Source organism: Virgisporangium aurantiacum (assembly GCF_016863635.1).
GTDB classification, from domain to species: Bacteria; Actinomycetota; Actinomycetes; order Mycobacteriales; family Micromonosporaceae; genus Virgisporangium; species Virgisporangium aurantiacum.
Genome location: NZ_BOPG01000003.1, coordinates 57672 through 173014 on the forward strand (window position 1 = coordinate 57672; position 115343 = coordinate 173014).

The following is a 115343-nucleotide window of genomic DNA, read 5'->3' on the forward strand; positions in this document are numbered from 1 at the left end:
TCGGCTCGTCGAAGACATAGGTGACGTCGGTGAGGCTGGATCCCAGGTGCCGCACCATTTTCACGCGCTGCGCCTCGCCACCGCTGAGCGTGCCCGACTCCCGGTCGAGGCTCAGGTAGCCGAGCCCGATCCCGTCGAGCGAGTCGAGCAGGTCGCGCAGGTTCGCCATCAGCGGCCCGACCGACGGATCGTCGATCTCGTGCAGGAACGCCGCGAGGTCGCTGATCTGCATCGAGGCGCAGTCGGCGATGTTGCGCCCCCTGATGCGTGACGACAGCGCCGCCTCGTTCAGCCGCGCGCCCGCGCACGCCGGGCACGACCGGAACGTGACCGCACGGTCCACAAAGGACTTGATGTGCGCCTGCCCGGACTCCTTGTCCTTGCTGAGGAACAGCCGCTGCACCTTCACCACGAGCCCCTCGTACGTGGTGTTCATGCCCATCATCTTGCGTTTCTCGGCGGGGCGGTGCATGAGGTCGAACCACTGCTGTTCGGTGTAGTCGCGCAGCTTCCGGTCCGGGTCGACGTACCCGGACTCCGCCAATCCCTTCCAGTACCAGGTTCCGACCTGAAAGTTGGGGACCGTGACCGCGCCCTCGTTCAGCGACAGGTCCTTGTCGACGAGTTCGTCCTCGTCGATGGTGGTGACCCGCCCGAGCCCTTCACAGTTCGGGCACATGCCGTCGGGCAGGTTGAAGCTGAAGAACCCGGAGTGGCCGATGTACGGCTGCCCGAGGCGGCTGAACACGATGCGCAGCATGGTGAACGCGTCGGTCGCGGTGCCGACGGTCGACCGGGCGTTGGCGCCCATCCGCTCCTGGTCCACCACGATCGCCGCGCTGAGGTTGTGCAGCGCGTCGACGTCGGGGCGCGGGATGTTCGGCATGAACGACTGCAGGAACGCGGTGTACGTCTCGTTGATGAGGCGCTGCGACTCGGCGGCGATGGTGCCGAACACGAGCGACGACTTTCCGGACCCCGAGACGCCGGTGAAGACGGTGAGCCGGCGCTTGGGAATGTCGAGGGAGATGTCGGCGAGATTGTTCTCCCGCGCGCCGCGGACCTGGATCACGTCATGGCTGTCGGCCGCGTTCCTCTGGGAATTCGTATCCACCGTTCAAGTGTTTCATTGAACGCCCAGGGTAGAGATTCAAAGAATTTAGACGCGTTTGCACCTCGAAGTCTCAACCCCGTCTACACCACTATGCTCGTCGCGTGGCCCGGCTCCGCGCGATCGACGTGGCCCGCGGTGCGGGCGTCTCCGTGCAGCAGGTGCGCAACTACGAGGCGGAAGGTGTGCTGCCGCCGCTGGCCCGCACCGAGGCGGGATACCGCATCTTCACGCCGGAGCACGCCGCGGCGTTGCGGGTGGTGCGGCTGCTCGCCGAGGGGCACGGCTGGGAGCGGGCCCGCATCGTGATGCGCTCCGTGCACGCGGGCGACGTCGCCACCGCGCTCGCCGAACTCGACCGCAGCCACGCCGAACTCGACCGGGAACGGTCCGAGATCGCGGGGGTGCTCGGCGCGTTCGCCACGCTCCTGCCGTTGCCGACGGGTGCGCCGGCGCGGGCCGTCTTCCGGATCGGGGCGGTTGCCGACGCCGTGGGCGTGCGCACGTCGGCGTTGCGGGTGTGGGAGCGGCACGGGCTGCTGCGCCCGTCGCGCGAACGGGTGACCGGTTACCGGGTCTACGACGACGCCGAACTGCGCCGCGCGCGGGTGGTGGCGCTGCTGCGACGGGGCAACTACCCGATCTCGATCGTACGGGCCGTGATCGACGAACTACGCACAACCGGCAGTCCGCACCGCGTCCGCGCCGAGCTTGCCAGACGTGAGCAGGATCTCCATCGACGCAGTTTGCTCCGCCTCCAGGCGTCTGCCGCACTGTACGAGTACCTGACTCGGGTACAGTAGGGAGATCACGAGTCCGCCGAGCGAGTGTGACGCCGGCCGTTGAGGCTCCACTGCAACGTTCGGAGATCCGATTACCACGTCGTTCGCCGCCCTCGGTGTGCCGCAGGCGCTTGTCGCCGCTCTCGCCACCCAGGGCGTCACCAGCCCGTTCCCCATTCAAACGGCCACGCTGCCCGACGCGTTGGCCGGCCGCGACGTGCTGGGCCGCGGCCGCACCGGTTCCGGAAAGACCTACGCGTTCGTGGTGCCGCTCCTGGCCCGGCTCGCGGCCAGCGGCACCCGCCGCCGGCCCGGGCGCCCGCGCGCGCTCATCCTGGCCCCGACCCGCGAGCTCGCCACCCAGATCGAGGCGTCGCTCACCCCGCTCGCCGACACACTGTCGATGCGGGTACTCACCGTGTTCGGCGGCGTCGGTGCCCGTCCGCAGATCAACGCGCTGGCGAAGGGCGTCGACGTCCTCGTCGCCTGCCCCGGCCGGCTCGAGGACCATGTGCGGTCGGGCCACGCCAGCCTCGACTCGGTCGAGGTCACGGTGCTCGACGAGGCCGACCACATGGCCGACCTCGGGTTCCTGCCGGCCGTGCGGCGGCTGCTCGACCAGACGCCGGAAGACGGGCAGCGCCTGCTCTTCTCGGCCACGCTCGACGCCGCCGTCGACGTGCTGGTCCGCCGCTTCCTGTACAAGCCGGTGACGCACAGTGTCGACTCGCCGCAGTCCCCGGTGGAGACGATGTCGCACCACATGCTGCACGTGCGTGCCGACGACCGCTTCCCGGTGCTCGTCGACCTCACGGCGGCACCGGGCCGCTCGCTGGTCTTCACCCGCACCAAGCGCGGTGCCAAGGTGCTCACCAAGAAGCTCGTCGCCGCCGGCGTGCCGGCCGTCGAACTGCACGGCAACCTGGCGCAGAACGCCCGTACGCGCAACATGTCCGACTTCGCCGAGGGCAAGGTCCGCACGCTGGTCGCCACCGACATCGCGGCGCGCGGCATCCACGTCGACGATGTGACGCTCGTCATCCACGCCGATCCGCCCGCGGAGCACAAGGCCTACCTGCACCGCTCCGGCCGCACCGCCCGGGCCGGCGCCGCCGGCACCGTGGTGACGCTGATGACCGACGCCCAGGTGGCCGACGTCCGCGACCTGGCCAACCGCGCCGGCATCAAGCCGACGACCACCCGCCTCCGGCTCGGCGATCCGCTGCTGGCGGAGCTGGCCCCGGGGCAGCGCTCGTTCGTCCAGCCGGAGGCCGTGCCCCCGGGCCGCGCCTCGGGCGGGTCGTCGGGCGGAACGTCGGGCGGCGGCGGAGACCGCACCCGGACAGCGGGCCGCCGGCAGTCACCGGCCGCCGGCCGCACGTCCGGCTCCGGGCGCGCGACGGTCTCCGGACGCGCCGCGGACTCGGGACGCGCTGCCGGCGGAAGCCGCACCGCGGATGCCGGACGCGTCGCCGAGCCGCGACGCGGAGCGGGCACCGGACGGGCCGCCGCGGCGGACGGACACGCACCCCGGCCGACCAGGTCACGGCGGGCCGGAGCGGGCCGGGCCGGCACCGCATCCGCGGCACCCGCGCCCCGCTCCGGCGGAGCCGCCGCGTTCTCCAGCCGGTCAAGGGCCGGCCGCTCCCGCTGACCTGACAACTGGATCTTGGACTCCGCGCGGTGCTCCAGGCCCGCAAGGAGTCCAAGATCCAGAGGGGTCAGCGGGTCGGGTCGACGTGGATCTTCGGAGCCTGGCCGGCGGGGCGATCGCCGGCCAGGATCGCCGCCACCTCGTCGAGACCTACCGTGGTCGCCACCAGCGGGCGGGGATCCACCGTGCCGCTGGCGTACAGGTCGACGGTGCCCTCCAGGCCACCCGAGGCACTCAGGATCCCCGTCACCGTCAGGTCCTTGAAGACCAGCTCGCGGGAGTCGACCAGGCTCGGCTCGCCCGACAGTCCGATGTAGACGACCCGTCGGCCGGGCTCGACCACCGACAGCGCCAGCGCGGGCACCTCGGCGCCGGTCGAGGCGTCGACCACCCCGTCGAATCCCAGGGCGGGGACGTCGGACGGCGTCCACACCGAGGCGAACCCGAGCGACCGCGCGAACGACAGCGACGCCGGCGTCACCCCGAGCAGGTGCACGTCGACGCCGAACGAGCGGGCGATCAGCGCCACCAGCAACCCGATCGCGCCCGGGCCCACCACGAGCAGCCGCTCCCCCGCGGCGACGCCGGCCGCCCGGAACGCCCGCAACGCGTTGCCGCCGGGCTCGACCAGCGCGCCGACCGTGTCGTCCACAGTGGACGGCAGCGGCACCAGAGCCCTGGCGGGAACCAGCAGCGACGACGCGAGCGCGCCCGGCCAGCCGCCCCGGATGCCGATCTCGTAGCGCGACGCGCACAGGTGCTGCCGCCCCGACACACACCGGGCGCACGACGAGCACCCCAGCATCGTGTCACCGGTGACCCGGCGGCCGACCCACGACGGGTCCACGCCGGTGCCGACCGACGCCACGACCCCGCACCACTCGTGCCCGATCCGCATCGGGTAGGCGGCGTCGCCCGAGTGCAGGTACGCCATCTCGCCGGTGAAGAACTCGACGTCGGTGCCGCACACGCCGGCCCGCCGGACGTCGACCACGACCTCGCCGGAAGCGGCGACCGGCGGCGGCACGTCGACCACGGCCGATGAACGTGGACCGGTGATAACAAAGGCGCGCACGGGTAGGGTCCCTTTCTAAAGGGAGAACGTACATGTCCGAGCTCCGCAGCGCGCAGTGGTACGCCGGCAACGACCGGAACGCCTACATCCACCGGGCCTGGATGCGCCGGGGCGCGCCGCCCGACGCCTTCACCGGGCGCCCGCAGATCGCCATCGCCAACAGCGCGTCCGATCTCACCCCGTGCAACAGCCACCTCAACGAGGTCGCCGAGAGCGTCAAGCAGGGGATCTGGGCGGCCGGCGGCGTCCCGTTGAACCTGCCCGTGGTGTCGCTCGGCGAGACGCTCGTGCGCCCCACCGCGATGCTCTGGCGCAACATGGCCGCGATGGCCGCCGAGGAGATGCTGCGCGCCAACCCGGTCGACGGCGTCGTGCTGCTCGGCGGCTGCGACAAGACGATCCCCGCGCTGCTGATGGCCGCCGCGTCCGTCGACCTGCCGGCGATCGTCGTGCCCGGCGGACCGATGCTCACCGGCACGTTCCGCGGCGTGCCGCTCGGCTGCGGCACCGACGTGTGGCGGCTGAGCGAGGAGGTCCGCGCGGGCACACTGTCCGAAAAGGACTTCATCGACTCCGAGTCGTCGATGATCCGCAGCCGCGGGCACTGCAACACGATGGGCACCGCGTCCACCATGGGGCTGCTCGCGGAGTCGCTCGGCATGGTGCTGCCGGGCACCGCGGGCATCCCGGCGCCCGACAGCCGGCTCCTCGCCCGCGCGCACGAGTCCGGACGGCTCGTCGTCGACCTGGTCGAGAAGCAGCGGAAGCCCAGCGACATCCTCACCCGGAGCGCATTCCGCAATGCGATCGTCGCGCTCGCGGCGCTGGGTGGTTCCACCAACGCCGTGGTCCACCTTCTGGCGATCGCGGGACGCGTGGGGACACCGCTCGCGTTGGACGACTTCGACAGCATCGGTGCCGACGTCCCGCTGCTCGTCGACCTGCAGCCGGCCGGTCGGCACCTGATGGAGGACCTGCACCGGGCCGGCGGCCTGCACGCCGTGCTGCAGGAGGTGCGCGACCTGCTCGACCCGGAGGCGCTCACGGTCAGCGGGCGGCCACTGGTCGACGAGATCGGTACGGGCCAGATCTTCGACGACGAGGTGATCCGCTCACGTGCGTCCCCCCTCAAACCACACGCGGGCATCGCGGTTCTCCGCGGCAACCTCGCGCCCGACGGCGCCATCATCAAGCCGGCCGCCGCGACGCCGGAACTGCTGACGCACCAGGGCCGGGCGGTCGTCTTCGACTCCGTCGAAGACATGCACGCGCGCATCGACGACCCGACGCTCGACGTCGACGCCGACTCGGTTCTCGTGCTGCGCGGCTGCGGGCCGAAGGGGTATCCGGGGATGCCGGAGGTCGCGAACCTGCCGCTGCCGGAGAAGGTTCTACGGCAGGGCGTGCGCGACATGGTGCGGGTGTGCGACGGGCGGATGAGCGGCACCGCGTACGGAACCGTGGTGCTGCACGTGGCTCCCGAGGCGGCCACCGGCGGACCGCTGGCCCGGGTACGCACCGGCGACGTCGTGACGCTCGACGTGGCCCGGCGGCGCATCGACGTCCAGGCAGATCTTGACGCGCGTGAGCCGGCACCCGCGATGCTGGCCGCGCTGGCCGAGCCCCGGCGCGGGTGGGAGAAGCTGTACGTCGACACCGTGCTCGGCGCCGACACCGGTGCGGACCTGGGGTTCCTGGTCGGCGCGAGCGGCGACCGGGTGGCCCGGGAATCACACTGAGTGTCTAGCGCTCCGCGCTTCTCCGTACCACCAGTTCGGGTGCGAACACCCGGTGCAGGTCCGACTCCTTCTCCTCGACCATCACGAGCATCAGGTCGACCGCCGCGATCCCGAACTCCTGGTGCGGCGGCCGAATCGAACTCAGCGGTACCAACGAGTTCTCGGCGTACTCGATGTCGTCGTAACCGATCACGGCGATCTCTTCCGGCACCCGCACCCCACTGGTCACGAGCGTCTGCACGAGACCGATGCCGAGCATGTCGTTGACCGTGAACACGCCGTCGGGACGGTTCGCCTCGGGCCGGCCGGCGATCTCGGCGCCGACCTTGTGCCCGACGGCGATCACGCGCGGCTCGACGTCGATGATCTCCAGGGTGGCCGAGCCGGCCTCGCGGACGGCGCGGCTGGCGCCCTGCAGCCGGTCGGCGACCTGACGGATGCTCAGCGGCCCGCCGACGAACGCGAGCCGACGGCAGCCGATCTCGATGAGGTGCCGGGCGGCGAGGTAGCCGCCGGAGACGTCGTCGATCGACACGCTCGGCTGTGCCGGCGACGCAGCGAGCTGCCCGACGAGCACCGAGGGCGTGCCGCGGCTCTTGATCGCGGCCAACCGGTCTTCGATCGGCTCGGGCGACGCGACCAGGATCCCGAGCACGCCGTGCTCCTGGAACAGCTCGAGGTACGAGTCCTCGCGGGCGCGCTTGCCGCCCGAGTTCGCCAGGAAGACCGACAGACCCGCTTCGGACGCCCGCTGCTCCACGCCTTCGGCAATGGTCGCGAAGAACGGGTTGCTGACGTCCGGGACGATGTAGGCCATCGTGGTGCTGCGGCCCAGCCGCAACTGCCGCCCGGCGTTGTTCCGCACGAACCCGAGGTTGTCGATGGCGGCCTGGATGCGCCCGGCCTTCTCGGCGGAGACCCGCGACGGGTGGTTCAGGTAGTGCGAAACCGTGCCCATCGAGACGCCCGCCTGTGCGGCCACCTCCCGGATCCCTATCCGCGCCACTTCACCCTCTCCCGGTCTCTGACACCGTACTAGCTTTCGTACGCGCCGATGGCTCTGACTTTCGCGGCCGACGCCGACCCCTCGTCGAACCGGTACTCCAGCCACTGCCGTACCAGGCGACGCGCGAGCTCCAGCCCGATGACGCGCTGCCCCATCGTCAGCACCTGCGCGTTGTTGCTGAGTATCGCCCGCTCGACCGAGTACGAGTCGTGCGCGGTCACCGCGCGGATGCCGCGCACCTTGTTGGCCGCGATCGCCACGCCCAGGCCGGTTCCGCACACCAGCAGCGCGCGGTCGGCGCGGCCGTCAGCCACCAGTTGTGCGGCCCGCACCGCCACGTGCGGGTAGGCCGTACGGTCGTCGGCCGCCACACCGACGTCGACGACGCTCTCGACCAGGGCGCTGGCCTCCAGGTCCCGCTTGAGGACCTCCTTGTAGTCGTAGCCCGCGTCGTCGGACCCGACGACGATGCGCCACCCGGTCATCGCGCCCCTCCGTCTGCAACTTGAAACGTGTCAAAGCTAGCGCATATCTGTCATGCTGAACAGATGCGTCCTGACGTCTCCACACTTGAAACGTTATTCACCGGGACGGCGTGGGGCGAGGGTCCGGTGTGGCTGCCCCGCGAGCGGCGGGTGCGCTGGAGCGACATCCCGAACGACCGCATCCTCGAGTACGACGCCCTGACCGGACGCGCGGGCGTCTACCGCACCGGGGTCGAGTACACCAACGGCCGCACGCTCGACCACTCCGGCGCGGTGCTGCAGTGCTCGCACGGCCGCCGCGCGATCGAGCGCGATCTGTCCGGGCAACTGTCCACTGTGGTCGATTCGTTCCGGGGACGCCGGCTGAACTCGCCCAACGACGTCGTCGTCGCCCGGGACGGGTCGATCTGGTTCACCGATCCCCCGTACGGCATCCACCACTCCGGTGCGCAGGGCCATCCGGGCGAGGAGGAGTACGGCGGCTGCTACGTGTTCCGGTTCGACGAGGCCGCCGGTCGCCTCGACGCCGTCGCCACCGACCTGTGGCACCCGAACGGGCTGGCGTTCTCGCCCGACGAGCGCATCCTCTACGTGTCGGACACGTCGGTGCTGTGGCACGCCGACGGACACCATCACATCCGCGCGTACGACGTCGTCGACGGCACGTGCCGCAACGGACGGGTGTTCGCGGTCGTCGAGCCCGGCGTACCCGACGGGTTCCGGGTCGACGCGCTCGGCCGCGTGTGGACCTCCAGCGGCGACGGGGTGCAGGTGTACTCGCCGGCCGGCTCGCGGTTGTTCACGATCCCGTTGCCGGAGGTGGCGTCGAACCTCTGCTTCGGCGACGGTCATCTCTACATCACCGGCAAGACCAGCCTGTTCCGCGTCAGGCTGTCGTAGGCGGCGGGATCTCCGCGCCGCACTCCTCCAGGCGTTCGGTGACCACCTTGATGGCGTTCAGCGCACGCGGAAAGCCGACGTACTGAACCGTGTGGATGACCGTCTCGAGGATCTCGGTCGGGCTGAGGCCGGCGTTGAGGGCGCCGCGCGTGTGGCCGCGCAGTTGCGGTTCCAGGCCACCGAGTGCCACCAGCACGCCGATCGTGATCATCTCGCGTTGGGCGAGCGTGAGCCCGGGACGCGAGTAGACGTCGCCGAAGTTGAACTCGACGCCGTACCGGGCCAGGTCCTGTGCCAGGCCGGTCTGGCCGGCGATCAGGTTGTCGGCCGTGCCCGGTCCGTAGAGTTCCTCGAAACGCTTGCGACCCTTGTCGAGGCGGTCGTCGGACACGTGTTCTCCTTAGATCGAGTGCCCGCCGTCGAGCGGCAGGATGACGCCGGTGATGTTCACGGCGGCCGGGCCGGCCAGGAACGCGATCGTGCGGGCCAGGTGCTCGGGCTCGCCGAGCAGGCGGGTCGGAATCTGGTTCAGCAGCGCCTCGCGGCGGTCCGGGGTGTCGCGGTCACGGCCCGGCGTCGCCTGCGCGCCCGGCGCGATGCAGTTGACGGTGACGCCCTGCTCGGCCACCTCGATGGCCAGCGCCTTGGTGAGGCCCACGACGCCCGCCTTCGCGGCCGCGTACGCGGTGGCCCCGCGCACCAACCGGCCGCCCGAGATCGCCGCGATCGACGCGATGTTGATGATGCGCCCGTACCGCTGCTCCAGCATCGACGGCAGCACGGCCCGCGTCACGTTGAAGACCGACGTGAGGTTGCGATCGAGCTGAACCGACCAGGTTTCCGGCGTCATCTCGTGGAACCAGCTGACCGCACCGCCGCCGGCGCCGTTGACGAGAACGTCGACACCGCCCCACTTCTCGACGATCCGGCCGACCGCTTGCTGCACGGCGTCGAAGTCGGTGAGGTCGACCGGCTCCGCGAGGCCGTCGACCTTCCCGGCCAGTGCCGACAACCCCTCGGCGTTGAGGTCGAGCCCGGCGACGGCCGCGCCCTCCGCGGCCAATCGCTCCGCGATGACCTGCCCGAGGGCACCCGCGGCGCCCGTCACGATGGCCCGCCGGCCCGCAAGAGTGGTCACGCGGCATTTTTGCACCGTTGTTGAAACGTGTCAATCACGACCCGGCAATCGGTCGCGACGGCTTCAGCATGCGCGGACATCGATGCCGCACGCTGGAGAACCGTCCTTGACTATGCCGACGCTCACAGTTAGCCTCCGACTTTGAAACGCTTCAAAACTACTCCTCATGCCGCCGTGCTTCACCGGGAGGAAACGTGCCACCAGCCTTAATGAGCCGCCGCGGTCGGTTCCGCATCGTCGCCGCCGCAATCGGCGTGCTGTCAGTGGCCGTCGCGGCCACCGGCTGCGCGTCGGACGACGGGGGTTCCGGCGGGGACAACCCGTCGTCGTTCAGCCTGTTGACCCCCGCCGAGAACGCGATCGTGCGCACCGAGTTCGCCGCGCTCGCGAAGGGCGAATGCGCCACCGCCGAGAAGGGCATGCCACTGAAGGCGGAGACCGTGGCCCAGGCCGAGGTCGTGCAGAAGATAACGCTGCTGGCCGGGCAGAACGCCCTGCCGGTGATGTTCGTAGCCGGTACCGCACAGGTGAAGCCCGACGGCGACCTCGGCAAGAACCAACTGGTGCTCGACTACGAGAAGACGCTGAAGGACCTCGGCGTCTGGGACAACATCCTGCCGGCCGCCGCGCAGACGGTGAAGTCGGTCTACGGCGGCATGGTCTCGCTGCCGTACCAGTACAACATCGAGGGCATCTTCTACAACAAGAAGCTGTTCGCCGACCAGGGTCTCACCGCGCCGAAGACGTGGGGCGAACTGGTGAGCGCCGCGCAGAAGTTCAAGGGCGCGGGCGTCACCCCCATCACCGAGGCCGGCAACCAGGGCTGGCCCATCACCCGCCTGATCGGCAACCACATCTTCCGTAACGTCGGCCCCGACGCCATGAAGGCGGTCAAGGCCGGCCAGGCGAAGCTGACCGACCCGGCCTACGTTGCCGGTGCGGCGGCCGTCGCCGAACTTGGCAAGCAGGGCCTGTTCGGCGAGGGCATCACCTCCCGCGACACCGATACGGCCAACACCCAGTTCCTCACCGGCAAGGCCGCCATGATGTACAACGGATCATGGTTCCTGGCGAACCTCAACGACCCGAAGCAGAACCAGATTGGCGTTGAGAACGTGGGCTTCATCCCGTTCCCGTCGGTCGACGGCGGCAAGGGCGACAGCGGCCAGTGGCCGGCCAACGCCGGCGCCGCGATCGCGGTGTCCACCAAGGCCTACGGCCCGAAGGTCGGCGACTGGCTCAGCTGTCTCGCCAAGAACTACGGCAGCAGCGCCATGCAGAACCAGGGCGTCATCTCCGGGTTCAAGCTCAACAAGGAGGTGTCGAACGTCCCGCCGCTCACGAAGGAGCTGCAGGACATCGTCGCCAAGGCCGACTCGACCGTGCTGTGGTTCGAGGCCCTGTGGGACGCGAAGACCACCAAGGACGCACAGACCAACGTGGCGCTATTGGTGAGCGGCCAGATGTCGCCGCAGCAGTACATGTCAGCTCTCCAGGCGGATCTGGACCAGGCCAAGTAGTCGTCATGGCGCGGCGGGCCGTCGCGGCCCGCCGCGCCTCGTTCCCTTGAAAGGAGACGGCGTGAACCGCACGCTCGGCGACCGGCGGGTCGTGCTGCTCCTGCTCGGCCCGGCCCTGCTCGTCTACACGCTCATCAAGCTCGGGCCGGTGCTGTGGTCGCTCGGACTGACGTTCTTCACCGGCAACCCGCTGTCCGGGTTCGAGTGGGTCGGCGTCGACAACTTCACGACGTTCGTCCGGGATCCGCAGTCGCGCCAGGCGATGTGGTTCACCGTCAAGTACGCGGTGGTGCTCACGGTCGGGCAGCTCGCGCTCGGGTACGGGCTCGCGCTGATGTACGTCTTCGTGATCCGGCGCGCGTCGACGTTCGTCCGCACCGTGGTGTTCTTCCCCGCGGTGCTGCCCACGGTGGCCGTCGGCCTGTTGTTCAAGAGCCTCTTCGCGGTCGGCGACAACCAGGGACCGGTGAACGCGGGCCTGGAGGCCGTCGGAATGTCCAGTGTGGACTGGTTCTCGACCGGCACCGGCACGTTCGTCGTCGCGATCCTCATGGAGCTGTGGCGGTCGATGGGCTTCTTCGCCGTGCTGCTCTACGCCGGCCTGCTCGACATCCCCGAAGAGGTGCTGGAGTCGGCCCGCGTCGAGGGGGCCACCGGCTGGCGGCTCGTGCGGCACATCGTCCTGCCGCTGTCGCTACCGGTCCTGTTGTCGGCCGCCATCTTCAGCGCGAACAACACGTTGAAGGTCTTCGACACCCTGCTCGCCCTCAACGACGGCGGCCCGGGATCGGAGACCACGCCGATGACGTTGCAGATGTACCGCACCGTGTTCAACTACTCCGACTACGGCTACGGCAGCACGATCGCGCTGGTGCTCACCATGATGTGCCTGGTGGTGACGCTCGCCGTGTTCCGGTCGGCCCGTCGCGACATCACGAGGAGCTGACGGCGATGGCGCTGCAGACGATCGACGCCCCTCCGGTGGTCCCCACGCCGCGAGTGCGGGTGCGGCGCCGCCCACGCCGGGTATGGGTACCGATCGCCTTGACCCTGCTCGTGCTGGTCGAGCTGTACCCGATGATCTGGCTCGTGCTGGGCTCGTTCAAGACGCAGAACGAGTTCTTCTCCAAGCCGACGTGGGCGCTGCCCGAACACTTCACCTTCGACAACTACGCCGAGGCGTGGAACACCGGCGGCCTCGCCCGGAACCTTCTCAACAGCGTGCTGGTGACGGTGCCGTCGGTGCTGCTGATGCTGATCCTCGGTGTGGCGGCGGCGTTCGCGCTGGAGGTGATGGTGTGGAAGGGTCGCCACACGGTGCTGCTGACGTTCATCGCCGGCATCATGATTCCGGGCCAGATGATCCTCGTGCCGCTGTTCACGGTCTACTTCAAGGTCGGGCTCACCAACACCCTGTTCCCGCTGATCCTCACCTACACCGTGATGGGCCTGCCGCTGACCGTCTTCCTGATGACCGCGTACTTCCGGGCCATCCCCCGGGAGATCTTCGAGTCGGCGACGGTCGACGGCGCCGGCCTCCTCACGTCGTTCTGGCGCATCGGCGTCCCCATGATGAAGAACGCGATCGTGACGATCGCCCTCGTGGAGTTCTTCAGCGTGTGGAACGATCTGCTCATCGCGTTGACGTTCACCACCCACGACGAACTGCAGACCGTGCAGGTAGGTCTGCTGGCGTTCAGCGACGAGTACGGGTCCACCCGGTACGGGCCGCTGTTCGCCGCGATCAGCATCAACCTGCTCGGAATCCTGGTGCTGTACCTGTTCCTGAACAAGCAGATCATGACCGGACTAGCGAACGGATCGCTCAAAGGATGACGGGTCGACTCACCCTCGGCGCCTCCCGGCTGGGGCAGCGTGACGACGGCGCCTCAGCTCTCGCGCGGGCGCTCGTCCGCTCCCCCATCGGGCAGATCGACACCTCTAACGCCTATGCCGAGGGCCGGAGCGAATCGCTGTTGGGCGAGGCGTTGCGGGAGACCGGCGCATCGCCCGTCGTGTTCTCGAAGGCCGATGCCGACCCCGTCACCGGGGTCTTCGACGGCGACCGCGTGAAGCGGTCCTTCGAGGAGAGCATCACCCGGCTCGGCGTCGACCGCCTGCCGCTCTACCACCTCCACGACCCGTACGGCATGTCGGTGGCCGAGGGGCTCCGCACCGCGGTTCCGGCGTTGGTGGAGCTGCGGTCGCAGGGGCTCGTCGACGCGATCGGCATCGCCGCCGGCGATCCGGCGCTCGTCGAGGAGTACATCCGCAGCGACATGTTCGACGCGGTGCTCACCCACAACCGGTACACGCTCGTCGATCGCAGCGCGGAGGCGCTGATCGCGGCCGCCCGCGAGCGGAACATGACGGTCTTCAACGCCGCGCCGTTCGGCGGCGGCATCCTCGCCGGATCGCCGCGCCGCCGCGGCGACTACGCGTACCGGCCGGCATCTCCGGAGGTGCTGGCGTTCGTCGAAAGGCTCGCCGCCGTCTGCGGAGAATATGGGACGCCGGTGAGCGCGGCCGCGCTGCACTTCTCGCTCACGTCCGGGGTGGTCGACTCCACTGTGGTCGGTGTGTCCGACGCGGCCCAGGTCGCCGAGATCGAGGCCCTGGCGGCGGACCCGATTCCCGACGGGCTGATGGAGGCGCTCGCCGCACTCGGGACCCCGTCATGACGTCCTATGTGGACAGCCCGTCGCCCGGCGCCGGCCGGCGGGCGCCGCGGGCCGACCTGCAGACCGACTCCCCGCGCCTGAGCCTCAACGGGCAGTGGAAGTTCCGGCTGTCGCCGACGGCCGAGGGCACCGACGATCCTTTCGAGGACTGGGACACCATCCGCGTGCCGTCGCACTGGGTGCTCGAGGGCCACGGCGAACCCTGGTACACCAACACCGCCTACCCGTTCCCGCTCGACCCGCCGCACGTTCCCGACGAGAACCCCACCGGCGACTACCGGCTGCGGTTCGACCTTCCCCCGCACTGGCCCGACACGGCGTCGGTGCTGCGGTTCCAGGGCGTCGACTCGTGCGCCCGGGTGTGGCTCAACGGCACCGAACTCGGTCATTCCAAGGGCAGCCGCCTCCCGTTCGAATTCGAGGTGACGGGGTTGCTGCTGCCGCGCGGCAACGTGCTCGCCGTACGGGTGCACCGGTGGTCGTCCGGCAGTTACCTGGAAGACCAGGACATGTGGTGGCTGCCCGGCATCTTCCGCGACGTGGAACTGCTCGCCCGGCCGGCCGGGTGTGTCGACGACGTGTTCGTGCACACCGGTTTCGCCGACGGCACCGGAACCGTGCGGGTCGACGCCGACCGGCCCGGGGTCGTCGAGATCCCGTCGCTGTCCCTCCGGTTCGACACGGGAGTCTCCGTTTCCGTCGACGGCGTCGAGCCGTGGAGCGCGGAGTCGCCGCGGCTGTACCGGGGAACGCTGGTCGCCGGCGGCGAGCGGGTGGAGCTGGCGATCGGTTTCCGCACGGTGTCCATCGTGGACGGTCGGCTGTTCGTCAACGGGCGTCCCATTCTCATGCGCGGCGTTAACCGGCACGAGCACGATCCGCACCGCGGCCGGTCGCTCGACGTCGAGACGATGCGGCGCGACGTGCTGCTGATGAAGCGGCACAACATCAACGCCGTCCGCACCAGCCACTACCCGCCGCACCCCGAGTTCCTGCGGCTGTGCGACGAGTACGGGCTGTGGGTCGTCGACGAGTGCGACATCGAGACGCACGGGTTCGCCTACTCCGGCTGGGAGGGCAACCCGCCCGCCGATCCGGCCTGGCGCGACGCGCTGGTCGACCGGGCCCAGCGCATGGTGGAGCGGGACAAGAACCACCCCAGCGTCATCATCTGGTCGCTGGGCAACGAGAGCGGCGCCGGCGACGCGTTCGGCGACATCGAGCGCTGGATCCGGCAGCGCGACCCGTCGCGACCCATCCACTACGAGCGCGACCGCAGCTACCGGCACTCCGACTTCCACAGCGTGATGTACCCGTCATTGCCTGAGCTCACGGAGATCGGCCTCCGCGAAGAGCCGGCACCCGACGGCGTCTCTCCCGGTTCTCCCGACGACGTCCGGCGCCGCTCCCTGCCGCACCTGCTGTGCGAGTACGGCCACGCCATGGGCAACGGCCCCGGTTCGCTGGCCGACTACCAGCGGATCCTGGAGAGCCACGAACGGTTCTGCGGAGCGTTCATCTGGGAGTGGATCGACCACGGCCTGTGGGGTCACGACGCCGACGGCGTCCCGTATCTCCGCCACGGCGGCGACCTCGACCAGAAGCCGAACGGCGAGCGCTTCTGCCTCGACGGGCTGCTGTTCGCCGACCGCACGCCGTCACCCGGGCTGGTCGAGTACGCCAAGGTGATCGAGCCGGTCGTCGTCGACGTCCGCCCGAGCGACATCACGCTGCGGAACCGTTACGACGTCATCGATCTGGCGCACCTGCGTCTCCTGTGGACGGTGGCCGACGACGGGATCGCCGTCGCGTCGGGCGAGCTCGCGACGCCGTCGGTGGCCGCCCGCGCCACGGCCGTCCTGCCGGTGCCACCGGCGGCGCTGGCCGTGCCACCCGGAACCGGCGAACGATGGCTGACCGTGCGAGCCGTGCTCGCCGCCGACACGCCGTGGGCGCCGGCCGGGCACGAGGTGGCGTGGGGCCAGGGCATGCTGGCGGTGTTCAAGCCGCCCGCGCCGTCCCGCTCCTCGACGAACGTCGCCCGGTTCGACCCCACGACCGGCCGCCTGACCGGCTTCGGCGACCTCGCGATCACCGGCCCGTGGCTGGACGTGTGGCGGGCCCCGATCGAGAACGATCACGGGCACGGCGGCCTCAACGACCTGGCCCGCTCGTGGCGCGCCGTGGGCATGGACCGGTTCCTGCACCGCACCGACGAGGTGTCCACACTGGACGACGGCACGGTCGTGGTGCGCGTCCACTGTGGACCGGCCACCCAGACGCTGGCCCTGAAGGCCGAGTTCCGCTGGACCCCCGTCGACGACCGGTCGGTGCACCTGCGGGTAACGGTGGAGCCGGTCGGCATCTGGGAGAACACCCCGATCGGCAACCACACGGTGACGCTTCCCCGCCTCGGCCTCCGCTTCGGCCTGCCGGCAACTGTGGAAACCGCCGAGTGGTTCGGCCCCGGCCCGCACGAGTCCTATGTGGACAGTCAAACCGCCGCCCGCGTCGGCCGCCATCGCGCATCCGTCGACGCGCTGCAGACCCCGTACCCCGTTCCCCAGGAGAACGGCAACCACGTCGACACCCGCTGGCTACGCCTGTACGGCGGCGGTCGCCCGCGGCTGCGCGTCACCGGCGATCCGCATTTCGCGTTCACCGTGCGGCGCTGGACCACCGAAGACCTGGATCGCGCCGCACACCCGCAGGACCTCCGCCCGTCGGACACCGTGTGGCTGAACATCGACCATCTACAGCAGGGACTGGGCAGCGCCTCCTGCGGCCCAGCCCTGCCGGATCGGTACCGTATTCCGGTCAAGCCCTACGAGTTCGGGCTGACCCTTTCACGAGGCTGACCGTCCAGCCTCAGCAGGATTTCGTTGAGCGTGATCTTGATACCGGGAATCTCCGCCACTGCCGTCTTGACCTCCGCCAGATCGGCCTTGATGCCGGGAATCTCCGCCACCGCGGTCTTGACCCCCGCCAGATCGGCCTTGATGCCGGGAATCTCCGCCACCGCGGTCTTGACCCCCGCCAACTCGGTCTTCACCGTGGTCATGTCGCTCTTGAGTTCGCGCACATCGCCCTTGAGTTCGCGCACGTCATTCTTGAGGACGCCGACGTCGGTCTTGAGTTCTTGCACATCGCTCTTGAGGACGCTCACGTCGCTCTTGAGGACGCTCACGTCGCTCTTGAGGACGCTCACGTCGCTCTTGAGGACGCTCACGTCGGCCTTGACGACCCGCATGTCGCGTTTGAGGCCGCCGACATCCTCGGTGAGCCCGGCGATGTCGGACCGTGCCTCGGCCATCTGGGTCTGCAGGCGCAGCGTGGTCTCGTAGACCATGCCGATGCCCACGCCCATCGCCTTCAGCTGTTGAGGGATGGTTTGCTTCAGTTCGAATACCTCGCATTCCAATCGATCCAGCCGGGTTCCGTACTCGTCTGAGTTCGTCACATTGGGATCTTATCTTGTCTAGTACATCTGTCTAGTCCTTGTGACGCCAGGAAAATGTCGGAATGTACCCGAGGTCGGCGGTGGCTTTGTCGATGGCGAACACGGGCTCGTGACCTGCGAAAGTGCGCCGCAACGGCACGTCCGGGAAGGCTTCCGCAACCAGGTTTGCCGTCGGAATTGTCACGCCGGTGTCGGATGCGCCCACGTTGTAGGCGCGTGCGCCCGGGTGGGCGGCGGCCAGTGCCAGGGCCACGGCGGCGGCGCCGTCGCGGGCGTCGACGTAGCTCCACAGCAGGTCGCGGCGGTAGGTGGGGTCGTGACCGCGCGCCGCGAAGGGCGCGTACTCGCCCGGGCCGGTGACGTTCGTGAAGCGGAGGCCGGTCAGCGACAGGTCGGGCTCCCAGCGCGCCAGTTGTGCGGCGGCGGCCTCCTCGAGCACCTTCACCAGACCGTAGGTGTTGTTGGCCCGCGGCGGGCAGTCCTCGTCCAATGGAAGGTAGGCCGGCGGCTCGTGGAACGGGAAGCCGCTCGCCGTGATGCTGGACGCGTAGACGACCGTGCGGATGCCGGCGCGCAGGCAGGCGTGGAGGACGTTGAACGTCACTCCCATGTTGCTGTGGAACGTGGTCACGTCAGGCACCAGCCCGTTCACGGGGATGGCGGCCAGGTGCACCAGCGCGTCGAGGCCGCTGTGCCGGGCCGTGATTCCGAGCAGCGAGTCGAGCGTCTGGCCGTAGTCCGCGAGGTCGACCCGGGTGAAGCCGGAGCCGGCGGCACCGACGAGATCCAGGCCGACCACGTCGTGACCGTCCTGACGCAGCCGGTCCACTGTGGACCGACCGAGCTTGCCGGAGCTTCCGGTTACCGCGATTCGCACGGGAAGTCCTCCGGCAGTGGTCGGAACGGAACGTCGTGGCCGGCGGCGTCCGCGGGGTCGCGGTAGCGATGACCGCCGCGCGGCCCGGTCTCGACGAAGAACCCGCGCAGCGTCTCGTAGACCTCGACGACGTCGTGGGTGTCGCCGGCCCGCGTCAGGACGATGTCACCCTCCCGCACGTAGTGCAGGGAGCCGTCGACAAGGATGCGGGCGCGACCGGAGGAGACGAACCAGATCTCGTCGTCGTCGTGGTGGTGACGCTCGAAGCGTCCACCCTCGACGGGAACGGCGAACCGCCCGGCACCGGCGACAGTGCACCAGTCCGGGCGGTCCGACGGGTTGATCCAACGTCCCGGTGGAAACACCGGCACTAGACGTCCTGCTTCCAGGACGGCTGCACGCCGGGCTCCAGGATGCGGGCGTCGGGCAGGCCGTCGAGGCCGGTCTCGGCACCGCCCGGGGTGTAGACGACGACGAGCCGCAGCGGCGACCACGTCGTGTTGTACGTCGAGTGGACGGTGTTCGCGGGGATGTAGACGGCGTCACCCGCCTTGATGGCGAACGGTTCCGCGCCGTCGCCGACGGTCTGCGTGCCCTCGCCGGAGATCACGTAGATGACCTCCTCCTCGTTCGGGTGCACGTGCGGCGCGTGACCCTGGCCCGGGTACACGATGACCTCACCGGTGGTGAGGCCGGCACCCTTGTCGAGGTGCGGGGTGACGAGCCACTTGATCGTGCCCCAGTCGAAGACGCGGGTGGGTACCTCATCCGGACGGCGGCCGGTGTACTCAGCGCTCACGAAGACTCCTCAAAACGAATGGACTTGAACTGGCGGGCCTGTTCGGCGATCGCGCGCTCGGTCGGCAGCCGCTCCATCGAGGAGGCGCCGAAGAAACCGACCACACCGGTGGTGTTGGCGAGCACGTACGCGGCGTCCGCCGGCTCGGCGATCGGGCCGCCGTGGCAGAGCACGATCACGTCGGGGTTGACGGCCACCGCCGCGTCGCGCATCTCCTGCACGCGCTCGACAGCGAGATCCAGCGTCACCGCGGTCCTGGCACCGATCGTGCCGCTCGTGGTGAGACCCAGATGCGGTACGAGGATGTCGGCGCCGGCCGACGCCATCGCCACGGCGGAGTCGACGTCGAACACGTACGGCGCGGTCAACAGGTCGCGCTCGGCGGCCAGGCGCACCATGTCGACCTCGAGCGCGTACCCCATTCCGGTCTCTTCGAGGTTCTGCCGGAACACGCCGTCGAACAGGCCGACCGTCGGGAAGTTCTGCACACCGGCGAAGCCCATGAGCTTGAGCTCGTCGAGGAACCGGCCCATGAGCCGGAACGGGTCGGTGCCGTTGACGCCCGCGAGCACCGGTGTGTCGCGCACGACCGGCAGCACCTCGCGGCTCATCTCCACCACGACCTGGTTCGCGTCGCCGTACGCGAGAAGGCCGCTGAGTGACCCGCGCCCGGCCATCCGGTAGCGGCCGGAGTTGTAGATGATGATGAGGTCGACGCCGCCCGCCTCGGCGGACTTCGCCGACAGCCCGGTTCCCGCACCGGCGCCGATCACCGGCTTGCCGGCCGCAACCGTTGCGCGCAACCGCTTCAGGGCCGTGGCCCGGTCCATCGTCACGCTACCCCCGGGCGGTCGTCGGGCCTCGTGATGAGATCGTGCAGCAGATCCGCCGCGGCCACGGCCAGTTCCTTGTCGTTGATGTGCGCGTCGGTGTCCACAATGGTCACCGCGCTGCCGGCGGCGGCCGCGAGCACCGCGTCGAAGAGAGCCGCATCGGCGGCCTCGTCGCGGAAGGCCATGCCGTCGGCGTCGAGCGCCGACACACCGTTGCGGGGGACGATCAGAGCGGCCGGACCGGTGGCGGCGGCGAGCTTGGTACCCAGCCGGTGGCCGAGTTCCGCGTTCTCCTCCACGGTGGTGCGCATGAGCGTCACGGTGGGGTTGTGAATGAAGAAGTTCCGGCCCTCGAACCGCTCCGGCACGGTGTCGCGCGGGCCGAAGTTCACCATGTCGAGCGCGCCGAGGCTGACCACCTGCGGCACGCCCGCCGCGCCGGCGGCGGTGAGCCGGTCGGGGCCCGCGGTGAGCACGCCACCGACGAGGTCGTCGGCCAGTTCCGTGGTGGTGAGATCGAGGACGCCGGCCAGCAGGCCCGATCGTGCAAGGGCTTCCAGCGCCTGGCCACCCGAGCCGGTCGCGTGGAACACCAGCACCTCGTAGCCCAGTTCCTCCAGTCGCGCGCGGGCGGCGTCGACCGCCGGGGTCGTCACGCCGAACATCGACGCGGCGATCAGCGGGCGGTCGCCGGCAACGGGCGCCGAGCGCCGCGAAGCGTAGGAGACAGCCATGCCCGCGATGCCGGCGGCGGCGTTTCCGAGCACCGCGCGGGAGACCTGGTTGATGCCCGCGACGTCGACGACGCTGTACATGATGCTGACGTCGCTGACGCCGACGTACGGCGACACGTCGCCGGACGCCATCGTGGAGACGATCAGCTTGGGCAGGCCCACCGGCAGATCGCGCACGGCCCGGGCCGCGATCGACGACCCGCCGCTGCCGCCGAGCGCCAGCACACCGTCGAGGCGGCCCGACTCGTGCAGGCGGTTGAGGACGACGGCCGCGCCCTCGCCCATCGCGGTGACCGCCGCGCCCCGGTCGTTCCCCGCCCGCAGCGCGTCGAGCGACGCGCCCGCCGCGGCGGCGACCTCGTCGGCGGTGACGGTGGCGGGCACCGTGCCCGGATTGACCCCGGTGTCGACGATCGTCACGTCGACGCCCTGCTCGCGTAGTTTCTCGGCCACCCACTGGTACTCGGCGCCCTTGGTGTCGAGGGTGCCGACCAGAGCCACGGTGGCGGGCGGCTGTGTGGGTTTGCTCACCGGTCCATCCTCTTCTCGTGTTTGAAACGTGTCAACCGCTTCAGTAAGCTCTTTCGCTGCGAGATTGAAACGTGTCAGACCCCTTCCGGAGGTAGTTGATGACCGTTGCCCCGCTGCCCCCGACTGCGGAGCACCACCGGGTGCCGCTGGGCATCGGCGAGAGCCGACCGCGCCTGTCCTGGCAGGTGACCGGAACCGGCCCGTGGACGCAGGCCGGTTACGAGCTCGAGGTGACCCGTGCTGGCACCTGTTCGGTGACGCGGGTGACGTCTCCGGACCAGATTCTCGTCCCCTGGCCCGTGGATCCGCTACGGTCGCGCGAGCGGGTCTCGGTGCGCGTGCGCGTGTTCGACGCGTCCAACAGGCACTCGAACTGGAGCGGGTCGACGGCGATCGAGGCCGGGCTCCTGCGTCCCGAAGATTGGGTCGCGCGACCGGTCGGCGCGGCCTGGCCGGAGGACCCGGAGTCGGACCGACGCCGGCCCGCCCTGGTACGCACGGCTTTCGAGGTGACCGGCGAGGTGGCGCGCGCCCGCCTCTACGCGAGCGCGCACGGCGTCTACGAGATCGAACTCAACGGGCGACGCGTCGGCGACGACGCGCTGTCGCCCGGCTGGACCGTGTATCCGCGGCGCCTGCGCTATTACACGTACGACGTCACCGCGTTGCTCCGCAAAGGCGGCAACGCGATCGGCGGGTGGCTCGGCGACGGTTGGTACCGCGGGCGGCTCGGCTGGCGCGGCGGGTTCCGGAACCTGTTCGGCACCGACCTGTCGTTGATCGCCCAACTCGAGATCACGTACACCGACGGGCGCACCGAGACGGTCGCCACCGGCGACGCGTGGCGGGCCGGCCAGGGACCGATTCTGCACAGCGGCAACTACGACGGCGAGGCCTACGACGCGCGCCGCGAACCGCCCGGCTGGTCGTCGCCCGGTTTCGACGACACCGGCTGGAGCCGGGTTCAGGTGCGCCACCGCGATCCGGCGACGTTCGCCGCGCCGATGGGCCCGCCGGTGCGGTGCACCGACGAGGTCCGGCCGGTCGCGGTGCTGACGACCCCGAGCGGACGCCGGATCGTCGACTTCGGGCAGAACCTGGTGGGACGCCCGTGGATCCGGGTCAGCGGAGCCGCCGGACAGACGGTGACCCTGCGCACCGCCGAGGTGCTGCAGGACGGCGAGTTGTACCAGCGGCCGCTGCGGGAGGCCCGGTCGACCGACTCCTACACGATGGCCGGCCGGCCGAACGAGGAGTGGGAGCCGCGGTTCACGTTCCACGGCTTCCGGTACGTCGAGGTCGACGGCTGGCCCGGTGACCTCGACCGGGCCGCCGCCAACGGTGACCTGACGGCCCGCGTCCACCACACCGACATGACGCGGACAGGCTGGTTCGAGTGCTCGGACACGGCGCTGAACCGCTTGCACGACAACGTCGTCTGGAGCATGCGGGGCAACTTCCTCGACATACCCACCGACTGTCCACAGCGCGACGAACGGGTCGGCTGGACCGGCGACATCCAGGTCTTCGCGCCGACGGCGTCGTTCCTGTACGACTGCTCGGGAATGCTCGCCTCGTGGCTCGTCGACGTGTCGTTGGAGCAGCTGCCCGACGGCACGGTGCCGTGGTACGTCCCGGTGATCCCGTCGCACCAGGTGTGGACGCCCATCCGGCCCGGCGCCGGCTGGGGCGACGCCGCGGTGCTCACCCCGTGGACGCTGTACGAGCGCTACGGCGACGCCGGAATCCTCGTCCGCCAGTATCCGAGCGCGAAGGCGTGGGTCGACCTCCTCGACCGGCACGCCGGGCCCGACCACATCTGGGACACCGACTTCCAACTCGGCGACTGGCTCGACCCGACTGCGCCGGCCGACGACCCGGCGGCGGCCGCCACCGACCGGCACCTGGTGGCGACGGCCTACTTCGCGCAGTCGGCGCGCCGGCTCGCCGACACGGCCGCGGTACTGTCCCTTGTGGACGATGCCGCCCACTACCGCACGCTGGCCGTCGCCGTACGGAAGGCGTTCGCCGCCCGGTACCGCACCGGCCCGGGCCGGTTGGAGAGCGACACGCAGACGGCGTACGCGCTCGCCATCATGTTCGACCTCCTGCCGGCCGACGAGCTACCGCTGGCGGGGCGGCGCCTCGCGGAACTGGTCGCGCGGGGCGGCAACCGGATCGGCACCGGCTTCCTCGGTACCCCGCTGGTCGCCGACGCGCTCTCCCGCACCGGTCACCTCGACACCGCGTACGATCTTCTCCTCGAACGCGGGTGCCCGTCGTGGCTGTACCCGGTGACCCGGGGCGCGACGACGATCTGGGAACGCTGGGACAGCCTGCTGCCCGACGGCTCGGTCAACCCCGGCACGATGACGTCGTTCAACCACTACGCCTTCGGCGCGATCGCCGACTGGATGCACCGCGTGGTGGCCGGCATCGCCCCGGCGGCGCCGGGCTACCGCGAGATCGCGTTCCGGCCCCGCCCGGGCGGCGGCCTCACGTGGGCGAGGGCGGAGCACGAGACGCCGTACGGACGGACGGCGATCGCCTGGAACCTGGCCGCCGACGGCGAACTGACGGTCGAGGTGGTCGTCCCGTTCGGCACCAGCGCGACGCTCGACCTGCCCGGCGAACGGGTGCGGCCGCTGGAGCCGGGCACCCACCGGGTGGTCGTCCCGGCGCCCCTGGCCGCCTGAGGCGCCATCGGGGACATCGAACCTGGTTGAAGTGTTGACGCCTCGACAGGGCATAGGTAACCTTTGGCCAACCCAGCGCAAGATTCCTACAAGTCGATGAAATTCTTGTGCAACGGCACCCGGCCCGCCAGCCGGGAAGCACCCCACCCTGCGCGTCCGCGGATCCCCTCGCCCGGGCGGCCGCCGCGCGCGGTACCGCCCCCAGCGAGAAGGACCACGATGAGAAGACTGATCTCCGTGCTCACGACGGCGGTCGCCGTCGTGGCCGCGACGGCGGGGGCCTGGGTGCCCGCCGCAAGCGCGGCCGGCGGCCCGAACCTGTCCATCGGCAAGGCCGCCGCCGCCAGCACCGTCAACGGACCCTACGCGGCCGGCAACATCAACGACGGCAACCAGGGCAGCTACTGGGAGAGCTCGGGCGCCCTCCCGCAGTGGGCCCGCGTCGACCTCGGCAGCAGCGTCAGCGTCGACCAGGTGGTGCTGAAGCTGCCCACCGGCTGGGGCGCGCGCACGCAGACCCTCAGCATCGAAGGCAGCGCCGACGGAACCAACTTCACCACGATCGTCGCGAGTGCCGGACGCACGTTCAACCCCGCCACGGGTAACGCCGTCACCGTCGACTTCACCGCCACGACCACCCGGTACGTGCGTGTGAACATCAGCGGCAACACGGGGTGGGCCGCGGCGCAACTGTCCGAGCTGGAGGTCTACGGCGCCGGGACGCCCACCGGCAACCTCGCGCAGGGCCGGCCGACGCAGGAGAGCGGCCACGCCGACGTCTACGACTCGTCGCGGACCACCGACGGGAACCAGGGCTCCTACTGGGAGAGCAACGGCTTCCCGGCGTGGGTCCGGATCGACCTCGGCTCCGCGCTGAGCATCAACCGCGTGGTGTTGAAGCTTCCGGCGTCGGGCTGGGCGACCCGCACGCAGACGCTCACCGTGCAGGGCAGCACGAACGGGTCGACGTTCACCGACCTCACGACGTCGCAGAACTACACGTTCGATCCCGCGGTCAACGCCAACAGCGTCACCATCAGCCTGCCGACGACCACCGCGCGGTACGTGCGGATCAGCATCACGGCGAACAGCGGGTGGCCGGCCGGGCAACTGTCCGAAGTGGAGGTCTACGGCCCGGGCGCCGGCACCGACACCACGCCGCCGAGCGTGCCCGGAACCCTGTCCTACACCCAGTCCGGCAGCTCGATCACCCTCAACTGGGGCGCCTCGACGGACAACGTCGGGGTCACCGGGTACGACGTCTACCGCAACGGGACGCTCGCGCAGTCCCTCGGCAACGTCACCACGTTCACCGACACCCAGCCCACCACGGCCACCGTGTCGTACTTCGTGCGCGCCCGCGACGCCGCCGGCAACGTGTCGGGCAACAGCAACACGGTGACGCGCACCGGAACCGGCACCGACACCACCTCGCCCAGCGTGCCGGGAACGTTGTCGCACAGCACCTCCGGCAACGTCATCACGCTGAACTGGGGTGCGAGCACCGACACCGGCGGCAGCGGCCTGGCCGGGTACAACGTGTACCGCGGCGGCAGCCTGATCGCGACGCTCGGCACCGTACTGTCCTATCAGGACACCCAGCCGCCGACGGCCACCGTCTCGTACTTCGTGCGGGCGCGCGACGGCGCCGGCAACCTGTCGGGCGACAGCAACACGGTCACCCGCACCGGATCCCAGCCGCCGCAGTGCGTCAACGTGGCGCAGGGCAAGACGATGACGGCGACCGGGTCCACGTTCACGTTCACGCCCGACAAGGCCAACGACGGCCAACTCGCCACCTACTGGGAGGGCTCGGCGACGTACCCGCAGAACCTCACGGTGGCGTTGGGCGCCAACCACGTCATCACCGCGGTCAACGTCAAGCTGAACCCCGACCCGGCGTGGGGCACCCGCACGCAGAACTTCCAGATCCTCGGCCGCGACCAGGCGGCGACCGCCTACACGAACCTGGTGTCGGCGGCCAACTACCAGTTCACGCAGGGCACGAACGCGGTCACGATCCCGGTGAGCGCGACCACCGCCGACGTCCAGTTGCGGTTCAACTCCAACACCGGCGCCCCGTCCGGTCAGGTGGCCGAACTTGAGGTGTGCGGCACCCCCGCGCCGAACCCCGACCTCGTCGTGAGTTCGGTGACGTGGTCACCGGCCAACCCGACCGAGACCTCCGTCGTCACACTGTCGGCGACGGTGCAGAACATCGGGACGGCAGCCAGCCCGGCCACCACCGTCAACCTCAGCCTCGGCGGCGCGGTCGTCGGCAGCGCCGACGTCGGTGCGCTCGCCGCCGGCGCGTCGCAGACGGTTCAGGTCAACGCGGGGACGCGCGCGCAGGGCAGCTACGCGGTCACCGCCGTGGTCGATCCGACCAACACGGTGGTGGAACAGAACAACGGCAACAACAGCCTCACCGCGCCGACGCAGCTCGTGGTCGCCCAGGCGCCCGGCCCCGACCTGCTGGTCACCGGGATCAGCACCAACCCGCCGAACCCGGCGATCGGCGCCCAGGTGACGTTCACGGTGAACGTGCAGAACCGGGGAACGAGCGCCTCCGCCGCTTCCACCACGCGGGTCGTGGTCGGCGGCACCACGCTGAACGGCAGCACCGCGTCGATCGCCGCCGGTACGACGGCTACCGTCGCGATCAGTGGTAGCTGGACGGCCACCAGCGGCGGCGCCACCATCACCGCCACCGCCGACGCCACCAACGTGGTCGCGGAGACCAACGAGGGCAACAACTCGCTGACCCAGTCCATCGTGGTCGGACGCGGCGCGGCGGTGCCGTACGTGAGCTACGAGGCGGAGATCGCCGCACACAACGGCGAGGTTCTCACCGCCGACCCGCTGCGGACGTTCGGGCACACCAACTTCGGCTCCGAGTCGTCGGGCCGCCGGTCGGTGCGCCTGGGTTCGCAGGGCCAGTTCGTCGAGTTCACGTCGACGAACCAGGCGAACTCGATCGTGGTGCGCAACTCCGTCCCCGATTCTTCTTCCGGAGGCGGCCAGGACTGGACGATCAGCCTCTACATCAACGGCACCTTCTCCCGGAAGCTGACCCTGTCCTCGCGCAACAGCTGGCTCTACGGCACCACCGACGACACCGAGAGCCTGTCGAACTCGCCGCAGGCCAACGCGCGGCGGCTCTTCGACGAGTCGAACGCGTTGCTGAGCCAGTCGTACCCGCCGGGTACGCGGTTCAAGTTGCAACGGGACGCGGGTGACAGCGCGTCGTTCTACGTCATCGACTTCATCGACCTGGAGCAGGTGGCGCCAGCGCTGAGCCAGCCGGCCGGATGCACGTCGATCGTCCAATATGGAGCGACGCCCGACGACAACACCGACGACACCGCCGCGATCCAGCGCGCGGTGACCGACGACGAGAACGGTGTGATCGGCTGCGTCTGGATCCCCGCCGGCCGGTTCCGGCAGGAGCAGAAGATCCTGTCGCCCGACCCGACCCGCACCGGCAACAACCAGAAGGGCATCCGCAACGTGACGGTGCGCGGCGCCGGCATGTGGCACTCGCAGCTGTACACGAACACCGAGCCGCAGAACGTCGTCGGGAACATCAACCACCCGCACGAGGGCAACGTCGGCTTCGACATCGACGACAACACGCAGATCTCCGACATCGCCATCTTCGGGATGACGACCAACCGCGCCAACCGCGGCCACGGCCTCAACGGGCGGTTCGGGAAGAACACGAGGATCAGCAACGTCTGGATCGAGCACGTCAACGTCGGCGCGTGGGTCGGCCGCGACTACAGCGACACCCCGGCGTACTGGAATCCCGGTGACGGCCTGGAGTTCACCGGGATGCGCATCCGCGACACGTACGCCGACGGCATCAACTTCAGCAACGGCACGCGCAACTCGCGGGTGTTCAACTCGTCGTTCCGCACCACCGGCGACGACGCGCTCGCGGTGTGGGCCAACCAGTTCGTGAAGGACCAGTCGGTCGACATCGGGCACGACAACCACTTCGTCAACAACACCGTGCAGCTTCCCTGGCGGGCCAACGGCATCGCGATCTACGGCGGCTATCGGAACTCGATCGAGAACAACCTCGTCTACGACACGGCGAACTACCCGGGCATCATGCTGGCGACCGACCACAGTCCGCTGCCGTTCTCGCAGACGACGCTGGTCGCCAACAACGGCCTGTACCGGTGCGGCGGCGCGTTCTGGAACGAGGCGCAGGAGTTCGGCGCGATCACGCTGTTCGCCGCCACCAGCCCCATCGTCGGCGTCACGATCCGCGACACCGACATCGTCGACTCCACCTACGACGGCCTCCAGTTCAAGGGCGGCAACATGCCGGGGGTCGTCGTCACCAACGTCCGGATCGACCGGTCGAACAACGGCGCCGGCATCCTGGCGATGGCACAGGCACAGGGCAGCGCGGCCCTGACCAACGTCACCATCACGAACTCGGCCGACGGCGACATCGTCCGGCAACCGGGTACGCAGTTCACCATCACCGGCGGGTAGGTACGAGCAACAGTCCGAAGGCGGCCACCGCCGCCACCGCCCGGACCACGTTGAAGATCTCCCAGCGACGGAGGATCGCGGCGTGGTCCGGCGGTGGGGCGGTGGCCGCCCACACCTTGATGTCGGCGTTGATCGGTCGTCGCGTCCCGGGCGGCCTCGGAACTACCTCCGCGACAGTAGGATCCGCGGTCCTACCTCCGGAGTGGTACCCGGATCTCCCACCACGGGGCGACGTGCGCCGCGGGTGCCGGCGCCTATCGTGCGTCCATGAACAGGCAACTGCGGCCCCTCGCCGGCGTGCTCGGGCTCGTCGTCGTGGTGCTGCTGGCCGCCGTCACCGCGCCGGAGAGCCGGCGGGCGCTCGATGTCGTCGGTGTGCTGCTGCTCGTCACCGCGGCGCTCGCGACGGCGGCGGCCGGGCGGGCGCCGGTGCCGGTCCTCGCGGTCACCACGGTCGCGCTGCTGGCCTACCAGGCCCGCGGCTACCCCGGGGTGGCGTCGTCGCTGCCGGTGATCGTCGCGCTGTACATGGCCGTCCGGTCGCGGCAGCGGTGGGCGGCCGGCGCGGCCGTCACGGCCGTGCTCGTCGGCGGCTACACCGCGGAGCTGGCGACGGTGGGCAGCGGGCGGCTTCCGCCCGACGCGCTGCAGCGCTGGATGCTGCTCATCGGTTGGATGGTCGCGGCCTGCGTGGCGGCCGAACTCGTCCGCCAGCTCGAGCAGCGGGCGCTCGACGCGGAGCGCACCCGCGAGGAGACGGCGCGGCGCCGGGCCGACGAGGAGCGGCTACGCATCGCGCGCGAACTGCACGACTCGCTCACCCACAGCATCTCGCTGATCAACGTGCAGGCCGGGGTCGCGGTGCACCTGGCCCGCAAGCGGTCCGAGGAGGTGCCGCCGGCGCTGCTGACCATCCAGGAGACCAGCCGGGAGGCGATGCGCGAACTGCGGGCGACGCTGGAGGTGCTGCGGGCCGACCCGCAAGCCGATGGGGAGCCGGCGACGGTCGGGTTGAGCCGGCTCGACGGGCTCGTGGAGGGAGCGGTGAAGGCCGGCGTACCGGTGCGGGTCACGGTCAGCGGTGAACGGCGCGACCTGCCGCCCCCGGTCGACCGCACCGCGTACCGCATCGTGCAGGAGGCGCTCACCAACGTCACCCGGCACGCCGGGCCGGCCACCGCGTCGGTGCACGTGGAGTACCGCGACGGCGAACTCGCCGTCCAGGTCGACGACGACGGCCGGGGTGGCGCGGCCGAACCCGGCGTCGGGCTCACCGGCATGCGCGAACGGGTCGCCGCGCTGGGCGGGTCGTTGCATTTTGGTCCGCGTCCCGACGCCGGGTTCAGCGTGCGCGCCGTCTTACCCGTGGAGGCCGCAGCATGACCGTGGAGGCGGCACCATGACACAGATACGGATCCTGCTCGTCGACGATCAACCGCTCATCCGGGCCGGCTTCCGGGCGCTCATCGAGGCCGAAGACGACCTCAGCGTGGTGGCCGAGGCCGCCAACGGTGCCGAGGCGGTCACGCTCGCCGCGCGGCACCGGCCCGACGTGGCACTCGTCGACATCCAGATGCCGGTGCTCGACGGCATCGAGGCGACCCGGCGCATCGTCGCCGATCCGGCGCTCGCCGGCACCCGGGTGGTGATCCTCACCAACTACGGCATCGACGAGCACGTCTACGAGGGGTTGCGGGCCGGTGCGGCCGGATTCCTGGTCAAGGACACCGAACCGGTCGACCTGTTGCACGGCATCCGGGTGGCCGCGCGCGGCGACGCGCTGCTCTCCCCCGCGATCACCCGCCGCCTGATCGGCGCGTACGTGTCGAGGCCGCCGAGCAGCGGTCGCACGGCGGCGCTCGACGTCCTGACCAATCGGGAACGGGAGGTGATGGCGCTCGCCGCGCGCGGGCTCTCCAACCACGACATCGCCGAGCGCATGGTGATCAGCGTCGCCACCGCGAAGACGCACATCAGCCGCGCCATGACCAAACTGCACGCCCGCGACCGCGCCCAACTGGTGGTCCTCGCCTACGAGACCGGCCTGGTCACACCCTGATCGTCGAACCGCTACGGGCAGATCGAACGGAAGAACGCGCGCACGTCGTCCACCAACAGGTCGGGTGTTTCCAGGGCGGCGAAGTGGCCACCCCGGTCGAACTCGGTCCAGTGGGTCACCGTGTCGGTCTGTTCGGCGAGCGACCGCACCGGCAGCGCGATGTCCTTCGGGAACACCGCGACCCCGGTGGGCACGCCCGACCGCTGCGGCTCGCCCCAGGCGTGCGTGAACTCGTAGTAGAGCTGGGCCGACGAGCCCGCCGTGTTCGTCAGCCAGTACAGCGTGACGTTCGTCAGCAGGGCGTCGACGTCCACGTCGCCGTCGGTCGACGAACTTCTCGGCGATCCAGGCGAGCTGGCCGACCGGCGAGTCGGCGAGGCCGTAGGCGAGCGTGTCGGGGCGGGTGGACTGGATCGCCATGTAACCGCCCAGGTCACCGGTGAACCGCTGGAGACCCGCCAACCGGGCCTGATCCGCGGAGTCCAGGCCGGCCGGGGAACCGAAGGTCAGGAGGTAGTTGACGTGGATGCCGATCACGTGGTCCGGGTCGACCCGGCCGAGTTCGCGCGAGATGCCCGAGCCCCAGTCGCCACCCTGGGCGCCGTACCGGTCGTAGCCCAGCGACGCCATGAGCTCCGCCCACGCGCGGGCGATGCGGTTGATGGTCCAGCCGGTGCCGGCCAGCGGCGCGGAGAACCCGTAACCGGGCAGCGACGGGATCACCAGGTGAAAGGCGGGGCCGTCGGCGCGGGGTTCGGTCAGCGGGCCGATCACGTCGAGGAACTCGACGACCGAGCCGGGCCAGCCGTGGGTGAGGATCAGCGGGACGGCGTCCGGCTCGGGCGAGCGCACGTGCAGGAAGTGGATCGGCTGCCCGTCGATCGTGGTCCGGAACTGCGGAAACGCGTTGAGCCGCGCCTCGTGGGCCCGCCAGTCGTACTTCGTCGCCCAGTACTCGACCAGCTCACGCATCCGGTCCTGCGGCATGCCGCGCTCGGCACCGGCGCCCGGCACCGGTTCCGGCCACCGCACCCGGAGCAGCCGCTCACGCAGGTCGTCGAGGTCGGTCTGCGGAATTTCGATCGTGAGAGGAACCGTCATGCGATCAGCCTGGCGACAATTGCGGCAAGATAGTTGCCGCGATCTGCGGCAGAGTTGGCGGGATGTTGGAACCCTCGGCCCGCCTTCTCCAACTGCTGTCCCTTTTGCAGAGCAGAAGCAATTGGACGGGCGCGGAGCTGGCCGATCGCCTCCGGGTGAGCCCGCGCACCCTGCGGTACGACGTCGGGAAGCTGCGCGACCTCGGTTACCCGGTGCACGCCGTCCCCGGGGTCGCCGGCGGGTACCGGCTGGGCGCCGGTGCGAAGCTCCCGCCGCTGCTCCTCGACGACGAGGAGGCGGTGGCCGTCGCCACCAGCCTGCGGGCGGCGGCCGGTGGCACGGTGACCGGCATCGAGGAGACGGCCGTGCGGGCGCTGGTCAAGCTCGAACAGGTGCTCCCCGACCGGTTGCGGCGGCGGGTCGGCGCCGTGCACGAGTACACGTCCATGCTCCAGCCGGCCGTGGCACCCATCGACACCGGCATGCTGGTGAGCGTCACCTCGGCCTGTCGTGACCGGCACCGCATCCGCTTCGACTACCGGGCGCACGACGGCGGCCGGGACGAACGGGACGTCGAGCCGTACCGGCTGGTCAACACCGGCCGCCGCTGGTACCTCGTCGCCTGGGACGTGCACCGCGACGCCTGGCGGACCTTCCGGGTCGACCGGATGACCCTGCGGACACCGGCCGGGTCGCGGTTCACGCCGCGCGCGGAGCCGCCCGCCGATCTCGTGCCGCGCGGGGTCGACGCGGCGCTGAGTCGCCTGCGGGCCCGGGTCACCGTGCACGCGCCCGCCGCGGAGATCGCGGCCAGGGTGCCGCCCACCGTGCTGGTCGAGCCGGTCGACGACGCGACGTGCGTCGTCCACGCGGGCGCCGACAGCCCCGCCCGGCTCGCGCTGCACATCCTGATGCTCGACGCCGACTTCACGGTCGACGGCCCGCCCGACCTTCTCGACGCGCTGCGCGACGTCCACCGGCGCGTCGGAAGCGCGACAGAAAATGGGGCAAAATAAGGATTACTCGGAATCAGGTCAAATCACCATGTAAGGATCGCCCCGCAGCCGGATGCCTGAGGGGACTAGAACATGACCTGGACCGTGAGCCGCCGTTCGCTCATCCGCGCCGCCGCGGCGGCCACCGTCGCGGCCCCGGCGGCAGCGGGCACGCCGTTGCTTGTCGCGACGGACATCGCGCACGCGGCGCCGGGCGAGGCGATGACCGCGTACCACGGCGTCACCGGCGCCACCCACCAGCAGAAGTTCAACGAACTGAGCGCCGCCGGCTACCGGATGATCTCGCTCAGCGTCTACGGCCACCGGGCCGATCCACGCTACGCGGCGGTCTGGATCAGGCGGGGCGGCCCGGCCTGGGCGGCGCTGCACGGCCTCGACGCGGCCGGCTACCAGGCGCGGTTCGACCAACTGACCAGAGACGGCTTCGTGCCGGTACTCGTGAGCGCCACCGGCCCGCGCGCCAACCCGGTCTTCGCCGCGGTGTTCGAGAAGATCACGGCACCCGCCTGGATCGCCCGCCACGGGTTGGTCGACGGGCCGGCCGACACGGAAGGCACGCTGTCGAACGTCAACGCGTGGGCGCGCGACCACCACTGCGTCCCGAAGACGATCGCCATCTACGGCGGCAACCGCGACCGCACCTACGCCGGCGTCTGGCTCCCGAACCCGGGCGACGTCAAGTGGCAGGCGCACGACATGGGCGACGGCAACGGGTACCAGGACTGGTTCGACGGCTACACGGCGGCGGGCCTGCGGCCGGCGTTCGTCGACGCGTCCGACTCCCTGCAGTACCTCGGCGTGTTCACCGACGACAGCGTCGGCGGCTGGGTTGCCCGCCACGGCCTGGATTCCCAGCAGTACCAACAGGAATTCGACACGCAGCTCGCGGCCGGCCGGTACCCGATCGTCGTGCAGGGTGGCGGAACCGGTGCGGGCACCCGCTATGCGGCCGTGTTCGCCGCTCGCGACCTGCCGATCCCGCGCGCCTTCACGCAGACCGTCGCCGCCGGCGGGTCGTTCACCGGCGTCCACGCGGTGATGCGCGACTTCATGCAGTCGCGCGGGGTCCGGGCCGGCCAGCTCGCGGTCCGGCGCAACGGGACGTTGCGGCTGTCGGCCGGCTACACCTGGGCCGAGCCCGGCTATCCGGAGACGCAGTCCGACAGCCTCATGCGCGTCGCCAGCGTCAGCAAGGCGTTCGCCTGCGCCGCGATCCGCAGCCTGGTGCAGAACGGCCAACTCGACCTCGACGACGAGGTGTTCCCGCTGCTCGGCATCACCGGCGTCGCGCTGCCGAGCCAGACGAAGGACGGGCGCGTCGACGACGTCACCGTGCGGCAGTGTGTCGACCACACCGGCGGCTGGGTCCGCCGGGTGTCCGGCGTGGACCCGGTGTTCCGGACGCGCGACATCGCCCGGGCGTTGAATCTTCCGGGACGCGCGACAAAGCGCGACGTCGCCCGCTACATGTACGGCGAGCCCCTGCAGTACACCCCCGGCGACACGACCGCCTACGACTCCGGCGACCGGTACTCGAACTTCGGCTACGTGCTGCTCGGTCTCGTCGTGGAGGAGGTCAGCGGCATGCCGTTCCGCGACTACCTCGCGCAGTCGGTGCTGCAGCCCCTCGGCGTCGACGGCCAGGTGTTCGTCGGCGCCACCGAGCGGGCCGGCCGGCGCGGCGACGAGGTGAGCTACGACCACGCCGACGCCGGCAGCAGTGCCGTCGACCCGTGGTCGGACGCGCTGGTGCCGGCGGCGTACGGCAACTTCCTCGTCGAGGCGATGGACTCCGGCGGCGGCCTGATCACCACCGCGCCCGCGGTGACCCGCTTCATCGCCGACCACGCCGTGTGGGGCATCGGCGGGCGCGCGCCGGGCTCGGCCCGCACCGGCTCGATGCCGGGCTGCTACAGCCGCGCCGAGTCGCGCACCGACGGGATCGACTGGTGCTACATCGTCAACACCAACACGATCCGCGACTCCGACGCCACGTTGACGAAGCTAGCCGCCGACCTCAACACCGCGATCGGTGCCGCCGGCATCTGACCCGAGCATCAGGTCGGGACGCCCGAACAGCATGCGGAACCCGGCCATCAGGCACCACATGCCGAGCACGGGGATCGTCGTCATGATGCCGATGATCACGAACCCCCACAGCATGCCCTCGGTCACCAACGCCGCCGCCGCGAGGAGCACGATCGCACCTCCGGCGACGACGCCGAGCACCGCCTGATCGGCCGCTCCGGTGCGGCGGCGCAGGATCGCGACGTTGACCCAGATGAGCCACCCGCCGAGAAGGGCCGCGCCCAGCACCGTCCAATCGCCTTTTTCCTCGACGGCGGCCCGGAGCGTGCCGATCGGGCCGACCGCGACCATCGCCGTGAGCGCGGCGGCCCCGGCGTAGCGGACGCCGCCGCCGCGCCGGGTCGCGATGAGGAACGACCGGACGGCAACCGTGGGCAGCGGTGCCAGCAGCATCAGCACGATGAGGGTCACCCGCGAATCGAGCCCGACCATCGCGCCGAGGTACACCTAGCCGACGGTCAGGCAGGGCGTCGCCACCAGCACGGCACCGGCGAACGCGGTCAGCCAGCGCGGCGGCAGCAGCGGGCCACGCTGGTACTCGCGGGCCAGCAACGGTGCCTTCAGCGCGGTGTCGACGGCGTACCACCAGCGCCGCCACCCGTGCACGTCGTGGAGGACGGCCAGCGTCTCCTCCAACCACCGCTGCCGGTACGGCGCGGGCAGCGCCAGGCCCGCGACGCGCAGCAGGAGCTTCAGCCATTCCATGACGCACCCCCGGTCGCGAACCGGCTGGCGGCGCCCCCCGTGCGGCGCTGGCGGGCGGCCACGGCGGCGAGCCCGTCGCGGGCCTGCTCCGTCCCGTCGGGCGTCAGCCGGTAGTAGCGGCGCCGGGGCCGGCCGACCTCGTGCTGGTCGACCTCCTCCCACCGGCTGTCGATCCAGCCGGCGCTCTCCAGGCGGGCCAGGATCGGATAGATCGTGCCGGGCGGCAGGCCGGTGCCGTCGACGAACTCCAGGCCGTAGAGCTCACGGTCGGGGTCGTCGAGCAGGGTCCGGAGGACCAGCTGCACCTGGAGCGTCAACCTCATTATCGTACTCTATATAGGTCAGGCCCTCGGAACAAGAGGGTTCCAATCGAGGGTCGTCTTCATTTAGGCTCACCACTGCTTTGTTCGGTGACCTTACGTACACCCAGGTCGGTCTTCGGCGAGCCGGCGTGGGCGCACCACCCCTTCCTTCGAGGAGCCCGCGTGTCCGCACATCGCCGTAGCAGATTCGTCCATGCCGCCGTGAGCTTGTTGCTCGCGATCGTCGGCACCGTCGTCGCCGCGGCCCTCACCGCGGCCCCCGCCCGGTCGGCGCCCGCCGCGCCGAAAGCGGCGGACCCCTTCTCCGTGCTGGTCTTCTCCAAGACCGCCGGCTTCCGCCACGACTCCATCCCGGCCGGCATCGCCGCGATCCAGGATCTGGGCGCCGCCAACGGATTCTCGGTGGCCACCACCGAGGACGCGGCCGCGTTCACCGACGACAACCTCGCGCAGTACGCGGCGGTGATCTGGCTGTCGACGACCGGCGACGTGCTCGACCTCAACCAGCAGGCCGCGTTCGAGCGGTACATCCAGGCTGGCGGCGGCTACGTCGGCGTCCACGCGGCGTCCGACACCGAGTACCAGTGGCCGTGGTACGGCGAACTGGTCGGCGCCTACTTCGCCTCGCACCCGGCCAACCAGCAGGTCACGGTCAAGGTCGAGGACCCGGCGCATCCGTCCACATCGGAGCTTCCGGCCGAGTGGTCGCGGTTCGACGAGTTGTACAACTACCAGACCAATCCGCGCGGGCACACCCACGTGCTGGCCGAACTCGACGAGTCGACCTACGCGCCCGGCGCCGGCGCGATGGGCGCCGACCACCCGATCGCCTGGTGCCAGGACTACGACGGCGGCCGCGCCTGGTACACCGGCATGGGCCACACCATCGAGTCGTACGCCGACCCGGCGTTCCGCGGCCATCTGCTCGGCGGCATCCAGACCGCTGCCGGTGCCGTCGACGCCGACTGCCGGGCGTCGCTGACGAGCAGCTTCGAGAAGGTGACGCTCGACAGCAACACCAGCAACCCGATGGAGCTCGACATCGCGCCCGACGGGCGGGTCTTCTACATCGAGCGCGACGGACGCGTGCAGGTGATCCGCCCCGACACCGGCATCACCACCACCGCGATCGACCTCGACGTGTTCACCGGCAACGAGGACGGCCTCATCGGCATGCGCCTCGATCCCGGTTTCGCCACGAACAAATGGATCTACCTGTACTACGCGCCGAACGACGGGATCACCCGCAACCGGCTGGCGCGGTTCACGGTCACCGGCGACACGCTCGACGCGGCCAGCGAGAAGGTCGTCCTGGAGGTGACGACGCAGCGGAACACCTGCTGCCACGCGGGCGGCAGCATGGTGTTCGACGGCGACGGCAACCTGTACCTGTCCACCGGCGACAACACCAACCCGTTCGAGTCGGGCTCCTTCAACCCGATCGACGAACGGCCCGGCCGGCAGGACTACGACGCCCAACGCACGTCGGGCAACACCAACGACCTGCGCGGCAAGGTGCTCCGCATCCACCCCGAAAGCGACGGCACGTACACGGTGCCGGCCGGCAACCTGTTCCCGGTGGGGACGGCGCAGACGCGGTCCGAGATCTACGCGATGGGCTTCCGCAACCCGTTCCGGATCGGCTACGACATCCCGTCGTCGACGCTCTACGTCGGTGACTACGGCCCGGACGCGCCGGCCGCCGACCCGAACCGCGGACCCGAGGGCACGGTCGAGTGGAACGCGATCGGCGCGGCCGGCAACTACGGCTGGCCGTACTGCCACGGCAACAACTACGCCTACAACGACTACACGTTCCCGTCCGGGCCGAGCGGACCGAAGTTCGACTGCGCCGCGCCGGTCAACAACTCGCCGAACAACACGGGACTGCAGAATCTGCCGCCGGCCATACCGGCCACGGTGGACTACGACTACAGCGGCAACCCGTTGTTCCCGGAGATCGGTGGCGGCGGCGCGCCGATGGGCGGCCCGGTGTACCGGTACGAGAACCTGCCGAACAGCGACCGCGAATGGCCGGGCTACTACGACGGCAAGGCCATGTTCGGTGAGTGGAACCAGAACAAGATGTACACGTTCCAGGTCGGCGACGACGGAACGTCCCTTGTGGACATCAACCAGTTGCTCACCGGGATGAGCTTCCTGCGCCCGATGGACTTCGAGTTCGGGCCGGACGGCGCGCTCTACATGATCGAGTGGGGCACCGGCTTCGGCGGCAACAACGACGACTCGGGCGTCTACCGGATCGACTACGTGGCCGGCGAACGGGCACCGATCGCGGTGGCGGCCGGCACCCCGACGTCCGGGGCGGCGCCGTTGACCGTCCAGTTCTCCAGCGCCGGTTCGCGCGACCCAGACGGCGGCCAGCTCACCTACGCGTGGGCGTTCGGCGACGGCGGCACGTCCACCGACGCCAACCCCGTACACACCTACACCGCGACGGGTAACTACACCGCACAGCTCACCGTCACCAACGAGGCCGAGCGCACCGCGGTGGCCAACGTGCCGATCACCGTCGGGAACACGGCGCCGACGGTCGTCATCGAGTTCCCGCCCGACGGCGGCTTCTTCGACTGGGGCGACCAGGTCAACTACACCGTGCGGGTGACCGACCCGGAGGACGGCACGATCGACTGCTCGCGCGTCCACCTGCAGTTGTATCTCGGCCACGACGCGCACGCGCACCCGTTGCAGGGATACACCGGCTGCACCGGAACCGTGCAGACCTCGCTCGACGCCGGCCACGGCGCCGAGGCCAACGTGTTCGCGGTGTTCGAGGCGACCTACACCGACAACGGCGGCACCGGCGGCGCGGGCCCGCTCATCGGACGGGCGATCGAACAGTTGCAGCCCAAGCGCAAGCAGGCCGAGTACTACTCGGAGACCGGGCGCACCATGGACGGAGTCGGCGGCGGCGATCCGGGCGTCCAGCGGGAGACCACCAGCGACACCGCCGGCGGCTTCCAGAACATCGGGTTCATCGAGGACGGTGACTGGTGGTCGATCAAGCCGGCGAACCTGACCGGTATCAGCCAGGTGCGGTTCCGCGTCGCGTCGGCGGCCGCGGGCGGACGGATCGAGGTGCGCACCGGGTCGACGGCCGGGCCGTTGCTGGCGACCGCGACCGTGCCGGGCACGGGTGCGTGGCAGACCTACACCGACGTGACGGTGGCGGTGAGCGGCACCGAGGGACCGCTGTTCTTCGTCGCGCGCAACCCGGCCGGTGACACGGGAACCGGCAGCCTGTTCAACGTCAACTGGGTCGACTTCATCGGCAGGGGCGTGTCGACCAACGCGCGTCCGGTGGTCACCGTGGGGGCGACCCCGCAGAGCGGCGACTCGCCGCTCGCCGTGCAGTTCACCGGTTCGGCCACCGACCCGGACGGCGACACCGCGCTCACCTACGCCTGGACGTTCGGCGACGGCGGGACGGCGACCGGTGCGAACGCGTCGCACACCTACACGGTTCCGGGCACGTTCACGGCGACGCTGACCGTCACCGACAGCCTGGGCGCGGCGGGAACCGCTTCCGTCCAGGTGACCGTGAACGCACCGAACACGTCGTGCTTCGGCGCCCGGTCGGACGACTTCACCGGTACGGCGCTCGACCGCACGCGATGGTCCACAGTGGTCAGAGAGTCGCAGACGTACGCGGTGCGGGGCGGGAACCTCGTGCTGCCGACCGGCGTCGGCGACCTGTACGGGACGCGCAACGACGCGACCAACATCGTGCTGCAGCCCACCCCGGGCGGGCCGTGGCAGGCGACGACGAAGGTGTCGCTGCCGGTGGCGGTCAACTACCAGCAGGCCGGTCTGATCGTCTACGGCGACGACGACAACTACGCCAAGCTCGACCTGCTGTGGTCCGGCTCGCCGCGGGTGGAGTTCATCCGCGAGACTGCCGGCACGCCGCGCAACGAGGGCGCCGACAGCGCCGCCGCACCCGCCGGTGCGTCGATCTGGCTGCGCCTCACCAGCGACGGCACGAACCTGACCGCGGCGATGTCCGGTGACGGGCAGACGTTCACCGCGGTCGGCCGCGCGGCCGATCTGGCCGGCATCACCGCACCGAAGGTCGGCCTGTTCGCGTTGCAGGGCGGCGGGGACGCGCCGGTGATCGACGCGTCGTTCGACTGGTTCCAGATCTCTCCGGACGAGCCCACCGGCGCGGTCGACCCGTCCGACGAGTTCACGGCGTCCACATTGGACAAGTGCCGGTGGAACGCGATCGTGCGGGAGGACCCGACCAAGTACCGGCTCACCAACGGCGGCCTGACGATCGACGTGCCGAACGGTGACATCTACACGACCAACAACACGGGGCCGACGAACTTCATCCTGCAGACCGTGCCCAGCGGCGACTGGACGGCGCAGACGAGAATCGACGGCAGCGCGTTTAACGAGCAGTACCAGCAAGGCGGTCTGCTCGTGTACCTCGACGACGACAACTACATCAAGCTCGACTACATCGCCGACAACGCGGCGGGCCAGCCGGTGAGCCGGCGGATCGAGTACCGCAGCGAGATCGGCGGTGTGGTGCAGAACCCGCAGCCGCAGATCACCAACCTGACGAGCGGCGCGTGGCATCTGCGGATCGTCAAGACCGGCAACACGTACACCGCGTCGTACTCGGTCGACGGCACCACGTGGACGTCGTTCGAGCCGCTCACCAACCCCGGTCTGTCGAAGGTCGGCCTCTTCACGCTCGGCGCCGCGCAGACGGCGTCGAAGCCGGCGACGTTCGACTACTTCCGGCTCACCACACCGGGTTCGGGTGACACCGAGGCACCGACGACGGCGGCGACCGTCGCCGGCCCGGTCTCGAACGGGTGGTACACCGGCCCGGCGACGGTCACCCTGGCCGCCACCGACAACGTCGGGGTGACCCGCACCGAGTACCAGGTCGACACCGCCACCGCGTGGACCGCCTACACCGAGCCGTTCACGGTCTCCGGTGACGGCACGCACGAGGTGCGGTTCCGGTCGCTCGACGCGGCGAACAACGTCGAGGCGGCGAAGTCGGTGCCGGTGAAGATCGACGCGACCGCGCCCGTCACGTCGGCGACGTTCGCGCCGCCGAACGACGACGGCTGGCACAACGGCAAGGTGCCGGTCACGCTGACGTCGGTCGATCCGGTATCCGGAGTGTCCACTGTGGAGTACTCGCTCGACAACGGCCCCTGGACGCCGTACACGCAACCGGTCGACGTCACCGGAGACGGCGAACACACCGTCCGCTACCGGGCGACCGACGTGGCGGGCAACGTGGAGACCATCAAGTCGGCGGTCATCACCATCGACGCCACGAAGCCCACGCTGCTCATCGGCGGCCTCGCCGACGGTCAGTTGTACGGCGACAGCCAGGACGTGCGGGTCACGTTCCAGGCGGTCGACCCGACGTCGGGGATCAAGTCGGTGGTCGGCACGCTCGACGGCCGGTCGTACCAGAGCAACACGCTGCAGGCCATGTACGAACTGAACCTCGGCCTGCACGAACTGGTGGTCACGGCGACCGACAAGGCGGGCAACCAGACGACGTCGAACGTGCGGTTCTTCGTCACCACGTCGTTCCGCGACATGCAGAACCTGCACGACCGGTTCCGCGCGGTCGGCTGGCTGTCGCTGCAGGCGCACCGGGCCCTGACGAACCGGCTCACGGCGGTGCGGCAGGCCGAGGCGGTCGGCAACGACGAGCGGGCGCTCATGCTGCTCGCCCAGTACAAGCAGGCCGTCAACGACCCGACCGTGGTCACCAACGCCGAGGTCCGGGCCACGCTGATCCGCGACGCGGACGCGATGATCGTCCGGCTGGGCGGCACTCCCGGCGCGAGCGGTGCCGCCGGTGCCGCCGCCACCAACGGCGGTAAGCCGCTGAAGGGAACCGGTCGCCTGCCCGGCGACGCGACGACCGTCCCCGAAGGAGGCACACTGTAGGACGGTTCGCGGGGCGGCCCGGTGCGTCGGGCCGCCCCGCCTTCACCCGAGGAGAGGGGACGCCAATGCGCCGCGCCATCACCACACTGGCGGCGTTGCTCGCCGTCCTGCTCCTCGGCGCCACCCCGGCCGCCGCCCACGGTGGAAAGATCAAGCTGGAGGTCGCCGGCGACGGCGCCACCGGCGTCACCGTGCGGGCGTTGTACCAGTCCGACGGCCACCCGGTCGAAGACAAGGTCCTCCGGCTCACCCTCACCGCAACCGCCGACGGCGGCCGCACCGCCGGCCCGTTCGACCTCGGCCCCGCCGCCGAGGGCCGCGGCTTCTACTCCAGCGGCGCCGTCCTCACCCCGGGCCGCTGGACGGTCGTCGTCACCGCCGCCGACCCGAACGTGATCCGCGCCGAGTCCACTGTGGACGCCCGCACCCCGCAGGCCGCGCCCGCCGCCTCCACACCGGTCTCCCCCGACGCCACGAAAACCACCACTCCGGAGACCGACGCCGCCTCCGGCTCCGGCGGCACCTGGTGGACTGTCGCGTTCCTGGTGGCGCTGGCCCTGGCCGGGGTCACCCTGATCCTGGTTCGCCGCCGCGCCTCGCCCAACGCCTCGCGACGCCCGACCGGCCGACCGGTGCCGACCGGCCGCCCCCGCCGTCACGGCTGAACGGGCTCCACCCACCCCGCCTCCGCCGATCGACCGGCCGGCTGCGCCTTGTCGCCGAACCCGACGTACGCGGCCGCCCACATCGGCGGCAGGTGCCGGCCGAGATCGGCCCGCACGAGCGCACCCGTTAGCACGAGCATGACCATTCCGTGGGTCATGCCCCACAGCCGGGTGGCCGCGGCCCCCGGGTCGACCGTCCGCGAGAAACGCTTCTCGGCACGCGCCCGGGCCGCGGCCTGTACCAGCACCTCGAACCCCGTCGCCGCGACCCGCGGATCGTCGAGTTCGTGCCGGTTGTCGAACATCGTCAGGTACAGATTCGGGCTGGCCAGCGCGCTCGCGACGTAGGCCGAGCCGACCGCGGTGAGGTCGGTGACCGCGTCATCGGTCGGGCGCAGGGTCGCGAGCCGCTGCGCGAGCCGGGTGAAGCCCTCCGCCCGCACCGCCGCCCACAGGCCCGGCATGCCGCCGAAGTGCGTGTAGACGGCCATGGTCGACGTTCCCGCCGCGGCGGCCAGGCCGCGCAGCGTCACCGGCTCGCGGGCGGCGAGCAGTTCGGCGGCCCGTTCGATGAGATTCACGCGGACGGTGAGATCGGCACTCCGTGGCACTTGCTCATATTACATAGCTATGCCATATCATCGCTATGCAACGACGAACCCTACGGAGGAATCATGACGGTCAACCTCATCAACCCGGACGGCCTGCCCAAGCCCGAGAACTACGCCCAGCTGGCCGTCGCCACCGGAACCCGCACGGTCTACCTGTCCGGCCAGGTGGCCCGCGACGCCGACGGCAACCGGGTCGGCACCGGCGACCTGGCCGCACAGGTCGAGCAGGCGTTCGTGAACGTCGACACCGCGCTCAAGGCGGTCGGCGGCACCTTCGCCGACATCGCGAAGCTGACCATCTACGTCGTCGACTGGACGCCCGACAAGATGGCGCCCTTCGGCGAGGGGGCGATGCGCGCGGCCACCCGGCTGGGCGTCAACCCGGTCAAACCCGTCACGCTGATCGGCGTCGCCGCGCTGGGCGAACCCGACCTTATGGTCGAAATCGACGCGACGGCCGTCCTGGACTAGGCATTAACTCTGTACGGTGTATATAATTGCGGAACCCGAACCGCAGAGGAGCGTCCATGACCGAACAGAGCCCGTTCGCCGCGACCCCGTTCCGACCCACCGGCCAGCAGGTCGCCGACCTCCTGGCCTGGTTCGCCGAGTACGACGCCCTGGCTAGGAAGAACGACGTCGAGGCGATGGCCGACAAGGCGCTGTTCCCGCTCACGGTGGTGTCGAACGACTCGGCCGGCGAGTGCGTCACCCAGCAGTGGGACCGCGCCACGTTCATCCAGGCCATGGCGCAGGCGACCGACGGACCGCAGCCGGAGCTCGAGAACCACCGCGAGCCCCACTTCCTCGGTGCCGACCTCGCCGTCGTCGTGACCACCACCGTGATGACGAGCGGCGCCGACATCCGGCACATGCGCTACGCCGACGTCATGGCCAAAGCCGGCGGCCAGTGGCGGTTCACGAGCATGCTCCAGGCCGGCTGGGGCGACATGATGCGCCAGTACCTCGGCGCCTGATCACCCGGCGGCCGGCGGCCCTGACGCCGCCGGCCGGGCGACCTTGTCCAGCAACAACTCCAGCGTCCGCACGAACGCGGCGTGGTCGAGGTCGTCGTCCAGCACGGTCTGCAGGGCCAACCCTTGATAGACAGCGACAAATATTCGCACCAGAGAATCCGGGTCGAGGTCCGACGGCAGCTCACCGTTTCGCTGCGCATTTTTGACGCGTTTCGCGGCGCCCGATCGCGGGACATCTATGCCGCTGCGGGTGAGTTCGCTGATCCGGGGCGAGCGGACCGCCTCAGCCCACACCTGCACACCGAGGCGCAGCCCGTCGCGCGCATCCGGGTCACCGATCGACCGCAGCAGGCCGAGGTAGCCGCTGACCAGGTCGGCAAAGTCCGCCGTGGACGATTCGACGACCGCCCGCCGCCGCTCGTGCCACTCGGTCACTATCGCGACGATCATGTCCTCTTTCCCCGCGAAGTACCGGTAGACGAGGCCGGCGCTGATCCCCGACTCGCGCACGATGTCGTGCACCGACGTGTTGTGGAAGCCGTCACGGGCGAAGCACCGCGCCGCCGCGTCCAGGATCTGCTGCCGGCGGGCGGCACGGTGACCGGCGGAGACCTTCGGCACTAGCGGACCTCCGCCTGTGCGATCCGGTAGAACGCCGCCGCCGGTTCATGCCGCCCGAGCGGTACGAGGTACCGATCGGCCGCATCACGAGCCGACAGGTCGAGCATGAGCCGGAGCCCCCGCTCGGCCAGGTACCCGGGCAGCGCGTCAGGATCGAACCCGAACGTCCACGGTTCCCCGTGCCGCCGCACGGCGTCCTGCCAGACACCCTGGTACCTGCCGCTCCCGTCAAGCGCCGCCCGGTCGACGTACGTGAAGACGATCCGGCTACCGCCGGCCGCGATCCCCGCCAACGCACGCAACGTCGTGTCGACCGCATCGGCGGTGAGGTAGTTGGTCACCCCCTCCCAGACGACCACCGTCCGCTCTTCCCCGCTGAACCCCGCCTGCCGCAGGGCACCGGCCAGGTCGTCGCGCATCAGATCAACCCCGACAAACCGCACCTGCTCCCGCCGCTCGGCTCCCACGGCCGCACCGACGAGCCGTCGCTTGGTCGCCTGCGTAGCCGGATGGTCAACCTCGAAGACCCGCACCGAACGCAACCCCACCAACCGGTACGCCCGGCTGTCGTAACCGGCGCCGAGCAGCACCACCTGACCACGCCCGCCGCCAAGCCGGTCCCGCCCACCGCTATCGCCAACCTGGTCCCGGCCCTCTTCACCGCCAGACCCATCCCGGCCGCCGTCAGCGGCAAGCCCGTTCCGGCCGTCCCCACCGGCGAGCGCCTCCCGCCCACCCTCGGTGGCAAGCCCCTCCCGCCCGCCCTCGGTGGAAAGCGCGTCCCAGCCGCCCCCACCGGCAAGCGCCTCCCGGCCACCGTCAGCGGCAAGCGCGTCCCGGCCGTCCCCACCGGCAGGCTCGTGCCCGCCTTCAACGGCAGGCCCGTGCCCATCCGCGCCGGCGAGCGCGTCGTCGACCAGTTCGTCGATGAGCCGCGTCCGCACGACCGCCGACGCCCGCGGGCCGCCCGGAAAGCGCCGGTCGAGGTAGCGCTCCAGCCACCGGCGCGCGGCGGGCACCCGGGCGAGCCGGGCCAGGAACCGGTACCTGCCGGTCAGAAACCGGACCGCGTACGGGTCGTCGATGACCCGGTCGCGGCGGCGCGCCGTTTCCAGCGCACGGAACAGGGCGACGTGCTCGGCTGTGCGGCTCGATCGGTTCAACACCTCCCCAGAATAATGAACGAGCGTCCACTTTTCTATCCCTAGGTATTCTGCCCGTTGTGCGACTGTTCGTGGGATGTGCGCAGTGGACGCACAAGTCGTGGCAGAGCCGCCTGGTGCCGCACCCCCTTCCGCCGCACGAGCGGCTACGGGCGTACGCGGGCTGGTGCAACGCGGTCGAGGGCAACACCACGTTCTACGCGGTGCCGGCCCGCGACACGGTGGCCACGTGGGCGCGACAGACCGATCCGACGTTCCGGTTCGTCATGAAGCTGCCGAGGATCGTGACCCACGACCGCTGCCTCACCGACGTCGACGCCGAGATGCGCGCCTTCCTCACCGCGATGGAGCCCCTCGGCCCGCGCGCCCACGCCGTCTGGATCCAGTTGCCCGCCTCGTTCGGCCCGGCCGACCTGGCCACGCTCGCCCGCTTCATGCACCGGTTGCCGGACGACCACCGGTACGCGGTGGAGGTCCGCCATCCCCAGTTCTTCACCGACCCCGGGTCGGCGGCCCGACTCGAGGACATCCTCGCCAGGTCCGCCGCCGAATGGATCCCCTTCGACACGGTCATCCTCTTCGCGGAGCCGCCCACCACCGACATGGAACGTGACGCCTGGACCCGCAAACCACGCGTCCCGCGCAGATCGACCGCCCTGACCGACCGGCCGATCGTCCGCTACATCGGCCGCGACGACGCCGAACAGACCGCGAAGGGCTGGCAGTTCTGGGCCGACGTCACCGCCGACTGGCTCCGCAAGGGCCGTTCACCAACCGTCTTCATCCACACCCCCGACAACGTCGAAGCTCCCGTCCTGGCCCGCCGCTTCCACGACGACGTGCGGGCGCGGGTCCCCGAACTGGAGCCGCTGCCCGAGCCCGAACCCGTCGAGCCGCTGACCCTGTTCTAGCCTCCTTTCGCGTCCAGATAACGGAGAACGGCGAGCACCCGCCGGTGATCGGTGCCCGTCGGTACGAGATCGAGCTTGGTGAAGATCGCCGTGACATGCTTCTCCACGCTCCGCCCGGCGAGGTTCAACAGGTCGGCGATCGCGGCGTTCGACCGCCCCTCCGCCACCAGGCCGAGGATCTGCCGCTCCCGCGCGGTGAGCCGGTCGAGCCCCGGATCGGGCCGCTGCACCGCCAGCAGTTGCCGGATCACCTCCGGATCCAACGCAGTTCCGCCGGCCGCCACCCGCCGCAACGCGTCGACGAACTCGTCGGTGCTCACGATGCGATCCTTCAACAGATACCCGACGCTGCCCGGACTGTCGTGCAGCAGCCGCCGGGCATAGACGGTCTCGACCCATTGGGAGAACAGGAGCACCGCCGTTCCCGGATGCGCCCGCCGGATCGCGGTTGCCGCCCGCACCCCCTCGTCGGTGAAGGTGGGCGGCATCCGCACGTCGACGATCGCCACATCGGGCTCGTGCTCGGCCACGGCCGCGTGCAACTCGTCGGCGTTGGACGCGGTGGCCACCACCGGAATGTCAAGGTCGGTCAGCAACGCGGCGATGCCGTCCCGCATCAACGGATTGTCCTCGGCGATGACCGTTCGCATGCCGCTCATTTTCGCGCCCGTGCCGTCAGGGGAAGCGTCATCGTGACCGTCGTCGGCCCACCCGGCGGGCTGACCACGGCGAGTTGCCCGTCGAGCGCCTCGGCCCGCTGCGCCAGCCCGGCGAGCCCGGTGCCCGCCCCGTCCCTGTCGCCGTCGCCGATGCCGGTGCCGTCCGCTGCCCCGCCCCTCGCGCCGTCGCCGTTGCCGTCGCCCGACGCGGCACCGCCGCCCCGAGGTTGCGCGCCGCCGCGGCCGTCATCGGTGACCACCAGGCGCAATGTCCCGTCGTCGTCGGTCAGGTGCAGCCGTACGCGGGTCGCACCGGAATGGCGGACGGTGTTGGTGAGCAGTTCGGCGGCGGCGAAGTAGAGCGTGGTCGCCGCGGCGTCGGAGGGTGGCTCGGCCAGCGTCACGCGAACCGCGACCGGCAGGCCGCTGCGCGCCCCGAGCGTGGTCAGGGCGGTTTCCATTCCGTCGTCGAGCGCGGGCGGGTGGATCCCGCGCACGATGTCGCGCAGTTCGGAGAGGCCGTCGGCGACGCCGCCGCGCGCCGCCCTGACCAGGCCGCGCAGCTCGACGATCCCGTCGATGTCGTCGGGCAGCCGGTCGACCCGCCGCTCGATCCGCGACAACGCCATCCCGAGCGACACCAGCCGGGCCTGGGTGCCGTCATGCAGGTCGCGTTCGAGCCGACGCAGCGTGGTGGCCGCGTCGGCGGTCAACGCGACCCGGCTGGACTCCAACCGCGCGATCCGCCGAGCAGCCGGACCCGGCGCCAGCAGCGTGTCGATCAGGAACCGGTCGAGGAGCGTCGGCAGCCGCACCACCCACGGAAACACCAGCAGCACGATTGCCCCGCCGGTGGCGACCTGCCAGCTCTCCCACCAGTTGGTCAACTCGATCGGCCCGGCGTCGAGCGGAACCACCAGCGACCACAACGGGCAGGTGAAACTGACGAGCCCGATCAGCAGCGCCACCACACCGAGGTACGCGGTGGCCGCCGCGAGCGGCAGCCGCAGGAAGCAGTACGCCAGCGCGCGCCAGGCCGGCCCGTCGGTGAGCACCGCCCGTGCCCGCCCGACCGGTCCGCGCCCGGACAACCGGTCGGGACCGGGCCACGACCGGCCCAGCAGCGCCCGCGCCGGCCACCGGAAGTACCGCACGGCGAACCGGGCGGCCGCCAGCACGAGGACGAGCATCGGCAACCCGACCAGCAACACGAGCGACAGCGCGCCGGCGACCAGCGCGAGCAACGCGAGCAGGAACGCCGGAACGGCCATGAACAGCGTGACGAGCGTGTAACCCAACGCCCGCCACGTCTCTTCCGCGACCGGTGCCCGCACGAACGTGACCAGCGCCGGCCCCACCGACCCCCCGCTCATGTCGGCGCCCTCGATATGCGGCTCATATCGAAACCCGTACCGACTCGATCGGCGGCCGACGGGTGAGCAGCACCGCCGGTACCAGCGTTCCGACCGCCACCACCGCGGCACCCGCGAGGACACCCAGTGCCAGCTGCGCCGGCGGGATGTAGGGCAGAGCGTCGAACGCGGTGTACATCATCGGGACCAGCGTCGCGAGGGCGACGACGGCCGACAGCACGAGGACGGTTCCCAGCACCAGCCCAGCTTCGCAGGTCCAGACCGCCAGCACCCGTGCTCTGGTGGCTCCCGCCAGCCGCATCAACGCCAGTTCCCGCTCGCGGCTGACGCTGACCGTCAGCAACGTGTTGATGGCGCCGATGACAGCGAACGCGGTGAAGATCGCCGTTCCGGAGTAGTCGAGCCACACGTCCGCGGCGGCCGCCCGGACACCGGTGGCGTGCTCCGCGGTGCTGTGCACACCGACCTTCACCGCGGCGAAGCTCCCCGCGAGCACCAACGGAATCAGCGCCGGCGACAGCGCCCGCGACCGGGCGACCATCGCGTCAGCGGCGAGCACACCGGTGTCGGCGGCGAGCCGCAGTGCCGGACGCGCCACCCGGGCCGCGACCGTGAGCAGTACCGGCCCCAGCATTCCGACGCCGATGCACATCCCCAGGATCACGAACAGCGCTCCGGAGTCGGCGTCCTCGGCGTCGACCCCGGACAGGACCACCGACAGCACCACCCCGCCCGCCAGCAGAACCACCCCGAAGATTGTGCGCACCACACCGCCGGCCGGCCGACGGGTGAGCGTCTCCGTCAGGGCCGTCGCCGGGCGGACCCGCGCCGGCCGGATCGCCGACACCAGCGCACCCAGGACGGACGTGACGACCTCGATGCCGATCACCACCGGCAGCGCCCACACCACCGGCCGGTAGTCGACCGCCGCCGGCACCACGTCGTGGCTCCGCAACTGCGCCAGCCAGGCCCATCCGAACCCGAGCCCCAGCCCGTACCCGAGCGTCGCCGCGGGTACCGCGATCAGTGCCGCCTGTCGGGCCACCGACCGGCGGATCCGGCCGGGTGTCGCGCCGACCGCGCGCAACAGGGCGATGTCGCGGGCCTGGCGGGCGATCGCCGCCGTCATCGTGACGCCCACCATCAGGATCGACAGATAGACCGAGTTCCCGATGAAGACCGCCGCCGCGTCGGCCATCGACGCCTCGTCGAGGGCGTGGCGCTCGTCGGGCGTCAGCACCGCCGCGGACAGGGAGGTCGCAGTGGTGATCATCGCGGTGATCACGGCCGCGGCGAGGCACTGGGTGGCGAACGGCCCGACGAACCCCCACCGGTGCCTGCGCAGCGCCTGCCAGGTCAGCCCGGACCTCATGACGCCACCATCGCGGCACCGGAGACCGCCGCGAGCCGGGCGGCGATCGTCGCCGCGTCGGGTGTGGGCGTGTCGGCCACCAGGAGGCCGTCGCGCAACAGCAGCAACCGGTCGCTGACCCGCGCCGCGACCGGATCGTGCGTGACCATCACGACGGTGACCCCGAGCTCGTCGACCGCGTCGCGCAGGAGCCCCAGGACCCGTCCACCGGTGGTGGGGTCGAGGGCGCCGGTTGGCTCGTCGGCAAAGACCACCGCGGGACGCGTCACCAGCGCCCGCGCCACCGCGACGCGCTGCTGCTGGCCGCCCGACAACTCGCCGACCCGCTGGCCGGCCTTACCGGCGAGCCCGACCGACTCGAACACCGTGTCGAGGTCGGCCCCGGACACCCGCCGGCCGCCCAGCCGGCTCGGCAGCAACACGTTCTGCCGCACGGTGAGCTCCGACAACAGGTTGTAGGACTGGAACACGAACCCGACGCGGTCGCGCCGCAGGCGGGTGAGCGCCGCCTCGCGCATGCGGGTGATGTTCCGCCCCGCGAGCGTCACCTCGCCGCCGGTCGGCCGGTCGAGCCCGGCCGCGCAGTGCAGCAGTGTGCTCTTCCCCGAACCGGTCGCGCCCATCACCGCGACGAAGGTGCCCGCGGGCACCCGCACGGAGACATCGCGCAGGGCCCACGGCTGGGCCGCTCCGTAACGGCGGCCCACCGAATCCATGGTCAATACATCTTCAGCCACGGGCCCAGCATCGTCGCCGGTCGACACCGGGTCGACCGGGCCAACCCACCCGCGATGGTGCGGTTTTCCACACCCTCCTCGGCAGGAACACCCCATATCCACAACCGGTCGATACGGTCCAGACTCGTGCCCTCAACGTTTCCCACGCATCCGGTTGCCGTGTTGCCGCTCAAACTGTGGAGGCCACGATGGTTCGACGGAGTCGCGCTCGTGCTTGGCTCGATGGCGCCCGACGCCGCATACGTTCTCGACGGATCCGGGCTGCCGGTCTGGCCGTTCTCGCACGAGCCGCTGGGGCTTGTGGGCTGGTGCCTGCCGCTCACGCTGATCGGTACGCGCCTGGTGAGATCAGCGACGCCGACGATCGTGGTGCACCTCCCGAACGGCGGTTCGTTCGCGCTACGCGATTACGGCGCGATCCGCGCGGCCCGGCACCGCTGGTGGATCACCGCCCTCTCGGCGCTGATCGGCGCGGCGAGCCACATCGTGCTCGACACGGTGGAGCAGCACGTGCCGATGGCCGAGTACGTGTTCCACGCCGTCGGGATCGCCGCGATCATCGTCGTGGGTCTGCACATCGGGCGGCGCCGGCTGGTCCGCCACTGGTACGGGACGCCCCCGGCCGTGTCGGCGCGGCCGAGAACGTTCTGGATGGTGGCCGGAGCGGTCGCCCTGCCGGCGGCAGCCGTGACGCCGTTCCTGCCGGCGGCGTTCCTCCCACACACCACGGGCGCCCGGCTACTCGCCGCGATCGCGGCGGGCCTGCTCGCCGGCGCGGCGGCGGTCGCCGTGAACAGGCCGGAGCGCACCGCGTCCCGCTGATCTGTTGCCATGGGAGCGCTCCCATGTAACGATGACCGTCACTGCAGGACCACCCCCACCCCAACGGTCATCCGAGGAGCCGCCATGTCCTCGAGGTTCCGTACCTTGTCCCTCGTCGCAATCGCCGTCCTGATCGCAACCACCTTCGTCGCCACCCGTCCGCCGTCCGCGGTGGCCGCGCCCACGTACAGCTACGGCGAGGCGCTGCAGAAATCACTGTTCTTCTACGAGGCTCAGGTCTCCGGGCGCAAGCCGTCCTGGAACCGGGTGTCGTGGCGGGCCGACTCGGCCATACGCGACGGTTCCGACGTCGGACTCGACCTGACCGGTGGCTGGTACGACGCCGGCGACCACGTCAAGTTCGGCCTGCCGATGGCCTTCACCACCACGATGCTGGCGTGGGGCGCGGTCGAGAACCGGGCCGCGTACTCCGGCTCCGGCCAGCTCACCCACCTGCTGAACAACCTGCGGGTGCCCAACGACTACTTCATCAAGGCGCACCCGTCGGCGAATGTCCTCTATGGACAGATCGGCAAGGGCGACGACGACCACCGCTGGTGGGGCCCGGCCGAGGTGATGCCGATGGCCCGTCCCGCCTACAAGATCGACGCCAGCTGCGGCGGTAGCGAACTCGCCGCGGAGACCGCCGCGGCGATGGCCGCCAGCTCCATGGTGTTCCGGCCCACCGACGCCGCGTACGCCGACACGTTGCTGACCCACGCCAAGCAGCTCTACACGTTCGCCGACACCGTGCGGAAGATGTACCACGAGTGCATCACCGACGCCACGTCGTTCTACCGCTCGTGGAGCGGGTTCACCGACGAGCTGGTCTGGGGCGCGATCTGGCTGCACCGCGCCACCGGCGACGCGAGCTACCTGGCGAAGGCCGAGAGCACCTACGACGCGCAGGGCAACGAGAACCAGACCACCACCAAGTCCTACAAGTGGACGATCTCCTGGGACAACAAGCAGTTCGCCACCTACGTACTGCTGAACCAGTTGACCGGCAAGCAGAAGTACCTCGACGACGCGAACCGCTGGCTCGACTGGTTCACCGTCGGCGTCAACGGCGAGAAGGTACGCACCTCGCCCGGCGGCATGGTCGTCGTGGACTCGTGGGGTGCGCTGCGGTACGCCGCCAACACCGCGTTCGTGGCCCTCGTCCACAGTGACCACATCACCGACGCGACCCGCAAGCAGCGCTACCACGACTTCGCGGCCCGTCAGATCGACTACATCCTCGGCGCGAACCCGCGCAACTCGAGCTACGTGATCGGCTTCGGCGCCAACTCGCCGAAGAACCCGCACCACCGCACCGCACACGGCTCGTGGTGGGACAGCCAGCAGGTGCCGACCGAGACGCGGCACGTGCTGTACGGCGCGCTCGTCGGCGGCCCGTCCGCGCCCGACGACGCCTACACCGACAGCCGCGGCGACTTCGTGATGAACGAGGTGGCCACCGACTACAACGCCGGCTTCACGTCCGCGGTGGCCCGCCTCTACGGCGAGTACGGCGGCCCGCCGCTGGCCGGCTTCCCGCAGGCGGAGCGTCCCGACATCGCGGAGCTCTCCGTCGAGACCACGATCATGCAGAACGAACAGCGGGCGACCGGTGTGAAGGCCATCGTCTACAACAAGTCCGCGTTCCCGGCCCGCGCGCTGACCAACGGCAAGTTCCGCTACTACTTCCGGCGCGACGGTGACGCGGCGCTGCAGGTCAGCTCCCCGTACACGCAGGGCTGCCCGGGGCCGACTGCGGCGAAGCAGTACTCCGGCGACATCTGGTACGTCGAGGTCGACTGCACCGGGTACACCATCGCGCCGGCGGGCCAGTCGGCGCACCGGATGGAGGTGCAGCTGAAGATCGGCGTGGCCGAGGGCGGCACCTGGAACCCGGCCAACGACCCGTCCTACCAGGCGGCTGCCGGCCCGAACCAGGGCGTGACGCTGTACGACGGCGGCACCCGCGTGTGGGGCAACGAACCGGGCACGGTCGATCCGAACCCGCAGCCGTCGGGGTCGGCGAGCGCGAGTCAGAGCGCGAGCCCGCGCCCGAGCGCCAGTGCGAGCAGCCAGCCACCCACGCCGGCAAACGGCTGCCGCGTCACGTACTCCACCAACGACTGGAACAACGGTTTCACCGCCGCGGTGACGGTCGCCAACACCGGATCGACGGCGGTCAACAACTGGGCGCTGGTCTTCACCTACGCCAACGGGCAGCAGGTCACCCAGGCGTGGTCGGCGACCGTCACGCAGGCGGGCGCGCAGGTCACCGCGCGCGGTGCGAGTTGGAACGCGTCGATGGCGGCGGGCGCGTCGACCAGTTTCGGCTTCAACGGGACGCACACCGGCAGCAACCCACGGCCGGCATCGTTCACGCTCAACGGCACCACGTGCGCGGTGACATCGTGACCGAGAAGCGAAGCGGGGTGCCGGCGTGAAGCGCGTCCTCGCCCTGTTGCTCCTCGCGAGCGTCCTGAGCGCGGCCAGACCCGCCGACGCCGCCGCCCTCCCCTACCAGGATCCGTCCCTCCCGACCGCCGACCGGGTCAGCGATCTGCTCGCCCGGATGACCCTCGACGACAAGCTCGGCCAGATGACCCAGGCCGAGCGGGCGGCCGTCACGGCGTCCGACATCACCCAGTACCGCATCGGCTCGGTGCTGTCGGGCGGCGGATCGGCGCCGGCACAGAACAGCCCGGCCGGCTGGGCCGACATGTACGACACGTTCCAGCGCGGTGCGCTGGCGACGCCGCTGCAGATCCCGATGATCTACGGCATCGACGCGGTGCACGGCAACAACAACGTGCTCGGTGCCACGCTCTTCCCGCACAACATCGGGCTGGGTGCCACCCGCGACCCCGACCTGGTGCAGCGGATCGGCCGCGCCACGGCCGAGGAGGTGATCGGGTCCGGCCAGGACTGGACGTTCGCGCCGTGCGTCTGCGTGGCGCGCAACGACCGGTGGGGACGCACGTACGAGTCGTTCGGCGAGAACCCTTCGCTGGCGAGCGAGATGTCCACGGTCGTCACCGGTCTGCAGAACGGCACGCCGAAGGTCCTGGCCACCGCGAAGCACTACGTCGGTGACGGCGGCACCACCAACGGCACCGACCAGGGCGACACCCAGGTGACCGAGGCCGAACTGCGGGCCGTCCACCTGCCGCCGTTCCGGGCCGCGATCCAGCGCGGCGTCGGCTCGGTGATGATCTCGTTCAGCAGTTGGAACGGCCAGAAGCTGCACGGCCACAGGTATCTGGTGACCGATCTGCTCAAGGGTGAACTGGGCTTCACCGGGTTCACCGTGTCCGACTGGGCCGGCATCGACCAGATCGACGGCCAGCGCGGGTTCACGCAGGCGGAGGTGGCGACCGCCGTCAACGCCGGGCTCGACATGATCATGCTGCCGACCAACTGGCGGCTGTTCCTCACGTACCTGAAGGCGGCGGTGAACGCCGGCCAGATCCCGATGTCCCGCATCGACGACGCGAACAGAAGGATCCTGACCAAGAAGTTCGAGTACGGACTGTTCGAGCAGCCGCTCGCCGACCGGTCGTACGCGTCCACCGTGGGGAGTGCCGCGCATCGCGCGCTCGCCCGCGAGGCGGTGCGCAAGTCGCAGGTGCTGCTGAAGAACTCGGGCAACCTGCTGCCGCTCGCGAGGACGGGAAAGATCTTCGTCGCCGGTAAGAGCGCCGACGACGTCGGCAACCAGAGCGGCGGCTGGACGCTCAGCTGGCAGGGCGCCAGCGGCAACACCGTCCCGGGAACCACGATCCTGCAGGGGATCCGCAACGCGATCGGATCACAGGCCACCGTGACCTACGCGCGCGACGGGTCCGGCATCGACAGCTCCTACCGGGCGGCGATCGCGGTGGTCGGCGAGACCCCGTACGCCGAGGGTGCGGGCGACCGCACCGGCTCGATGTCGCTGGACTCCACGGATCTGGCCACCATCGACCGGCTGCGGGCCGCCGGCGTGCCCACGATCGTGGTGCTCGTGTCGGGTCGCCCGCTCGACATCGCGTCGCAGGTCGGCAACTGGAACGCCGTGCTGGCGAGTTGGCTGCCGGGCAGCGAGGGCGCGGGCGTCGCCGACGTGCTGTTCGGCGACTACGCGCCCACCGGCAAGCTGCCGATGACGTGGATGCAATCCGTGTCTCAGCAACCGATCAACGACGGCGACGGCAAGGCGCCGCTCTACCCGTACGGACACGGCCTCACCTACACGACGACGGATCCCGAGCCGGAACCGCAGGGTTCGTGCCGGGTGACCTACACGACCAACGACTGGAACAACGGCTTCACCGCGTCGGTGTCGGTGACGAACACCGGAACGGCGCCCGTGAACCCGTGGAGTACACAGTGGACGTTCACCGCCGGGCAACGTGTCACCCAGGCGTGGTCGGCGCGCGTCACCCAGAACGGCACCGTGGTGACCGCGACCGGCGAGACCTGGAACCCGTCGCTGGCACCGGGAGCGACGGCGACGTTCGGCTTCAACGGCAGTCACGCCGGGAGCAACCCCCGCCCGGCGTCCTTCACCCTCAACGGCAGCACCTGCGCCACCGCCTAGGCGCTGTTCCTTACCCCCACACCCCCAAGGAGCCTCGATGATCAGGTCAACGCTGCGCGCGTTAGCAGCGACCGGAATCGTCCTCGCCTCGACGATCACCGCTGTGATGGCGGCTGCCCCCGCCGCCAACGCCGAGGTGATCTGCGAGCAGTACGCCTCCCGCACCATCCAGAACGGTCGCTACGTCGTGCAGAACAACCGCTGGGGCGCGAGCACCACGCAGTGCATCGATGTGACGACGAGCGGGTTCACCATCACACAGGCGAACCACAACAACGCGACCAACGGCGCGCCCGCCGCGTACCCGTCGGTCTACCTCGGCTGCCACTACACGAACTGCTCGACGGGCAGCAACCTGCCGATCCAGGTGAGCCAGATCAGCAGCGCGACCAGCAGCATCAACTACACGTTCGTCAGCGGCGCCACCTACAACGCCTCGTACGACATCTGGCTCGACCCGCAACCCCGGACCGACGGCCAGAACGCCACCGAGATCATGATCTGGTTCAACCGGCAGGGGTCGATCCAGCCGATCGGATCGGTGGTCGGAACCACGACCATCGGCGGACGCACCTGGGAGGTGTGGCGCGGCAACACCGGCTGGAACGTCATCTCCTACGTGGCGCCGTCGCCGATCACGAGTTGGAACTTCAGCGTGCTGGACTTCATCAACGACGTCCGCAGCCGTGGGGCGATCACCAACTCGTGGTACCTGACCAGCATCCAGGCCGGCTTCGAGCCGTGGATCGGCGGCACCGGTCTCGCGGTGACCTCGTTCTCCGCGAGCGTCAACGGCGGCGGCAACCCGGGCGGCGACACCCAGGCGCCGTCGGTGCCGGGCCAGCCCACGGCGTCCAACGTCACCGCGACCGGCGCCTCGCTGGCGTGGGCCGCGTCGACCGACAACGTCGGCGTCACCGGGTACGACGTGCTGCGCGCGACCGGCGGTGGCACACCGACCGTGATCGGTACCGCCAGCGGGACGACGTTCAACGCCACCGGTCTCACCGCGAACACCACGTACACGTTCAGCGTCCGGGCCCGTGACGCGGCCGGCAACACGTCGGCGGCGTCGGCCGGTCGCACGGTCACCACACCGACCGGCGGCGGCAACCCCGGCACGGGGGCGTGCACGGCGACCTACCGCACGGTGAACGCGTGGAGCGGCGGCTTCCAGGGTGAGGTGACCGTCCGCAACAACGGCACCTCGACGCTGAACGGCTGGACCACGACGTGGTCGCTGCCCAGCGGCTCGAACATCGGCCAGGTCTGGGGCGGGCGGTCGTCCGTCTCCGGATCAACCATCACGGTTCGTAACGAGACCTACAACGGAGCGCTCGGCGCGAACGCCACCACGACGTACGGCTTCACCGGCACCGGGGCCACGCCGAACCCGTCGGCGGTGACCTGCACCAGTCCGTGACCCCAGGGACCCGGGCCCCACCGCGGGGCCCGGGTTTCTGTCGTACCCCGCTGCGAGGATCGACCGATGTTGACCGGAAGGATCATCCTCGAGAGCCTGCGGGTCGGCAGCGAGCTGCGGATTCCCGGCCTGGTCACCACGTGGATCGGCCGGCAGGACGTCTCGTCGTCGACGGCGCCGTTCCAGCCGGACGTGTGGACGCTGCTCGACTTCGAGGCGCCCGACGAGGCGTACGACGCCCTGGTCGACGGGCTGTCCGGGGCGCTGGCCGCCGGTCAGGGGTGGTACGCCGACTTCCGGGTCGGCGCCAACGCGGCCGCCAACGCGGCCGACAAGGCACGCGGCGACGCGGCCGACAAGGCACACGACAACGCGGCCGACAAGGCACGCGGCGACGCGGCCGCCAAGGCACGCGACAACGCGGACGTCAACGCACGCGGCGACGCGGACGTCAACGCACCCGACGATCACGTCGTGGTCTACGCGGGCCGGGTCTTCCGTTACCGCGTCGGCGACGCCGCCGGCCGCGCCGAGGCGATGGAGTACGGACGAAAGGAGGGGATCCCGGAGAATCAGCTCGACTGGGACGGGTGAACGTCGCCGTCGACGTAGTGCCAGGCGCCGTCGACCCGCTCGAAACGGCTGCGTTCGCTCAGTACGCCGGGTTCGCCGCGGTCCCGGAAGTGTGCCCGGAATTCGACCGTTCCCTCGGTGTCGTCGGCGCCGCCCCGCTCGGTCGCGAGCACGCGCAGGCGGGTCCACCGGCGGCCGGTGGGCAGGTCGAGGGTGTCCGGACGGGTGTCCGGGTGCCACGTGCGGAGCAGGTGGTCGGCGTCCCGCAGTGCGAACGCGCTGTACCGCGACCGCATCAGCGCCTCGGCGGTGGCGGCGGGTTCGCTTCGGTGCGCCCGGCCGCAGCACGCACCGTAGGTGCCGCCTCCGCACGGGCACGGGTCGTCGTCGTTCGCCACCCAACGGAGTGTAGAGCCGGCGGTACGGCAAGCGGACGGCACGAAGAGTGTCAGGAACCCACCACTCGAAGGGGGTGTAGAGAGCCCGCCCGGCCGAGCGTGCCGGGAGCGGCAGGTTAGTAGATTGGCCGCGTGACCCGGCTCAGTGTGGACTTCGGCACGTCCAACACCGTGGCGGCGCTCGGCCTGCCCGACGGCCGGGTGCGCCCGCTGCTGTTCGACGGATCGCCGACGCTGCCCTCGGCGGTCTTCCTCGACCCCGCCGGCGGGCTGCTCGTGGGCCGTGACGCCGTGCACACCGCCCGCACGTCGCCCGACCGGTTCGAGCCGAACCCGAAGCGTCGCATCGACGAGCATGCGGTGCTGCTCGGGTCCACCGAGGTGCCCGTGGTCGACCTGATCACGGCGGTGCTGGCCCGGGTGGCCGGCGAGGCACGGCGGGTCGCCGGTGGTCCGATCAGCGCCGTCGCGCTCACGCATCCGGCGGCGTGGGCGCACACCCGGCGGCAGGTGCTCGTCGAGGCTGCCACGCGGGCCGGGATCGCGCCGGCGGCGATGGTGGCCGAACCGGTCGCGGCGGCCGACTCGTTCCTCGCCGTCTCCGGTGACGCCGTTCCGGTGGGCGGCTGCGTCGTCGTCTACGACCTGGGCGCCGGCACGTTCGACGCGTCGGTGGTGCGCCGCACGGCGTCCGGGTTCGACGTGATCGCCGCCGAGGGACTGAACCAGGCGGGTGGCCTGGACATCGACGCGGCGATCGTCGCCTACCTCGGCGCCGCGAACGCCGGTCGGGACGGGGGCGCGTTCGCCCGGCTGCTCAACCCGACCACCACCGAGGAGCGCCGCGCCAACCGCCTGCTGTGGGAGGACGTCCGCAACGCCAAGGAACTGCTCTCCCGCGCCACGCACACCGAGGTGCACATTCCGCTCGTCGGCGTCGACGTGCCGCTCGGCCGCGATCAGTTCGAACTGCTGGCCCGCCCGATCCTCGACGCGACCGTCAACGCCACACGGGCCGCGGTCAACAGCGCCCAACTCCGCGCGACGGACGTCGCCGGCATCTTCCTGGTCGGTGGCGGGAGCCGCATTCCGCTCGTGAGCACGCTGCTGGTCCAGGCCTTCGGCCGCGCGCCGACGGCCACCGAGCAACCCGAACTCGTCGTCGCCGAGGGCGGCCTGCGGGCCGCCGGGGCGCCGACGCGCGCGGCCGAGCACACGCCACCCCCACCGGCCGACCCGTACCAGGCCCCGGCCGCCACGCCCACCGGCTCATACCAACCGCCGCCTGCCGCGCAAACAAGCCCGTACCGACCGCCGCCGGCCGCACCGACCAGCCCATACCAACCACCGGCCACGCCGACAAGCCCATACCAACCAACGCCAGCCGCGCAGACCAGCCCATACCAACCGCCAACCGCCACGCCGACAAGCCCATACCAACCACCAACCACGCCGACAAGCCCATACCAACCACCAACCACGCCGACAAGCGCATACCAACCGCCACTCGCCACGCCGGCAAACCAGCCGGCCGCCACGCCCACAGGCTCGTACCAACCGCCCACGAACCAGTTCCAACCCGCGCGGAACACCCCGCGCACCCGGTCACGGCTCATCGCCGTCGGGGCCGTCGTGGTCCTGGTGATCGCGATCGGAGCGATAGGCCTCTGGGCGCTCTTCGGGCGCAAGGACGTCGTGGACCTCGACCGCAGGTTCTACGCGGACGGCGACCGCACCATCACCCTCGTCGACATGGAGGTGACGTCGGACCGGCTGCGGCTGAACTTCTTGTACCGGAACGGATCCCGCCTGCCCTGGTCGCTGTCGTGCCGCGCCGCCGACGCCGAATTGAAGTCGTCGTTCCTGGTGGTCGAGCGGCGCAACGTGTTCCCGGAGAAGACGCGCTGCAGTGCCGACGAGCCGAGCGGCCGGACGTTCACCCTCACCGCCGGCGACACCCTGGAGAGCTACGCGGTGTTCCCGAAGCCGCCGAAAGGCAAGACCTTCGCCCTGCAGTGGTACAGCTACCCACGGGTCAGCGGTCTAAAGACCTAAAGACCAAAGACCTGAAGACACACGTCCGGATGTGGCCGGCATCCGGCCACCGTATCGGCTAGACCTGTTGGTATGACGACTTTCTCGGCCGTGATAACCACCGGCATCTACTGCCGCCCCGGTTGCGGTGCCCGCCCCAACGCCGAGAACGTCCGCACCTTCGAACATCCGGCCGCCGCCGAGGCCGCCGGGTTCCGGGCCTGCCTGCAGTGCCGGCCGTACCGGGTGGCGGGTGCCGTGCCCTGGAACGCCCCGGAGCTCGTGTGCCGGGCGGTGCGTTTGATATTGGACGGCGTGCTCGACACCGGTTCCGAAGCGGAACTCGGCCGGCGGCTCGGTTTGTCGAGCCGGCACCTGCGGCGGTTGTTCCACGAGCACCTCGGCCTCACGCCCGACCAGCTGGCCCGCTCGCGGCGCGCGCACTTCGCCCGGCGCATGCTCGACGATACCGACCTCACCGTCGCCGACGTGGCGTTCGCGTCGGGGTTCGGCAGCCTACGCCAGTTCAACCGTACGATGCGCGAGATCTTCCGGCACTCGCCGCAGGACCTGCGCCGCCGCCGGCGCCGGGCCGACCGGATCGCCACCGACGGCGGCCTGGCCCTGCGGCTGCCCGTCTCCGCCGACTACGACTGGGCGGCGGCCGTCGGCCTCCTCGCAAGGGAGGCGATTCCCGGTGTCGAGGCGGTCGAAGGCGGCACCTACCGGCGCACGATCACGCTCGACGGCGCGCCGGGCCTCCTCGAGGTGCACGGCGTCGGCGGGTACCTCGTGGTGCACGCCCACCTGCCGTTCTGGGAAGGGCTGATCCACGCCATGGAACGGGTCCGGCGGATGCTCGGGCTCGACTTCGACCTCGAACCCGCGCTCGCCCACTTCGCCGCCGACCCGGTGCTCGGCCCGCTCGTCAAGGCCCGGCCGGGGCTGCGGGTGCCGGGTGCGTGGGGACCGTTCGAGGCCGCGGTGCGGGTCGTCATCGGCCGGCACCACGCCGATCCGCAACGGCTGATGGGCGTTCTGGCAAAAACATTTGGGACGCCGGTGCCCGGCCTGCCGCACGGCCTGTCGCACGCGTTCCCGGCCCCGGAGGTCATCGCCGACGCCGACCTCCGGGCCGCCGGTCTGCCCGTGAAGGTGGCCGCGACGGTTTCCGGCTTCGCCGCTGCGGTCGTCGACGGCGGGATCCGGCTCGACGGCTCCGTCGGACTCGACGTACTGGTCGCCGCGCTCACGTCCGTCACCGGTATTAATGCCGCGACGGCGCAGCGCGTCGCGATTCGCCTGGGTGAGCGTGACGCCTATCCGCTCGGCGACCCCGCGCTGCCCGACGCGGCCGCCGCCGAAGGCTGGCGGCCGTGGCGCGCGCTCGCCGCCACGCATCTCACCGAGAACGCGGACGTGTCCTGATGTGGCCGGTGCGGGGCCGCCGGCGACCATAGAGTCGTTGCCATGACTGGAGTTCAAGCATTTGCCGACATGCACCGCCGGGGCGAGCCGTTGCTGTTGCCGAACGCGTGGGACGCGGCGTCGGCGGCCATCGTGGCGCAGGCCGGCGCCGCGGCGGTGGCCACCACGAGCGCGGGTGTGGCGTGGTCGCTCGGCGTTCCCGACAACGCCGACCTCGGCGCCGTGCGCGCGGCCGACGCGGTCCGGCGCATCGTCGCGGCCGTGTCGGTGCCGGTGTCGGCGGACATCGAAGCGGGCTACGAATCCGTTGCCGACACGGTGACCGCGGTTCTCGAAGCCGGCGCGGTGGGCATCAACATCGAGGACCGCGACGGCGCCGCGCTGTTCGAGCCCGCGGAACAGGCGCGGCGGTTGGCGACGGCGCGATCGGCCGCCGACCGGGCCGGCGTTCGTGCCTGGATCAACGCGCGCACAGACGTGTACCTGCTCGGCGTCGGCGCGCCGGAGACGCGGCTGGCGTCCACAATGGAGCGTGCCCGCGCCTACGCGGATGCCGGCGCCGACAGCATTTTCGTCCCCGGATTGATCGACCTCGATGACATCGCGACGCTGGCCGACGGCCCGCTGCCGGTGTGCGTGATGGCGTGGGCGGGCGCGCCGAGCGTCGCCGAGTTCGCGGCCGCGGGCGCGGTGCGGATCAGCCTCGGATCGGGGATCGCACAGGCCGCGTACGCGGTCGCGGCCCGGGCCACCGCGGAAATGCTCCAGAAGGGGACGTACGACAGCATCGCCGACGCCCTCCCCTACGGCGACCTGAACGACCTGCTCAGGTGACCCTGGCGGCCTGCGCGTCGGTGCACACCGGCAGCCCGCCGTCCGGGTCGTCGTTCTCGCCGCCGAGCAGGTAGATCTCCGGCACCCAGCCGAACCTGTCGCCGGTGTCGCCCTGGGTCAGCGCCCACCAGTGGTTGGCCAGTTCCCCCTTGGTGTACCGGGATCCCTGCCGGTGGCAGACGAAGTACTGCCGCTCGTTCAGCGTGGTCAGATAATCGATCGGCTGGTCCGTGCCGTCGGTCGACGTGTACAGCGGGATCCGGCTGATCTCGATGCCGGCGACCTTCGTGTTCACCTCGCAGTGGAACGGAAGATCGCGACGGTCGGTCCGGGTGCAGGGCCGGCTGTCGGCCGGCCGGGACCCGCCGGCCGAGACGGTCGGATCCGGCGGCCCGGAGCCGGGGCCGGCGTCGTCGGCGGAATCGAGCCGCGGAACGACGAAGTAGGCGGCGACGCCGAGCACGGCCAACGCGCCGAGGAGAGCCAGCGCCGCCGGCAGGTTGCGGCGGCGGCGCGGTGTTTGAGGGGACGCGGGTGCAGGCACCCGCGCGGCGGCCGGCCCATGCGCGAGGGGCGGCGCGGCGGGCGGCGCCTGCGCGGCGGCAAGCCCGTGCGCGGCGGCCGGTGCGTGCGCGAGGGGCGGCCTGGCGGGCGGCGCCTGCGCTTGCGCGGCCCCCGGCGCTTGCACTTGCGTGGCGAAGCGGGTCGGTGCCGCCGTCGCCGGCGCGGTCCCCTCGCCCGGCGGGATGCCCGGGCCGGGCGGATCTTGCCACGCGGAGCCGGCCGGCCCGCCGTTCTGCGGCGCGGGGCTCACCGGGGGCGCGATCGCGATCAGCTCGGCGAGTTGCGTGGTCCGCTCCTCGATCATCGCCGCGACCGCCGGCGGCAGCCAGCCCGGCCCGAAGGCCGGTTCTCCCAGTTCCGCGATGATCTCGTCCGGCGTCGGCCGGTCGTCGGGATCGCGCGACAGGCACCGCGCGATCAGCTCACGCATCGACGGGTCGACGCGGCTCAGGTCGGGCTCCCCGTTGACCAGCCGGTAGATCCGGGCGTGCCCGTCGCCGTCGCCGTACGGGCCGGTGCCCGTCGACGCGTACGCGGCGACCGCACCCAGCGCGAACACGTCGCTCGCCGGGCCGGTGCGGTCGGGATCGGTCACCTGCTCGGGCGAGAGGTAGCCCGGGCTCCCCCAGATTTTGCCGGGGCCGGTCAGCGGGGTCAGGTCGAGCAGCCGGGCGATCCCGAAGTCGATCACCCGGGGACCGTCGGCGACCAGCAGGACGTTGCCCGGTTTGAGGTCGCGGTGCAGGACGTCGGCGCGGTGGATCGACGCGAGCGCCGCCGCCAGCCCGGCCATCAGCGCCCGGGCCGAGGGGACGGGCAGCGGCCCGGCCCCGGTGACCGCCTCCGACAGCGACACCCCGGGCACGTAGCGGGTGGCGAGCCAGGCGGGTGACCCGTGCGGGTCGGCACCCACCAGTTCGGCGAGATACCGGCCGGTGGCGCGGTGGGCGGCCGCCACCTCGCGGGGGAAGCGGTCGAAAAGTTCCGCCGCCACGTCGTCCCGAACGACCTTGACCGCGACCAGAGTGCCGTCGCGTGCGCGGCCGAGATAGACCTGACCCATGCCGCCGGAACCGAGGCGGGCGAGCACGCGGTAGCCGCTGACCCGTGCCGGGTCGGAAGGCCATGACGGCTGCACGGCGCGATGCTACCCGTACCCGTCCAGGAGCGTCGCTCAGCCGCAGGTCGGAGCGGGTCCCGGTGGCCCGTGAAGATCGAGAAAAGGCAATGTTGATTCGCTGTCACCTTGTCATGGAAGCGCTCCCATGGCATGCTTTCCACACTCTCAGGGAGTTACACCCGCCTACTCTTTGAGCGATTACGCGCCAGTAAGCCGCCACGCGTCAATCGCCCGAAGTTGCTGGCTGCATTGTCGTGCACCAATGCGACAAGTTCCCTCAACCGTCAATTCCCCACCCCCAATGCAACGGAGGAGCTGCGCATCATGAGCAGAGCCTTGTGGCTGTCTCGAACAAACCCCCGAAGAGGCACACAACCCCCCGCCTGGCGCCGGCTGCTCGCAGTCGCCGGCGCGGCCGCACTCAGCACGACCGCCCTGATGGCCGTATCGAGTCCGGCGCAGGCGGCGCCCGGCTGCTCGGTGACGTACACCAAGTCGTGGGAGGGCGGCAACGGTTTCGGTGCGAACATCACGATCACCAACACCGGTGACCCGCTGACCAGCTGGTCGCTCGGCTTCGCGTTCCCGAGCGGTCAGACGATCAGCAACGGCTGGCAGGCGCGGTTCACGCAGTCCGGCGCGAACGTCACCGCGGCCAACGAGAGCTACAACGGGAACCTGGCCACCGGCGCGAGCGTCAGCGCCGGGTTCAACGGGACGTTCAGCGGCACGAACACCAACCCGACGGCGTTCACGCTCAACGGGACGGCCTGCAACGGCCCCGGTGGCGGCAACACCGCGCCGACCGTCAGCCTCACCAGCCCGACCGCCGGCCAGAGCTTCGCCGCCGGTGCGGCGGTGCCGCTCGCGGCCACCGCCAGTGACGCCGGCGGCTCCGTGACCCGGGTCGAGTTCCGGGTCGACGGCGCCCTCGTCGCCACCGACACCAGTTCGCCGTACACGTTCAGCGCCACCGGACTGGCGTCCGGCAGCCACAGCGCGACGGCCACCGCGTACGACAACGGGTCGCCGGCGCTCAGCACCACCAGCACGGCTGTCGCGTTCAGCATCGGCGGCACCACACAGCCGTCGATCGTCGCGGTGCCGACCTCGGTGAGCCTGGCGTCCGGTGGCTCCGGCTCGTCGAGCATCCGGCTCAGCGCCGCGCCGACGTCGTCGGTGACGGTCGCCCTGGCCCGCACCGGCAGCACCGCCAACTCGGCCAGCGCCACCTCCGTGACGCTGAACTCGTCGAACTGGCAGACGGGCGTCACGGTGAACTTCACCACGACGACCGGTACCACCACCGAGGTGTCGACGTTCACCGCAACCGCGTCCGGCTACACGGCCGCCGCGATCACGGTGACGCGGCAGGGCTCGACGGGCAACGGACGGGTCGACAACCCGTACGCCGGCGCCGGCGTCTACGTCAACCCGCAGTGGGCCGCCCAGGCCCGGGCGGAGTCCGGCGGCAGCCGCATCGCCACCCAGCCCACCGGCGTCTGGTTCGACCGGATCAGCGCGATCACCGGTAACGGCAGCCCGACCACCGGCAGCATGGGTCTGGCCGACCACCTCGACGCAGCGGTCACGCAGGACGCCGCCAACGGCTCCACGCCGATGGCGATCCAGATCGTCATCTACAACCTGCCCGGCCGCGACTGCGCCGCGCTGGCCTCCAACGGTGAACTGCCCGCCGACGCCATCGGCCGGTACCGCACCGAGTACATCGACCCGATCGCGGCGATCCTCGCCCGGCCGGCGTACGCGAACCTGCGGATCATCGCGGTCATCGAGATCGACTCGCTGCCGAACCTGGTGACCAACACCGGTAGCCGGGCGACCGCCACCCCGCAGTGCAACACGATGCTGCAGAACGGCAACTACGTGACCGGCGTGGGCTACGCGCTGGCCAAGCTCGGCGCGGTTCCGAACGTCTACAACTACGTCGACGCCGGCCACCACGGCTGGATCGGCTGGGACGACAACTTCGGTCCCACCGCCCAGACGCTGTTCCAGGCCGCCACGGCGTCCGGCAGCACCGTGAACAACGTCCACGGGTTCATCACCAACACGGCGAACTACTCGGCGCTGTCCGAGAACTTCATCGGCCCGGTGACCGAGCAGCTCCGGCCGACCACCTGGATCGACTGGAACCGGTACAACGACGAGCTCACGTTCGCTCAGGCGTTCCGGTCCCGGCTGGTGACGCAGGGCTTCAACTCGAACATCGGCATGCTGATCGACACGTCCCGCAACGGCTGGGGCGGCCCGAACCGGCCCACCGGCCCGAGCACGTCGAGCGACCCGAACACGTTCGTGAACCAGTCCCGCATCGACCGTCGTATCCACAAGGGCAACTGGTGCAACCAGAGCGGTGCCGGCCTCGGTGAGCGGCCGCGCTCCGCGCCCGCGAGCGGCATCGACGCCTACGTCTGGATCAAGCCCCCGGGCGAGTCCGACGGATCCGCCACGGCGATCCCGAACGACGAAGGCAAGGGCTTCGACGAGATGTGCAGCCCGACCTACCAGGGCAACCCACGTAACGGGAACAGCATGTCCGGCGCGCTGGCGGGCGCACCTCTCTCGGGCCACTGGTTCTCGGCCCAGTTCCAGCAGCTGATGACGAACGCCTACCCGCCGCTGTAACAACCCCTGTCCGCACCCTCCCGCCACCAACGAGGGCCGGTCATCCGCTACCGCGGATGGCCGGCCCTCACCGTTTGAGCCCGCCGTGCCGGTCCCAACGAGTCGATCTTGCAGTTGTGGTGGGCCATAAACAGGGGCAAATACGGGCGATCAAGGCACCACAACTGCAAGATAGGCGCCGGAGGACAGGCTGTGGTCGCTCTGGTGCGGAAACCGAACCCGATAGGGGCAACCACAAGGAACGGCGCTCGATCCGGTGTGAAACCCACACCGCATCGAGCGCCGTTTATCTAAGAGAACCTACGCGCAAGCCACGTCGGAGGGAGCGGCGGAGGAACCGGTGCCCGTGAAGCCGAACGTCGTCGACGCGGTCGCGGCAAGTGTCCCGTTGTGGGTTTCGTTCCGGACCGTCACGGCGCTGCCCGACACGCTCAGCCGCCCGTTCCACACCTGGCTCAGCGTCGCCCCGGACGGGGCGGTCCACGTCACCGTCCACGAGTTTATGGTCGCGGTGCTGGAGTTCCGCACCGTCACCTCGCCCTGGAAGCCGCCCTGCCACGAGTTCGTGACCCGGTACGTCGCGACGCAGGCACCGCTGCCACCACCGCCCGCCGACGTGGTCACCGTGCGGCCGGCCGAGACGGCCGACAGGTTCCCGGCCGCGTCGCGCGCCCGCACGCTGAACGTGTACGTCGTGGAAGCGGTCAGCCCGGTCGCCGCATACGTGGTCCCCGAAACGGTCGCCACCACCGAAGCCGCGCCGCCGCCGACAGAACGCAGCACGTCGTACGACGTGACGCCCACGTTGTCGGTCGACGCGGCCCAGGTGAGGGTCGCGCCGGTCGCAGTGACAGCGCTGGCCGTGGGCTGGCCCGGCGTCGTCGGCGCGGCGGTGTCTCCGCCGCCGCCACCGTTGGCGTAGCGCTCGGCGAGGCTGATCCCGGTGGTGGAACCCGCGCCGCCCATCGGAATCTGGTGGTCGAGCCCGACCCACTTGCCGTTGTACCGCCACAGCGCGGGCGCCAGCATCGTCAACTTCTGCGTGTCCCAGGTGGTCCAGTCGTCCAGCAGCAGGCCGCCGGTGTCACCGGAGTTCGGGTTCAGGCACCAGAACGTGTGGTGGAGGTGGTTCTCGGCCATCAGGTCGCGCAGCGCGGTCATCCACTTGTCCTGGCGGGCGTCCTGGCCGAGCCGGCCACCCCACTCGCCGATGAGCAACGGGGCCGTCCCACCCTCGTGGATGTAGAGCCAGTTCGGCCGCCACACGTCGTTCGTCAGCGAGTTCTTGTCGAACGTGCCCTGGAACCACGGCTGCTCGAACACCAGCGGGCCGTAGTCGTGCGGCGAGTAGACCAACTGGTCCTGGTTGGCGCCGAGGTTCACCGGGAAGTCGCGCACACCGCGGAGGTTGCCGCCCCACCAGGTGTTGTAGTAGTCGGTCCCGGTGGTGCTCGCCCACGAGACGCCCGGGCGGGGGTAGATCGCGTTGCCCTCGCACAGGATCAGCACGTTCGGGTTGATCGCGAGAATGCGCTTGCCGGCCGTCTCGCACGCGTACTTGAAGTTGTCGACGTCGGTGCTGCCGTCCCACTTCGCGCGGGGACTCTCGTTCGCGCCGCCGTGCGGCTCGTTCTTGATGTCCATCGCGACGATCGTGTCGTTGGTGCGGTACCGCGTGGTGACCCACTCCCACGCCTGGTAGAACTGCTCCGACGTGACGGTTCCCTTGTACCAGACGGGATACACGTGGCCGGAGTTGTCGGCGTCGGCGCTGTGCACGTCGAGCATGACCTTCAACCCGTACCGCTCGCACAGGCCGAGCCAGTAGTCGAAGATCTGCAGGTTGTTCTTCCCGGCGAGTTCCGGATTGGCGTACGTGTTGACGTTCGGCGCCGCGACGGTCTGGCCGGCCTTCCACTCCAGCAGCAACTGCGCGGAGATCGGCACCCGCACGATGTTGAGGCCGCGGTCGGCCATGCCCTTCGTGATGGTCTCGATGTTGGCCGACCACAGCCCGTGGAAGACCCGTTCGGACGCGTTCCAGCCGAACCAGTTCACGCCGGTCAGCCACACCTCGTTACCGGCCTCGTCGACGATCTTGTTGCCGCTGGTGTGCAGCCAGTCGTTGGCGGGGACGGCCGCGGCGGCGGGCGCGGCCGCGAATGGCGATGCTCCGGTGCTGAACGACGGCACGGCCGCCGCCAACCCGAGAGCGAGGGTGGCAGCCAAGGCGGCGGCTCCACCTCTTCTGAGCACGGGCATGGGGGTTCCTCCTGGGGGTGTGGGAGCGCTCCCATGAGTATGGACACTCGGACCATCGATCGCCAGATTTAGATCTCTTTATCGGACGCGCTGAGCGCCGACCGACTGCAGGAAGCGCTCGGTCCGCGGGTCGGCGAGCCCCGCCAAGCCGGCCACGTACTGCACCAACCCGAGCACGACCACGCAGGTGAACAGCACCGCCAGCGGGATCGTCACCGGGCCGGGCAGCACCGTGTCGTCGTACTGGATGCCCGCCATCGCGTCGAAGACGCCCAGCACCATGAGGATCTCCAGGCCGTACACCACGAAGACGCCACCCGCCCGGGCGACGTTCGCACCGCTCCGCCGCCCCCGCAGCGCCAGCCGCACGCCCCACAGCCCGAACGCCTGCGGCACCGCGACGAACAGCACCAGCACGATCGTCCACGTGATCATGGCCGGGACGCTGCCGTCGGAACTCTCGGTCGCGAACGGCGTCAACACCAGTAGTGCCGCGCCGCCGGTGATGCCGAGAACGGCGCTGGCGGTGAACCGCCGGCGGGCGCCGACCAGCGGTGCCGGCGGCCCCCACGCCGGTTCGTGGCGGGCGAGCACGCGGGTGGCCAGCCACCGGCGTCCGGGCGGGATGCCGAGGGAGATCATCGCCGCCGCCAGCCCGAGCAGCGCGCCCACCCCGCAGCCGATCCCGGTGATCACGCTGAGCGTCACGAACCCGTCGGAGTGCAGGTCACGGTCACCGTAGGCGCTGCCCCCGACGTCGATCGCGACCACCAGCGCCCACGGCAGGGCACCGACGCCGATCCAGACGATCGCGCACCGCCCGGCGTCCTGTCCGAGCAGAATCAGGCCCAGCGCGAAGATCAGCAGCAGCCCGGTGACCACGCTCGTCAACACGCCGAGGACCGCGATGAGCGCGTCGTCGGGCAACTGCTCGCTGCCGTCGCGGTGGACCACGATCGTCATGACGCCGGCCACCAGGAACGCCAGCGCCGCCACGGCGGCACCCGTCACACCGATGCCGAGCGGCACCCCGCCCGGCGAAGTACGGGGGTCGGCGCCGTACCGGTACGGCTGAACCACGGGCGTCACCCCGGCCTTCGTCCGCCGGACCGCAGGTACAACTCGCTGCGCGGATCGGCGAGCGCCGCCAGCCCGGCCACGTACTGCACGATCCCGAGCATGATCGCGGCGGTCACCACCGCCGCCAGCGGGCCGCCGGCCGCGTCCGGAAGGATCGCGTCGGTGTCGAACACCCCGGCCAGCCCGTTCAGCACACCGATCAGCACGAACGGCTGGACGCCGTAGATGAGGAACACCCCGGCCGCGCGGGCCAGGTGCGCACCGCCCCGCCGGCCGGCGAACGCGAGCCGGCCGCCCCACACCCCGAGCAGTTGCGGAACGGCGACCAGCAGCACCAGGATCACGGCAGACACGGCGAGGAACGTGCTGCGGCCGTTGCCGTCCTCGGTCACCAACAGGGTGAGGATCAGTTGGGCGGCGCAGCCTCCCATGCCGAGGAACGCGCTGAACGTGAACCGCTTCCTCGCCGCGACCAGCGGAGCCGGCGGCCACAGCGCACCGGTGCGGGCCAGCACCCGGGCCGCGAGCCAGCGCCGGCCGGGCGGTATGCCCAGGACGATCATCGCGGTCAGCAGCCCGAAGGCCGCCAGCCCACCGCACGCGTAGCTGACCACCGACGCGACGGTGATGAACCCGTCGGACAGGTACTCCTCCCAGTGGCTCGCGATCTCGACGATGCCGGCCGGGATCAGGATCGTCCACGGCAGGGCCGCGACACCGATCCAGACGATGCCCGACCGACCCGCGTCGCGCCCCGCGACGATCAGCCCGATCGAGTACGCCAGCAGCAGCGCCGCGACGAGGCTCGCCCAGACGATCAGCACGGTCACGATGACATCGCCGTCGTTCCGGTCTGCCGGACCCGCGCGGAAGACCACCAGGGACATGACCCCCAGGACCAGGAGCGCGAGGGCCGCCACCCCGGCCGCCGTCGCACCGAAAGCCACCGGCACCGGCGACGGCAGCGGGCCGTCGGGTGCGGGTTGAGAAGGCACGGGCGCATACTCGTCCGGCCAGCTCGCGTCGGGCGGATACCCCGGCGCCGGATATTGGTGCGGCTGCATACCTGCACGCTAACCGTCACGCGCTCGGTTAGGGTGACCCCGTCGGAGGGTGGTGCCATGACGGCTAGGAAGCGACTACCGAAGAAGATCTACGAGACCGAACTGCTGCGCCTGCAGGCCGAACTGGTGACGATGCAGGAGTGGGTGCGGTCCACCGGCAACCGGCTCGTGGTGATCTTCGAGGGCCGCGACGCCGCCGGCAAGGGCAGCGCGATCAAGCGCGTCGCCGAGTACCTCAACCCCCGCGTCGCGCGCATCGTCGCCCTCCCCGCACCCACCTCACGCGAGCAGACGCAGTGGTACTTCCAGCGGTACGTCCAGCACCTGCCCGCCGCCGGCGAGATCGTGCTGTTCGACCGGAGCTGGTACAACCGCGCCGGCGTGGAACGCGTGATGGGCTTCTGCACCGAGGACGAGTACCGCCGGTTCCTGCACCAGTGCCCGATCTTCGAGCAGATGCTCATCGAAGACGGCGTCATGCTCCGCAAGTACTGGTTCTCGGTCAGCGACACCGAGCAGGAGAACCGTTTCCGGTCGAGGCTGGAAGATCCGATGAGACGCTGGAAGCTGTCGCCGATGGACCTGGAGTCGATCTCCCGCTGGGAGGACTACTCCCGCGCCAAGGACGCGATGACGGCCAAGACCAACGTGCCCGCGTCCCCCTGGTTCGACGTCGACAGCGACGACAAACGCCGGGCCCGGATCAACATGATCGCCCACCTGCTGTCGACGGTCCCCTACGCCCCGGTCGAACCGCCCGACCTCCCCCTGCCCGAACGCCCACCCCCGACGGGCTACAAGCGCCCGTCCCGCAAGCACATCAACTACGTCCCCGACCACGCCGCCACCCTGCCCAAGGCATAAAGTCGCCGGGTGCATCTGTCCGCGAAAGTGTTCCGGGTGACCGCCGTCGCCGAGGCATGCTCCTGGCTCGGCCTGCTGATCGGGATGTTCTTCAAGTACGTCGTGGTCGAGAACGAGATCGGCGTGAAGGTCTTCGGCCCGATCCACGGTGCGTTGTTCGTCGCCTACCTGGCGTCGCTGCTGTGGGTGGCCATCCACGAACGGTGGCGGCTCGGCCGGATCGCCGTCGGCGCGGCCGCCGCGATTCCGCCGTTCACCAGCGTCGTCTTCGAACGCTGGGCCGCCGAACGGCGCGCGACAAGAGCTACTCCGGTTCGTACACCTTGATGTTCGTCAGCTCCGCCAGTTTCGCCGTGACCAGGCGGGCCTCCAGGTGCAGGCGTGCCACGTTGAGCCGCTCGTCGCCCAGCACCGCCAGCAGCGCCGTGTCACCGATCGCGTACACGGTGAAGTAGCCGTTGTGGCTGCGCAGCGTCGACTCGCGGAACGCGCCGTGGCGCAGCGCGAGCCCGCACTGGCGGCCGACGCCGAACGTCGCGGCGGCCAGGGCGGCCAGGTCGTGGGGCTCCGGGCCGTTGCCAAGATCGTGCAGCACCAGCAGGCCGTCGACGCCCGCGATGACGCACCCCTGGACGCCGCTCACCAGTTCCCGCAGGCGCGCCAGTTCAGCGAGCACGAGGTCCACGGTTTCCACTCCGGCATCGTGCACCGAGGCCGCTCCGTTCGCAGTCATACTTGTAACTTCTGTTGTCATCTACAGCCGCCGGAGTCCACCGACCACACGGTCGAGTGTCTGGGAGTCGTCCGTGAACGGTCCCTCGGCGGCGGCGCGCAGCCAGTCCGGCAGCGTCGGCACCGTCGCCTGGTAGTCGGTCGGGTCGTCGGCCCACGCGGCGTCCGCGCGGCGTTGCGGCAGTCGCGGCAGTTCGGCGTCTGCCGGCACAAGATCGATGGGTGACGCGGGGAGCACTTCCCCTTCGAGCGCCACCTGTTCCGGGGCCGGTGCCGGTCCCGGGGCCGACCGCGTCTCCACCATCTGCCGGAACTCGCGCCGGGCCATGGCCAGGTTCGCCGCTCCCCGGTCGAGCACGAGGTGCGCCACCTGCCCGTCGACCACCCGCAGCACGTGGAAGTTCGCCGGGCTGGTCACCAGCAGGTCGTCCATCTCCCCGCTGCCGATGGAGCCCCCCGCGGTCAGCCGGACCATCTCCGCGGCGGCCTCGGTGATCGCGGCGCCGAGCGCCGCCACGTCGGCACCGACGCGCGCCAGCCCGGCCGACCACACGGTGGTGCGGGTATCGATCGAGGTCAACATGATCATCGACGCCCCCGAGATGCGGAGCGCCTGCGCTAGTGGTTCGGACATCGCGCGGCCCCTGTCGGCGCCCCCGTCAATCGCTGAGGCTGCTGTTGAGGTACTTCATCACCATCCGGGCCTGGGCGAACAGCATGCCGACGTTCACCTGGTTCCGGCAGACGACCGCGGCGACCATGTCCTGGTTGGCGTCGCAACGCATGAACAGGTGCACCAGGTTGTCGCTGTTGATGAGGATTTCCTGGAAGTAGTGCCGGGCCGGGGTGATCCCGCGCCGTTCGTTCCACAGCTGCTCGATCATCGCCACGTTGCGGCCCTGGAACAGGTCGAACGTCGAGGCCGCCATGAGGTCCATGATGTCGGCCGGCTGCGCCTCCGCCGACTCGACGGCGAGGAGCATGCCGGTCGACATGTCGACCATTCCGGCAGCGATGCACTCGGGCACCTGCTGCCGGAAGTCGCGGACGGCGTCCCCGATGACCTGGGACAGGCTGCGGTCAGCCACGAGGCACCTCCGTGCGCCCGGGCCGGTCAGACCTCAAGTGTGGCTTCGATGCGCCGCAGCTGGTGCCGGGCCATGGCCAGGTTCGCACGGCTGCGCAGGAGCGCCAGGTAGAGGAACAGGCCCTTGCCCGACCGCGACGACAGCGGCCGGATCAGGTGGTACTGCGTGTCGAGCGTGATGAGGATGTCCTCGATGCCGTCGTCGAGCTTGAGCAGCTCCAGCGTGCGCATCTTGGCCCGGACCACGTCGGTGTTGCCGGCCGCGGCCACCGACAGGTCGAGCTCGGCCGAGCCGCCCGCGGTGCCGAGGGTCATGCCGCTGGTGTAGTCGACGAGCGCGACGCCGACCGCGCCGTCGATGGACATGCATTCTTTGAGACTGAGTTCCAGGTTCGCCATCGAACGCCTCCCAGTTCGAGATCTGATGGCGCACGCCCGCCTTCACGGGTCTCCGCGCCGGCCAGCAGCGGAAACAGGGCACAGGCGACGCCGGGGTTCCGTTCGCAGCGTTTCACGGCCGGTGAAGATCCGCATCTGACCGCGGAAAATAATGCCTGAGCAGCCCAGGCGTACCGGTCCGTGCGAGGGGGACTTCAGCCGTCTGACGGATGCGCCAACAAGGTCACCTTGTGTTAAAGACGCAGACGCGCGGTAGATCTCCTGGTCAGAGCATACGCCGTTCCATGTCGCCATTGACAGATGTCAATGCATTGATTCCTCGTGGGTTTTCGGGCGTCACACGGGTTGCGACCACATGCGCCACGGACACCCGCCGCGCCGCGCGAATCACATGATCACGGCCGGAATGCACCCGCTTGGCAACCGTTACCCTGATCAGCGTGACCACGCTCGGCGCCGTCTTCCTGCCGCAACTCCCACCCGAACGGCTGCGCGCGGTCGTCCGCGCCGCCGACGAGAGCGGCCTCGAGGAGTTGTGGCTGTGGGAGGACTGCTTCCGGGAGAGCGGCATCGCCACCGCGGCGGCGGCCCTCGCCTGGAGCGACCGGCTGCGCGTCGGCGTGGGGCTGCTGCCCGTGCCGCTCCGCAACGTCGCGATCGCCGCGATGGAGATCGCCACGCTCACCCGCCTCTTCCCCGAGCGCGTGCACATCGCGGTGGGCCACGGCGTGCAGGACTGGATGCACCAGGTCGGCGCGCGCGTCGAGTCGCCGGTCACGCTGCTGCGCGAGTACATCGCGGCGCTGCAGGCGCTGCTGGCCGGCGAGCGGGTCAGCACCGAGGGCCGGTACGTGCAACTGCGCGACGTCGCCCTCGACTGGCCGCCACCGGCCGCGCCGCCGATCCTCGCGGGCGCGATCGGCCCGAAGTCGATGCGCCTCGTCGGCGAGGCGTCCGACGGCGCCGTGCTCACCGCCGGAAACTCACCGTCAGCGGTGGTCGAGGCCAAAAAGATATTGGACGCCGGCAGCGCCGCCGCCGGCCGGAAATCCGTGCCGGTGGTGGTCTATCTGCACGCCGCCACCGGACCGGATGCCGAAGAACGGATGGAGGCCGAGCGCGCCAACTGGCAGTACGACACGATCGCCGACCGCTCGGTGGTCGGCGACGCGGCAACGGTCGCCCGGGCGGTCCGTGCCCTGGCCGACGCGGGTGCCGACACGGTCGTCCTGCAGCCCACCCCCGACGACCCCGACCCCGAGGGTTTCGTGCGCTTCGTGGCGCGGGACGTGCGTCCCCTCGTCTAATTGCCCTTTGCCCGGCGCGGCGGTGGCACCAGCCGGTAGCCGAGCCGCCGCACGGTCTGGATGATCTCCGGGTCCTCGCCCAGCCGCGACCGCAACCGCTGGATGTGCACGGTGATGGTGTTCGACGAGTTGTTCTCGTCGGCCCCCCACACCGTTTCCCTGATCTGTTCCCGGGTCACGACGTGGTTCGCGTTGGTCATCAGCAGGTGCAGCAGGCGGGTCTCGCGCGGCGGTAGCGGAATGCGCCGGCCGTGCAGTTCCGCCTCCTGCGCCACCGGATCGAGCCGCAGGGCGCCGGCGCGAACCATCCGCGGTCCGGGCGGGCTCACCAGTTGGAGCACCCGGACCGCCTCCGCGACGTCGACGCAGACGCGGATGTCGAGCGACGGATCGGTGAGGTGTTCGGTCAGCCCGGCCGCCTGAGCGGGCGGGCCGACCACGAGAAGCAGCAGACGATCCGGCATCCGCTCAGCCGAAGCGACCGGTGATGTAATCCTCTGTCCGCTTGTCGCCCGGGCTGGTGAAGAGCGTGTTCGTGGCGTCGAACTCCACCAGCCGGCCGTGCCGCACGCCCTTGTCGTCGACCTCGGCGGTGAAGAACGAGGTGAAGTCGCTGACCCGCGCGGCCTGCTGCATGTTGTGCGTGACGATCACGATCGTGTACTGCTCGGCGAGTTCGTGCATGAGGTCCTCGATCTTCGCCGTGGCGATCGGGTCGAGGGCGGAGCACGGCTCGTCCATGAGGATCACGTCGGGCTTCACCGCGATCGTGCGGGCGATGCAGAGCCGCTGCTGCTGGCCACCGGAGAGGGCCAGGCCGCTCATCTTGAGCTTGTCCTTGACCTCGTCCCAGAGCGCCGCACCGCGCAGCGCCTGCTCGACCAGGTCGTTCAGGTTGCCCTTGATCTTGTTGATCCGGATGCCGTAGGCCACGTTGTCGAAGATGGACTTCGGGAACGGGTTCGGCTTCTGGAACACCATGCCGATGCGGCGCCGCACCTGGATCGCGTCGACGTCGGGCGCGTACAGGTCCTGGCCCTGGTACGTGATCCGGCCGGCGACCCGGGCGCCGGGCACCAGGTCGTTCATCCGGTTGAGGCAGCGGAGGATCGTGCTCTTGCCGCAGCCCGACGGGCCGATCATCGCCGTGATCTTGTTGTGCGCCACCGGCATCGAGGTGCCGCGGACGGCCTCGAAGCCGCCGTAGAACACGCTGACGTTCTCCAGGTTGATCAGCGGCGGCCCGGCCTCGGCGGGAGCGACGGTCTTCTCGAGATCGACCTCCTGCGCCTGCTGCGGGGTGTACGCGATCTGGACGCCGGGACGTCCCGTGGTTTCACTCATTGTCAGCGCTCCTTGATGGCGAAGCGGGCCGAGATGGCCCGGGCGATGATCGTGAACAGGAGCACGATGACCATCAGTGTCAGCGCCGCGCCCCAGGCGCGCTCCTGTGCCGCCGCGAACGGCTGCGTGGCGTTGCTGAAGATCTGGGCCGGCAACGCCGTGTTCTCGCCCTCGAACAGGTTGGGGTTCACGGTGTAGACGACGCCCGCCGTCACGATCAGCGGGGCGGTCTCACCCGCCGCCCGCGCGATCGCGAGCAGCGCACCGCTGGTGATGCCGGAGATGGCCGCCGGCAGGACGACCGTGACGGTGGTGCGCCACTGGCGGGCACCCAGCGCGAGGCTGCCGGCCCGCAGTTCGTCGGGCACGAGGCGGAGGATCTCCTCGGTGCTCCGGATGACCACCGGCAGCATCAGGCAGGCCAGCGCCAGGGCGGCGGCGAAACCGGTGCGCTCCTCGAACGTCAGCACCCAGGCCACGTAGATGAACAGGCCCATGACGATCGACGGGACGCCGGTCATGACGTCGGCCATGGTGCGGATGAACTTCGCCAACGGGCTGGTCTTGCCGTACTCGTTGAGGTAGATCGCACCCAGCACGCCGAGCGGGATCGCCAGCAGCGACGCCATGCCGGTGATGAGCAGCGTGCCGACGATCGCCGGCGCCATGCCGCCACCGGTGCGGCGCGGCGAGGCCGGGGTGTCGAGCGTGAGGAAGTCCCAGTCCAGGATTCCGGCGCCGGCCTTGACCACCTGGTAGGTCACCAGGGCCAGGGGGATGATCGCCAGTAGCACCGCGACGAGGATCAGGCCGGTCGCGATCCGGTCGGTCAGGCGGCGCCGCAGCGGCAGCGCCTTGCGGGACAGGTCCAGGGTCGTCACGACGAGGCTCCTCGCATCTTCAACTCGGCCCGGCGGACCACGAACCGCGCGATGTAGTTCACGAGGATCGTGATCGCGAACAGCACCACGCCGAGCCCGACGAGGGCCGAGGTGTGTACGCCGCTCGACTCACCCCACTGCCGGACGATGATCGACGGCATCGCCTCACCGGAGGCGTAGACGTTCGGGGTGATCTGGATCGCGGCGCCGATGACCAGTGCGATCGCGATCGTCTCGCCCATCGCCCGGCCGAGGCCGAGCATCCCCGCGCCGACCATGCCGCCGAAGCTGTGCGGGAAGACCGCGCCCTTGATCATTTCCCACCGGGTGGCGCCGAGCGCCAGCGCGGCCTGCTTGTCGAGCAGCGGAACGGTGCCGAACACCTCGCGCGTGATCGACGTGACGATCGGGATGATCATGATGGCGACGATGATGCCGGCGGTCATGTAGCTGTAGCCGTTGCTCACCGGGACGCCGAACAACCCGCCGAGCACCGGAATGCCGCCCAGCGAGTCGTGGAACCACTCGTAGACCGGCACCAGCTTCGGCGCCAGCACGATGATGCCCCACAGGCCGAACACCACCGAGGGCGTCGCGGCCAGCAGGTCCATGACGGTGACCACCACGATGCGCAGGCGGGGTGGGGCGAGTTCGGTGAGGAACAGCGCGATCCCGATGGAGACCGGCACCGCGATGACCAGCGCGATCACCGAGACGACCGCCGTGCCGTAGATCAGCGCGAGCGCGCCGAACCGGCCCTCGTTGGCCACCCACTCCTTGCTCGTGACGAAGCTCAGCCCCTCCTCACGGAAGGCCGGCCAGGCCTCCCGGGCGGTGCTGAGCAGGATCAGTGCCAGGATCGCGAGGACGAGCAGCCCCGCTCCGACGCACAGAGTCTTGAAGAAGCGGTCGGCCCGCGCCGCCCCGCCCCGGTAGTTGAACGCGGTCTTGTCGATGACCCGCGGCGGCCGTTGCCCCGTGCGTGGCCTGGTGCTGGTGTCGGTCAATGGATTGCTCCCGGTCCGGTGCGTCGGTGCGGGGCGGGATCACTGTCGATCCCGCCCCGCACCACTCGCGTGGGGTCAGCTGACCTTGTCGAGCTGGGCCAGCGCCTTGGTCTTCAGCGCGTCCGGAAGCGGCGCGAAGCCGACCTCCTCGGCCAGTTTCTGCCCGTCGCCGAGCAGGTACGTGACGAAGCCGATCACGGCCTCCTTCTTCTTCGCGTCGTCGTACTTGGTGCGCACGAGGAGGAAGGTCGGCGAGGTGATCGGGTAGGTGTCGGCACCGGCGGCGTTCAGCGGGTTGTAGGACAGGTCGTCCTTCACCTCGGCACCGGCGAGCGCGGCCTGGGCGCCCTTGACCGACGCCTCGACGAACTTGCCGTCCTTGTTCTTGATCGCCGCGAACTTGAGGCCGCTGGCCTTGGCGTCGCTGTAGTCGACGTAGCCGATGGCGCCGTCGCCGTTCTTGATCAGCGTCGCCACGCCGGTGTTCTTCTCGCCGCCCTGGGTGTCGGCCGGCCACTTCACCGTGTCACCGCTGGCCAGCGTCCAGACGCCCTTGGCCGCGGAGTCGAGGTACTTGGTGAAGTTGCTGGTCGTGCCCGAGCCGTCGGACCGGTGCACCACGGTGATGTTCTTGCCGGCCGGCAGCTTCGCGTCCGGGTTGTCGGCCTTGATCGCCGGGTCGTCCCAGGTCTTGATCGTCCGCTGGAAGATCTTGGCGAGCGTCTCCGCGCTCAGCTGGAGCTTGTCGACGCCGCTCAGGTTGTACGAGACGGTGATCGGGGCGGCCACCGTCGGCACGTAGAGGAACGAGCCGGCGGTCGGGCCGTCGGTGTCCTTGACGAGGCTGTCGGTGCCGGCGAAGTCGTTCAGGTTCGCCCCGAAGTCCTTCTTGCCGGTGCCCGAGCCGGTGCCGTTGTAGGTGATCGTCAGGTTCGGAGCCTCGTCCTTGAACGCTGTGATCACCTCCTGGTAGTACGCGGCCGGGAAGGTGGCCCCGGTGGCCTTCAGGGAACCGGAGAGGCTCGAGAACTCGCTCCCCTCGGTTCCGCCGGTGCCGGTGTCGTCGTCGCCGTCACCGCACGCGGCCAGAGCCAGCGCCGCGACCGCGATTCCGGCGAGAACGCGCCTACGAACTAGGGTGCCTTTCACCTCTGGGTGCCTCTCTGTTCAAACGTTGTCTGATCAGAGACGCTGACAGCGGCAGGTAGCCGCCAAACCCGTCGGACGTGAACGGAAAATGAACATGGCATCTCGGTGCACCGGTGGCCCCGTGTCCGGGTTACCGTGCTTTTTCACTCGAGGGGAGCTTTGGGATGCGCGCAACGTTCCGGGAACAGCTCGACACGCTTCGCGGCTCCCTCGTGGTGATGGGGTCCGATGTGACGTCCGCCATGCGCTGGGCCACCCGGAGCCTGCTCGAAGGCGAGCTGGAGCCCGCGTCCAGGTGCATTGAGACGGCCGCCGCCATCCGCGACCGGCGCGAGGAGATCGAGGAGGCGGTCGTCATGCTCCTCGTGCGGCAGCAGCCGGTGGCGTCCGATCTCCGCCTGGCCCTGGCGAGCATGCGGGTGGCCGGCGACTTCGAACGGATGGGCGCGCTCGCCGAACACGTCGCCAAGATCATGCTCCTGCGCCACCCGGTCACGGCGGTGCCGCCGGAGGTGGCCGAGGTGGCCCGCCAGATGGCCGCCATCGCTGAGCAGCTGGCCTGGAAGGTCACCGGCGTGCTGGAGACCGGCGACGCCGCGCTGGCCGCCCAGCTCGACACCGACGACGACGAGATGGACGAGCTGCACCGCCAGATGTTCGAGGTGCTGTTCGGCAACTGGCAGCACGACGTCAAGTCGGCGGTCGACGCGGCGCTGCTGGCCCGGTTCTACGAGCGGTACGCCGACCACGCGGTCAACGCCGCCCAGCAGGTCGTCTACCTGATCACCGGCGTCTCGCCGGCGAACCAGGACTAGGCACAGGTCGGGTTCTCGCGGGGCGGGCCCGACGGGCAGAGGTAGAGCTCGCCGCCGGCCACGTGCCAGGGCTCGCCGTCCTTGCGGAACCAGTCGTCCTGCGTCTTGATCATCGGGATCCGGATGCCGGTGACGCCGCTCGCCGTCGTGAGGTCGGCCGTCACCAGGGCCCGGGCCGCGGGGCAGTTCGCGCCGCTGCACTTCTCCGGGTTCTGCAGCACCGTGCCGGTCACCCGGTACGCGTGCACGCCGATCGCGTGGAGCAGCGCCGCGAACTCGGTGGGGTCCTTGATCTTCGGGTCGAGCAGCAGCGCCAGCGCGGCGTCGGGGTCCTGCCGCTGCCACGCGTCCAGGTACGCCGCGGCCACCCGCTCGGCGTCGGCGCGGTCGGCGTCGTCGTCGGGCAGCACCCGGAACAGCGCCCACAGGCCACCGCCACCGCAGAGGAGGACCCCCAGGAGCACCGAGGTGAGGAAGATCACCAGTGTCCGGCTGCGGGATCGACGGCCGGCTCGCGGTGGCGCGACGGTCACCAGGCCAGGCTAATCGCCGGAGCGGAACTACCGTGGTCGGAATGCGTGGAGCTTTTGTGGTGACCGGTGGGGGCCGCGGTATCGGGCGGGCGATCGTCGAGCGGCTGCTCGCCGACGGAGCCGCGGTGGTCGTCGTCGAACGGGACGCCGTCGACGGTCTGCCCGCACCCTGCGTCACCGGTGATGCCACCGACGAGGCCGTCTGCGAGCGCGCGGCCGAACTGGCCGCGAGCGCCGCGCCCCTGGCCGGGTGGGTGAACAACGCCGCCGTGTTCCGCGACGCGTCGGTGCACTCCGACCCGCCCGCCACGGTGCTCGACCTGATCACGGTGAACCTGAACCTCGCCCTGGTCGGCTCCACCGTGGCGGTGCGGCGGTTCCTCGCGGCGGGCACGCCGGGCGCCATCGTCAACGTGTCGTCGCACCAGGCGCAGCGCCCGGTGCCGGGCTGCCTGCCCTACGCCACGGCCAAGGCCGCGATCGAGGGCATGACCCGCGCGCTCGCCGTCGAGTACGGCCCGCACGGCATCCGGGTCAACGCGGTCGCGCCGGGCTCGGTGGAGACCGAGCGGTGGACGGAGTACCTCGACGGCCTGGCACCGGCCGACCGCGCCGCGGTCACCGACGAGATCGCCGCGCTGCAGCCGCTGGGCCGGGTGGCCCGCGCCGACGAGGTGGCCGCCGCGGTCGCCCTGCTCCTGTCGCCCGACGCGAGCTTCATCACCGGCACCGTCGTTCCGGTGGACGGCGGCCGGGCCGCCCGCGGCCGCGACCCCGAGCCGCCGCGGCAATAACGTCGGACCCCCGTGGTACGACAACAGGCATGGAGAGAGAAGGGCCGTTCTGGGACTTCGTCGCCGGCCGGGCCGAGCCACCGCCGGCGGCCCGCACGCTGGGCTGGAAACTGGAAGACGTCGATCCGTCCGCCGGCACCATCCGCATCGCCTTCGAGGCCCGGCCCGAGTTCCTCAACCCGATGGGCAACGTCCAGGGCGGGTTCCTGGCCGCGATGCTCGACGACACGCTCGGCCCGGCCCTGGTCGCCACGCTGGAGCCCGATCAGTTCGCGCCGACGATCGAGTTGAAGGTCAACTTCCTCCGGCCGGCGCGCACCGGCACGCTGGTCGGCACCGGGCGGGTCGTGCACCGCGGCGGCACGATCGCGTTCCTCGAGGGCGACCTGCGCGATGCCGAGGGCACGGTGGTCGCCACCGCAACCGCCACCGCGCGCATAGTCCGGGCGGGCTGATGGCACACGTCGACTTCACCGTCCTCGCCGCCGAGCGGCTGGTGCTGCGCCGGTTCAGGCCGGCCGACCTGCCCACGTTCGTCGCCTACCGCAGCGACCCCGAGGTGGCGCGGTACCAGAGCTGGTCGGCGCCGTTCCCGACGGAGGCGGCCGAGCGCATGCAGGTCGAGCTGGCCGCCACGCACCCCGACACGCCGGGCGAGTGGTTCCAGTTCGCGGTGGCGCTGCACGGGTCCGAGGAACTCATCGGCGACTGCGGCGCCCACGTCCTGGCCGACGATCCGCGCCAGGCCGAGATCGGGTTCACGTTCGCGCCGGCGTGCCAGGGTCGCGGCTACGCCACCGAGGCGGTGCGCCGCCTGCTCGACTACCTGTTCATCGAGCGCGGCAAGCACCGCGTCACGGCCGCCTGCGACGACCGCAACGTCCGGTCGGCGGCCCTGCTGCGGCGGGTCGGCATGCGCCGCGAGGGCCTCACGATCGAGAGCGTCTGGTCCAAGGGCGAGTGGACGAACGACGAGCTCTACGCGGTCCTCGAAAGGGAGTGGCCGGTCACTTGACCTTCAACAAGGGTGAGGCGCCAGCATCCGGTGTCGTGGAGAGCGAACTGCTGACGATCGGCGAGCTGGCCCGGGCCAGCGGGTTGAGCGCCAGCGCGCTGCGGTTCTACGACCGGTCCGGCGTGCTGCGCCCGGCGTACGTCGACCCCGACACCGGCTACCGCTGGTACCTGGCCGGTCAGGTACGCCCGGCCCGGGTCGTGGCGACGCTGCGCCGGGTCGCGATGCCCCTCGCCGAGATCGGCAGGGTGCTCAGCGGCCCGCCCGCGGAGGCGACGGCGCTCATCGACGGGCACCTGCGGCGGCTGGAGACCGGCCTGGCCGACGCGCAGCGCGAGCTCTCCCGCGTCCGCGTCCTGATCGACCCGAGGGAGAGCACCATGACCACCTGTACTGTCGCCGCGAACGACCTGGCCGGCGCCCTGCGCGCCGTCCGGTTCGCCACCGGAACCGACCCCGAACTGCCGATGCTCGCCGGCGTCCTGATCGAGCTGTCGCCGGCCGAGCGGCTGGTGCGGCTCGTCGCCACCGACCGCTACCGCCTCGCGGTGGCGGCGGCGCCCGCCGTGCGCGCGGCCGGCACCGCGGTCCGGGCCATCGCACCGCCATCACTGGTCGACGACGTGAGCGCGCTGCTCGGCACGGCCGAATCGGTCGAGGTGACCGTCGACGGCGACCGGGTGACGGTGCGGGCCGGCGAGCGGGAGGCCACCGCCACCGCCCTGCCGTACGACTTCCCCGACTACCGCCGGCTCCTGCCCGGCGCCGCCACCCGTACCGTGCCGGTCGACGCGTCGCTCCTGCGCGAGGCCCTGGCCGGAGCGGGTGCGGTCGCCGTGCTCTCCGTCGGTGCCGACGACAGCGTGGGCGTCGAGACCGGTGCGCCGGTGGCAGACGCCGCGCGCATCGGCGTCAACCCGCAGTTTCTCTCCCAGGCGCTCGCGGCGGCCGGCAGCCGCCGGATCACGCTCGAAATGCGCGCGCCGGCCGAGCCGCTCATCCTCCGCCCGACCGACGGCGCCGCCGACACCTACTCCCTGCTGATGCCGGTGCGCCTGGAGTAAGCCCTGGAGTAAGCCCGGCCCAAGCGGACCATATCGCTCAGGTCGGGCCGTCGCGGGTCGATCCACCACCGGGGATCTCCTCCGGAAGGGTGGTCGGTGAAGCTGACCGGGCGCGAGACGCAGGCCCAGACGAGAGCGTTGTGGCGCGACCCGCTACTGGTCGGCCTGCTGTGTTATGCCGTCCTCGCCAGCGTGTTCTTCCTGTCCGGTTACGGCAGCCTCGAGGCGCGCGTCACGGTCTTCTGGATCCTGCAGGTCCCGGTCGACATCGCGTTGGCGGTGTTCTCGTGGCGGGTCCGCTCGCTCCCGGGCATCACCCCGGCCGCCCGCCGGTTCTGGACCGTCCTGAGCCTCTCCGCCGCGGTCATCTCGGTCGGCGACACCACCCACACGCTGCAGATCTCCGGCGATCCGAAGGTGGCCGACATCGGCGGAGGCCCGGTGCAGGCGATCTGCTTCGTGCTGGCCATCATCGCGATCACCGGGGTCATGCTCACCTACGCGCCGGGCAACGGCCGGGGCCGGGAACGCCTGCGGTGGTGGCTCGACTCCGTGACGGTGCTCGTCGGCGGTGGCGCGCTGGCCTGGTGCCTGGCCTTCGCCAGCGCCGACTCGGCCGGCGACGACGGGGTGGCGGAGGTCCTGGCCGGTGCGGGCGTCGTCCTGGTGACGCTGTTCGCCGCGGTGCGGATGGTGCTCAGCCGGGCCGCGCCGCTCACCCAACTGGCCGCCGCGCCGATGCTCGCGTCGGTCTTCCTGCAGTGCCTCGCGGTGTTCATGATGCCGGTGGAGCCGCAGGGACCGGTCGGGCCAGCCACGTACCTGATCCGGGTGCTGCCCTCGATCATGGCGGTGGCCGGGCCGATCATCCAGCATCTGCAGGCCGAGCGCGATCCCGCCGTGTTCGCCCCACGGCCGTCACGGCCGTTCAGCGCGCTGCCGTACATCGCGATCACGGTGACGTCCGGTGCGCTGATCGCGACGCTGCCGCCCAGCTCCGGCCTGCGGGTGTGGGGGGTCGTGATCGGGACGATCGGCACGATCACGCTGGTCGTCGCGCGTCAGGTGCTCGCGTTGCGGGAACTGGCCGAGCACGAGAAGCGGCTCGTCGAGCAGGCGTCCCACGACGCGCTGACCCGGCTGCTGAACCGGGCCGGCCTCGCCGAGCGGGCGGCCGACCTGCTCGCCGGCGACCGCACCGACGAGATCGCCCTGCTCCTCATCGACCTCGACGACTTCAAGACGATCAACGACACGCTCGGCCACGGCGTCGGCGACCGGTTGCTGGTCACGGTCGCCGACCGGCTGCGGGCGACGGCCGACCCGCTCGACCTGGTGGCGCGGTTCGGCGGAGACGAGTTCGCGGTGCTCGTCCACGACCGGCACGACCTCGACGGGGCAGCCCACCGGATCCTCGACGCCGTGTGCACGCCGGTCACGGTCGGCGAGCAGACGCTGCTGGTGCGGGCCAGCATCGGCGCCGCGGACGCCGACCCCGGCGACGACCTCGACGCGCTGCTGCGGCGCGCGGACATCGCGCTGTACGAGGGCAAGGACCGCGGAAAGGGCACGGCCGTTCGGTACGCGCCGGAGATGCGCACCCGTCTGGTCGAGACGGCCGAGATGGGTGCCCGCCTGCGCGACGCGATCGACGCGGGCGAGCTGCGCCTGGTCTACCAGCCGATCGTGCGCATCGACGACGGCCGGATCGTGGGCGCCGAGGCGCTGGCGCGCTGGTACCTGCCGGACGGCACGATGGTGTCGCCGGGCGAGTTCATCCCGGTCGCCGAGCGCACCGGGCTGGTCGTCCCGTTGGGCCGGTGGGTGCTGCGGGAGGCCTGCCGCGAGGCGGCCGGCTGGGTGCGGGCGCACGGATCCGGCGCGCCGGAGACGATCAACGTGAACGTCGCCGGCCGGCAGTTGCAGGAACCCGGCTTCGTCGACGAGGTGGCCGACGCCCTGGCCACGACGGGCCTGCCGGCGGGCCGACTCACCCTGGAGATCACCGAGACGGCCGCGCTGGAGGGCCCGCACGTGATGCGCACGCTGCACGAGCTGCGCGAGCTCGGCGTGCGGCTGGCCCTGGACGACTTCGGCACCGCCGCGTCGTCGCTCGGCCTGTTGCTGACCTGCCCGGTGACGTCGCTGAAGCTGGACCGCTCGTTCGTCGAGGGGATCACGACGGTGACCCGCCAGGCGGCCGTGGCCACCGCGGTGGTGCAGATCGCGCAGGCGCTCGACCTGGACGTGGTCGCCGAGGGGGTGGAGACGCCCGAGCAGGCGCAGCTGCTGCGCGGGCTCGGCTACCGGCGCGCGCAGGGTTTCCTGTACCACCGGCCCCAGCCGCCCGAGCAGTTGGCGGCGGTGTTCCGCAGTGTCACTCCGTCACTTCCCGCAGGGTCCCTGTCCTGACGTCGTAGACGAAGCCCCGCACGGAGTCCTTCCGCGGGATGAACGGGTCGGCCTTGATGCGGCGGATCGACTGCTTCACGTCGTCGTCGAGATCGGAAAATGCCTCGGCTGCCCACGCGGGCTTCAGGCCGGTTTCGGCCTGGATGTCGTTCTTGAACCCGTCGTCGGTGAACGTGAGCATGCCGCAGTCGGTGTGGTGGATGAGGATGATCTCCTCGGTGGCGAGCAGGCGCTGGCTGATCGCCAGGCTGCGCAACTGGTCGGCGGTGATCACGCCGCCGGCGTTGCGGATGACGTGCGCGTCGCCCTCCCCCAGGCCGAGCAGCCCGTACGGGTTGAGGCGCGCGTCCATGCAGGCGACCACGGCGACCTTGCGCGCGGGCGGCAGCGGCAGGTCGCCCTTGGCGAAGGCGGCGGCGTAGTTTCGGGCGTTGGCCAGCAGCTCGTCGGTGACGGTCATGCCTCAAAACCTATTGAGTTACTAGGTTTTGTCAACTCTGTCTTGGCGCCGGTAGCCGCGGCGGTTGGTTCGACGAGATCCAGCTGGCCAGCGCCGGCCGGTCGATCACCGTGATGCCGCACCGCACGGCGAGGTCGACCGCGTGCCCCGTGAGCCGGCCGGTGGTGACGAGCATGGTGACCTCGGCGTGGTGGATCGTCCACGCGGTGCCGTTGAGCCGCTGCACGTGCGGGCTGCCCACGCTGCCGCTGTAGCGCTTGCACTGCACCACGACCCGGCGCCCGTCGGGCGCGGCCGCCGTGATGTCGGCGCCGAGGTCGGCGGCCTGCCCGGTGACCTGCACCGAGCGGAACCCGGTGCGCCGCATGAGCCCGGCGACGTACTGCTCGAACTCGGGCCCGGTCATCGCGTCGATGCCGTTGCCCAGCCGGCGCCCGCGGCGCCGCGCCTTGCGCATCCGGTGGACCAGGTACCAGACCCCGCCCGCCACCGCGGCGACCGCCACCGCGCCGAGGCCGACCTGCCACGGGTGGCGACGCGTGTAGCGGTACGCCTCGAACAGCCCGTACCCGACGCCACCGGCAAGCACCAACCACACCAGCGGATGGACCTTCTTGCGCAGAAAACGCCGGATCCGCCGGGCCCGCACCCGCCGTTGCCGCTGTGCTTGCGCCGTACGCGCCACCTGTGCCGCTCCTTCACCAACCGGTCTGGATCTAGAACGGAGGGTATCGAAGGACTACGACACTTTTGATCCCGAGTAGGTGCCACCTCCCGCGGTGACACCTACTCGACAGCGGTGCCCGTTACGACCGTTGCTCGCGCAGGCGCAGCTCCGCCTGCGCCTGCTCCGGGGTGCCGGTGGGCAGTTCGTCGAACTCCGCGACCTGCCGCACCTCGACCACCGCCTCCATGTCGGTACCCTGCACCGCCAGCTCGACCGGGCACCGCTTCGCCCACTCGATGGCCTCTTCCTTCGAGCTGACCTGGAGGATGTAGAACCCGGCCACCAGCTCCTTCGCCTCGGCGAACGGCCCGTCGACCACGCTCTTGCGCCCGTTGGCGTACACCACCCGCGATCCCTGCGAGCTGTCGAACAGCCCCTCGGCCGCCAACAGCACGCCCGCCTTCGTCAGATCCTCCTGGTACTTGAGCATCCCCTCGATCAACTCGGTCGGCGGCAGCGGCCCGGCAACCGCGTCGGCGGCGACCCCTTCGGTGGCGTCGACCTGCGGGTCACCCTTGAGCAGCAGCATGAAGCGCATCGTCGGTTCACTCCTCGTCCTCGCGGGGTCCGGCTCGGACCCAGTCTCCATCAACGCGTCGGACGAGCTCCCACTACTTCGACACGGCCGCCGAAGATATTTCCGGCGACCCGATATCGGCCGCAGTGTCGGCCGGGACGTCGTCGGTCGCGTCGGCCGGAAGCTTCGGCGCGGGCGACGGCCACGGACGCAGGCCCTGAACGACGCCGCGGTAGAAGGTCTCGACCGATCCCACCACGGTCGGCACGAACGCGCCCCGCACGCCGGACCGCCGCTGCCCGAGCGGCGTGCACCCGGTGAGGCGGAACGCCTTGATGTCCAGCGACCGGTCACCGACCAGCAGCGCCGGCTTGGCCCGCACGTCGGCGAGCCGCTCGCACGCCGTCTCCGTCCTGCCCGCGAAGATCACCTCCACCAGGAGGTCACCCGGCGCCTCGTCACCCAACTGGCGCAACAGCCAGGCGACGCGGCGGGTGCTGTTCCACTCCTGCGGCGCGCCCACCTCGACCGATGTCCGTACCTGGCCCACCCGAACGTCGGCCACCACGGACAGCGGGCCGGCCGCACCGGGTACCCGCAGGGTCGCGTCGAGCGCGCCGTCGGCGGCCAGCCTCGTCAACACGGCCTGCCGGCGGGCGACCGGGTCGCCGGCCAACTTGCGCGGCATCACCGAGGCGACCGCGACGCCGAGATCCGCGGTCAGCTTCAGCGACAGCCACCGGACCAGCCGGAGCCACGCGTCCGCCACCGCCGGCGCCTTCCGGTCGCCGGCCCGCAGCGTGCCGGCGACGACCGCCTCGCGCACGGGAACCCACGCCGCACCCATGTCGTCGAACGTCGCGGCGCCGGACCGGGGATGGTCGAGGTACCGGATCAGCTCGGCGAGAATCCACGCCTGGGTGGGATCGGAGATGCCGCGGTGGGTGAGCGCCATGCGCGCCTCGTGGATGATCTCGGCCCAGGAGACGTGGATGAGCGCGACCTTCCTGGTCTTGCGCTTGTCGACGGAGATCGGGTGTTCGCCGGCCCCGGGCGAGATCTCGTTCGAGAGCGTGACGACGGCGTCGTATCCCTGCTCCCGCGCCACGTCGAGGTAATTCTCCACCTGCTCCCGCCGGAGCTGGCCGCTGCCGGTCTTGACCTCGAGAAGCGCGGTCCACACCCGCCCGGCTCGGGCGACCTTGAGCACGCCGTCCGGGATCACGGTGCGGTCGCCGAGGGTGAACTGGACCTCCGCGAACGTCTCGACGGTGCCACCGGGCCCACCGAGCCGGGTGGCGATGCACCGTCCGAACTGCTTGACCGCGTACATCGTCGACAGCAGTGCCGAGGTCGCCCGCTTCTCCTGCTCGTCGGCCGCCCCGATACCCGCGACCGAGAACAGCCGGGCGGACTGCCACCCGTCCCCGTCGGCCAGGCTGGGCACGCCGACCGCGCTCGTCGCCTTCTTCGGCCGCCGGGTCCGCACCCCGGTCGACCGGCTCCGGGTGGCCCGCGGCGCCGGCTCGACAGGCGCAGCCTCGACCGGAACCGGCTCCTTGACCGTCACAAACTCCTCGACCGACACCAGGTCCCCCACCGGTGCCGGGTCCTCGGCCAACACGACCACCGCGTCGGCCGGCTCGTCGGCCTCGACGGTCGTGACGTAGTCGGTCGCGTCCGGCGGGTCCGGGGTGGTGTCCTCCGGCTCCTCGTCGACACGGACGCCGAAGTCGGTGGCCAGGCCGGCGAGACCGTTCGCCCAGCCCTGCCCGACCGCGCGGACCTTCCACCTGTCGTTGCGGCGGTACACCTCGCCGAAGACGAAGGCGCTCTCCTCCGTCGCGTCCGTGATCTCGTACCGGGCGATGTGCTCGTCGGCGCCGTCGAGCACCACGAGGCGCAGGTCGCGGAGGTCCCCGAAACGCCCCCGATCGACGCTGGCGGCCAGCGCGATCGTCGAGACCTCGGCGGGAACGGCCTCCAGGTCGATCGCCAGCTTCTCCTCCACGCCGGCGTCGGTCACGGTCTGGCCGAGAAGGCTCACCGACCCGTCGACCGACGCCGGTTGGTTGTAGAAGACGAAGTCGGCGTCGCTGGCCACCTTGCGATCCGACCCCAGCAGCAACGCCGACGCGTCGAGCGTGCGCTCACCGCTCGCGTCGTTCCAGCCGAGGACGATCCGCAGTCGCTGAACGTCGATCGGCAACTCGAAATTCTCGCCCTTTACGATCCGTCGAGCCTCCATGCGCGGAGAGCGTAGACCGGTCAGTTCCCGGCGGAGTGCCCCTCGACCACACGGTGGCGCATCGGGCCGGAGGACCGTCCGCGGGTACCTGTGGGCTTCAGCCGAACGACCATGCGGCGCCACGGGAGGGCGACCAGCACCCAGCACGTGGTCGTCAGCGAGACGCCGACCACCACGTCGAGGAGGTAGTGGTTGGCGGTCAGCACCACCGTGGCGATCATCGCCATCGGCAGGACGACCCCGAGGGCCTTCAGCAACGGGCGCCGGGCCGCCGCCACGATCGCCAGGCCGATGAGCAGGTTCCAGCCGGCATGGAGGCTGGGCATCGCGGCGAACTGGTTGGTGAAGATCGTCGGCTGCAGCACCCGGTACGAATGCGACGTCAGCGTCACCGTGTCGGCCATGCCGAGGCCGGCCAGGCGGGGCGGGGCCACCGGGAACAGCGCGAAGAACGCGAAGCCGATCGCGCCCGAGAGCATCATCGCGTTGCGGAGGCGGAGGTACACCGCGGCGTTGTACCGGGCCAGGATCAGGAACGTGGTGACGATCACCGGCCAGTGGCCCCAGATGTACACCCAGTTCAGCACGGTACGGAGCGCCTCGGACGAGGCCAGGTCGCGCTGCAGGGCCGGCTCGTGGTAGATCCCGAGCCAGCGTTCCCAGCCGATGATGCGGTGCGCGTTCTCGACCGCGACCGAGGGGTCGCTGTTGGTCGCGCCGCGCACCAGGAAGTAGACGGCCACGGCGGCGGCCACCACCGCGATCTGCGGGAGAACCCGCACGGCCTTCGTCGTGGTCGCGGCCGCCGGCGGCTTGCCGGCCGCCGGCACACGGTCCTTTGTGGACCGGGACGGACGCACCTGGCGCGGCACAGCCGGCTGCTGGACATCCCCCCGGACAACCTGCGGTACTGCCTCGCGGATCGCCATGAGCTCAGCTTCGGGGATCGATGCCGATAGGCCATCCGGATCGGGCACCGGAGTTAACCCTGATTCGCTCCGTAGGGGTTGCTCAGTTGTCATAGCGGTACAGGTCGTACTTCGTCATGATGCCCGTCAGCAATGAGGTGTAGTTCGGGTCGGTCGCGTACCCGGCCTTGTGCACCTCCGCGGCGAACTGGTTCGGGTTGGTGGAGTACTGGAACGCGTTGGCGTAGCGCTTCATGCTCGACAGCGTCAGCGAGTGGTCGCGCAGCGAGTCCAGCGTCGAGGCGTACACCTTGAACGACTCCATGGCGGGGTGGCAGCCGGTCGAGTCGCACTCCTTGGTGGGGAAGATCCGGCAGCCGATCGCGGTTCCGGTGGCCTTGCCGAGCGGGCACTTCATCCCGAAGTAGTTGTTGGCGGTGCGCGGGATGTCGCCGCGGCCCCATCCGGACTCCAGGATCGCCTGCGCCATGATGACCGACGCCGGCACCTTGTACTCGCGGAAGTTGTGCATCGCCGGCGCGGCGACCATGGTGATGAACGCGGTCTGCTCGGCGGTGAGGCCGGCCTTCGGCGCCGGCACCACGGGCGCGACCGGCGCGACGACGATCGGGCTGTTGCACGTCGTCGGCGTGCTCATCACGTTGGTGACGTACGAGTGCGACACGTAGCGGCCCTCGCCGATGCGGTCCCACACCGTCGTGGTGCCACCGGGCCCGGCCACATTGGTACCGACCTCCTGGCACAGGATCTGGACGACCTGCGCGGCGCTGAGGTTGCCCACCGACGGCGCGGTGGTCGACGGTCCACTTCGGACATTCACCCACTGCCGGGCGGTGGCGGTGACCGGAATCTCGTCGCACTTCACCGGCTCGCCGACGACGTCTTTGACGTACGAGTGCGACACGTACCGGCCGCCACTCATCCGGTCCCACAACGTCGTGGCGCCACCGGGTCCGTTGACGTTCGTGCCCACCTCCTGGCAGAGAATGGAGACCGCTTGCCCGCCCGAGAGCGAGCCGACCGACGGCGCGGTGATCGAAGGTCCACTTCGGACGTTAACCCACTGCCGGGCGGTACCGCCCACGGCGTAGGTGGTGACGTCCGACACGCTAACGTCCGCGGCGGCGGCGGGTGCCGCACCAAGGGTCAGCAGCGGTGCGACAGCGAGCAGGGCAAGAGCGATGCGACGCATGAGGGGGCAACCTTCGGCCGAGGGACGCGGACGAACACAAGGGTTCGTGCGCCCGGGTCGGACCGACGGTCGCGATGAGGTGCGAAGAGGTAGTTAGGCCCGTAACTGGTCGATCGCTCGATAGATCCGGGTGGCCGAGATCGGGTACGGCGTACCGAGGTTCTGCGCGAACAGGCTCACCCGCAGCTCCTCGATCATCCAGCGGATCTGCAGCAGGTCGCCGCTCATCGGCACCTGGCCGCGCAGCTCGCGGTACTCCCGCTCGATCTCCTGGAGCTGGCCCATGAGTTGGGCGTCCCGGCCCGCCCGGTCGGGCAGGCTGTCGAGGCGACGCTCGATCGCGCGCAGGTACCGGGGCAGATCGGGCAGCCGCCACCATCCGGTCGCGGTGACGAATCCCCGGTACACCAACGCCTTCAGCTGCGACCGCACGTCGAGCACGGCGTTCGGCACGGAACCGGCCAGCGCCGCCAGCCGTTGCTCGACGGCGTAGGCGAGCCCGAGGATCGGCGTCACCTTGCCGACGGTGTCGAGAACGGTGCCGACGAGTTGCGGCCGCACCTTGTCGCGCAGCGCGACGAAGCCGGCCTCGTCCCACACCGGGCCGCCGGCATCGGCGACGAGCTTGTCGAGGGCCGCGGCCACGCAGTCGTCCAGAAGATCGGGGACGCCCTTGTGTGGGTTGCGCCCCAACGCGAGCTTGGCGTGGTTGCTCAGCCGGCCCACCACCTGCTTCACCGGTGGCGGGATGGTCAGGAGCAGCAGGCGCCGGGTGCCCGTCCACATGTTCGCGGCCTGCTCCCCCGGCGTCTCGAACAGCCGGACGCCGACGGAGTCGCCCTCGTCGACGAGCGCCGGATACGCGGTGACCGTGAAGCCGGCCAGTTCGCGCGTCACCTCGCGGGGCAGCGCTCCGAGCGTCCACTCGCGGAGCCCGCTCCGTTCCAGCTCGGAGCCCGCGGCCGCGACGGCCGCGCGGACCTCGCCCCGCAGCGACGCCTTCAGCACGGCCAGATCGCGCCCCTGACCGCGCACCTGACCGCTCTCGTCGCGCACCCGGAAATACATCTTCAGGTGATCGGGGACGCGGTTCCAGTCCCAGTCCTCGCGGGCGATCTGCTCGCCGGTGAGGCGCAGCAGGTGGTACTCCAGGGCGTCGAGCAGCGGTTCGTCGGTGGGTTCGCCGAGCCGACCGAGGACATCGGCGACCGTGTCGGGCACCGGGACGAAGTGCCGCCGCACCGGTTTCGGCAGCGACCGGATGAGCTGGGTCACCACCTCCCCGCGCAGCCCCGGCACCTGCCACTCGAACGGGCCCGGGGAGATCTGTCCCAGTAACGCCAACGGAATGTCGACGATGACGCCGTCGTCGGAAGCGCCGGGCTCGAACCGGTATGTGAGTGGCAGGTCGAGCCCGCCGGGCGTCCACGTTCCCGGGAAGTCGTCGGGGCTCACGCCGGCCGCGATCGCGTTGAGCAGCATTTGGCGGGTGAACGTCAAAAGGTCCGGCTGCTCGCGCCGGACCCGTTTCCACCAGGTGTCGAAGTGCCGCGCGGATACGGCCTCCGCGCCGATCCGCTTGTCGTAGAAGTCGAAGAGGACGTCGTCGCTGACGACGATGTCGCGCCGGCGGGTCTTCTCCTCCAGCTCGGCGACCTCGTCCAGCAATGCCTGGTTGGACGCGAAGAACCGGTGCTGTGTCTGCCAGTCGCCCTCGACGAGCGCGTGCCGGATGAACAGCTCCCGGGCCAGCGGCGCGTCGACGTTCGCGAGCAGCACGCGGCGCTGCCCCACGATCGGCACGCCGTACAGCGTCACCCGTTCGTACACCATCGCCGCACCCTGTTTGGAACTCCAGTGCGGTTCGCTGTAGGCGCGCTTGACCACGTGGCCCGCAAGCGGCTCGATCCACTCGGGCTCGATGCGGGCGTTGACCCGGGCCCACAACCGTGACGTCTCCACGAGCTCCGCCGAGACCACCCACTGCGGCGTCCGCTTGAAAAGCACCGAACCGGGGAACACCGCGAACTTCGTGCCGCGGGCTCCGAGGTACTCGTTGCGGTCGCCCTCCTTCAACCCCACGTGCGAGAGAAGACCGGCCAGCAGGGCCGTGTGGATCCGCGCGGGATCGGGTTCCGCAAGCTCGTTGAGCGTGACGCCCAGCTGGCGTGCCACCTGCTTCACCTGGCCGTGCAGGTCCTGCCACTCCCGCACCCGGAGGTAGTTCAGGAACTCGTCGCGGCACATCCGCCGGAAGCCGCTGGACGACCGCTGTTTCTGTTCCTCCCGCACGTAGTTCCAGAGGTTCAGGTACGCCATGAAGTCCGACGTCGGGTCGGCGAAGCGGGCATGCTTCTCGTCGGCCGCCTGCTGCTTCTCGGCGGGCCGCTCCCGCGGGTCCTGAATGGACAGTGCTGCCGCGATCACCAGCACCTCGCCGACGCAGCCGTTGCGGTCGGCCTCGATCACCATGCGGGCCAGGCGCGGGTCGATCGGCAGTTGCGCGAGCTGGCGCCCGAGCGGGGTGAGGTTCCGGTCGGCGGTGAGCGCGCCGAGTTCCTCCAGAAGCTGCATGCCCGCGGTGACGTTGCGCTTGTCGGGCGGCTCGATGAACGGGAACGCGGCGATGTCGCCCAGCCCGAGCGACGTCATCTGCAGAATCACCGACGCGAGGTTCGTCCGCAGAATCTCCGGATCGGTGTAGGCGGGCCGGTTCGCGAAGTCCTCGGCCGAATACAACCGGATGCAGATGCCCGCCGCGACCCGGCCGCACCGCCCGGCCCGCTGGTTCGCCGATGCCTGTGACACCGGCTCGATCGGCAACCGCTGCACCTTCGTGCGGCTGCTGTAGCGGGAGATGCGGGCGGTGCCCGGATCGACGACGTACCGGATGCCCGGCACGGTGAGCGAGGTCTCGGCGACGTTGGTGGCGAGCACGATGCGCCGGCCGGTGTGCGCCGCGAACACCCGGTGCTGCTCGGCGATCGACAGGCGTGCGTAGAGCGGCAGCACCTCGGTGTTGCGCAGGTTGCGTTTGCCGAGCGCGTCGGCGGTGTCGCGGATCTCCCGCTCGCCGCTGAGGAACACGAGCACGTCGCCGGAGCCCTCCAGCGCGAGTTCGTCGACCGCGTCGCAGATCGCCTCGATCTGGTCGCGCGGCTCCTCCGACGGGTCGTCGGGATTGTTGACCGGCCGGTACCGCATCTCCACCGGATACGTGCGGCCGGACACCTCGATCACCGGCGCGTCGCCGAAGTGGCGGGAGAACCGCTCGGTCTCGATGGTGGCCGAGGTGATGATCACCTTGAGGTCGGGCCGGCGCGGCAGCAGCTGCTTGAGGTACCCGAGAATGAAGTCGATGTTGAGGCTGCGCTCGTGCGCCTCGTCGATGATGATCGTGTCGTACCTGGTGAGCGACCGGTCGCGGGCCAGCTCGGTGAGCAGGATGCCGTCGGTCATGATCTTGACCAGCGTGTCGTCGCGGGTCTGGTCGGTGAACCGCACCTGGTAGCCGACGGCCTCGCCCAGCGTCGTGCCGAGTTCCTCGGCGACCCGGTCGGCCACCGTGCGGGCCGCGATGCGCCGGGGCTGGGTGTGGCCGATCATGCCGCGGATCCCCCGGCCGAGCTCCAGACAGATCTTGGGCAGTTGGGTGGTCTTGCCCGACCCCGTCTCCCCCGCGACGATCACCACCTGGTTGGCGCGGATGACGTCGGCGATCTCGTCCTTGCGCTGGCTGACCGGCAGCGCCTCGGGGAACGTGATCCGCGGCGCCGCGCCGGTCTTGTCGCCGAGGGAGGCGACGGCGGCGCGGCGGCGCTCGACCCGCTCGGCGGCCGCGGCGATGTCGGCGTCGATCGCGGCCATCGCGGCGGCGCGGTCGCGCGCCTTGCGGGCCCCGTCGAGGCGACGGCGAAGGCGCCGCTCGTCGGCGACCATCAGATCGCCGAGACGGTGGCTACGGGGGCGCGGCTCCTCGGACATGACCCGGCAAGGATAGGCAGGCGTCGCCCCGAGGCGCCCCTGGTTAACTCTTCAGCCGACCGGCGCGCCGCCGATCAGGGGGACATGGGTCGGTTCTGGCTGTACTGGCTGATGCTCGGTGCCGCCGCGATCGGCGGGTACTTCCTGGTACCACAGAACACGGGCGCCTCCGGCGTCTACTACTGCGTGATCTCGATGATCTCCGCGTTGATGATCGTCGTCGGGGTTCGGATGCACCGGCCGGCCAAGCCCCTGATCTGGTACCTGCTCGCCGCCGGCCAGGTCGTCTGGGCGGTCGGCGACATCGTGGAGAGCGTCAACAAGTTCGTGTTGGGACGCGATCCGTGGCCGTCCGAGTCGGACGCGGTGTACCTGTCCGGCTACGTGGTGATGGCGGCGGCGCTGTTCGTCCTCATCCGGGGTCGCACGCCGGGACGCGACCGGGCCGGCCTGATCGACGCCGGCATCATCGCCACCGGCCTGACGCTGGTGGTCTGGACGTTCATCATGCGGGAGAACTGGGCCGCCGACGACACCGTCATCGGGCGGCTGACGTCGCTGTCCTATCCGGTCGGCGACATCCTCCTGCTCGTGATGCTCGCCCGGCTGATCATCGCCCCCGGCGCCCGCACCGCCAGCTACCGGCTGCTCATCTCGTCGCTCGGCGGGCTGCTGGTCGTCGACCCGATCTACACCTACGTGACCACGGTCGGCGTCTACGAGGGCGGTCTGATCGACCTCGGTTGGCTGGCCTCCTACGTCCTGTGCACCGCGTCGGCGCTGCACCCGTCGATGCGGTCGCTCTCGGAGACCTCGCCCGACAAGGCCGAGCGGCTGACCACGCACCGGGCGATCCTGCTGACCATCACCGTGCTCCTCGCCCCGGTGATTCTCATCGAGCAGGGCCTGTTCCACTCGGAGGACATCGCCTGGGAGGCGGTCGCCATTTGCGCGATCGTCCTGTTCCTGCTGGTGATGCTGCGCATGTTCGGGCTGGTGAACCAGGTGCAGGACCAGGCCGCGCAACTCGACGCGCTGGCGCACAACGACGCGCTCACCGGCGTCCCCAACCGGCGCGCCTGGGACCTGGAACTGGCCCGGCGGATGGCCAACGCCAGTCACTCCGGCGAGGACGTCGTCGTCGCGATCCTCGACCTCGACCACTTCAAGCGGTTCAACGACCAGTACGGCCACCAGGCCGGCGACCGGCTGCTCAAGGAGGCGGCCGCCGCGTGGCGGGCCGAATTGCGCGCCACCGATCTGCTGGCCCGGTACGGCGGCGAGGAGTTCGGCGTCTGCATCACCGGCATGACGGCGGCGGCCGCCGCGAAGCTCATCGAACGGATGCTCGCCGTCACGCCGCTCGGCCAGACGTTCTCCGGCGGCCTGGCCGCGTGGACCGGCGAGGAGGCGCCGGAACGGTTGGTCGCCCGCGCCGACGCGGCGCTGTACGGGGCGAAGAGTGCCGGCCGCGCGTGCGTCATGGTCCACACCGGACAGTCGGTCACCGCACCGGTCGCCGACCCGTTGGGGGCAACAACAGGTTGAGGTCGCCGAACTCGTGCCACAGGTAGCGGGCGTCGACCGCGGCCGCGTAGCAGCGCGCGAGCAGGTCGGTGCCGGCCACCGCCGCGAGCATGTCCAGGTGCGACGCGCGCGGCTCGTGGAACCCGGTCAGCAGCCCGTCGACCACGAGCACGCCGCGATCGGGGGTCACGATCAGGTCGGTCCAGCCCTCCGCCGGGCGGACCGCGCCGGAGGAGTCGGCCGCCGTCTCGATCGCGCGCACCGCGGTCGTGCCGACCGCGATCACGCGGCCGCCGTCGTGCCGGGCCCGGTTGACGACGCGCGCGGTGGTGGCGGATACCGAAAAGCGTTCAGGATAGGGACGCTCGTGAGCTTCCGGGCTCGCGACGCCGGTGTGCAACAGGACGGGCGCGAACTGGACGCCCCGCGCGACCAACCGGGTGACCAACCGGTCGGTGAACGCCCGCCCCGCGCTCGGCATCTCGGCGCTGCCCGGGTGCTCGGCGAACACGGTCTGGTAGAACTCGATCGGCCAGTCGCGGCGCACGTAGTTGTACCGGATCGGCCGGCCGTACCGGTTGAGGTACTCGCGAACGGTTCCCGGAACGTCCACGGTGGCCGCCCACAGCCGGCCGTCGCTGAACGGCTCGGTGAGCGTCACCGTCGCGTTGCCCGGCAACGGGTACGTCTCGCCCGGCTGGCCGTCCCCGTACGGCGCGGTTGCCTTGCCGGCGTTGCGGCGCAACTCGACGAGCCACCGGCCGTCGGCCAGTTCGGTGGAGAGGTGCAGCGCCATCGGCCGGCCGCGCACCGGCAGCGCCGCCGGCAACGTGCCCGACGTGTTGACCACGAGCACGTCGCCGGCCCGGAGCAGCGACGGCAGGTCGGTGAAGCGGTGGTGGTGCACGCCGTCGCCGTCACCGACGAGCAGCCGGACCTCGTCGCGGGCGAGCCCGCGCGCCTCCGGCGGTTCGTGCGCCTCCAATGTGGACGGCAGGGCGAAGTCCAAGACGGTCATCGCTCACTCCAGATCATGACGGTGGCACCGGCCGGGCCGGGTACCTCGAATCCGTAGTGCCCACGCGGGTAGCGGTGCGGCGCGACGCCGAATCGCCCGGCGAACGTGTTCACCGCGCTCTCGCCGTCGACCTCGAAGGCCAACGGTGGAGGCCGCGCCGGGCCGGGCTGGATGCCCTCGACCAGCTCGATGACCGCACCCTCCGCCGCGCGGAGCACGCTGCCGCGCTCGTGCGGGTGCTCCCAACCGTCCACTTCGGACAGTCCGATGTGGTCGGTGTAGAAGCTCCGCGCCGTCGCCAGATCCGTGACGACGTACGGCAACCACAGCGTCTTCACGCGGCAACCAGTTCCGAGATACGCACACGGCCCGACGCGGGACGGGTCTTCAGCAGGCGCAGGAACCCGGGCACGGCGGCGGCCGGCTCGGGCCGGTCGCTGATGTCCTCGCCGGGGAACGCCTCCTGGTGCATCCGGGTGCGCAGGTCGCCCGGATCGACCCACCAGACGCGCACGGTCGGCTCCTCGGCGGCCAGGATCCGGCTCGCCTGCTCGACCGCGGCCTTCGCCGACCCGTAGCCACCCCAGCCCTCGTACGCCTCGACCGCGGCGTCCGAGGTGACGTTGATCAGCGCGCCGCCCCGCGCCCGGAGCCCCGGCAACGCGGCCTGCGCCAGCGCGATCGGCGCGATGACGTTCACCTCGTACACGGTCCGCAGCACGTCGAGCGGGTACTCGGCGAGCGGCGGCTGCGGGCTCGGGCCGAGGATCCCGGCGTTGTTGACCACGAGGTCGGCACCGCCGAGCGCGTCGGCCGCCGCGATGAGCGCGGCGCGGTGCGCGGGATCGGTGACGTCGCCGGCGATCGCGGTCGCCGACGGGCCCAGCAGCTGGGCGGCGGCCGTGAGCGCCTTTGCGTCGCGGCCGTCGACCACGACCCGCCATCCGGTGTCGACCAGACTTTCGGCGAGCGCGAACCCGAGCCCGCGGGAGGCGCCCGTAACAATCGCAACAGTCATGCCACCGACGCTATGACCGCCGGTTCGCCGTGCCCTCGGGCGCAGGTCGGCCACGTCCTCGGTCTTTGGTCCTAGGACTCCGTTGTTTACGCGTCCGCGGCGGGTAGCTTCGTGAGCATGACCCGCTCAGACCGGGCCGAGCTGCGCGAGGTGAGCGCGGCTGTCCTGGCCGTCACCGCGCACCTGTCGGTGCGAGACGTGCTGCGGACGATCCTGTCGGCGGCACAACGCCTGGTCGACGCGCGGTACGCCGCGCTCGGGGTGCCCGACAAGAAGGGCTCGTTCGCCGAGTTCCTCGCCGTCGGCCTCACCGACGAGCAGTGGCGGGCCATCGGGCCGGTGCCGCGCCGGCACGGGCTGCTCGGCGACCTGTTGTGTGACCCGGAACCGGTGCGGTTGCGAGACGTGAGCACCCACCCGCACTTCTCCGGCTGGCCGTCGGCACACCCGCCGATGACCGCGTTCCTGGGCATCCCGATCGTCTACGACGGCGAGATCCTCGGCGAGCTCTTCCTCGCTGACAAGTGCACGCCCGGCGGTTTCACCGAAGACGACGAGGAACTGGCCAAGCTGCTCGCCGGGCACGCCGCGATCGCGATCGTCAACGCCCGCCTGTACGAGCGCAGCCGCGAACTGTCCATTGTGGAGGAACGGCAGCGGATCGCGCGGGAACTGCACGACGCCGTCACGCAGAAACTGTTCAGCCTGCGGCTCACGGTCGAGGCCGCCACGGCGTTGCTCGACACCGACCGCGACCGCGCCGCCGACGAACTGGCCACCGTGAAGCGGCTGGCCGCCGACGTCGCCGACGAGATGCGCGCGGTGGTCGCCGGCCTGGTACCCACCGACCTGGCCGGTGACGGCCTCGACGCCGCGCTGCGCAAGCAGATCGAGTTGCTGAACCGCGTGCACGCGGCCCGCATCGGCATCGCCACCGACGACCACTGTCCGGTGCTGCGGGCCGACCGGCAGGAGGCCGCGTACCGCATCGCACAGGAGGCGCTGCACAACGCGTTGCGGCACGCGGATCCGACGCACATCGCGCTGACGCTGCGAACGCGCGGCCACGAGGTCGAACTGTCCATTGTGGACGACGGCACCGGCTTCGACGTCCGCGCTTCGGAGGCCGCCGGGCGCCGGCTGGGCCTGGTGTCGATGCGGGAACGCGCGAGGGCGGTCGGTGGCCGGCTCGACGTGACGTCGTCGACGTCCGAAGGAACCACGGTCCGCCTCGTGCTGCCTGCGGGAGAGCTCGATGACTGAGCCGATCCGCGTCCTCGTCGTCGACGACCATCCGGTGGTGCGGCAGGGCCTGCGCACGTTCCTCGACCTGCAGGGCGACCTCACCGTGGTCGGCGAGGCGGGCGACGGCGACGCCGCGGTGGCCGCCGCGATCGAGCACCGCCCCGACGTGATCCTGCTCGACCTGCGCATGCCCGGCGCCGACGGCACGGTGGCGCTGCGCGGGCTGCGCGAGTGCGGCGTGCCGTCGAAGGTGCTGGTGGTCACCAGCTTCACCGACCCGGGCGCGGTCGTGCCCGCCCTGCGCGCCGGCGCCGCCGGCTACGTCTACAAGGACATCGACCCGCCCGCCCTGGCGGCGGCGATCCGCGCCGTGCACGCCGGTCACGTCCTCATGAACGCCGACGTCCTCCGCCTCCTCGCCGCCGGCGACGGCGCTCCGCCCGGCGCCGCCCTCACCCCCCGCGAACGCGATGTGCTCGTCGAGATCGCGCGCGGCCACTCGAACCGCGAGATCGCCCGCGCGTTGAACGTCTCGGAGAAGACCGTCAAGACCCACGTGAGCGCGATCTTCACCAAACTCGGCGTGGCCGACCGCACCCAGGCCGCGCTTCACGCCGTGCGAGTCGGCCTCGTCTGAGCCGCGACGCCTGCCTCGCGGGCGAACGCGCGGGCCGGGCCGTCCAGCCGGTAGCGGTGGCCGTCCGGGGTGGTCAGGCGGTGCAGCAGTCCACTGTCCGCGATCGCGTCGAGGCGGGCGCGGGCGACCTCCGGCGTACAAGCTGTCGCGGCGGCGACGGCCCTCGGCGTCAGCGCGGCCGGGTCCGCGGTCGTCAGGAGGGCGAACATCCGCCTGGTGGTCCCGTCGAGGGTGTCGTGAGCGGCCGCCAGCCGGTCGCGGACCGCAAGGTCGCCGGCGGTGAGCAGGTCGAGGGGACGCGGTGCGGTCGCCAGCAGGGCCAGAAGGTCCGACGGGGACACGTCGGGATGGGCGGCCAGCCGGATTCCGACGGCCCGCAGCGCCAACGGTGCGAACCCGCACCAACGGGCCAGCGGCTGAAGGTCCGCCGGGTCCCGGCCCGCGGACCGGCGGATCAGGTCCACCGCGGCCTGCTCGTCCAGCGGATCCACGCCGATGTGCCGGGCGCCCTCCAGCCCGAGCAGCCGCCGGTGGCTGGTGACCAGGACGGCGCACCCCGACGACCCCGGCAACAGGCTCCGGACCTGTGCCTCGGTCGCCGCCCCATCGATCACCACGAGGACCCGCCGGTCGGACAGGTACGAGCGCAGCAGCGCCGCCCGGTCGACCGGGTCGGTCGGTACATGACCGTCGGACGGGCCGACGGCGAACACCGCGTGGGCGAGCGCGTCGGCTGTGCCGCGCAGGTCCAGGAACAACTGGCCGTCGGGGAATTTCGCCCTGACCCGGTGGCCGACGTGCACCGCCAGCGCGGTCTTCCCGACGCCCACCGCGCCGTTGACCACGACCACGGACGGGCAGCCCCGGACCCGTCCAGTCGCCGGTTCGGCGGTGAGCGCGCCGACCACCTCGTCGCTCACCCGGCCGCGTCCCACAAGGTCGGGCACGGCCATCGGCAGTTGGGCCGGCACCCGCGTCTCGCCGTCACCGGGCCGCGGCCGGCTCGGTACCGGTTCGCCCGGCCACGGCTCGCCCGGCCACCGACCGACCGCCTGCCGGCTCCGGACGCCGCGCAGCACGGCAACCTGCGCCTCGTCGAGGTTCAGGACCCGGGCGATGCGGACGAGCGAGTCGCGGCGCAGGCGGCTGTGCACGTTGCGCTCGATGTTGCTGATCGCGCGCACGCTGAGTCCGGTCAGGTCGGCGACCTCCGCCTGGGTCATGCCGGCTCGGCGCCGCGCACCGGCGACAACCTCACCGGGCGACCGGTTCCGACCGCTCTCATCGCTCATCCCGTCTTCCCCCATGATCGAGGTCGTTCGGGTATCTAACAATTTCCCCTATCGAAAGGATGCACATGGCGACCGGAATCGGCTTGTTCTCCTTCCCACCACCGCGCCGGTCGCCGCCGTCGGGCAGTCGGTCCTCGCCAGGGAACGGTGACGAGTGCGGCAGGCACCCGGCTGGTCCTCGTCATCGGCACGCCCGTGGTTTCGAATGTCATGTGGACAGGAAAGCGACACTGATCGGCAGGTCCGGACGCCTGCTCCGGACGTGGGCGACCAACTGTTCGGCAGCCGGGGCCACCACCAGCAGCACCGGCCTGCCGGCCCGTGCGAGCGTGTCGGCGAGCTTCTCCGGGTCGTTGGCGAACGCCGCCGCCCCGTTCCCGTACAGAACGGCGTCGGTGATCCCGCTCGTGCGCTGGAGCGTCGACACGTACAACGTCTGCAGGTAGCTGGCGAGGAACTCGCCGGTCAGGACGACGGTGATGCTGCCGGGACGCGGCGGGTACCGGCGCGCGATGTCACGGATGGCGGCCGCGATCGGACCGTTCTCCGTGACCGGTGCGCCGGAGTGCCACTTCCGACTGATGGACTCGCCGTGACCCGGTCGCCAGGGCGTGTCGTCGACCACCGCGCCGGACGAGACCACCAGGGCCGCCGTGACGAGGGCCGGTAGGACAGCCCGGGCGGCGTCGATGCGCCTGCCGCCGGCGGGACGCGGGAGAAGCACGCACACGCCGCTCACCCCCGCGAGGAGCACGACGAGGACCCCGTGCCACGCCTTCTCTGAGTAGTACGGCGCCTCGGCGCCGCTCACCAGCCGGTACCCGAGGAAGCCCGCCGGCAGCATCAGTACCGCGCCGAGCGTCCACAGGTACGAGCGCCAGACGCTCAACCGCCGGAATCTCACCCCACGGCCCGCCGGCCGCAGGACGGCAGCGGCGATCACCAGCCCGAGGATCAGCATCATCGCCCGACTCGCCGGCAGCACGCCGCCCGCCGCCGCCACCAGGTCACCGTGACCGCCGAGCACCATCCCCAGCCCGATCGGCAGCACCGCGAGCGTGCCCGCCACCCCGCCGGTCACCACCACGAACCTCCGCATCACCAACCGGCGTCGCCGCAAGGCCCAGATCCCGATCGCGAGCAGCGCGGACGGCAGATACAGCTCGTACCCGAACCCGAGCATGACCAACAACGCGCCGACCACCATGACCTGCTCGCGCACGTCGCGGGCGCGCCGGCTCAGCACCGCGACGAGCAGCACGAGCGCGGTCAACCCGAAGAGCTGGCTAGGGAACCCGTACGGGGTGAGAACCGCCAGGTCGCTGTATACGAGCTGACTCGCGAGGAACACGACCAGCGGCACCCGCCAGGGTCCCGACAGCGGGCCGGCGATCCACGAGGCCGCCCACAGCAGCGCCAGCGCGAACAGGCCGTAGCTGCCCAGGAGGAACCACGTGTAGTGGTCCATCGCGCTCGTGGCGCTACCTGGCCCCGTCGACGACCGGACAAACCCGTCCAACATCCCGGTGGTCAGGTGCCATCCCGACGGGTAGTACCGCAGGACGTCCCACAGGTACGGCAGCTCCTCGGGCGTGTGCCAGTAGGCGTAGCCGCCGATCTGCCGGAGCGAGTCGAAGATGGCGACGTGACGGGCGTGGTCCTCACCGCCGACGAGCAGGGCGATCCGCCCGGTCGAGTCGGTCCGCAGGTGCGGCACGGCCACGTAGGCCCACACGCCCACCGCCGCCACGACGGTGAACGCGTCCGACCCGGTGGGCAGCGGCAACCGCGGCGAGCGGCCGGTGTACACGCTGATCGCGCCGAGGACGGTGAGGGCCGTCCCCGCGACGGCTACCGGCGCCGTCCCGAACGGCCAGGCGGCGAACAGCAGGCCGGCCGCGCAGGTCGTTCCGAGCAGAAGCGCGGTGGCGAGCATCAGCCGGTCGAGCAGCGTCCGCCCGCCCCGGAGCAGGCCAGCGGTGAGCAGGAGGATCACCGGTGGCAGCAACCAGGCGACCCCGGCGAACTGGGCAAGGCCCGGGCCCAGCCACGCCAGGGCCAGCCAGGCCGCGCAGAGCCGCGCATCGGGTCTTCGGCGGCGGCCGGCGGTGGCCGGGCGGGCCGGCCCGCTCTCCCGGAGTGACTCGGCGATCGTTTTCACGCGTCACCACCTTTCGGTTCGCTGATGTCGGCGCACGACGAAGTGGACCGGCGGCAACCGGTCCGACAAATAAACGGAATGAGCGACGGGCGTGGGGCGCCGCGCTCAGAACGACGCCAAGTAAACATTCGCCATGATCACGGCGCCAGGAAGATCAGCATGAAGTATCGACCGGAAGCTTCCGGTCAGATCACGCCGGGTTGCCGATCTTGAATTACAGCGGTGTAATTATCGACATGGGCAACATTCTGGTGGGCGCATCCTCATGGGCCGACCGGGCGTTGATCGGCTCCGGGTGGTACCCGCGGGAGCACAACACCACCGCCGGCCGGCTGGAGTACTACGCCGGGCGGTTCCCGATCGTCGGCGTCGACACCACCGCGTACGCGATCCCCGCCGCCGAGACGGTCACCGCGTGGGTCGAGCGGACGCCGCCCGAATTCACGTTCGACGTCACGGCGTTCAACCTGCTCACCGGCCACCGGGTCCGGCCCGACGCGATACCCGCCGACCTGCGGCCCGAGGGGTCCGAAAAAGTCAGGCACCGCGACCTCGACGACCGCACCATGGCCGAACTCTGGCGCCGGTTCCACGAATCCTTGCAACCGCTGGTCGACGCCGACAAGCTCGGCGCCGTGCTGCTGCGGTTCCCGGACTGGCTGGCCCGGGGTGACGCCGCCACGCGTCGCGTGCTCGCGACGGCGCGCGAGTGCCGGCCGCACCGGGTGGCCGTCGAGTTGCGTCACCCGTCCTGGTACGAAGGCCCGCACGCGCTGGAGACGCTGCGGACCCTGCAGGCCGAAGACGTCGGTTACGTCTGCGTCGACGAGTCGTTCGAGCCCGGCCCGGTCGTGGTGGCCACGGCGGAGCCGGGCGTGGTGCGGCTGCACCGCCCGCAGACCGATGCCGGGCTGGCCCGGTGGGCACAGCGGCTCCGGGCACTCGCGGGCGAGGTCGACACCCTGCACGTCCTGATCGATTCGCCGGGCGGACGCGCACCCCTCGACGCCGCCGCGCTCGCCGACAAGCTCCACACGGGACGGCTGGTCGCCCGGTCCTGACCGTCAGTCGTGGTCGGCGTGCTCGGGCGACAGCTTCGGTACCTGTCCGGGTTCGATGACCACGAACTGGCCCATCATCCCCTGATCCTCGTGCCGCAGAACGTGGCAGTGGAACATGTACGGCGTGGCCGGGTCGGCGTAGTCGGCGAACCTGGCGATGACGACCACCGGCTTGTTCTGTCCCAGGAACACCGTGTCCTTCCAGCCGCGCAGGTGCGGCGGCGGCGCCTTGCCGCCGACCGACAGCACCTGGAACTGAACGTCGTGCACGTGGAACGTGTGCAGTTCCCCGTCGAGCGCGCTGAGCTTCCAGACCTCGACGCTGTCCTTCATGACGGCGGCGTCGATGCGCGACCCGTCCATCTTCTTGCCGTTGATGCTCGTGCCGGAGAGCGAGAACTCGCGGGTGTGTCGGGCCTGCGCCGGATCGAGGCGTGGAGTGTCGACAAGTTTCGCGGGCACCGCCGGCGACGGCCGGAGCGAGCGCGCCGCGCGCAGTTCCATGATGTCGAACGAGTCGTTGGCGCCGCTGATCCGCCGGTGGAACCAGTCGAGGCCGAGTTGCGCCGGTGTGCTGCGGAGCACCACCCGCTCGCCGGGCCGCATCGTCACCACGATCTCGATCCGCTCGCCGGCCACCATCGTCACGCCGGTGGTCTCGTGCGGCGCGTCGAGCAGGCCGCCGTCGGTGCCGACGAGCGCGAACGGGCGTCCGTCGGAGAAGCCGAAGTGGTACGGCCGCACGTTCGACGCGTTGAGCAACCGCAGGCGGACCCGTTCGGTCGTGACGTCGAAGTACGGACCGAGCGCGCCGTTGACGACGACCTTGTCGCCGAGAACGCCGCCGCTGCCGAACATTCCGGTGTCGCTGCCCAGTTCCTCGTCGTCGTCGAACGCCTTGTCCTGCACGATCACCGGAACGTCGTCGACGCCGTACTCGCGCGGCAGCGCGGCCACATCGGTGCCCGGGTCGTCGACGATGAACATGCCGGCGAGCCCCTTGTAGACGTGGTCGGCGGTCTCGCCGTGCGGGTGCGGGTGGTACCAGAGCGTCGCGGCCGGCTGGTTGATGGTCCAGGTGGGCGACCACGTGGCGCCGGGTCCGATCGGCTGGTGCGGGCCGCCGTCCATATTCGCCGGCAGGTGCATGCCGTGCCAGTGCGCGCTCGTCACCTCGTCGAGTCCATTGTGGACGTTCACCACGACCTGCTCGCCGCGGGTGGCCCGCAGCGTCGGCCCCAGGTAGTCGCCGTTGAACCCAAACGTCTCCGCTGTTTCGCCGCCGAAGTCGTGCTTCCCTTTGGACGCCCGGAGGTCGAACACCCGCTTGTTGCCGTCCACTGTGGACGTCGCGAGCGGCGGCACCGGCAGCGGCCGGCCGAACGCCACCTTGCCGACGGTGGAGTCGGCCGAGGTCGAGGTCCACGCCCAGGTGAGCAGGCCGCCGACGCCGGTACAGAAGACGGCCATGACGATCAGCGAAATGATGAGGATCCGTCGCAACACGGTTGAAGACTGCGGCGGTGATCCGCCGAAGTCATCCAGTAAGCCGGTGATCCCAGGGACCGCTCAGGGATGCCCCTACCCCCGTGGGGGGAGGGCGTTGCGCAGTCTGATTCCGCTGAAGTCGAGCGTGCTGACGATGACCTCGCGCCAGAACGCCCACAGGTTCGGCAGCACCCGCAGCTGGATGCCGGCCTCGGCGTGGCACCGGATCAGGTCGCCGACCGGTTCCGGCGGACCCAACGGCGTCACCGGTTCCGTCGACACCCACGCGGCGTCGCCCAGCGGCCGGAACGGGTCGGCGGCGAAGCGGTACGCGTAGAGGGTCGTCGTGCGCAGCGCGTCGAGCCAGCCGTACTCGATCGCGTGCACCCGGTCGCCGCCACCCACGCCGACGATGCGGTCCCGGTCGCCGGGCAGGGTGGCCGGCGACGTCCAGGCCATGGCGCGGGGGCACTGGCGCGGAAACCAGTACGACGGCGCGTTCCGGTCGTCGACGGCCCACACGTACGCCTCGGCGTGCGCGGAGGTGGCGGCGACATGCGGCTCGAAGCGGGTGATCGAAGGGTCCTCGGAGAAATGAAGAACTTCGCCATGTCGCGGTCGCATGACAGAGTGTCTACCGCGCCGCAGGTAAGGTGTTCGAGTCGTTTACCACAGCCGAGGGATTGCCGTGACCCAGCAGACCAGCAGGCCGCGCCGGCCGGGAGATCGTGTACCGAGCCGGGCCGAGAAGCGCAAGCAGTGGAAGGCCGAGGCCGCGCGGGCCGCCGCCGCCCGTAAACGCCGCAACGCCGTCTTCGGCGTCATCGGCAGCCTCGCCGTGGTGGCGCTGCTCGGCGCGCTGGTGTTCTGGGTGGTCAACCGGCCCGACGACGACAAGGGCACCGGCTCGGGCACGCAGGGGCCGAACGCGAGCACCGGTGCCGGCACCGGGTTCCCGCAGCTGCCCGCCGGCGCCGACCCGGCCCTCGCCACCAAGCCGACGGCCACCGGTGGCTGCACCGGCATCACCGAGCTCACGCCCACGACGCTGATCAAGGGCACCGGCCCGGCGGCGCAGGCGGGCCAGCAGATCACGGTCAACTACGTGGGCGTGTCCTGCACCTCCGGCCAGGAGTTCGACGCGTCCTGGAACCGGCAGCAGCCGTTCGACTTCCAGCTCGGCCAGGGCGGCGTCATCGAGGGATGGGACAAGGGCCTGGTCGGCGTCACCGTCGGCAGCCGGGTGCAGCTCGACATCCCGTCGAAGCTGGCCTACGGCGACGACGCGTCCGGCGGCCGGCCCACCGGCCCGCTGCGGTTCATCGTCGACGTGCTCAAGGTCGGCTGAAGGCTAAAGGCTCGACAGCGCGGCGATCGGCGCGGTGCTCAGCGTCGAATAGCCGCGCAGTTCCTCGTCGTCGGCGACGGCGCGCCAGTCGCCGTAGAACGCCAGCCGCTCGTCGCCGCCGGCCGCGATGCTCAGCGGTCCGGCGAGCCGCGGCTCCGCGATCTCCGCGGCCACGATCGCGGCCCGCAGGGTCGCCGGCCCCACCCGGCCGGCGGCCAGCGGCGCCAGCACGGTCAGCAACAGTTCGGCGGCGAGGTCGGTCTCGCCGGTCAGCCGCCAGTCGGCGCGCGCCACGTCCACCCGCGACCCGGCACCGTTGACCGCCCGCGCGATCGCCCGGATGCGCCCGGCGTGCGCCGCGGCGAGCGGACCGAGGTCGGCGGCCAGCGGGAGGGCCACCACCGCGAGTTCGCCGTCGAGTGCCTCGCTCAGCACCCGTAACGCGGGTTCCGGGTCGTCGGTGACCCGCCAGTGCGCGCGGGCCGCCGCCACCCGCACCCGGCTGTTGCCGCGCTCGACCAGCCGGAACAGCCGGTGCCGGGCGCCCGCGGCGGCGGGTCCGATCGCGCCGAGGGCCGCGCACACGTGCTCCGCCGCCTCGCTCTCCAGCAGCGGCAGCAGCCCGGGCACCGCCGGCGCCGCGTCGCGTCCCCAGGCCCGCAGCACCGCGGCGAGCGCCCGTTGCTGGTGGAAGGAGTCGGCGTCGGCCAGCGCCGAGTCGACCCGGGGCAGCAACCGGCCGGCCCAGCCGCGCAGCGGCGCCAGCACGTCGTACAGCCCGGGCGCGGTGAACAGGTACACGTGCCGCGGGTAGTACGCCTGCACCACGTCGAACACGGATGTGCCCATGAGGACCCGGTTGCGTAGCCGGGGGAGGCAGCGTTCGTCGCCCATCCGGGCCAGTCCCCACGCGGCGAGGTCGGCCACCCGCGTGGTCGGGTCGGTCAGCAGCGCGTCGAGCCGGTCGGCGTAGCGCTCGGGCTCCGTCGCGCCGGCCACCGCGACCAGGTGGCAGGCGGCCGACCGCACGCCCGGGTCGGGGTCGGTGAGCCGCTCGGCCACGATCGGCAGCAGCGGGCCGGCGGCCGACCGCCAGGTGCAGATCGCCGCGGCGGCGGCCCGGAGGGCGTCCTGGCCGGCGCCGCCACGTACCTGGAACAGCCGGGCGGCCACCGCGATGCGGGCCTCCCGGTCGGCGCCGAGTTCGCTGGCCAGCCAGTCGCACAGCCGGGTTCCGGGCAGCGGCACCGGGCCGGCGTCGGCCAGCGCCTCGACCACGGTCGGCAGCGCCCGCGCCCGACCGGCCCGGCGGGCCAGCAGCGCACCGGCGAGGCGCAGGGTCGGGTCGTCCCCGGTGCGCCGGCGCTGCAACCAGCGCCGGGCCCGGGGCCGTTCGTGGTCGAGGCCATCCCCGGGCGCGTCCAGGAGGTGCCCCACCGCAAGAACAAGGGCCAAGCGGACGGCGTGCGCCCGCTCTCCCGCGAACCGCGCCCGGACCACCGGCACCACGTCACCCGCGCACCAGCTCAACTCGCCGAGTACCGCCGCGGCGGCCGCCCGCACGGCCGGATCGTCGTCGCCGAGCAGCCCGAGCAGCGCCGGCAGCGCGACCCGCAACGCCTCGCGGCAGCTCTCCGGGTACTCCTTCGGGTTGTTCTCCAGGTACGTGCCGGCGCTGCGGACCGCCAGCGCGATCGCCGCGAGCAGGTTCAGCACCTCGGTACGGGCGGCGACGCCGGGGGTGGCGGCGTGCTCGACGAGGGGTTTGATCAGGTCGGCCGATGCTGCCGTCAGCTCACCGGCCGGTAACACCCGGTAGTGGAGTTCGGCGAGCGAGGCGGGGTCGTGGAGCGGCCGGCCCGCGCGGGCAGACGGCCCCCGGACCCCCTCGCGACCCCCCACGGACATGGTGGCGGAGCCTACTCCCGGCCCAGATCGGACGCCTAACGGCTGGCGTCTTTCAGACTCCGGGAGCCGCATTCACCCACTCACTATCCGTAATCATGTCCACACATCGGCGTTCACGTGGAGACCGGAGTGGTTAGACGCCCCACCTCCTGGGAAGAAGTTACCCGCGGCGGAAGGAGCGACGATGACGCACACGGTGCACGAGACAGATACGTCCCAGAAGTCCACGGCAGAACTGGTGAAGACCGCGTCCGAGCAGATCCAGCGGCTGGTCCGCGACGAGTTGAAGCTCGCACAGGCGGAACTCACCCGAAAGGGCAAGCACGCCGGGATCGGCGCCGGCCTGTTCGGTGCGGGTGGACTGATCGCGCTGTACGGGGTCGCCGCCCTGCTCACCGCCGTCGTCCTGCTCCTCGCCTACGTGATGCCGGCCTGGGTGGCCGCCGTGATCGTCGGCGTGCTGCTGCTCGGCGTCGCCGGTGTGCTGGCGCTGGTCGGCAAGAAGCAGGTGCAGCAGGCGACGCCGGCCGCACCCGAGGAGACCGTCGACAACGTGAAGGCCGACGTGGCGGCGGTCCGCGAAGCGGCGAAGGAAGGGATGCACCGATGACCTCCGACGACGCCAAGGTGGCGGCGCTGCGCAGCGGGATCGAGCAGACCCGGGCCGAACTCGGCGAGACCGTCGAGGCGCTGGCCGCGAAGACCGACGTCAAGGCCCGCGCGCAGGAGAAGGTCGCCGACGTGAAGACGCGCGCCGCCGACGCCGCGACCGAGGCCAAGGACAAGGCGAAAGACAAGGCCCAGCAGGTCGCCGCGTCCAGCAAAGAGGTGGCGCAGGATCTCCGCACCGAACCGGCCGCCACGACGAAGCGCGCCGCCGTCCGCGTGCGTACCTCCGTGCAGGAGAAGCCGAAGCAGTGGGCCGCCGCGGCGGCCGCCATACTGGCGTTCGCCGCTCTGGTGGTGCGCAAGCGCCGTCGCGCCGCCGCCAAGCGGGTCACCCCCCAGCGCCTACGCGACGACTGGCGCCGCGAATGGAAGGAGAACCGGTGAACAAGCTGGTCTACAAGCCGGTCTCGCTGGCCCTCAGCATCACGGCGGGTGCCGTGTCAGGCCTGGTGTTCAAGCAGGTCTGGAAGCTGGTGTCGAACGAGGACGAGGCCCCCAAGGCCACCTCCCGCGACTACGGCTGGGGCGAGATTCTGGCGGCCGCCGCGCTGCAGGGCGCGATATTTGCTGTGGTGAAGGCCGCAATCGATCGTGGTGGGGCCCATGGAGTACGTAAGCTGACTGGTGAGTGGCCGGGCGACTAGTTCGCAGCTAGTACAGTCGGTTACGCAAAGCTTTACGCGGGTGGTGATGGGGTGCGGCGCCGGGTCCTGGGTGGGGACCCGGCGCCGCCGTCGTCCGGAGGCCGCTGGGCTCGCAGAAAGCGCGAGCCCAGCGGCCTCCGGCATGTTTGTCGGGGGGCCCGAGCCCCCCGAACCCCCCACGCCGGGGGCGGACGGCCCCCGGACCCCCGCACCCCGCGCCTCCTCATGTCCCCGCGCGTCCAGGGCTCCTGTTCGTCGGCGTCGATCTTGCAGTTGTGGTGCCAGATAACGACTTAGTTGCCCTGTTTTGATGGGCACCAGAACTGCAAGATCGACACCGAAGGGCAGCTTGAGTGGCTGGGCATTGGTGGGCAGTGCACCTCCGCCGCACCCGCGGGGCGCCGACGTGGCAACGGGATACGGGCAACCTATTGGTACGGCGCCGCCCGCGATTCCCCCCGGGATGACCGGGCGGGCGGCGCCGTCCCCCCTAGCGCAACAGGTCCTGCGCGCCGTCGCGGACGCGGGCGTAGGCCGCGCGCACCGACGGTGTCGACTCGCCCGCAATCTCCACTGCGGCCACCGGCCATTCCGGTGGTTCGGCGCCGCCGCGCAGGGCCCAGGCGGCCTGCCGGGCCGCGCCCAGGGCAACGTACTCGGCCGGGTCCGGGACGCTCACCGGCGCGCCGAACAGGGCCGGTGCCACCGCGCGGACCGCCTCCGACGCGGCCGCCCCGCCGATGAGCAGCACCCGGTTCACGGGCATCCCCTGTGCCGTCAACGCGTCCAGGGCGTCGGCCAGGCCGCCCAGCATTCCCTCGACCGCGGCGCGGGCCAGGTTGGCCGGCGTCGCGTTGGCGCGGGTGAGGCCGGCGAGCAGGCCGCGGGCGTCGGGCAGGTTCGGGGTGCGTTCGCCGTCGAGGTAGGGCAGGAGGGTCAGGCCGTCGGCGCCCGGGGCGGCGGAGAGGGCCAACGAGTCCAGTTCGGCCAGCGACACGCCGAGCAGACCCGCCACCGTCGACAGCACCCGGGCGGCGTTCAGCGTGCACACCAACGGTAGGTGGCGGCCGGTGGCGTCGGCGAAGCCGGCCACGGCGCCGCTGGCGTCGGCGGACGCCACCTCGCTGACGCCGAACGCCGTCCCCGAGGTTCCCAGGGATACCACCACGTCACCCGGACGCAGGCCCAGCCCGAGCGCGGCGGCCATGTTGTCGCCCGTCCCCGCGGAGATGACCGCGCCGGACGACGTCTCACCGACCACCGACGACGGCGAAGCCACCCGGGGCAGCTCCAGGTCGCGGCCGAACGCGAGTTTCAGGATGTCGGTGCGGTAGGAGCCGGTGGCGGCGGAGAAGTAGCCGGTGCCCGAGGCGTCGCCCCGGTCGGTCGTGTAGGCGGAGCGACCGCCCAGCCGCCAGGTGAGCCAGTCGTGCGGCAGCAGCACCGCCTCGGCGCGCGCGGCCAGTTCGGGCTCGGCGCGGGCGAACCAGCGCAGCTTCGTCACCGTAAAACTCGCGACCGGAACCGAACCGACCGCCTCGACCCATGCCCGTGGGCCGCCGAGCTCGGTGACGAGCTCGGCGGCCGCGGGCGCGGACCTGGTGTCGTTCCAGAGCAGCGCCGGGCGCACCACCTCGCCCGCCGCGTCCAGACACACCATTCCGTGCTGCTGCCCGCCGACGCCGATCGCCCCGACGCCGTCGAGCAGCCCGGCCGATGCCTCCTCGAACGCTGCCCACCACAGCGCCGGATCGGCTTCGGTCGAGTCGAGGTGTGCGGCGCGGCCTTCCCGGACCACCATTCCGGTGTCCGCGTCGCACACCACGACCTTGGTCGACTGGGTCGACGAGTCAACGCCAGCCACCAGTGCCATGTCAGCGCACCCCTAGGAGGTGCTCCATCGCCAGTTGATCGAGCCGCTCGAAGGCCATCCCCTTGCGGGCCAGGCCTTCCACATCCACCGACTCGGCACGCAGGTCGGCCAGCGTCTCCCCCGGCGCCAGCGTGGGCTCCGACAGTTCCGGCACGCGGGCAAGAGCCAGCGCCTCGGTGACTTCCGGATCCGCGCGGAAGGCGTCCACCTTCGCCTTGAGGATCAGGTAGTTCCGCATGCACGCCTTCGCGGTCTCCCACACGCCGTCGATGTCCTCGGTGCGCGGCGGCTTGTAGTCGAAATG

General features: G+C 70.8%; 101 protein-coding genes and 1 pseudogene (2 of these 102 cut by a window edge). 46 read left to right on the plus strand and 56 right to left on the minus strand.

What is annotated here, in order from left to right; all coding sequences use genetic code 11:
* Positions 1 to 1114 carry the 5' portion of an ATP-binding cassette domain-containing protein gene (locus tag Vau01_RS00940; RefSeq protein WP_203985921.1) on the minus strand. Its footprint begins 1172 nt before the window's first position, so the window shows 1114 of its 2286 coding nt (coding positions 1–1114); the start codon lies at positions 1112 to 1114; its stop codon lies off the left edge, out of view.
* Between the two features lie 101 nt (positions 1115 to 1215).
* Here Vau01_RS00940 and Vau01_RS00945 point away from each other — a divergent pair, with 101 nt between their 5' ends.
* Together Vau01_RS00945 and Vau01_RS00950 are read left to right on the plus strand one after the other, a co-directional pair.
* A complete protein-coding gene (locus Vau01_RS00945) occupies positions 1216 to 1914 on the plus strand; it encodes a MerR family transcriptional regulator (protein ID WP_203985924.1) in 699 nt (232 codons plus the stop codon).
* Between the two features lie 70 nt (positions 1915 to 1984).
* A complete protein-coding gene (locus Vau01_RS00950; RefSeq protein ID WP_203986573.1) occupies positions 1985 to 3547 on the plus strand; it encodes a DEAD/DEAH box helicase in 1563 nt (520 codons plus the stop codon).
* 67 nt (positions 3548 to 3614) lie between these two features.
* On the opposite strand, the gene Vau01_RS00955 is transcribed toward Vau01_RS00950, so the two are convergent.
* On the minus strand, positions 3615 to 4622 hold the full coding sequence (locus Vau01_RS00955; RefSeq protein ID WP_203985927.1) for a zinc-dependent alcohol dehydrogenase: 1008 nt from the start codon (positions 4620 to 4622) through the stop codon (positions 3615 to 3617).
* 32 nt (positions 4623 to 4654) lie between these two features.
* Here Vau01_RS00955 and Vau01_RS00960 point away from each other — a divergent pair, with 32 nt between their 5' ends.
* Complete coding sequence (locus Vau01_RS00960) at positions 4655 to 6361, plus strand: IlvD/Edd family dehydratase (RefSeq protein ID WP_203985930.1); 1707 nt, start codon at positions 4655 to 4657, stop codon at positions 6359 to 6361.
* Positions 6362 to 6365: 4 nt separating this feature from the next.
* On the opposite strand, the gene Vau01_RS00965 is transcribed toward Vau01_RS00960, so the two are convergent.
* Both Vau01_RS00965 and Vau01_RS00970 read right to left on the minus strand, forming a co-directional pair.
* The gene (locus tag Vau01_RS00965; protein WP_203985933.1) at positions 6366 to 7343 is read right to left on the minus strand and encodes a LacI family DNA-binding transcriptional regulator; all 978 of its coding nucleotides are present in this window, start codon (positions 7341 to 7343) and stop codon (positions 6366 to 6368) included.
* Between the two features lie 53 nt (positions 7344 to 7396).
* Entirely contained in the window at positions 7397 to 7852 is a 456-nt protein-coding gene (locus Vau01_RS00970) for a ribose-5-phosphate isomerase (protein WP_203985936.1), read from the minus strand.
* Positions 7853 to 7915: 63 nt separating this feature from the next.
* On the opposite strand from Vau01_RS00970, the gene Vau01_RS00975 reads away from it, so the two are divergent.
* Complete coding sequence (locus Vau01_RS00975) at positions 7916 to 8752, plus strand: SMP-30/gluconolactonase/LRE family protein (protein ID WP_203985940.1); 837 nt, start codon at positions 7916 to 7918, stop codon at positions 8750 to 8752.
* On the opposite strand, the gene Vau01_RS00980 is transcribed toward Vau01_RS00975, so the two are convergent.
* Both Vau01_RS00980 and Vau01_RS00985 read right to left on the minus strand, forming a co-directional pair.
* Complete coding sequence (locus tag Vau01_RS00980; protein WP_203985943.1) at positions 8739 to 9143, minus strand: carboxymuconolactone decarboxylase family protein; 405 nt, start codon at positions 9141 to 9143, stop codon at positions 8739 to 8741. The two genes, Vau01_RS00975 and Vau01_RS00980, sit on opposite strands and share 14 nt — an antisense overlap.
* 9 nt (positions 9144 to 9152) lie before the next feature.
* The gene (locus tag Vau01_RS00985; protein WP_203985946.1) at positions 9153 to 9890 is read right to left on the minus strand and encodes an SDR family NAD(P)-dependent oxidoreductase; all 738 of its coding nucleotides are present in this window, start codon (positions 9888 to 9890) and stop codon (positions 9153 to 9155) included.
* A 209-nt stretch (positions 9891 to 10099) separates the two neighbouring features.
* On the opposite strand from Vau01_RS00985, the gene Vau01_RS00990 reads away from it, so the two are divergent.
* The 5 genes from Vau01_RS00990 to Vau01_RS01010 all read left to right on the plus strand — a co-directional run bounded on the left by Vau01_RS00990 (position 10100) and on the right by Vau01_RS01010 (position 16949).
* Positions 10100 to 11410, plus strand: a complete 1311-nt coding sequence (locus Vau01_RS00990; protein WP_203985949.1) for an ABC transporter substrate-binding protein — start codon at positions 10100 to 10102, stop codon at positions 11408 to 11410.
* Positions 11411 to 11471: 61 nt separating this feature from the next.
* On the plus strand, positions 11472 to 12356 hold the full coding sequence (locus Vau01_RS00995; protein WP_203985952.1) for a carbohydrate ABC transporter permease: 885 nt from the start codon (positions 11472 to 11474) through the stop codon (positions 12354 to 12356).
* Positions 12357 to 12361: 5 nt separating this feature from the next.
* Complete coding sequence (locus tag Vau01_RS01000) at positions 12362 to 13246, plus strand: carbohydrate ABC transporter permease (protein ID WP_203985955.1); 885 nt, start codon at positions 12362 to 12364, stop codon at positions 13244 to 13246.
* Positions 13243 to 14091 carry an aldo/keto reductase gene (locus Vau01_RS01005; protein WP_203985958.1) on the plus strand — a complete coding sequence of 283 codons (849 nt, stop codon included), beginning with the start codon at positions 13243 to 13245 and terminating at the stop codon, positions 14089 to 14091. Before Vau01_RS01000 ends, Vau01_RS01005 begins: the two co-directional genes overlap by 4 nt.
* Positions 14088 to 16949, plus strand: a complete 2862-nt coding sequence (locus Vau01_RS01010; protein WP_203985961.1) for a glycoside hydrolase family 2 TIM barrel-domain containing protein — start codon at positions 14088 to 14090, stop codon at positions 16947 to 16949. Before Vau01_RS01005 ends, Vau01_RS01010 begins: the two co-directional genes overlap by 4 nt.
* Here the strand turns inward: Vau01_RS01010 and Vau01_RS01015 are convergent.
* The 6 genes from Vau01_RS01015 to Vau01_RS01040 are packed head-to-tail and all read right to left on the minus strand — an operon-like array spanning position 16916 to position 21325.
* Complete coding sequence (locus Vau01_RS01015) at positions 16916 to 17551, minus strand: kinetochore Spc7 family protein (RefSeq protein ID WP_203985964.1); 636 nt, start codon at positions 17549 to 17551, stop codon at positions 16916 to 16918. The genes Vau01_RS01010 and Vau01_RS01015 overlap by 34 nt on opposite strands.
* A gap of 31 nt (positions 17552 to 17582) precedes the next feature.
* Positions 17583 to 18428 carry an NAD-dependent epimerase/dehydratase family protein gene (locus tag Vau01_RS01020; RefSeq protein ID WP_203985967.1) on the minus strand — a complete coding sequence of 282 codons (846 nt, stop codon included), beginning with the start codon at positions 18426 to 18428 and terminating at the stop codon, positions 17583 to 17585.
* Entirely contained in the window at positions 18413 to 18799 is a 387-nt protein-coding gene (locus tag Vau01_RS01025) for a cupin domain-containing protein (RefSeq protein ID WP_203985971.1), read from the minus strand. The genes Vau01_RS01020 and Vau01_RS01025 overlap by 16 nt, the downstream gene beginning before the upstream one ends.
* Positions 18799 to 19227, minus strand: a complete 429-nt coding sequence (locus tag Vau01_RS01030; RefSeq protein WP_203985974.1) for a cupin domain-containing protein — start codon at positions 19225 to 19227, stop codon at positions 18799 to 18801. Before Vau01_RS01030 ends, Vau01_RS01025 begins: the two co-directional genes overlap by 1 nt.
* Entirely contained in the window at positions 19224 to 20057 is an 834-nt protein-coding gene (locus tag Vau01_RS01035; protein WP_203985977.1) for a phosphoenolpyruvate hydrolase family protein, read from the minus strand. Before Vau01_RS01035 ends, Vau01_RS01030 begins: the two co-directional genes overlap by 4 nt.
* Positions 20058 to 20059: 2 nt before the next feature.
* Positions 20060 to 21325 (minus strand): Tm-1-like ATP-binding domain-containing protein, encoded by a 1266-nt coding sequence (locus tag Vau01_RS01040; protein WP_203985980.1) that lies wholly within the window; start codon positions 21323 to 21325, stop codon positions 20060 to 20062.
* A gap of 98 nt (positions 21326 to 21423) precedes the next feature.
* Here Vau01_RS01040 and Vau01_RS01045 point away from each other — a divergent pair, with 98 nt between their 5' ends.
* From Vau01_RS01045 to Vau01_RS01060, 4 genes are all read left to right on the plus strand, one after another.
* Complete coding sequence (locus tag Vau01_RS01045) at positions 21424 to 24021, plus strand: family 78 glycoside hydrolase catalytic domain (RefSeq protein ID WP_203985982.1); 2598 nt, start codon at positions 21424 to 21426, stop codon at positions 24019 to 24021.
* A 219-nt stretch (positions 24022 to 24240) separates the two neighbouring features.
* A complete protein-coding gene (locus Vau01_RS01050) occupies positions 24241 to 28530 on the plus strand; it encodes a galactose-binding domain-containing protein (RefSeq protein WP_203985984.1) in 4290 nt (1429 codons plus the stop codon).
* Positions 28531 to 28797: 267 nt separating this feature from the next.
* Positions 28798 to 29913: a sensor histidine kinase gene (locus Vau01_RS01055; protein WP_203985986.1), complete on the plus strand. Its 1116-nt coding sequence runs from the start codon at positions 28798 to 28800 to the stop codon at positions 29911 to 29913.
* A gap of 16 nt (positions 29914 to 29929) precedes the next feature.
* Positions 29930 to 30589, plus strand: coding sequence for a response regulator (locus Vau01_RS01060; RefSeq protein ID WP_203985988.1), 660 nt, complete (start codon positions 29930 to 29932; stop codon positions 30587 to 30589).
* An 11-nt stretch (positions 30590 to 30600) separates the two neighbouring features.
* On the opposite strand, the pseudogene Vau01_RS01065 reads toward Vau01_RS01060, so the two are convergent.
* Positions 30601 to 31690, minus strand: a pseudogene (locus Vau01_RS01065) (epoxide hydrolase family protein).
* 62 nt (positions 31691 to 31752) lie between these two features.
* On the opposite strand from Vau01_RS01065, the gene Vau01_RS01070 reads away from it, so the two are divergent.
* Together Vau01_RS01070 and Vau01_RS01075 are read left to right on the plus strand one after the other, a co-directional pair.
* Positions 31753 to 32706 carry a helix-turn-helix transcriptional regulator gene (locus Vau01_RS01070; protein WP_203985990.1) on the plus strand — a complete coding sequence of 318 codons (954 nt, stop codon included), beginning with the start codon at positions 31753 to 31755 and terminating at the stop codon, positions 32704 to 32706.
* Positions 32707 to 32778: 72 nt separating this feature from the next.
* A complete protein-coding gene (locus tag Vau01_RS01075) occupies positions 32779 to 34755 on the plus strand; it encodes a serine hydrolase (RefSeq protein WP_203985992.1) in 1977 nt (658 codons plus the stop codon).
* On the opposite strand, the gene Vau01_RS01080 is transcribed toward Vau01_RS01075, so the two are convergent.
* Genes Vau01_RS01080 through Vau01_RS01090 form a run of 3 tightly spaced genes read right to left on the minus strand, consistent with a single transcriptional unit; the run spans position 34711 to position 35822 of the window.
* A complete protein-coding gene (locus Vau01_RS01080; protein WP_203985994.1) occupies positions 34711 to 35241 on the minus strand; it encodes a hypothetical protein in 531 nt (176 codons plus the stop codon). The two genes, Vau01_RS01075 and Vau01_RS01080, sit on opposite strands and share 45 nt — an antisense overlap.
* Positions 35242 to 35499: a hypothetical protein gene (locus Vau01_RS01085; RefSeq protein ID WP_203985996.1), complete on the minus strand. Its 258-nt coding sequence runs from the start codon at positions 35497 to 35499 to the stop codon at positions 35242 to 35244. It abuts the gene before it with no gap.
* Entirely contained in the window at positions 35487 to 35822 is a 336-nt protein-coding gene (locus Vau01_RS01090) for a PadR family transcriptional regulator (protein WP_203985999.1), read from the minus strand. The genes Vau01_RS01085 and Vau01_RS01090 overlap by 13 nt, the downstream gene beginning before the upstream one ends.
* A 201-nt stretch (positions 35823 to 36023) precedes the next feature.
* Here Vau01_RS01090 and Vau01_RS01095 point away from each other — a divergent pair, with 201 nt between their 5' ends.
* Together Vau01_RS01095 and Vau01_RS01100 are read left to right on the plus strand one after the other, a co-directional pair.
* On the plus strand, positions 36024 to 41774 hold the full coding sequence (locus Vau01_RS01095) for a ThuA domain-containing protein (RefSeq protein WP_373320144.1): 5751 nt from the start codon (positions 36024 to 36026) through the stop codon (positions 41772 to 41774).
* Positions 41775 to 41839: 65 nt separating this feature from the next.
* Positions 41840 to 42439, plus strand: a complete 600-nt coding sequence (locus Vau01_RS01100) for a hypothetical protein (RefSeq protein ID WP_203986004.1) — start codon at positions 41840 to 41842, stop codon at positions 42437 to 42439.
* Here the strand turns inward: Vau01_RS01100 and Vau01_RS64490 are convergent.
* Positions 42430 to 43050, minus strand: coding sequence for a TetR/AcrR family transcriptional regulator (locus tag Vau01_RS64490; protein WP_275423903.1), 621 nt, complete (start codon positions 43048 to 43050; stop codon positions 42430 to 42432). The two genes, Vau01_RS01100 and Vau01_RS64490, sit on opposite strands and share 10 nt — an antisense overlap.
* A gap of 63 nt (positions 43051 to 43113) precedes the next feature.
* Here Vau01_RS64490 and Vau01_RS01110 point away from each other — a divergent pair, with 63 nt between their 5' ends.
* Both Vau01_RS01110 and Vau01_RS01115 read left to right on the plus strand, forming a co-directional pair.
* Positions 43114 to 43521 (plus strand): RidA family protein, encoded by a 408-nt coding sequence (locus Vau01_RS01110; protein ID WP_203986575.1) that lies wholly within the window; start codon positions 43114 to 43116, stop codon positions 43519 to 43521.
* A gap of 56 nt (positions 43522 to 43577) precedes the next feature.
* The gene (locus Vau01_RS01115; protein ID WP_203986006.1) at positions 43578 to 44027 is read left to right on the plus strand and encodes a nuclear transport factor 2 family protein; all 450 of its coding nucleotides are present in this window, start codon (positions 43578 to 43580) and stop codon (positions 44025 to 44027) included.
* Here the strand turns inward: Vau01_RS01115 and Vau01_RS01120 are convergent, their stop codons facing one another.
* Entirely contained in the window at positions 44028 to 44648 is a 621-nt protein-coding gene (locus Vau01_RS01120; RefSeq protein WP_203986009.1) for a TetR/AcrR family transcriptional regulator, read from the minus strand.
* Positions 44648 to 45814 (minus strand): class I SAM-dependent methyltransferase, encoded by a 1167-nt coding sequence (locus Vau01_RS01125; protein WP_239151198.1) that lies wholly within the window; start codon positions 45812 to 45814, stop codon positions 44648 to 44650. The genes Vau01_RS01120 and Vau01_RS01125 overlap by 1 nt, the downstream gene beginning before the upstream one ends.
* A 56-nt stretch (positions 45815 to 45870) precedes the next feature.
* Here Vau01_RS01125 and Vau01_RS01135 point away from each other — a divergent pair, with 56 nt between their 5' ends.
* Positions 45871 to 46722, plus strand: a complete 852-nt coding sequence (locus Vau01_RS01135) for a DUF72 domain-containing protein (RefSeq protein WP_203986010.1) — start codon at positions 45871 to 45873, stop codon at positions 46720 to 46722.
* On the opposite strand, the gene Vau01_RS01140 is transcribed toward Vau01_RS01135, so the two are convergent.
* Genes Vau01_RS01140 through Vau01_RS01155 form a run of 4 tightly spaced genes read right to left on the minus strand, consistent with a single transcriptional unit; the run spans position 46719 to position 50842 of the window.
* Positions 46719 to 47372, minus strand: coding sequence for a response regulator transcription factor (locus tag Vau01_RS01140; protein ID WP_203986012.1), 654 nt, complete (start codon positions 47370 to 47372; stop codon positions 46719 to 46721). The two genes, Vau01_RS01135 and Vau01_RS01140, sit on opposite strands and share 4 nt — an antisense overlap.
* A 5-nt stretch (positions 47373 to 47377) precedes the next feature.
* Complete coding sequence (locus Vau01_RS01145) at positions 47378 to 48754, minus strand: sensor histidine kinase (RefSeq protein WP_203986014.1); 1377 nt, start codon at positions 48752 to 48754, stop codon at positions 47378 to 47380.
* A gap of 22 nt (positions 48755 to 48776) precedes the next feature.
* Complete coding sequence (locus Vau01_RS01150; protein WP_203986017.1) at positions 48777 to 50126, minus strand: FtsX-like permease family protein; 1350 nt, start codon at positions 50124 to 50126, stop codon at positions 48777 to 48779.
* A complete protein-coding gene (locus Vau01_RS01155) occupies positions 50123 to 50842 on the minus strand; it encodes an ABC transporter ATP-binding protein (RefSeq protein WP_203986581.1) in 720 nt (239 codons plus the stop codon). Before Vau01_RS01155 ends, Vau01_RS01150 begins: the two co-directional genes overlap by 4 nt.
* A gap of 75 nt (positions 50843 to 50917) precedes the next feature.
* Between Vau01_RS01155 and Vau01_RS01160 the strand changes: the two genes are divergently transcribed.
* From Vau01_RS01160 to Vau01_RS01180, 5 genes are all read left to right on the plus strand, one after another.
* A complete protein-coding gene (locus Vau01_RS01160; protein WP_239151200.1) occupies positions 50918 to 51685 on the plus strand; it encodes a DUF4184 family protein in 768 nt (255 codons plus the stop codon).
* An 84-nt stretch (positions 51686 to 51769) separates the two neighbouring features.
* Positions 51770 to 54097 (plus strand): glycoside hydrolase family 9 protein, encoded by a 2328-nt coding sequence (locus Vau01_RS01165; RefSeq protein ID WP_203986023.1) that lies wholly within the window; start codon positions 51770 to 51772, stop codon positions 54095 to 54097.
* 25 nt (positions 54098 to 54122) lie between these two features.
* On the plus strand, positions 54123 to 56261 hold the full coding sequence (locus tag Vau01_RS01170; protein ID WP_239151201.1) for a glycoside hydrolase family 3 N-terminal domain-containing protein: 2139 nt from the start codon (positions 54123 to 54125) through the stop codon (positions 56259 to 56261).
* A gap of 37 nt (positions 56262 to 56298) precedes the next feature.
* Positions 56299 to 57684 carry a GH12 family glycosyl hydrolase domain-containing protein gene (locus Vau01_RS01175; protein WP_203986026.1) on the plus strand — a complete coding sequence of 462 codons (1386 nt, stop codon included), beginning with the start codon at positions 56299 to 56301 and terminating at the stop codon, positions 57682 to 57684.
* A 66-nt stretch (positions 57685 to 57750) separates the two neighbouring features.
* On the plus strand, positions 57751 to 58278 hold the full coding sequence (locus Vau01_RS01180) for a hypothetical protein (RefSeq protein WP_203986031.1): 528 nt from the start codon (positions 57751 to 57753) through the stop codon (positions 58276 to 58278).
* Here the strand turns inward: Vau01_RS01180 and Vau01_RS01185 are convergent.
* Positions 58257 to 58655 carry a YchJ family protein gene (locus Vau01_RS01185; protein ID WP_239151202.1) on the minus strand — a complete coding sequence of 133 codons (399 nt, stop codon included), beginning with the start codon at positions 58653 to 58655 and terminating at the stop codon, positions 58257 to 58259. The genes Vau01_RS01180 and Vau01_RS01185 overlap by 22 nt on opposite strands.
* 132 nt (positions 58656 to 58787) lie before the next feature.
* Here Vau01_RS01185 and Vau01_RS01190 point away from each other — a divergent pair, with 132 nt between their 5' ends.
* The 3 genes from Vau01_RS01190 (at position 58788) to Vau01_RS01200 (ending at position 62951) form a co-directional block, all read left to right on the plus strand.
* A complete protein-coding gene (locus Vau01_RS01190) occupies positions 58788 to 60710 on the plus strand; it encodes an Hsp70 family protein (protein WP_203986034.1) in 1923 nt (640 codons plus the stop codon).
* A 72-nt stretch (positions 60711 to 60782) separates the two neighbouring features.
* Complete coding sequence (locus Vau01_RS01195) at positions 60783 to 62117, plus strand: AlkA N-terminal domain-containing protein (RefSeq protein ID WP_203986037.1); 1335 nt, start codon at positions 60783 to 60785, stop codon at positions 62115 to 62117.
* A 42-nt stretch (positions 62118 to 62159) separates the two neighbouring features.
* On the plus strand, positions 62160 to 62951 hold the full coding sequence (locus tag Vau01_RS01200) for an isocitrate lyase/PEP mutase family protein (protein WP_203986039.1): 792 nt from the start codon (positions 62160 to 62162) through the stop codon (positions 62949 to 62951).
* Here Vau01_RS01200 and Vau01_RS01205 read toward each other — a convergent pair.
* Entirely contained in the window at positions 62944 to 64653 is a 1710-nt protein-coding gene (locus Vau01_RS01205) for a serine/threonine protein kinase (protein ID WP_203986041.1), read from the minus strand. The two genes, Vau01_RS01200 and Vau01_RS01205, sit on opposite strands and share 8 nt — an antisense overlap.
* A gap of 420 nt (positions 64654 to 65073) precedes the next feature.
* Between Vau01_RS01205 and Vau01_RS01210 the strand changes: the two genes are divergently transcribed.
* Positions 65074 to 67284 carry a glycoside hydrolase family 6 protein gene (locus Vau01_RS01210; protein WP_203986043.1) on the plus strand — a complete coding sequence of 737 codons (2211 nt, stop codon included), beginning with the start codon at positions 65074 to 65076 and terminating at the stop codon, positions 67282 to 67284.
* Positions 67285 to 67584: 300 nt separating this feature from the next.
* On the opposite strand, the gene Vau01_RS01215 is transcribed toward Vau01_RS01210, so the two are convergent.
* The 3 genes from Vau01_RS01215 to Vau01_RS01225 form a co-directional block, all read right to left on the minus strand.
* Positions 67585 to 69546, minus strand: a complete 1962-nt coding sequence (locus Vau01_RS01215) for a cellulase family glycosylhydrolase (RefSeq protein ID WP_203986045.1) — start codon at positions 69544 to 69546, stop codon at positions 67585 to 67587.
* Positions 69547 to 69624: 78 nt separating this feature from the next.
* Complete coding sequence (locus tag Vau01_RS01220; RefSeq protein WP_203986047.1) at positions 69625 to 70635, minus strand: hypothetical protein; 1011 nt, start codon at positions 70633 to 70635, stop codon at positions 69625 to 69627.
* Positions 70632 to 71690 (minus strand): hypothetical protein, encoded by a 1059-nt coding sequence (locus tag Vau01_RS01225; protein WP_203986049.1) that lies wholly within the window; start codon positions 71688 to 71690, stop codon positions 70632 to 70634. Before Vau01_RS01225 ends, Vau01_RS01220 begins: the two co-directional genes overlap by 4 nt.
* Positions 71691 to 71747: 57 nt before the next feature.
* Here Vau01_RS01225 and ppk2 point away from each other — a divergent pair, with 57 nt between their 5' ends.
* Positions 71748 to 72554 (plus strand): polyphosphate kinase 2, encoded by an 807-nt coding sequence (gene ppk2 / locus Vau01_RS01230; RefSeq protein ID WP_203986051.1) that lies wholly within the window; start codon positions 71748 to 71750, stop codon positions 72552 to 72554.
* Positions 72555 to 72563: 9 nt separating this feature from the next.
* Positions 72564 to 72881: a DUF3817 domain-containing protein gene (locus Vau01_RS01235; RefSeq protein ID WP_308440425.1), complete on the plus strand. Its 318-nt coding sequence runs from the start codon at positions 72564 to 72566 to the stop codon at positions 72879 to 72881.
* Here the strand turns inward: Vau01_RS01235 and Vau01_RS01240 are convergent.
* From Vau01_RS01240 to Vau01_RS01260, 5 genes are all read right to left on the minus strand, one after another.
* Positions 72859 to 73248 (minus strand): roadblock/LC7 domain-containing protein, encoded by a 390-nt coding sequence (locus tag Vau01_RS01240; protein ID WP_239151203.1) that lies wholly within the window; start codon positions 73246 to 73248, stop codon positions 72859 to 72861. The genes Vau01_RS01235 and Vau01_RS01240 overlap by 23 nt on opposite strands.
* A 60-nt stretch (positions 73249 to 73308) precedes the next feature.
* Positions 73309 to 73920, minus strand: coding sequence for a hypothetical protein (locus Vau01_RS01245; RefSeq protein ID WP_203986058.1), 612 nt, complete (start codon positions 73918 to 73920; stop codon positions 73309 to 73311).
* Positions 73921 to 73945: 25 nt separating this feature from the next.
* Complete coding sequence (locus Vau01_RS01250; protein WP_203986060.1) at positions 73946 to 74374, minus strand: hypothetical protein; 429 nt, start codon at positions 74372 to 74374, stop codon at positions 73946 to 73948.
* A 26-nt stretch (positions 74375 to 74400) separates the two neighbouring features.
* The gene (locus tag Vau01_RS01255; RefSeq protein WP_203986061.1) at positions 74401 to 74772 is read right to left on the minus strand and encodes a hypothetical protein; all 372 of its coding nucleotides are present in this window, start codon (positions 74770 to 74772) and stop codon (positions 74401 to 74403) included.
* 265 nt (positions 74773 to 75037) lie between these two features.
* Positions 75038 to 75220, minus strand: coding sequence for a hypothetical protein (locus Vau01_RS01260; RefSeq protein ID WP_203986650.1), 183 nt, complete (start codon positions 75218 to 75220; stop codon positions 75038 to 75040).
* On the opposite strand from Vau01_RS01260, the gene Vau01_RS01265 reads away from it, so the two are divergent.
* Positions 75213 to 76079 (plus strand): LLM class flavin-dependent oxidoreductase, encoded by an 867-nt coding sequence (locus Vau01_RS01265; protein ID WP_239151204.1) that lies wholly within the window; start codon positions 75213 to 75215, stop codon positions 76077 to 76079. The genes Vau01_RS01260 and Vau01_RS01265 overlap by 8 nt on opposite strands.
* On the opposite strand, the gene Vau01_RS01270 is transcribed toward Vau01_RS01265, so the two are convergent.
* From Vau01_RS01270 to pstS, 5 genes are all read right to left on the minus strand, one after another.
* Positions 76076 to 76543, minus strand: coding sequence for a winged helix-turn-helix domain-containing protein (locus tag Vau01_RS01270; RefSeq protein ID WP_203986062.1), 468 nt, complete (start codon positions 76541 to 76543; stop codon positions 76076 to 76078). The genes Vau01_RS01265 and Vau01_RS01270 overlap by 4 nt on opposite strands.
* A 4-nt stretch (positions 76544 to 76547) precedes the next feature.
* A complete protein-coding gene (pstB, locus tag Vau01_RS01275; protein WP_203986063.1) occupies positions 76548 to 77423 on the minus strand; it encodes a phosphate ABC transporter ATP-binding protein PstB in 876 nt (291 codons plus the stop codon).
* Positions 77424 to 77425: 2 nt separating this feature from the next.
* On the minus strand, positions 77426 to 78304 hold the full coding sequence (gene pstA, locus Vau01_RS01280; RefSeq protein WP_203986064.1) for a phosphate ABC transporter permease PstA: 879 nt from the start codon (positions 78302 to 78304) through the stop codon (positions 77426 to 77428).
* A complete protein-coding gene (gene pstC / locus Vau01_RS01285; RefSeq protein WP_239151205.1) occupies positions 78301 to 79311 on the minus strand; it encodes a phosphate ABC transporter permease subunit PstC in 1011 nt (336 codons plus the stop codon). The genes pstA and pstC overlap by 4 nt, the downstream gene beginning before the upstream one ends.
* A 75-nt stretch (positions 79312 to 79386) precedes the next feature.
* Positions 79387 to 80460 carry a phosphate ABC transporter substrate-binding protein PstS gene (pstS, locus tag Vau01_RS01290; RefSeq protein ID WP_203986065.1) on the minus strand — a complete coding sequence of 358 codons (1074 nt, stop codon included), beginning with the start codon at positions 80458 to 80460 and terminating at the stop codon, positions 79387 to 79389.
* A 164-nt stretch (positions 80461 to 80624) separates the two neighbouring features.
* On the opposite strand from pstS, the gene phoU reads away from it, so the two are divergent.
* On the plus strand, positions 80625 to 81275 hold the full coding sequence (phoU, locus tag Vau01_RS01295) for a phosphate signaling complex protein PhoU (RefSeq protein ID WP_203986066.1): 651 nt from the start codon (positions 80625 to 80627) through the stop codon (positions 81273 to 81275).
* Here phoU and Vau01_RS01300 read toward each other — a convergent pair.
* Positions 81272 to 81808 carry a hypothetical protein gene (locus Vau01_RS01300; RefSeq protein ID WP_203986068.1) on the minus strand — a complete coding sequence of 179 codons (537 nt, stop codon included), beginning with the start codon at positions 81806 to 81808 and terminating at the stop codon, positions 81272 to 81274. The genes phoU and Vau01_RS01300 overlap by 4 nt on opposite strands.
* Before the next feature lie 41 nt (positions 81809 to 81849).
* Between Vau01_RS01300 and Vau01_RS01305 the strand changes: the two genes are divergently transcribed.
* The 5 genes from Vau01_RS01305 (at position 81850) to Vau01_RS01325 (ending at position 87093) form a co-directional block, all read left to right on the plus strand.
* Positions 81850 to 82602, plus strand: a complete 753-nt coding sequence (locus Vau01_RS01305) for an SDR family NAD(P)-dependent oxidoreductase (protein ID WP_203986070.1) — start codon at positions 81850 to 81852, stop codon at positions 82600 to 82602.
* A gap of 29 nt (positions 82603 to 82631) precedes the next feature.
* Positions 82632 to 83057 carry a PaaI family thioesterase gene (locus Vau01_RS01310; RefSeq protein ID WP_203986073.1) on the plus strand — a complete coding sequence of 142 codons (426 nt, stop codon included), beginning with the start codon at positions 82632 to 82634 and terminating at the stop codon, positions 83055 to 83057.
* Positions 83057 to 83617, plus strand: a complete 561-nt coding sequence (locus Vau01_RS01315) for a GNAT family N-acetyltransferase (RefSeq protein WP_203986076.1) — start codon at positions 83057 to 83059, stop codon at positions 83615 to 83617. The genes Vau01_RS01310 and Vau01_RS01315 overlap by 1 nt, the downstream gene beginning before the upstream one ends.
* A 35-nt stretch (positions 83618 to 83652) precedes the next feature.
* On the plus strand, positions 83653 to 84681 hold the full coding sequence (locus Vau01_RS01320) for a DNA polymerase III subunit beta family protein (protein ID WP_373320145.1): 1029 nt from the start codon (positions 83653 to 83655) through the stop codon (positions 84679 to 84681).
* A gap of 96 nt (positions 84682 to 84777) precedes the next feature.
* Positions 84778 to 87093 (plus strand): putative bifunctional diguanylate cyclase/phosphodiesterase, encoded by a 2316-nt coding sequence (locus tag Vau01_RS01325; RefSeq protein ID WP_203986079.1) that lies wholly within the window; start codon positions 84778 to 84780, stop codon positions 87091 to 87093.
* Here the strand turns inward: Vau01_RS01325 and Vau01_RS01330 are convergent.
* The 7 genes from Vau01_RS01330 to hrpA all read right to left on the minus strand — a co-directional run bounded on the left by Vau01_RS01330 (position 87059) and on the right by hrpA (position 97150).
* Positions 87059 to 87553, minus strand: coding sequence for a beta-class carbonic anhydrase (locus tag Vau01_RS01330; protein ID WP_203986082.1), 495 nt, complete (start codon positions 87551 to 87553; stop codon positions 87059 to 87061). The two genes, Vau01_RS01325 and Vau01_RS01330, sit on opposite strands and share 35 nt — an antisense overlap.
* Before the next feature lie 31 nt (positions 87554 to 87584).
* Positions 87585 to 88238, minus strand: a complete 654-nt coding sequence (locus Vau01_RS01335) for a restriction endonuclease (protein ID WP_203986084.1) — start codon at positions 88236 to 88238, stop codon at positions 87585 to 87587.
* Positions 88239 to 88359: 121 nt separating this feature from the next.
* Entirely contained in the window at positions 88360 to 88809 is a 450-nt protein-coding gene (locus Vau01_RS01340; protein ID WP_239151206.1) for a YciI family protein, read from the minus strand.
* A gap of 82 nt (positions 88810 to 88891) precedes the next feature.
* Positions 88892 to 91045, minus strand: a complete 2154-nt coding sequence (locus tag Vau01_RS01345; protein WP_275423904.1) for a TerD family protein — start codon at positions 91043 to 91045, stop codon at positions 88892 to 88894.
* 20 nt (positions 91046 to 91065) lie between these two features.
* Positions 91066 to 91974: a phosphatase PAP2 family protein gene (locus tag Vau01_RS01350; protein WP_203986093.1), complete on the minus strand. Its 909-nt coding sequence runs from the start codon at positions 91972 to 91974 to the stop codon at positions 91066 to 91068.
* Between the two features lie 82 nt (positions 91975 to 92056).
* Complete coding sequence (gsmA, locus tag Vau01_RS01355) at positions 92057 to 93166, minus strand: sporangiospore maturation cell wall hydrolase GsmA (protein ID WP_203986097.1); 1110 nt, start codon at positions 93164 to 93166, stop codon at positions 92057 to 92059.
* A 93-nt stretch (positions 93167 to 93259) separates the two neighbouring features.
* Positions 93260 to 97150 carry an ATP-dependent RNA helicase HrpA gene (hrpA, locus tag Vau01_RS01360; RefSeq protein WP_203986099.1) on the minus strand — a complete coding sequence of 1297 codons (3891 nt, stop codon included), beginning with the start codon at positions 97148 to 97150 and terminating at the stop codon, positions 93260 to 93262.
* Positions 97151 to 97234: 84 nt separating this feature from the next.
* On the opposite strand from hrpA, the gene Vau01_RS01365 reads away from it, so the two are divergent.
* Positions 97235 to 98698: a GGDEF domain-containing protein gene (locus Vau01_RS01365; RefSeq protein ID WP_203986101.1), complete on the plus strand. Its 1464-nt coding sequence runs from the start codon at positions 97235 to 97237 to the stop codon at positions 98696 to 98698.
* Here Vau01_RS01365 and Vau01_RS01370 read toward each other — a convergent pair.
* The 3 genes from Vau01_RS01370 to Vau01_RS01380 are packed head-to-tail and all read right to left on the minus strand — an operon-like array spanning position 98655 to position 100713.
* On the minus strand, positions 98655 to 99695 hold the full coding sequence (locus tag Vau01_RS01370) for an S-adenosylmethionine:tRNA ribosyltransferase-isomerase (RefSeq protein WP_203986103.1): 1041 nt from the start codon (positions 99693 to 99695) through the stop codon (positions 98655 to 98657). The two genes, Vau01_RS01365 and Vau01_RS01370, sit on opposite strands and share 44 nt — an antisense overlap.
* Positions 99692 to 100033 (minus strand): VOC family protein, encoded by a 342-nt coding sequence (locus tag Vau01_RS01375; RefSeq protein ID WP_203986105.1) that lies wholly within the window; start codon positions 100031 to 100033, stop codon positions 99692 to 99694. Before Vau01_RS01375 ends, Vau01_RS01370 begins: the two co-directional genes overlap by 4 nt.
* Complete coding sequence (locus Vau01_RS01380; RefSeq protein ID WP_203986107.1) at positions 100030 to 100713, minus strand: SDR family NAD(P)-dependent oxidoreductase; 684 nt, start codon at positions 100711 to 100713, stop codon at positions 100030 to 100032. The genes Vau01_RS01375 and Vau01_RS01380 overlap by 4 nt, the downstream gene beginning before the upstream one ends.
* A gap of 117 nt (positions 100714 to 100830) precedes the next feature.
* Between Vau01_RS01380 and Vau01_RS01385 the strand changes: the two genes are divergently transcribed.
* On the plus strand, positions 100831 to 101976 hold the full coding sequence (locus Vau01_RS01385; protein WP_203986109.1) for a GAF domain-containing sensor histidine kinase: 1146 nt from the start codon (positions 100831 to 100833) through the stop codon (positions 101974 to 101976).
* Entirely contained in the window at positions 101969 to 102595 is a 627-nt protein-coding gene (locus Vau01_RS01390) for a response regulator (protein WP_203986112.1), read from the plus strand. Before Vau01_RS01385 ends, Vau01_RS01390 begins: the two co-directional genes overlap by 8 nt.
* On the opposite strand, the gene Vau01_RS01395 is transcribed toward Vau01_RS01390, so the two are convergent.
* Both Vau01_RS01395 and Vau01_RS01400 read right to left on the minus strand, forming a co-directional pair.
* On the minus strand, positions 102568 to 103902 hold the full coding sequence (locus Vau01_RS01395) for a helix-turn-helix domain-containing protein (protein ID WP_308440426.1): 1335 nt from the start codon (positions 103900 to 103902) through the stop codon (positions 102568 to 102570). The genes Vau01_RS01390 and Vau01_RS01395 overlap by 28 nt on opposite strands.
* A 193-nt stretch (positions 103903 to 104095) precedes the next feature.
* Positions 104096 to 106048, minus strand: a complete 1953-nt coding sequence (locus Vau01_RS01400; protein ID WP_203986118.1) for a hypothetical protein — start codon at positions 106046 to 106048, stop codon at positions 104096 to 104098.
* 236 nt (positions 106049 to 106284) lie between these two features.
* Between Vau01_RS01400 and Vau01_RS01405 the strand changes: the two genes are divergently transcribed.
* Positions 106285 to 107109: a DUF72 domain-containing protein gene (locus Vau01_RS01405; RefSeq protein WP_203986121.1), complete on the plus strand. Its 825-nt coding sequence runs from the start codon at positions 106285 to 106287 to the stop codon at positions 107107 to 107109.
* Positions 107110 to 107112: 3 nt separating this feature from the next.
* Here Vau01_RS01405 and Vau01_RS01410 read toward each other — a convergent pair whose 3' ends face one another.
* Together Vau01_RS01410 and Vau01_RS01415 are read right to left on the minus strand one after the other, a co-directional pair.
* Positions 107113 to 108615 (minus strand): multicopper oxidase family protein, encoded by a 1503-nt coding sequence (locus Vau01_RS01410; RefSeq protein ID WP_239151207.1) that lies wholly within the window; start codon positions 108613 to 108615, stop codon positions 107113 to 107115.
* 75 nt (positions 108616 to 108690) lie between these two features.
* A complete protein-coding gene (locus Vau01_RS01415) occupies positions 108691 to 109221 on the minus strand; it encodes a DUF6886 family protein (protein ID WP_203986124.1) in 531 nt (176 codons plus the stop codon).
* A gap of 64 nt (positions 109222 to 109285) precedes the next feature.
* On the opposite strand from Vau01_RS01415, the gene Vau01_RS01420 reads away from it, so the two are divergent.
* On the plus strand, positions 109286 to 109945 hold the full coding sequence (locus tag Vau01_RS01420; protein ID WP_203986126.1) for an FKBP-type peptidyl-prolyl cis-trans isomerase: 660 nt from the start codon (positions 109286 to 109288) through the stop codon (positions 109943 to 109945).
* A 3-nt stretch (positions 109946 to 109948) separates the two neighbouring features.
* On the opposite strand, the gene Vau01_RS01425 is transcribed toward Vau01_RS01420, so the two are convergent.
* Positions 109949 to 111853 carry a HEAT repeat domain-containing protein gene (locus Vau01_RS01425; RefSeq protein ID WP_203986128.1) on the minus strand — a complete coding sequence of 635 codons (1905 nt, stop codon included), beginning with the start codon at positions 111851 to 111853 and terminating at the stop codon, positions 109949 to 109951.
* 184 nt (positions 111854 to 112037) lie between these two features.
* Here Vau01_RS01425 and Vau01_RS01430 point away from each other — a divergent pair, with 184 nt between their 5' ends.
* From Vau01_RS01430 to Vau01_RS01440, 3 genes are read left to right on the plus strand one after another with little or no spacing between them, the layout of a single operon-like run.
* Complete coding sequence (locus Vau01_RS01430) at positions 112038 to 112463, plus strand: phage holin family protein (RefSeq protein WP_203986130.1); 426 nt, start codon at positions 112038 to 112040, stop codon at positions 112461 to 112463.
* Positions 112460 to 112906: a DUF3618 domain-containing protein gene (locus tag Vau01_RS65135; RefSeq protein WP_203986132.1), complete on the plus strand. Its 447-nt coding sequence runs from the start codon at positions 112460 to 112462 to the stop codon at positions 112904 to 112906. Before Vau01_RS01430 ends, Vau01_RS65135 begins: the two co-directional genes overlap by 4 nt.
* Positions 112903 to 113166: a DUF4235 domain-containing protein gene (locus Vau01_RS01440; RefSeq protein WP_373320146.1), complete on the plus strand. Its 264-nt coding sequence runs from the start codon at positions 112903 to 112905 to the stop codon at positions 113164 to 113166. Before Vau01_RS65135 ends, Vau01_RS01440 begins: the two co-directional genes overlap by 4 nt.
* 490 nt (positions 113167 to 113656) lie before the next feature.
* Here Vau01_RS01440 and xylB read toward each other — a convergent pair whose 3' ends face one another.
* Together xylB and xylA are read right to left on the minus strand one after the other, a co-directional pair.
* Positions 113657 to 115039 carry a xylulokinase gene (xylB, locus tag Vau01_RS01445; RefSeq protein ID WP_203986136.1) on the minus strand — a complete coding sequence of 461 codons (1383 nt, stop codon included), beginning with the start codon at positions 115037 to 115039 and terminating at the stop codon, positions 113657 to 113659.
* Position 115040: 1 nt separating this feature from the next.
* A protein-coding gene (xylA, locus tag Vau01_RS01450) for a xylose isomerase (RefSeq protein ID WP_203986138.1) crosses the window boundary here: on the minus strand, positions 115041 to 115343 show its 3' end. It continues 855 nt past the right edge of the window; only the last 303 of its 1158 coding nucleotides appear in the window; the start codon falls outside the window, past its right edge; it ends in the stop codon at positions 115041 to 115043.

Excerpts from the sequence above, each read along its gene's own strand:
- pstB (WP_203986063.1), bottom strand. The coding sequence starts at position 77,423 with ATGAGTGAAACCACGGGACGTCCCGGCGTCCAGATCGCGTACACCCCG.
- Vau01_RS01100 (WP_203986004.1), top strand. The coding sequence starts at position 41,840 with ATGCGCCGCGCCATCACCACACTGGCGGCGTTGCTCGCCGTCCTGCTC.
- xylB (WP_203986136.1), bottom strand. The coding sequence starts at position 115,039 with ATGGCACTGGTGGCTGGCGTTGACTCGTCGACCCAGTCGACCAAGGTC.
- Vau01_RS01010 (WP_203985961.1), top strand. The coding sequence starts at position 14,088 with ATGACGTCCTATGTGGACAGCCCGTCGCCCGGCGCCGGCCGGCGGGCG.
- Vau01_RS01315 (WP_203986076.1), top strand. The coding sequence starts at position 83,057 with ATGGCACACGTCGACTTCACCGTCCTCGCCGCCGAGCGGCTGGTGCTG.
- Vau01_RS65135 (WP_203986132.1), top strand. The coding sequence starts at position 112,460 with ATGACCTCCGACGACGCCAAGGTGGCGGCGCTGCGCAGCGGGATCGAG.
- ppk2 (WP_203986051.1), top strand. The coding sequence starts at position 71,748 with ATGACGGCTAGGAAGCGACTACCGAAGAAGATCTACGAGACCGAACTG.
- Vau01_RS01110 (WP_203986575.1), top strand. The coding sequence starts at position 43,114 with ATGACGGTCAACCTCATCAACCCGGACGGCCTGCCCAAGCCCGAGAAC.
- Vau01_RS01380 (WP_203986107.1), bottom strand. The coding sequence starts at position 100,713 with ATGACTGTTGCGATTGTTACGGGCGCCTCCCGCGGGCTCGGGTTCGCG.
- Vau01_RS01405 (WP_203986121.1), top strand. The coding sequence starts at position 106,285 with ATGGGCAACATTCTGGTGGGCGCATCCTCATGGGCCGACCGGGCGTTG.
- Vau01_RS01115 (WP_203986006.1), top strand. The coding sequence starts at position 43,578 with ATGACCGAACAGAGCCCGTTCGCCGCGACCCCGTTCCGACCCACCGGC.
- Vau01_RS01255 (WP_203986061.1), bottom strand. The coding sequence starts at position 74,772 with ATGGCGAACCTGGAACTCAGTCTCAAAGAATGCATGTCCATCGACGGC.
- Vau01_RS01175 (WP_203986026.1), top strand. The coding sequence starts at position 56,299 with ATGATCAGGTCAACGCTGCGCGCGTTAGCAGCGACCGGAATCGTCCTC.
- Vau01_RS01270 (WP_203986062.1), bottom strand. The coding sequence starts at position 76,543 with ATGCCGGATCGTCTGCTGCTTCTCGTGGTCGGCCCGCCCGCTCAGGCG.
- Vau01_RS01425 (WP_203986128.1), bottom strand. The coding sequence starts at position 111,853 with ATGTCCGTGGGGGGTCGCGAGGGGGTCCGGGGGCCGTCTGCCCGCGCG.
- Vau01_RS01145 (WP_203986014.1), bottom strand. The coding sequence starts at position 48,754 with ATGAGCGGGGGGTCGGTGGGGCCGGCGCTGGTCACGTTCGTGCGGGCA.
- Vau01_RS01210 (WP_203986043.1), top strand. The coding sequence starts at position 65,074 with ATGGCCGTATCGAGTCCGGCGCAGGCGGCGCCCGGCTGCTCGGTGACG.
- Vau01_RS01150 (WP_203986017.1), bottom strand. The coding sequence starts at position 50,126 with ATGAGGTCCGGGCTGACCTGGCAGGCGCTGCGCAGGCACCGGTGGGGG.
- Vau01_RS01390 (WP_203986112.1), top strand. The coding sequence starts at position 101,969 with ATGACTGAGCCGATCCGCGTCCTCGTCGTCGACGACCATCCGGTGGTG.
- Vau01_RS01350 (WP_203986093.1), bottom strand. The coding sequence starts at position 91,974 with ATGGCGATCCGCGAGGCAGTACCGCAGGTTGTCCGGGGGGATGTCCAG.
- Vau01_RS01345 (WP_275423904.1), bottom strand. The coding sequence starts at position 91,045 with ATGGAGGCTCGACGGATCGTAAAGGGCGAGAATTTCGAGTTGCCGATC.
- Vau01_RS00960 (WP_203985930.1), top strand. The coding sequence starts at position 4,655 with ATGTCCGAGCTCCGCAGCGCGCAGTGGTACGCCGGCAACGACCGGAAC.
- phoU (WP_203986066.1), top strand. The coding sequence starts at position 80,625 with ATGCGCGCAACGTTCCGGGAACAGCTCGACACGCTTCGCGGCTCCCTC.
- Vau01_RS01085 (WP_203985996.1), bottom strand. The coding sequence starts at position 35,499 with ATGGAATGGCTGAAGCTCCTGCTGCGCGTCGCGGGCCTGGCGCTGCCC.
- Vau01_RS00975 (WP_203985940.1), top strand. The coding sequence starts at position 7,916 with ATGCGTCCTGACGTCTCCACACTTGAAACGTTATTCACCGGGACGGCG.
- Vau01_RS01140 (WP_203986012.1), bottom strand. The coding sequence starts at position 47,372 with ATGCGAACGGTCATCGCCGAGGACAATCCGTTGATGCGGGACGGCATC.
- Vau01_RS01160 (WP_239151200.1), top strand. The coding sequence starts at position 50,918 with ATGGTGCGGTTTTCCACACCCTCCTCGGCAGGAACACCCCATATCCAC.
- Vau01_RS01000 (WP_203985955.1), top strand. The coding sequence starts at position 12,362 with ATGGCGCTGCAGACGATCGACGCCCCTCCGGTGGTCCCCACGCCGCGA.
- Vau01_RS01055 (WP_203985986.1), top strand. The coding sequence starts at position 28,798 with ATGAACAGGCAACTGCGGCCCCTCGCCGGCGTGCTCGGGCTCGTCGTC.
- Vau01_RS00990 (WP_203985949.1), top strand. The coding sequence starts at position 10,100 with ATGAGCCGCCGCGGTCGGTTCCGCATCGTCGCCGCCGCAATCGGCGTG.
- Vau01_RS00970 (WP_203985936.1), bottom strand. The coding sequence starts at position 7,852 with ATGACCGGGTGGCGCATCGTCGTCGGGTCCGACGACGCGGGCTACGAC.
- Vau01_RS01415 (WP_203986124.1), bottom strand. The coding sequence starts at position 109,221 with ATGCGACCGCGACATGGCGAAGTTCTTCATTTCTCCGAGGACCCTTCG.
- Vau01_RS01180 (WP_203986031.1), top strand. The coding sequence starts at position 57,751 with ATGTTGACCGGAAGGATCATCCTCGAGAGCCTGCGGGTCGGCAGCGAG.
- Vau01_RS01165 (WP_203986023.1), top strand. The coding sequence starts at position 51,770 with ATGTCCTCGAGGTTCCGTACCTTGTCCCTCGTCGCAATCGCCGTCCTG.
- Vau01_RS01370 (WP_203986103.1), bottom strand. The coding sequence starts at position 99,695 with ATGACCGTCTTGGACTTCGCCCTGCCGTCCACATTGGAGGCGCACGAA.
- Vau01_RS01430 (WP_203986130.1), top strand. The coding sequence starts at position 112,038 with ATGACGCACACGGTGCACGAGACAGATACGTCCCAGAAGTCCACGGCA.
- Vau01_RS01005 (WP_203985958.1), top strand. The coding sequence starts at position 13,243 with ATGACGGGTCGACTCACCCTCGGCGCCTCCCGGCTGGGGCAGCGTGAC.
- Vau01_RS01395 (WP_308440426.1), bottom strand. The coding sequence starts at position 103,902 with ATGGGGGAAGACGGGATGAGCGATGAGAGCGGTCGGAACCGGTCGCCC.
- Vau01_RS01200 (WP_203986039.1), top strand. The coding sequence starts at position 62,160 with ATGACTGGAGTTCAAGCATTTGCCGACATGCACCGCCGGGGCGAGCCG.
- Vau01_RS01050 (WP_203985984.1), top strand. The coding sequence starts at position 24,241 with ATGAGAAGACTGATCTCCGTGCTCACGACGGCGGTCGCCGTCGTGGCC.
- Vau01_RS01215 (WP_203986045.1), bottom strand. The coding sequence starts at position 69,546 with ATGCCCGTGCTCAGAAGAGGTGGAGCCGCCGCCTTGGCTGCCACCCTC.
- Vau01_RS01195 (WP_203986037.1), top strand. The coding sequence starts at position 60,783 with ATGACGACTTTCTCGGCCGTGATAACCACCGGCATCTACTGCCGCCCC.
- Vau01_RS01245 (WP_203986058.1), bottom strand. The coding sequence starts at position 73,920 with ATGTCCGAACCACTAGCGCAGGCGCTCCGCATCTCGGGGGCGTCGATG.
- Vau01_RS01330 (WP_203986082.1), bottom strand. The coding sequence starts at position 87,553 with ATGACCGTCACCGACGAGCTGCTGGCCAACGCCCGAAACTACGCCGCC.
- Vau01_RS01310 (WP_203986073.1), top strand. The coding sequence starts at position 82,632 with ATGGAGAGAGAAGGGCCGTTCTGGGACTTCGTCGCCGGCCGGGCCGAG.
- gsmA (WP_203986097.1), bottom strand. The coding sequence starts at position 93,166 with ATGCGTCGCATCGCTCTTGCCCTGCTCGCTGTCGCACCGCTGCTGACC.
- Vau01_RS01155 (WP_203986581.1), bottom strand. The coding sequence starts at position 50,842 with ATGGATTCGGTGGGCCGCCGTTACGGAGCGGCCCAGCCGTGGGCCCTG.
- Vau01_RS01070 (WP_203985990.1), top strand. The coding sequence starts at position 31,753 with ATGTTGGAACCCTCGGCCCGCCTTCTCCAACTGCTGTCCCTTTTGCAG.
- Vau01_RS01365 (WP_203986101.1), top strand. The coding sequence starts at position 97,235 with ATGGGTCGGTTCTGGCTGTACTGGCTGATGCTCGGTGCCGCCGCGATC.
- Vau01_RS01060 (WP_203985988.1), top strand. The coding sequence starts at position 29,930 with ATGACACAGATACGGATCCTGCTCGTCGACGATCAACCGCTCATCCGG.
- Vau01_RS01075 (WP_203985992.1), top strand. The coding sequence starts at position 32,779 with ATGACCTGGACCGTGAGCCGCCGTTCGCTCATCCGCGCCGCCGCGGCG.
- Vau01_RS01035 (WP_203985977.1), bottom strand. The coding sequence starts at position 20,057 with ATGGACCGGGCCACGGCCCTGAAGCGGTTGCGCGCAACGGTTGCGGCC.
- Vau01_RS01385 (WP_203986109.1), top strand. The coding sequence starts at position 100,831 with ATGACCCGCTCAGACCGGGCCGAGCTGCGCGAGGTGAGCGCGGCTGTC.
- Vau01_RS01340 (WP_239151206.1), bottom strand. The coding sequence starts at position 88,809 with ATGCTGCTGCTCAAGGGTGACCCGCAGGTCGACGCCACCGAAGGGGTC.
- Vau01_RS01305 (WP_203986070.1), top strand. The coding sequence starts at position 81,850 with ATGCGTGGAGCTTTTGTGGTGACCGGTGGGGGCCGCGGTATCGGGCGG.
- Vau01_RS01045 (WP_203985982.1), top strand. The coding sequence starts at position 21,424 with ATGACCGTTGCCCCGCTGCCCCCGACTGCGGAGCACCACCGGGTGCCG.
- Vau01_RS01090 (WP_203985999.1), bottom strand. The coding sequence starts at position 35,822 with ATGAGGTTGACGCTCCAGGTGCAGCTGGTCCTCCGGACCCTGCTCGAC.
- Vau01_RS01225 (WP_203986049.1), bottom strand. The coding sequence starts at position 71,690 with ATGCAGCCGCACCAATATCCGGCGCCGGGGTATCCGCCCGACGCGAGC.
- hrpA (WP_203986099.1), bottom strand. The coding sequence starts at position 97,150 with ATGTCCGAGGAGCCGCGCCCCCGTAGCCACCGTCTCGGCGATCTGATG.